The sequence below is a fragment of the Psychrobacter sp. I-STPA10 genome (assembly GCF_021012795.1).
GTDB lineage: Bacteria > Pseudomonadota > Gammaproteobacteria > Pseudomonadales > Moraxellaceae > Psychrobacter.
This window is the reverse complement of sequence record NZ_VFYU01000020.1, coordinates 1-94,068: the sequence shown is the minus strand read 5'-3', so window position 1 is coordinate 94,068 and position 94,068 is coordinate 1. Positions and strand designations below refer to the sequence as shown.

Genomic DNA, 94,068 nt, shown 5'->3' with positions numbered 1-94,068 from the left:
GGGAGTAAATGAGGGCAAAGGAAAAAATATGAGTTTTAAAACAAACACAACCACTCAAACAAATGCAAAAAGTCTTCGGCAAAATATGACAGAGGCAGAAAGGAAGCTATGGCAACGTTTGCGTGGTAGCCAGTTGGGTGTTAAGTTTCGCCGTCAAGTACCGATTGGCGGATATGTCGTGGACTTTTTTACTCATAGTAATAACCTTGCCATCGAACTTGACGGTAGTCACCACCTACAGCCAGAACAATTAGCCTATGACAACATACGCACCGAATATTTAAACAGCTTAGGTATTACCGTGATACGTTATGATAATCATAGCGTATTGACCCAAATAGATGCAGTTATTGCGGATATTGTAGAAAGATTAGAGAATTATTACAGCACTAAAAATTATCTGACAGGAGCAAACCAATGAAACGACTTATCTTAAATCCTATCCCACTGTGCAGTTGTGCTTGCCTTTTATTGAGTAGCATAGTTAGCCATGCCCAAACTTGCCAAACCACTAATATCGAAGCCACCACACCAACTAACCGCTTTACTACCATTGGTGTAAAAGATGGAGAAGTCAAAGATACCGTAACAGGGCTAATCTGGCAACGATGCTCATTAGGGCAAACATGGCAAGGTAACAACAATAATAATGGTGGTAAATGTATAGGTAGTGCCAACAGCTATAACTGGCAACAAGCACTGACACAAGCCAAAGCAATAGGTAATGGCTATCGACTGCCCAATATTAAAGAGTTAAGTAGTATTGTGGAACAGCAATGCTATGACCCTGCCATTAATACCACCATATTCCCTAATACAGCATCTAGCGATTATTGGTCGTCCTCGCCTGTTGCTAACAGTAGTTCCCATGCGTGGGACGTGGACTTCAATAATGGTCACGATAACTACAGCTATAAGAACAATAGTAGTTATGTGCGTGCCGTGCGGTCAGAATAGGCTTTTTGGGTTTTAAGATTTTCCCCCACTTAACCTAAAATAAACACCCCCCCCCTTCTGGAGTGGTGTTTCTCAATTATCCTAAAAGAAACCACCCCCTAGCCCCCTCCTTGAAAAGGAGGGGGGACATATTTTTTAGAATTTGGGAAGGGAGCTAGACTTTGAAATAAAGTTATTACTATTCCCCCACCTAATCTCCCCCTAAGGGGGAGGAACAGCACTTTTCAGGTTTTGTTTATAAGGGCAAAGCTAGAATACTTTTAAAAGTTATGAAGGATATCGCCCCCCTCCCTTAGGGTAGGTGAGCGAGGATAAGCAATCGTCCAGTGGACGATTGCCCGAGTGCAAGACGTAGAGCTATGCTCGGAGTGGGGGAGGGCGTAGAGGACAAATAAATATGAGATTTGAGAACCACCCCCTGACCCCCTCCTTAAAAAGGAGGGGGGACATATTTTTTAGAATTTGGGAAGGGAGCTAGACTTTGAAATAAAGTTACTACTATTCCCCCACCTAACCTCCCCCTAAGGGGGAGGAACAGCACTTTTCAGGTTTTGTTTATAAGGGCAAAGCTAGAATACTTTTAAAAGTTATGCAGGATATAACCCCCCTCCCTTAGGGAGGGGCTGGGGGAGGGAATAATAGAAGTTTCAAAAGAAAGATTAGGGGAGCGAGTAAATGAGGGCAAAGGAAAAAGTATGAGTTTTAAAACAAACACGACCACTCAAACAAATGCAAAAAGTCTGCGACAAAATATGACAGAGGCAGAAAGGAAACTATGGCAACGTTTGCGTGGTAGCCAGTTGGGTGTTAAGTTTCGCCGTCAAGTACCGATTGGCGGATATGTCGTGGACTTTTTTACTCATAGTAATAACCTTGCCATCGAACTTGACGGTAGCCACCACTTACAGCCAGAACAACTAGCCTATGACAACCTACGCACCGAATATTTAAACAGCTTAGGTATCAGCGTCATACGTTATGACAATCATAGCGTATTGACACAGATAGATGCAGTTATTGCGGATATTGTAGAAAGATTAGAGACTATCCCACCTAACCTCCATTTTAACTACTCCGCCACACCATCCAATTTCACGCTCACCATAATTGAGCGTACCTGACATGGTTGAATTTGCTTAGCAACTTCTGCTAATACAGGTTTATCTGTCCAACCAAGCCAATAGGCAAAGGCAATTTGGGTCAAATCCACACCGCAATGTTTGGTATAACCAATACCACCAGAAGGGCGACTATTGATTTCTAGCACATGGTGTACCCCAGCATCGTCCGCTTTGGTCTGCACGCTGACAATACCATCACAGCCAAATGCCTGAATCAAAGGTATTACCACTGCCATTACCTCCTCATCATAGCCAATATGCTGCACCTTACCGACCTTATGACGGGTAATCGCAGCCAATACCTCACCACGCTCACATACCACATCGATAGAATATTCCTGTCCAGATAGATATGGCATCAATAGCATTGGTATGGGTCGCTTTTGTACCATCTCGCTCTTGGCATAAGCAATTAAAAACTGCTCAGCATTGATTTTGCGGTTATCGGTAAAATACAAATGCTCAAAACTATCATAGCTATTATCAAGTGTTTTGCCCGTATCCAAACGCCAAAACCCCTGTGCAAAAATCCCCGAAACAGGTTTGACACACAGTGATTGGTTGTGGTGCTTCGCAAACAACTGATGTAACTGCCGCAAATTTTCAAATCGCCAGCCAGTCGCCACAGGAATGTCATGTTGTTGGCAATGCTGTATAAACGCAAACTTATCATCTATTTTTTGTAGCATCTGCACATCTTGCGCCCCTGTCAGCAGCCTAATATTCGCCTTGTTAAATAAATACCGCTGTGCTTCATAATCAATACTATTACGCCCAGTGAGCAGCACTTTAACATGATGTTGTTGTGCCTGATCTAGCACATACTGCCAACGAGAAGAAGAGCCACTGTTATCTTCTGCTGGCTCATAAAAGTAGTGGTCAGCAAACTCAAAAATCTCAGGGCGTGAAGAGCGATGAGAAGCAATAATGGATAAAGGTTGGTTGGGATATTGAACTTTGAGTCCTTGTAGACTTTGCAGCATATCTCGCTGACTAGACTGTGCCTCAGCCAGCCAAACACAAGCGGCTGGATTTAGGGGAGTTGAGATTGGTTGATTCATAAGGACATCCCATAACAGTGATGATGTTTTTCACCACATTGCAAAGATTTAGTGAAGCGATTGCTAATAAGTGTATAATAAAAAAATTTATAAAATAACTTGAAGATTAACAGATTTTATTGAGAAATTTATTGGAGTTAAGGGATATTATGGATCATCAAATCACCTACCTAGAAGGCATTTTAGCACACTGGGAAAAATCAGTATTGGCTTATTTGCCCAATATCTTTTTGAGTGTATTGGTGTTTGGCTTGTTTTTTATACTGGCAAAACTTGCCAAAAAATACACACTGAAACTCTATACCAAAGCTGCCACCAAATATATAGAAATTGGCTATATTGTCTCAACCGTCATCTATATCTTTTTTATCGCCTCTGGTGTATTACTTGCCCTACAAATACTCGGGCTTGAACAAGTATTGACCAAACTACTGGCAGGTGCTGGCGTGCTTGGCATCATTGCAGGCTTTGCCTTTAAAGATGTGGCATCTAATTTATTTGCAGGTTTATTATTAAAAATTCAGCAGCCCTTTGGCAAAGATGACTGGGTGGAAATTGACTCAACCTATGGCAAGGTGATAGGAATTGGCTGGATTACCACCAATATATGGACAGTGGCAGGGCAACAAGTGTTTGTCCCCAACCAGCTTATCTATAATAATACATTTACCAGTTATACCGCGTTTCATAAACGGCGAATCATCTTTGAAAGTGGCGTATCTTATGGGGATGATTTGGCATTGGTCAAAGCGGCGGCATTAGAAGAAGCGGCACAAGTAGAAAGCGTATTGCATGATGAGCCCATTGATTTTTACTTTACCGACATTGGCTCAAGCACCTATAACTTCCAATTACGATTTTGGATACATTTTAAAAATAATATAGACTATAAACAAGCCAGTAGCGACATCATCATGCGTATTAAAAAACGCTTTGAGCAAGAAAACATCAGCATCGCTTATACTGTCACTACTCTAGATTTTGGGGTAAAAGGTGGGGTTAATATCTTTGATAAGCCCATACCCGTGGCAATTGATAATAATTTGGATGCTGCCAATACCGACCTAAAAAATGTCACTGGCATACCAACGCAATCAGCAGAATCTATTAGCAATCACGCAGTTAAGCAACCTGTCGCTGATGTTCAAAGTAATAATAGCGACAGTCCCAGTAATAACCATAGTTCCAGTAATAACAATGAGGGAAAATCAAAGTGAGCCAAACATTAATCGCTGGTGCAAATGCCCCGCTAGCCAATGCTAAAATTACCCTACGCATCATTAGCCAAAGCCCGATAGATTGTGCTGCTTATCGGTTGGCAAGCAACATGAAAGTACGGGGCGATGGTGACATGGTATTTTATGGGCAACGACAAAGTGATGATGCCAGTATTGCCTTTCGGGGGCGCGAAACTGATGGATTTTTTGACATTGACTTGCCTACGCAGCCGATGGCGATTGAAAAAGTGGCGGTGGCATTTTCCGCAGATTTGCCATTGGCGCAGCTTGGTAACGTGACTTTGCAAGTGATGCAGGGCAGTGAGGTGCTGCTAAACTGTCCTGTAGAAGCTGCAAATCGGAACGAAAAAGCATTGATTCTCGGCGAATGCTACCGTCGTCAAGGCAGTTGGAAGTTTCGTTTTATCGCCCAAGGTTTTGATGGTGGGTTAAAGCCGCTATCTGAGCATTTTGGTGTGGAAATCGCTGATGATAGCCATAATAATCAAGCCCAAAAGCAGAATATCCCGACGCCACCACCTATGCCCAATACTGCTTCTACCCAATCTAATGCTGCCAAACCCAGTGTCAATCTTAGCAAAGTCACGCTCACTAAAACCCAATCGAGTATCAATCTCAAGAAAAAAGACAACTTTGGTAAAATCTCTATTAATCTTAACTGGAATCAACAAGCAAATGCTGCTAGTCAGGCAACGGGTCAGCCCAAAAAAGGACTGCTTAGTGATTTATTTAAGCAGCGTGCATCAGGCATTGATTTAGATATTGGTGCAATGATATTTTTAAAAAATGGTGAGCGCACCTTGATTCAGGCACTCGGTAACCATTTTGGCAATCTCAATGCATCGCCTTATGTCTTATTGCGAGCCGATGACCGCACAGGGCACATGACTGGCGGTGAATGGCTGGATATCAATGGTAGTCAGTGGTCACAAATACAAGAAGTATTGGTTTTTGCCTTTATTTATGAAGGTGTACCCAATTGGGCACAGACAGACGGTATTGTCACTATCCATGTACCTGAGCAACCACCAATTGAAACCCACCTAACCGAAGGTGCAAACAATCGTCCCATGTGTGCCATTGCCAGACTGGTCAACCAAAATGGTAGTATCAATGTGGAGCGCATTAATCAGTATTTTAATGGGCATCAAGACATGGATAAAGCCTTTGGTTGGGGCTTTAGTTGGAAGCGTGGCAGTAAGTAATATTAGTTGCTGATATTAAGTATTGACTTATATTAGGGCTATGCAGTATTTATAGTTCATCTATAGCTACTTTAAAAAATCTACCATGGTGTCTTGCTAGATGTATGCAATGGGTTGTCTTGTGGTTAAATTATATTATATCTCTAAAATAACCTAAATTTGTCAAATTCGCTTAGTCTACTAATTGTTTCCCGTTGTAGTAATTATATTGGTAGGTTAATTAATAGAATTAGTATTAGATTGACTATACATCAATGACTATGTTTTTTATGTACCATTTTTATATTCCTTCTGTGAGAACAACTATACTATGAAATTTATTAACTCTATTGTCATTAATATAAAAATTATTATCTACTATTGCACCTATATATATCATATCATTTTCTAATAAAATTGACTTTAAATTAAAAATATCTAAATTATATAGCTCTGCATATTCTTCTTTATCTAAAATATAAAATTCATTACCTTGTGCTCTAGTAATCTCTTCAAATATCTTAACTATATATTCGTTAAATACGGTTTGAGTGATGAATTCACCTGATAGCTTTTCAGAGAGTATAATATTGCTTTTAATAATATCATTTCTATGTAGTAACTGAGAGACAATTGGATCATGAACAATATTTACAAGAGACTCTAAGAATTTAGTATTACTATTAAATTTATTTCTTAGGTACATTGTTAATATAAATTCAAAATCATCATCAAGATTAAGAATAATCATGTCAAAATTATTGCTAATAATTACTTTCCAAAAGTCAATATCAAGATAACCTTCATTGTCATCTTGAGTGTATCTTTGTAGTTTTGCAATACTTTCATCGTCTAGGAAGTCATAAATTTTACTTATATCTATATCATCAAAATCACCAATAATGCATATATTTCTTGTGGATTTAAGCCTTGGTTTCGGAATTTTTATTGCTGTATTTTCTATTATTTGATTGTGATTACTAGATATTTCTGTGAGATAGTAGTTATATGATTCTTTTATGATAATAATTAACTTATCTTCAAAGCTAAGCGTAATGTCTTTATCTACATTAAGTTTAACTTCATTATTTTTTATCACCCCCAGTATTACTGCATCACCTAACTCTAAATATGCCTCTTTAAAAGATTTTTCTACATTAAAAATTTCCTTATAGTCAATTATTTTAATCTCCCAATTTTGGAAAGAAAGTAAACCAGAATATATTTGAAAGTACATTGGATTGGTAATGGATCTATTCAATAAATTGAGTATGATATCAATACTATTTATAATGTCTGATTTATTTTTATTATCAGAAAATATTTCATTATAAATTATTTCATCTCTATTTGAACTTGATTCTATAATAAATTTCAAGTATCTATTCTGGAATTTTTCATGAGATAGTATGTATCTTGTTATTTTACTTTCTAAAAATCTATTTGTGTTGTTGTTTTCTTTAAGTATGATAATTTTTCCACAATGGTTAATATTAATTTTTTCATAAGTATTCCAGACAAAGGGGCTTCCTTTGAGAATAAATATTCTTATATTTGAATATTGCTTTAAATTCTGTGAGAATTCTTCAGTATCTTTAATAAATGGGAGAAAGAGAACTATATCTTTTGTTTGCTCTAGGTCAGCATAGTAATAATTAATTTCGTCTAATATAAAGTTAGTTTTTGGGTTGGAATTAATGATTACTATGTGATCTTTACCTTTGTATGGATAAAATCCATTTTTTATATCGTCAATTATATTAGTTAATAAACTAGATATAATTGAAATAAGTGTACCACCAATAATAAGTCCTAAAATTAGCTCAAAGAATCCAAATAGAACTTGATCAAAGTCACTTATTTCTGCAATGGCTGAAGGACTTAAAAATATTAACACACTGAGTTTTATGCTTTTTAGGACAATTGCAAATGCTGCAATAGAGAATATACTAAAGGTAAAAAGTATTATAAACTGTACAAAAATTGAGGTTGTAGCAAAAAAGCTTAAACTAAAGACATTTTTAGCGACATCTTTAAGTCTGATTAGCTTTAAAATTCTAAAAAACTTTAGAAATCTTATTATTCTTGCTGTTAAGGTATCAAACTGTATACCAGTAGTGAAGTAAGGTATTAATGAGATGATATCAATAATAATAAAAGGAGTTAAAGTGAATTTTATTTTTCCTAAAACACCTCTATATCTTTTATCATTACCAATAGATATGTATCTAAAAATAAGTTCTATACAAAAAATAACAACAGTGATGTATTCGATAATTAATAAAAAGCCCTTAATATTTTGGTTGAAGTTAGAAAATGTATAAAGTAAAGATGATCCTATATTTATAAATACATTTATTAATAAGGCTCGTTGTACCAGCTTTCCATATTTGCTTGATTGTGGTTTTTCCAGTACTTTATATATTTCATGAAGCATAATGTTACCTAGGCATTTTGTAAATTAAATATACTGTGAGTTATAACTAAATCTATTTTATATTATTTTGTTAGTTTAATTGATTTTTGAGTTGGCTGGCTAAGTTTAAGTATGAATTTTCTATTATCATTCCTTGACTATTTATATTTGATTATATCAGAATAAATGATGTTTGTAATATACTGTCGTATTTATATTTCTAAAATATGATGGATAAGTGTTAGGGTATCTGATGTAAATACTGTAAAGATTATAAAATAGGAATGTAAATTAGAAAAAATATAATTTTGGTAGAAAGATTAGAATAGGGAAGTTTTTTTTGATTTTTAATGGGCATCAAGACATGGATAAAGCCTTTGGTTGGGGCTTTAGTTGGAAGCGGGGTAGTAAGTAGAAAAGTTGGATTTGGGATTTTTGTCATATTGGTATATTTAATTTATCATAGTCATAAAAAAACGCTGCTTTTCATCGCAGCGTTTTTTTAGGTGTTGTTCTATATATTGATATTGATTATCAAGTCAGTAAGTTGATTAAACTGTCAACCAGTCAACCAAAACAATATATATTTGCAGATTAAGCATGTGGCATGATTGCAGGCATCAAGTCTTGGAAGGTGCGTCCTGAGGCAATCTCACCAATGGCGTGCATTTTCCATTCACCATTATGACGATAGACTTTTGCCATAATCATTGCTGTATGACTGCCTTGTGAGGATAAGTTATAGCGAGCCACCTCTTGGTTATTACTGGCATTAACGATGCGACAAAACGCATTTTCAACTGTCTCAAAAGTTTGTCCAGTAAAGCTGTTGACAGTAAACACCAATGATTGCACATTAGCAGGAACACGTGATAGGTCAACATTAATTACCTCATCATCACCATCACCTGCACCCGTTCGGTTATCGCCTGTATGGGTAATACTGCCATCTTTTGAGTTAAGTTGTCCAAACCAAATGGCATCAACAGGCTGTTTATTACTATCAAACATAATACAAGAGGCGTCTAAATCAATGCTGTCACCACCACCTGCACCCCCACTAAAAAGACCACCTAAAAAGCCGCCTTTTTTACCTGAGCTTGATTGAGCCACATCCCAACCTAATCCCATTTTTATTTGTGTGAGCGTACCACCCGCTTCTTTAGAAAGTGATATCTTTTGTCCTTTTTGTAGACTAACTGCCATGATATTTGTCCTTATTTATATAAATTATTTATGTGTGATAAGCTGATATCTGTACTTATTTGGTTTTGATATATGAGAGATAAAGTAGCATTATAAAAGCAAAATGAAAGTAAATAGTGAAATAATCTGTAAACCATCTGATTTATAATTACATGATTTGATCTAAAAAGCCACCATTACCACCACGACCACCTGAGTTACTTCCTAAGATACTTTGTATCCAGCCCTGATAGCTATCACGGTTGCGAGAGCAAATAACCACTTTACCAGTACCAGAGAAGTTTAGCACCATACCTTCGCCACTAGTAACAGAGTTGATGATATTACCCATAAAGCCTTTTTTCTTACTGGTGGAGACTGACAGTTTATAATCCAAACGGGAATCCCAACACACCACATGACCATTATCAATAATCACATCTTTGCCTGGTGTGACTTCAATTTCAAATAATGAGCCAAACCCTGATACCACCACTTGACCAGTACCGTGGGTTTGCATAATAATAAATCCACCTGTGTCACCAAATACCGCTCCACCAAGATTGCGCTGTATATTGGCTCGAATATCGACACCTTTTGAGGCAGCAACAAATGCACCATCGCTTAGGGTATATTGGTTTGCACCAACATCAATGATTTGCATGTCACCATCTAGGGTTGGAGCAAGCAGGCAGTCACCTTCACCATGTACCGCTTCGATTTGCTGCTGAAATAGGGATTCATCATTAGCAAAGCGGCGCATCAGTGATTGCATCAGCCCACTTTGTAGCTTACCTTTTAGCTCAAGGTTAGACTCCATCATCACCATGGCATTGGCTTCACAAAAAATCGAATCACCTTGTTTAAGATTGCAATGTAAAAATGGTTCGATAGTGCCAATTAAACTGAAGGTTGCTGCCATGGTAGATGTCCTTTGCTCATCATTGACTTATATTTGGATGTTTGAAGTAAATGTTCAATAAACTTACTTTGGCTCTAGTAAAAATCGTTTACACACTAACGCCATAAGAGGCTGCTAATGGACCTAATCCACCATTAAAACCTTGACCAACAGCACGGAATTTCCAATCACCATTATGGCGATATAATTCACCAAATATCATCGCGGTCTCGGTGCTGCTATCTTCAGACAAATCATAACGAGCGATTTCACTGTTGCCATTATCATTGACTACACGAATAAATGCATCGCCTACTTGTCCAAAGTTTTGATTACGAGATTGACCTTCATAAATGATGGCACAGACAGCAACTTTGCTGACATCGGCAGGAACATTACTGAGGTTAATTTTGATTTGTTCATCATCACCTTCCCCTTCCCCTGTACGGTTATCACCAGTATGTTCAACCGAACCATCACCAGACTTTAGGTTGTTAAAAAAGATGAAATCTTGATCATTACGTACCTTACCTGCTTCATTGAGCAAAAATGCAATGGCATCTAAATCAAACTCTTGACCATCTGTGGCACGAGGGTCCCAACCAAGTCCAACAGTAATATTGGATAAACCAGGTGCTTCTTTAGATAGATTGACATTACCGCCTTTGGTTAAGCTAATAGCCATAATCATTTTCCTTATTTAGTTTTGATAGTAAGTGTTAGTTGGTTAATGAAAGTGAAAAAAGTAAAAGTTGCTTAGGTTTATTACAGCTTAGGTTTATTACATTTCCCACATACAATATGTGAGACTAAAATCATGTTTTACTATACTAATCGTCTTCGCATTACGCAAGGGGGGAATTGTTGATGAGGCGTTTTCAAGTATTGCTTAAATTTTACCAAAAATTACTAACATGCTGGTTAATGAGGATTATTGTTCCATGTGTTCACTGCCTACTTGCTTGTTTACTTGTACCACTGTGTCTATCGGTTGGGTTTTATTTACCTCTATAGAAGAAGTCGTCAGATGTTGGTGCGTAGTTTCAATTTTTTGTTGATTGCGTTTTGCCACTGCACTGATGGCATGACTGAGTTGATCATTTAATGCTTCAGCTTCAGCTTTTATTGGTGCAAGTGATGTGATGGTAGCAGATGAGTCCAAATGGGCGGGTCTTTGCGAGGCGGGTATGTCCATACTCATCAAAGCCTGTTCTTGGATGGAGTTATTAGCATTAACGTCATGATTTGTATTTTGCATATTTGTGGCAGGGGCATTTGCATAAGCAGGTGAAGATGGGAGCGGTGCATCAGTGATTGATTGTGGGTGATTGGTTTGCGTTGTTTGTGCCACAATCGGTGCAGTAGTGGTATTTGTTGTGTTTGAAGTAGTAGCAGTAGCAGATGTGGGTGGGGTGGCAGGTGGCGCTGTTGGTGCTGTTGGTGCTGGTACTGTCTGTGTGGCAGATGAAACCGCTGCCTCCATACTCTCAGGTGGGGTTGGTGGGGTTTTGTCCTCTTTTATGTGACTAACGGACGTTGTCATTTTAGAGGTGCTATTGGCTGAGGATAAGGCGTCTGTTCCTATTGCGGTGGTAGTTTGATCAACATGAGGGGCTGTCAAGGATTTATTGTTGCTTGATTGGCTGTGTGTATCAGTATTGCTAATATTATGCTGAGCGTTATTTTTATGAGTGAATTGATAATAAAGTATGGTAAATATAAATACATGCAATGCTAAGGCAAGGAAAATAGCCGTTAGCTGTTTGTCCTGAATATTTTTCAACATAATGTTATCAATCCTAAGAGCAGTTAGGATAAGAATACAAAGAAATAGATAGCCTCGCAAGAGAATTTCTCTAAGGTTTATTGAGCTTTTATCTTTATAGAAAAAGTGGGGCGGTCTGTACGTAGCTTTAGAGGCGCAATATAATTCCCAGTCACCTTATAAGATGAATATCGCATTTTTGCGTAAGTCCTAAGGATGTCAAAAATGTTGTAGTATTTTTTTTCAATAAAGATAAAGACACTATTGTGTAGCGTGCATTTTTTATGTATTTGCTGTGACTATAATTGGGTTGTATGTTAATATTTCTTAAATTTATCTGCATAAAATAATAGGGTGTGCTGAGCATTAGATACTACAAGTCTTATGATATAAGGGCTAAGAGGAAATTTTAATAAAACCAATAAATACAACAATACCCCTTGTCAATAAAGAGTTTGAAGTATCCATATTTAACAGTCCTTAATATTTATAATATAGCATCCTAATTTATTTATTTTTCTTTAATGACCATAAGCCAACTATGAATCTGTTGCTATTTCAAACCAAGGCACTGCAATTTTTGCCTCGAAGTTGTGGCGTTATATTTGTATATCTAACGTTATATGTCCATGCACATGCAGCCGCTACGGATATTCAAATTAACAGCCTTATTACGCAGGCAATTCAAACGCATCCTTTGGTAGGTTCAGCGAAAGCGGAGCAACAAGCGACCACAGAAGGCATCACTGCTGCCAAACTTGGACTATTACCCGCACCAAGTTTTTCTTCTGGCTATAATCAGAAGAAAAACTTGGTGTCACAGGTGCGTATTCGTCAATCTTTATGGACAGGTGGACAGTTAACTGCCAATGTGAATCAAGCCATCTTTGATGACAAAGCGGCAATTGAGCATATTTATGAGCAGCAAAACCAAGTTGCCAAAACCACCATTGAAGCATGGCAAAGCTATATTACCGCGGTCGAAAAGCAGCGGGTATATTTTGAGAATTTAAAGCAGTTACATGACTTTGAAGCCATGATGCAGCGACGAGTGACGCAAGGAGTATCAGCACGTATTGAACTGGATTTGGTTACCAATCGTATCTTACAAGAACAAAATGCTTATCAGGCTGCATTAGAGCAACAAAATATTGCCGCTGCTCGATTAGAACAAATTACAGGACAAAACATATCGCAAGACAGTGCCATTAGTGTGCCCAAACTTGAGCTATTGACTGCCCAAGTCAAGCAACAATCTGCCAATTTTAAGCAAATGGCATTTAATCAAGCCAGCTTTTATAACCCGACTGTGGTCAAAGAGTATTATCAAGTAGAGTCTGCAAAACAGGAAGTCAAGGCACAGCGAGCCAAGCGTTATCCGACCGTGTATATGCAGTATGAATATACTTATGATCATCATGAACACGAGGGTGATGGAGAGCTGTCATTGGGATTAAATTATGATCCTGGTGCTGGATTATCAAACCTAGCATTGGCAAGAGCATCACAAGCACATGTTGAGAGCATAAGACAAAGTCACGAAGCAGCACGGCGGACAGTGATGGAAGACATACAAGTTCAATATCAGCAGTTTGCCAGTGCCAAAGATAGGGAGTTGTCATTGGTTGCTGCTTCAGCAGGTGCACAAATTGTAGTAAATTCTTATCGCCGCCAGTTTATTGCTGGACGTAAAACATGGCTTGAGGTATTAAATGCAGTACGTGAATACAGTGATTATCAAATTCAACTGGTACAGACAAGGGCAGATATTTTAGCTGCATACTACAAACTACAAGTAGATTTTGGCATGATGCCGTGGCAGCAGTTTGCACATAATCGTCAGCCAGTGCCTTTATTTAGTGTAACAGACTCAGTAAATGAATGGTTATCGGAGAAAAACTTACCGTCATCTGGAGCATCTTCGGTCACACAAGAGGACTATTCACAGCAAATGGCACAGCCACTGGTTGAGCCAAAACTACTGCCAAATCAAGCTTTTCCGTCACCTGATGCCAATACCAATACTCACATCAATATTAATGATAGTGTTGATCATCGTGGTGTGATAAGTGACTCTGTTGAAATATCTGTGACCCCAATAGATGCGCCTGTTTATCTGCCAACAACTTCACAGGATAAGGATGAAAGTATCCATTAATCTGCTAACCGCCGCCACATTAGCAGCATTGCATTGTAGATACTTAAAATAGTAAACAATAAAAATATGACAAACAATAAAACTTTATATGTAATTGATGGATATTAAATGACTGGTATGAATGAACATTTAAAACCGACAAATTTACCTGTAGATACAAATGATGAAGGTGCGCTAGATAGTAGTATAAATAAGCAGACTATGCCTGATGTCCCTGTATCTTCACAACAAACTTTGGTCGACGCGTTACGCCATTTGCTCAATCAGCAAGGTTATCCGATTGATAATGTACGCCTAGCTGATGTGGTCGCACGACATACACAGCAGTCACAAAATAATCCACAGCAAGATATTCATACATTAGCGGGTATTGTGGCAGTGTTGCAAGGTCTTGGTATTGACGATTTACCTGAGATATTAGAGCAACCAGATGCTGCTTTTTTACCGCTGCTTGCCTATCATACGACAAAAGGATGGGGTGTGATTGATGCTTTAACGGCACAAAATAAATGGCGTTTTACGCAAGCACATACCAGTACTACGGTTCATTTTAATGATCTTAGCTTAATCTTACGGTTGCGCTTAAAAGATGATCACATCAAAAAGCGTAAAGCGTCATTTGCTGATTTGTTAAAAAATAATTTGGCAAACTATAAAGGGGTAGTAATTGAAGCGGTGATTGCTTCATTTTTGATCAATTTGTTGGCATTGGCAGTATCCCTATTTTCAATGCAAGTTTATGATCGTGTCATACCGACCCGTAGCCAATATACATTGATTATTTTGGCAAGTGGGGTAGGGCTGATCATTCTTTTTGAAGCCTTTATGAAGTTTTCACGCTCACGCATCATGGATAAAGTGGTGGTGGGGTTGGATCAACATCTGTCTCGAGAAGTATTTCAACGTTTGCTCAAGGTACGTATTGATCAAATGCCTGGCTCAGTAGGTTCGATGGCAGCACAGCTTAGGGGTTATGAGCAGGTACGTAGCTTTTTTACTGCCAGTACGTTGTTTGGGTTGGTTGATTTGCCCATGACGTTTATCTTTGTGGCACTGATTGCGTTTATTGGCTCACCTTTGGTTGCTGTTGTGCCAGTGATTGCTGCGATTATTGCTGTCTCTATGGGATTGTATGCCCGCAAACGTATTGATGCCATTGCAGCAGAAGGGGCATCTGCTTCGTATTATAAAACGGGGCTTTTGGTAGAGACCGTAGAAGGGGTAGAGACCATCAAGGCAGGGGCGGGTAGTTGGAAGTTTTTATCACGTTGGCTGGATGTGATGAATGTGACAGTTAAAAATGACTTAGACATGAAGCATGCCAACGATAATTTGAGCTATTTTACCCAGATGTTACAGCAAATCAGCTATGTGGGTATTGTCATTGTTGGCTCATTTGTGGTGATGCGTGGTGATATGACCATGGGTGGATTGATTGCTTGTTCTATTTTAGGCGGGCGTGTGCTTGCGCCTGTGATGGCAATTCCCAATTTATTGGTGCAGTATGCCCATGCTAAGGCAGCAAAGCGAAATATTGAGTCTTTATTTACTTTAGAGCAAGACAATCATGGGGTCAGCTATCCTTTATCACCAACAGTTATTCGAGGGGCTTATCAATGTGATGGTTTAAAGTTTAATTATATGGGTAATGACAGATCGGCGGTGAGTGTGCAAAGTTTGCATATCAGACCGGGCGAGCGCATTGCTTTACTAGGTCCGATTGGATCAGGAAAATCAACCTTATTAAAGTTACTGGCAGGATTATATGCGCCAACGCAAGGACATATTTTGCTAGATGGATTAGATATACAGCAAATTAGCCGTGAGTCTTTGAGTGAGTGTGTGGGCTATTTACAGCAAGACCATCGTCTGTTTCAAGGCACATTGCGTGAGAATTTATTGATTGGTATGGCAGCCCCAAGTGATGACGTTTTACACGAAGTATTACAAAAAACAGGACTGATTAATCTGGTATCTAATCACTCTAGTGGCTTGGATTTACCAATTAGTGAAGGTGGACGAGGTCTGTCAGGAGGGCAAAAGCAATTGGTCGCATTTACCCGACTGCTACTCACCAAACCCAGTGTGTTTTTGCTTGATGAGCCCACAGCATCTATGGACAACCGTCAAGAGCAGCGGTGTTTGCAAGTGTTGCGCAATGAACTACAGCAAGGGCAGACATTTATTGTGGCAACTCATAAGACAGCCCTGTTAGATTTGGTTGATCGCATTATCATTATGGACAATCAGCGCATTGTGATGGATGGGCCAAAACAAGCTGTGTTAAATGAACTGATAAAAAACGAGCGTCATAAACAACAGGTTGCTGCTAACTCCAATGTGACTGTAAAAGTTGCGCAAAGTGAGTAGTTTGTTTTTTTGAGTTAAAAACTGAGATTAGACATTCATACTAGCTACTAAGTAATAGGATAATAAATAGATATGTCGGATTACCAATACACCCCCACAAAGCCAAAAATTGGTCGTGCTAGATTGAGTGTCTGGGTCGCTTTAATCGGTATTATCATATTACTTGCTTGGGCATCGGTTGCCAAAATTGATCAAGTTACTCGTGCAAAAGCAACGGTGATAGCCAGTGCCAGAACTCAGCAGATTCAGGCATCTGATGGTGGTGTATTAACTGAAATTGCTGTCAGTGAAGGTGAAGAGGTGAAGACAGGGGAGCTGTTGGTAGTACTAGAAGAAGAGCGGGCAAAAGCTGCGGTAGACAACTCTGCCTCAAAAATTGCTGCGCTCAAAGCCCAGTTGGCTCGCCTTAACGCAGAGGTATTTGAAACACCTTTGGAATTTCCAGATGATGTGCAAAAGTATTCTGAATATGTGCAAAACCAAACTGCTTTATACAATCGTCGCCGTCAAGCAATTAATGAAGATGTGACTTCATTAGAAAAAATGCTGGTATTGGCAAAAAAAGAGCTGAGTATGAATGAGCCGTTGTTAGAGTATGGTGATGTCAGTCAGGCTGATGTCATCAAGCTGCGCCGACAAGTGGCAGAAATCGAAGCACAAATTAATAATAAACGTAATAAATATTTTGAAGAAGCACAAGCTGAGATGACCAAGGCACAAGAGGACTTGGATGTGGAGCTTGAGCAGCTACGTGATCGCTCACAAGTGCTAGAAGAAAAACGCTTAATGTCACCTACAGATGGTAAAGTAAATAATATTAATGTCACAACGATAGGCGGCGTGGTGAAGCCTGGTGAGGTGATTATGGAGATTTTGCCTACCAGCAGTGAGTTAATTGTTGAAGCAAAAATCAGTCCTGCTGACATTGCTTATGTCAAAGAAGGACAGGATGCGACAGTAAAACTTGATGCCTATGATTACTCTATTTTTGGTGCAATGACAGGTACAGTAAGCTATATCAGCCCTGATACCTTAATAGAAAAAACACCCAAGGGTGAGCAGCCATATTATCGGGTGCAGATTATCATTACAGGAGCAGAGTTTCAAAGCCGAGCAAATGAAATTGTTATCAAGCCGGGTATGACCGCATCGGTTGATATCAAAGCCATGGAACGTACTGTATTGTCTTACTTAACTAAGCCAATTACCAAAACCCTATCAGAAGGCTTGGGTGAGCGTTAATTGATACAAGTCCAGTCAAGTAAAAGAACAAGCAAGCTAAGCAATAAAAAAGGATGAGTCTTATTGCTCATCCTTTTTTTATATGTTATTTGACTAAATAATCAATAATCAAGCGAACTTAGCCAGCTTCTTCAAGCTTACGCTGTTTAATAGACGCTAACACTGCCCAAACAATAAAGGCAATACCAATCAAACCTGTCACCAACTCAGGGATATGAAACTTCATTGATAGCAGCATGATAAATGCCAATGCTCCGATGGCATAGTGAGCACCATGCTCTAGATAGACAAATTCATCGAGTGTGCCCTTATCCACCAAAAATATGGTCATAGAACGTACAAACATCGCACCAATGGCAAGTCCAAGCATAATTACAATCACATCGTTAGTGATGGCAAATGCACCAATGACCCCATCAAAACTGAACGATGCATCTAAGACTTCAAGGTATAAAAAGCCAACAATACCGCCTTTCATCACTGCACTGCCCACATCTGCCACATCATTGGTCAAAGGCTTACCTTCTTCAAGGTCTTCTTCTGCCTCTTCAATGTCACCCTCTAACATACCCGAAACTACTTGTACGCCTAAGTAGACCAAAATCCCCCAAACACCTGCCATCAATACCGCCGCATCTTGGCTGTCATCTACCCAAGATAGTGAAATCACCAATACGACCAAGGCAACAAATACACTCATGGCGTCAACTTGACCAAACTTTGCTAAACGGCTTTCGAGCCATTCAAACCAGTGTACTTCGTTATCACCAAATAAAAAGTTTAAGAATACCAATAACAAGAACATACCACCAAAGGCAGAAATCTCGGCATGGTGTGCCAATAGTTTGAGTGAATACTCATCTGGGTTATATAATGCCAGATTTACCACATCCATCATGCCCATGTTTGCGGTAACTGCAACAATGACAATCGGGAAAAGCAAGCGCATACCAAACACGGCAATTAAGATACCGACGGTCAAAAATATCATCTTCCAAAATTTGTCCCAGTGCTTGAGTACTGAGGCATTGACCACGGCATTATCAAAAGATAGTGAAATTTCCATCACTGCCAAAATGGCGGTGATGGATAGGGCAGAGATAAGTCCACTCATGCCCCCATGCGAGAATCCCCACCAAGCGGCAATTGCCAAAGCAATGATGGTAAAAACAATATCAAAATAAAAATGTCTCATGACATATCCTGTCGAGTGTTGCTAGTTAGATACAACTAAGTACGCCAATTATGCACAAATTATATTGTGCCAAAACGCACAAAAAAGTGGTTAATCATAACCACTTTTTTGCAGGGTGTATACCGTTTCAGTGAATAGTCTCACTTTTATCGTAAGCATATATGTTAACCAAATAGCTTATGAATACCGATTTTTAGCAATTCAAATACTTAAAACCACTTAAATGTTTTAAATATTGACACCATATTGATGACACATGGCTTGTAGTCCACCTGAGTAGCCTTGTCCCACCGCACGGAATTTCCATTCACCATTATGGCGGTAGACTTCACCAAATACCATCGCTGTCTCGATAGAGTAGTCTTCTGCCAAATCAAAACGTACTACCTCCGTGCCTGTCTCTTCATTGACCACACGAATAAACGCATTGGCAACTTGACCGAAGTTTTGATTGCGTACCTGTGCGTCGTGAATGGTGACGGTGACCACAATTTTGTCTACATCGGCAGGGACTTGGGATAGATTGACTTTGACCACTTCATCATCACCATCGCCTTCACCAGTACGGTTGTCACCAGTATGCTCAATCGCACCATTATCAGATTTTAGTTGATTATAAAAAATAAAGTCATGGTCGCCACGTACTTTACCCGCACTGCTAAGTAAAAATACGCTGGCATCTAAGTCAAATTCAGCACCTGAGGTGGCGCGCTCGTCCCAACCAAGCCCAATGAGTAGCTTGTTTAGGCTAGGGTCAGTTTTGCTTAAAGATAAATTGCCACCTTTACTAAGAGATAATGCCATGTTTAATGTCCTTTTATTGATATGTTTGGTTTTAAAGGGTTGGTTCTAAATATTTAATTAAATAATAAATAATAAAGGTGGTGTTCTAAAAAGTATGCTACCCCCTCCTATTGGGAGGGGATTAGGGGGAGGGCTGAAACTATGGTAATTTATTAAAATAGCCACAGCCTACTTTTTGAAACACCAGCTAATTTTTTTGAATTATACTATTAAATTTAACCTTCACAATATTGTATTTACAAGATACAAAATGCTCAGCATAAATTCAAGGTTGCATCTGTGAATATTCTCTTTATAATTTGTCGGTTTTGTAATCAGGCGTGTGTAAACTGTCAAAAGGTGATGGATTTTTATATAATAGTTCACTGATGCTGAGTGTAAACAACACCTAGCTTATATGCGAGCGTTTGTAATTACCTCACTCTCAACTTATTTTACTAAATTGATATATGACCCCTCCCATACCCTCCTCTTGAAGTAAGGGGAGGACTTAAAAGCCAGTTCCTCCCTCTTTTTTAAGGGATAGGCTAGGAGCGGGTCGAAGTTGAGGGTGAGGTTTGTAATTAATATTTTATAAGAGCCACTATACTATGAGCCAAATGAGCCACAGCCAATCTACTCCTGCCAATCATAGCTGCATCACCACCCCTTATTATGAGATTGACTTAGCAGATTTAGAGCGTAATTTGCAGGTTGTACAGCAATTGTGTGAGCTGTCAGGGGCAAAGGCTTTGCTTGCGTTAAAATGTTTTGCCACATGGGGCGTGTTTGATGCCATGCGTCCATATTTACATGGTACAACTTCCTCATCACTCAATGAGGTGCGTTTGGGTAAAGAAACCTTTGATAAGCAAGGTGATAAAGAGACGCATGCTTATAGCGTCGCTTATAGTGCCAATGAAATTGACGCAGTATTGCATTATGCTGATAAGATTATTTTTAATTCATTTAATCAGTTAGCCGCCTTTAAAGACAAAGCAAAACAAGCAGGTGTGCCAGTGGGATTGCGCCTCAATCCGCAAACCAGTAACTCTTCATTTATCATTGCTGACCCTGCGCGTCCTTTTAGCCGTCTAGGTGAGCATGATTTAGCTAAAATTGAGCAAGTAGTCGCTGACATCAGTGGGGTGATGATTCATAATAACTGTGAAAATGATAGCTTTGAGGCGTTTAGTGCCAGTCTTGATGACATTGAAGCCAAATTTGGCGATATTTTCATTCAGCTTGAGTGGGTGAGTTTGGGTGGTGGTATTCATTTTATTGCCGCTGACTATCCACTACAAAAACTCGCCAATCGTCTCAAGCAGTTTAGTGAAACTTATGGCGTACAGGTTTATCTTGAGCCGGGGGAGGCGTGTATTCATGATGCAGCCAAATTGGTAACCACCGTATTGGATACGCTGCATAATGGTAAGCCACTGGCGGTTGTCGATGCGTCCATTGAAGCGCACATGCTTGATTTGCTGATTTATCGTGAGACAGCACCTGTGGTTAGCATCAATGGCAATGCTTGTGCGTTGACCCAGCAGCAAAGTGATGACAGTACCATTATTTATGGTAAATCTTGCCTTGCAGGGGATATTTTTGGCGAATATCAACTCACCACTCAGCTACAAATCGGTGATACAGTAGCATTTGGTAATGCCGCAGGTTATACCATGGTGAAGAAAAACTGGTTTAATGGTGTTGCCATGCCAGCAATTGTTATTTGTGATAAGCAGGGGCATCGTAGAGTACAAAAAAGCTTTGATTATGCAGACTTTAAAGCAAGTCTTTCTTAAGCCTTGTAATCGTCATCTATAAACCTCATTATAAAGTTAGATATACAGACTATAGGGGTGCGTGGGTTTTCCTTTGGTCTTCCTTTTTTATTCACGCACATCATTCACCAGTGCCACAGGCATGATCGCTTGTTAATTTCTTGTAAATTTGGCACGCAAAGGAGGATTGGTATTTTGAATACAGATTCAGCAGATACAACAACAGCCGTGACTAGCACAGGCACAAAACGAGACGTACTCATTATTGGTGCAGGCGGTGTGGCACAAGTGGTGGCGCATAAATGTGCCATGAACAATGACATACTCGGTGAGATTCATATTGCGTCACGTACCAAAGAAAAATGTGATGCCATTGCTGCCAGTGTGGTTGAAAAGGGCAGTTTTAAACAGGCAGGTATCTTACATACTTATGCTGTCGATGCCATGGATAGCGATGCCGTTGCCAAGCTTATCCGTGACACAGGGGTACAAATCGTCATTAATGTTGGTACTGCTTTTATCAATATGACTGTTTTAGAAGCGTGTATTGAAACTGGTGTGGCGTATATTGATACTGCCATTCATGAAAATCCGCTTAAAATTTGCGAAAATCCACCTTGGTATGCAAACTACGAATGGAAGCGTAAACAACGCTGTGCTGATAATAACGTCACTGCCATTTTAGGGGTAGGATTTGACCCCGGTGTGGTCAATGCCTATGCCAAAATTGGCTATGATATGATGGACAAAGACAGCGTCACTGACATTGATATCATTGATATTAATGCAGGTAATCACGGCAAATACTTTGCCACCAACTTTGACCCTGAAATCAACTTCCGTGAATTTACTGGGCAAGTGTATTCATGGCAAGACAGCCAGTGGCAAGCAAACAAAATGTTTGAAGTAAAACGTACCGATGATTTGCCTGTTGTTGGTAGCCAGCACAGCTACCTAAGTGGGCATGATGAAGTACATTCACTCTCTGCTAATCTAGATGTACCCAATATCCGCTTTTGGATGGGATTTGGTGAGCATTATATGAATGTGTTTAGTGTGTTGCAAAATCTTGGGCTACTCTCAGAGCAGCCTGTGACTACTGCTGAAGGGCAAGAGGTTGTGCCATTAAAAGTCGTCAAAGCGGTGCTGCCTGACCCAAGCTCACTTGCCCCGAACTACACAGGCAAAACTTGTATTGGTGATAAAGTGCAAGGCAAAATAGATGGCAAAGACAGTGAAGTATTTATCTATAATATCTCTGACCATAAAGATGCGTATGAAGAAGTGGGTAGTCAAGGCATATCCTACACGGCTGGCGTGCCGCCTGTAGCGGCTGCGATGCTGATTGCCACAGGTGAGTGGGACGTTGGGCACATGGCAAACGTCGAAGAGCTTGACCCCAAGCCATTTATTAATTTATTGAACAAAATTGGCTTACCAACACGTATCAAAGACAGCGATGGTGACCGTGCTTTAGCGTTTGATATTTAAGCTTATATCAAAATATCTCGTATGACCCCTCCCAAGCCCCTTAAAATAAGGGGAGGGGTTATACCAAAACCTCTCTAACCTTGATGGTTAGGGAGGTTTTTTTTGGCTGCGATTTATGCCATAAAAATTTTTCTTTATATTTCATAGGATTATCAGATATTTTAAAAATTATGCTGTTGATAGGGTTATCTTGTATTTATTTTTATGCTATAAAAGATACATAATTTAATGTTTTAAAAATAAAGATAACAAATCTGGAACATTGATGAATAATATATTAAAAAAATTATCAATAATAGGGATAAAAGTAGCTGCCTTATGCTTTGTGGGGAGCAATCCTGCCTTTGCCCAAATACAGACACAGGCAGGGCAGTGGCAAGCCCAGCTTAGCATCGGGCAGCTTCAGCAAGATTATTATGAGCTAGATAGTGCAGGGCAGACCCCAACAGGCAAGCTCAATACTGAGACAGGCAATCTATTAGCCACCCAACTTAAAATAAATAAAGACTTTACTCCTATCCATTTCCATAGTTATGAGAATCACTGGACACCACAGCTCAGTGTTGCTTTAACCCATGCCTTGGGCAATAGTGACTACGATGGCTATCTACAATCTGGCAGTCAATTTACTCCTTATCAAAGCCAAACTGATAACCAAATCTGGCAAGGCGATGTTCGTTTTGGTATGCGTTCAGGCAAGATGTACGATGATGCACCGCTGTTTGCCATTACCCCTAATGTGACACTTAGCCACTATCGTTGGCAACGTGAATTGGATGAGTACCAAGAAAAGTTTGCGCATACAGCATTGCTGGCAGGGGCAAGTGTGCATGTGCGTCCTCACTTTGCTACTTATTCTACTAATTCTAATAAGGGTGGGAGTGATACGCCATCGCCTGTATTACTGACGGCAAGCGCAGAATATGGACGCATACTGGATAGTCATATTGATGTCGATAAGTTTGGGTTATCGCAAGATATTGGAGATGCGGATATTTGGCGACTGGGCGTACAAGCAGATTATCAGCTAAATGAGCGTATAAGTATCAATGCGGGTGTGACTCGTCAAGGCTGGCAGTATGAAGAAAGTGAGGTGCAAAATGGCTATGTGTACCCTGAGAGCAACAGTAAACAGACACTATGGCAAATGGGTGTGGGTTATCGGTTTTAGAACTCTACCCAAAATTTATCTATAGCATATTTATGAAATAGTTATTTAAAGGTCAATAAAATTATTCATTAATAAAAAGGATGTGTATTATGAGCTGGCAAAAATTAAAACCGATTACCCTTGCGGTGAGTACCGCTATGATGTTGAGCGCTTGTGGTGGTGGAGAAGGTGGAAGTAAGGATAGTATTGAACCACCAGTAGCCCAAGAAGCTAAAATAGATATGGCTGATGGTATTAAGGTAATAGAAAAAACTGATGTTAAAAATATTAAACAAGTTGATTATCAAGATAATGGTAAAATCAACCTCACCATAGCTGCTAATAATACCATCGCAAAAACCCAACAAGGTGATGTTGTACTCTTATCCCAACAAGATAATCAGCATCTAGAACAAATTATCGTTATTGAAAAAAAGCAACAACAAGCAAATGGTGATATTGTAATCACAACCAGACCCGCTACCCCCAATGAAGCATTTGATAAACTACAATTGTCAGTTGATACCGCAAATCTTACTCCAACCGTACAAGGTATCATCCTGCCCAACGGTCAAATGATTGACCCAAATAACACCAGAACCATTAACACAAATAATATGCAAATTGCCTTATTACCCACTGTTAAAGCCGTTGGCAGTAATGAAGGTGGTTGGAAAATGAATATAAGCTACAACCCCATCACCGCCAAACGCACTGCAGGTATGACGGACGAACAGTTTGATAAAGCAACCATAGAATGTCAAAAACGTATTGATCTTTATTCTGCTAATAAAGAATGGGTTGATAACTTTTGTATTACAGGGGTGAAGTTTTCTGGCGATATAGACTATAAAGCACCCAGTATCCAATCCAATCTTGATATGGAAAAAGACCCTAATCTTAAAGACTTTGTCTTTAAATCTACTGACTTAAACTATATGAAACTTAATCGAGCCATGCTATCAGCAGACTTAAAAGTTGACTTAATCTCAAATGGTGTCGCTGCCTCTGACTTCGCATCACAAGCACATAAAGACTTATATAGACAGTTTGAACATAAAAGCTTTGGCTCTCCAGAGGATTTGCTATATGCAAAACTGTCTGGATTATCCGCAGAGGATAAAAAAGGTAAGTTCCCTGTTTTTGGTGTAGTGGTTGGTACATCTGTTCCCGGACACATTGGAATCGCCAATAAAGACACCGTAAAACTTGCCTCAATGACTATTGGTAGCGTAATGTGGGTATATGTCATTTCTGACTTTAGTATAGATGGTAAAGTCACCACAAAAATTAGCCTTGAGCCAACTTATATTGATATTGGACTTCAACGTCAAGCCAACCAAGAATGGCAAACTATTACTGACTTTACCAATAAAAATACAGGACAAAAAGGACTGGATGCACGATTTACAGTTGAGAGTTCTGCACAAATTGAAAATATTGGTGGCGTTGCGGTAGAAGGTGACCTGTTTTTAGCAGGGGTACGACTAATGAATATGGGTGTATCACCACAATTTATTGTTAATGGCAAAGTAGATGGTGAAGTACACCTAAGCACACTAGCACCACATTTAGCTGGACAAGTCTGTATCAAAGATACAGGTATTGGCATGGGTATCAAACGTTATTTTGACCTTGATATCACAGGTAACTTTAAAGCAGGCAAAGGCTGGTTTAAAGTGGAAGGGGGAGCAGGTGTCAAATATAAATATCAAAAACCTATCAACCCATTAGATAACCAAGAAGCTGATGGTCTATGGGCAACCTATGCAATTGATGACCAATGTCTCACCCCCATCAAACCTATGCCATCTTTTCAAGAAATAACCTATGCCAATGACCCGCAAAACAAAATCATGGATAAAGTATTGGCAAATATTAAAGTCGCCAATGCCAGTAAAGGTTCTGTTAAATCATGGCAACTTAGCTATGTTGCCAATGGTCAAACTCACCATCTGGCAGTCAAGCCTAACGCCTCTGGTGTATTAGAGCTATTACAAAATAACGAGTTTGGTAATAAATATATATGGTTACCTAAAAACACAAACAAGCTTATACTCTCAGCAGTAGATTATTTAAATGCTAAAGGTAGCGTAGAAAAAATAATTTCTCTACCGAACTATGGTATCACCACCGTAAATATTAATCCCACACAGCCTACAATAGGTAGTAAATATCAAATTATCATTATGGGTACGCACTTAACGACAGATAAAGGGCAAGCATTTATCATTGATGGCTGTCAACAACAGCGTCGTATCTCCACCACAGCTACCAAACACATCTATCAATGCACAGCTCCAACCATAGCCTTTAGTCAACTATTGACCATCAAAACTCCCGATGGGAAAACAGAGCTATTCACTACAGGTGTTGATGTAACGGATAACACTCTACCTAATCCAAACCCCAGTCCTAACCCCACACCGATACCATCTGGTCAGTCCAAACTCACCGCCACAGGTATTACATGGTGTGGTAATGCTGATAAAAACATGCTGGAATGTAGCCTACAAGCCTTAGGTAAAAACTGGTATGGTCTAAGACAAGATGGTGAAGTGCAGGCAGGTAAAAAAATGAGCTATACCACTTTAAATCGTAATAGATCAGAATGTGTACGAGATAATGTTACAGGTTTTATATGGGAGCAAAAAACTAACGATGGTGGTTTGCGAGATAGAAACCATCAATATACTTGGTACAATCCTGACCCTAAAACTAATGGTGGTGCTGTAGGCTATCAAGATAAGCACGAAGTTTCTAGTAGCCAAAATCTACCATATGGACAAGCCTGTAATAATACACTTGCTAAATGCAATACATATGCTTATATCCAAGCATTAAATAATGCTAATTACTGTGGTTATAATGATTGGAGAATGCCTACTCTTGAAGAGTTGCAAAGTATTATTGATTATGGGCGTAATAAGCCTACAATTAACCCAATTTTTAGTCATACACCATCTACAGAATTTAGTCTCTATTGGTCATCTTCACCTGCAGCGCTCAATGATAGTGATGTGTGGGGTATCAGTTTTGGTAGTGGTTATAGTTATACTGGACCTAAAACCAATAATTCTTATATACGGGCGGTACGATCAAACAAGTAATATCTGATAGTATTTTAGCCTGTAAGTTACTAATTATATAAAATAAGGTATTTATGATGAAAAAATATATCACAATTAAAATGGCATTGATAGTAGTAGCTTTATACCCTCTTATAGCAAATGCTGACCAGGTTTGTAAAGTGGATAGCATCAAAGCAGATACTCCAACTAGTCGTTTTGAGATATTGAGTAACAGTAGTGAAATCAAAGATACCCAAACTGGTTTAATTTGGCAACGTTGTTCATTAGGACAAGCTTGGGATGGTAAAAATTGTATAGGAAAGGCAAAAGCTTATACATGGGAACAAGCATTAAAACAAACCAAAGTATTAGGTAAAGGCTATCGTTTGCCTAATATTAGGGAGCTTAGTAGTATTGTGGAAAGGCAATGTTATAATCCTGCTATTACTGGTGGGATATTCCCTAATACTCAATCTAGTGATTATTGGTCGTCCTCGCCTAGTATGAATAGTGACAGTGTGTGGAGTATGAACTTTAATTATGGTTATACTCTTAGTTTTAGTAAAAACGATGTTCATTATGTGCGTGCCGTGCGGTCAAAATAGGCTTTTTGGGTTTAAGATTTTCCCCCACCTAACCTCCTCCTAAGGGGGAGGAACTGCACTTTTCAGGTTTTGTTTATAAGGGCAAAGCTAGAATACTTGCAAAAGTTGTGCGAGATATAGCCCCCGGGTTGGGGGAGGGCAAATAATCGTCCAGTGCAAGATGTAGAGCTATGCTCGGAGTGGGGGAGGGAGTAAATGAGGGCAAAGGAACAGATATAAGTTTTGAGAACCACCCCCTAGCCCCCTCCTTAAAAAGGAGGGGGGACATATCTTTTAGGATTTAAAACGAAAATTAAATTTTGGAATATAATCATCATTCAAAAAGAATGTTCCCTCCCCTTGATTAAGGGGAGGGCTAGGGAGGGGTTTAACTTAGTAAATTAGAAAAAATATTGGTGGAGGGGTCATATGACTCAGAAAATATTCAACCAAATCAAATACAAAACTTATCGTCAAGAATTGCGTAATAATGCGACCAATGCCGAGCAGGTATTATGGTACAGACTTAAAGGCAAGCAACTTGGCGTTAAGTTTCGCAGACAGCACGGCATTGGTGATTATATTGTCGATTTTTATTGTTCTGCTCAAAAGCTTGCCATCGAACTTGACGGTAGCCACCATCTACAACCAGACCAACTAGCCTATGACAACCTACGCACCGAATATTTAAACAGTTTAGGTATTACTGTGATACGATATGGCAATCATAGTGTATTGAAACAAATAGATGCAGTTATTGCGGATATTGTAGAAAGATTAGATTCCTCCACCTGTCTTACCAAATCTTACTCGGATTCATGATATTTTTCGGGTCAAGGGCAGATTTGATTGCCTGCATCACAGCTAGGGCATTGCCATGCTCTTTGGGCATGTATTTTTGCTTGCCTTGCCCGATACCATGCTCACCTGTGCAAGTACCGTCCATCGCAATGGCTCGCTCGGCTAGCCGTCCGATAATCCCTTCAGCTTTTTGTACCTCATCAGGATTATTTTTATCAACCAGTAGTAGCACATGGAAGTTACCATCGCCCACATGCCCAACGATAGGACCCATCATGCCTGTTTTGGCAATGTCTTTTGCGGTGGCACTGACACATTCGGCAAGGCGTGAAATCGGCACACATGCATCGGTTGATAGGGCGCTACTATTGGGCTTTAACGCACAGGCAGCGTGATAGGCATTGTGGCGAGCTGTCCATAAGCGTTTGCGCTCTGCTTCATTGGTATCCCAATGAAAATCTGACCCACCAAACTCTGCGATAATATCGGCAAACAGTTCGGCTTGCTCATTGACGCCATTTTTGGTGCCATGAAACTCCACAAACAAAGTTGGCGTTTCTTGCAGTTCTAAATTGGCATATTGGTTACAGGCTTTGATTTGTAAGCTGTCTAATAGCTCGATACGCGCAATCGGCAGACACATTTGAATGGTGGTCATCACCGCCCCACAAGCGTCTTCAATACTGGGGAAGTGACAAATACCGCTACCTGTGGTTTCGGGGATACCAAACAGTTTTAAGGTGATTTCAGTGACGATACCTAATGTACCTTCTGAGCCGATAAACAAGCGAGTTAAATCATAGCCTGCGGCAGATTTTTTCGCTCGGCTGCCCGTACGGATAATCTCACCATCTGCCATCACCACTTCTAGCGACAGCACCACATCTTTCATGGTGCCGTATCGCACTGCATTCGTACCAGAGGCACGAGTGGCGACCATACCACCAATACTGGCGTTTGCACCGGGGTCAATGGGGAAAAATAGTCCTGTATCACGTAGATAATGATTAAGTTGTTCCCGAGTGACACCAGGCTGAACGGTCACGGTTAAGTCTTCATTATTCACCTGCAAAATCTCGTCCATCTGGTGCATGTCGATACATAAGCCACCATGCGGCGCATTAAGATGCCCCTCTAATGATGAGCCAATGCCAAAGGCTATTACTGGCATGTCATATTGATGGCAGATTTTCACCGCCTCGCTGACTTCTTGCTTGTTTTTGACGGTTAATACGGCATCGGGTGGCTGATTGGCTAGCCATGTCATGGTGTGACCATGTTGTTCTCGTACCGTCATATTGGTGCTCAGTTGCTTGCCAAAGCGTTGTTGTAGTGCGTCAATGGCAGCTTGTGAGGTGCGTTTGGGTTGGTTGGCATGGTTGGCTTGTATGCTAGGTGTCATGATGGTAAATTATCCTTTAATATTAATAGACATCAAATTAAAGCAAAGTTATTGATTTTTATATAGATTATAACTTAAAAAGTGACTTTTTAGTGCGCTTGAATATGACAATATTTTGCACTGGCAACCACATCAATTTTACCAGTAAATATCGGTACAAGACGACCGTCTGTTGTTAGTAGTTGTAAGCAGCCATTGTTATCAATCCCTTGTAGCTTGCCTTGAAGCTGGTCTGTGACTTGGCTGACACGAATATGCCGTCCTGCCAGCGCATCATTGATAGCAAAGTCTTGTAAAAATTGGCTTACGCTATCAGGTGTTTGCTGTTGTTGTGGCTGTTGTTGTGGCTGTTGTAACTGGTTAAAGCGTTGCATGGCATTGATAAGGGCTTGAGCGATTTGAGTATAAAGCTCGCTTAGCTGAGGTAATGCTTGCAGATGCTGAGCTTGCCATAAATCAGCCAGACCAATGGCTTGATAGCTCATACCTTCTTGGGTATGTTGGCACAGTAGCGGTGCAGTATGCACATTGAGTCCGACACCGATAACCACGCCAAGTAGTTTGCCTGCTTGCCACACAGGCTCGATTAAAATGCCTGCAAGTTTATTAAATAAAAAAATGCCTTCAGCATTTGGCATTGGGTCATAAAAACCAACATCGTTTGCCCATTTTACTCCAATATTCGGTAGATTATGACGGTGGCGGTGTTGATTTAGCTCAGTAATAACTGGCATCTGTACCAGCTCATAACCAACGATAAGAGACAGCAGTCCTGTGATGGCAAATTGATAGGGATAATACAACGACAGATAGACATTACCCATAGGAGATTGCCAACTACGGCTGTGTTGACCACGTCCTGCGCTTTGGGTACTGGCAGTGAGTAAATGAGGCAAATCTGACTCAAGCTGTGTTGTTTTGATATCGTTAATTAACGTGGTGTTGGTAGAATCAATGCTATCAAAGTGACGATGATTGAGGCGGGTAAGTAATGAGGGCATATTATGATAATGGCTTATGGCTGATAAAAGAATATAGTCCACCTACTATAGGCAGTTGGGCGGTTTGGGCAATCCTGCAATGCGATTGACATGACGGGCGACCAGTCCGGTATTAAATAGCCGTTGCAGCTCTTGGTTGCTAATGTCATCTTCTGGCAACGTCTGCATCAAGTATTTAATCAGTGGACGCGTGGCAGGTGGGTGGTTAAACTCAGTAAAAAACTGGCGCACTTGTGCTAAGATACGATGGTGCTTGTCAGTTAATGTCACCTCTAAGGTATCGGCTAATTGTTGTGCAACCACAGGTGACCAGTCGTTATGATTGCACAGATGTCCATCACTATCGAGCGCACAATCCACCTGTGCAAAGGTTGCATTAGTGGCGGTAGTAGCGGTATTGATAGATGCATTAGTAGATGCATTGCTATGATTGCTCATAAGGTCACCACTTTATCTACATCTAGGGTCAGTTTTACCCAGTCCTCTTGGCTTAAAACTTGTACCTTTTTATCAGCCAAATTTAGATTAATGATGCTGGTTTCTGCTAATAACTTTAAATCCTCTGCCAAAACATACAACTGATTCATATCAAGCTTGGATAAATTCTCATCACTATCTGCATCAAAGTTATGCTCATCAACATAAGCATATAACCAGTCAATATAAGCAATACTATCTGCCAGTAATAATAGCTTATCACCTGTGTGCCAAAGGCTGGCAAGCTGGCGTATATTGGCTTTTAGGCTGTCTATTGGGCTATAAAGCTGAAACAAGGTAGTCATATTAAGGCTCAATTCAATGGTTGTGGCGACGATGGGGCAGATAGAGTACTTAGTAATAGACGTTTAATACAAAAAGCTGAGTATTAAAATGGAGTATTAAAAATTCAGTATTTGCGAGCATTGTTGCGCATTAAAATCTTCGGGGATAAAGTCTACTTGCTTTGCCAGTGCTTGCGGTAGCATACCTGTAATCCAACTGCTAAATACATCATCGGGCAGCCATGCTGGTGGTAAGTCATATAAATGCAGTGATTTTATCATGCCATGCAAACGGCTGTCAGGTGCAAGCAACACACCAAACACCGCGCTGTCTAAATATAGCTGTACCTGATGCCCAAAAGTGGCTAAGGTCAACGCCAAAGCACAGCCTTCATAGCAGGCAAGTTCAGTGGGGGTGGTTAAGCGAACAAGGACGGTCATGGTTGCCTTCTTTTTTGCTAATTTTTAAACATTGAGTTTTTGAGTTTTTGAGTTTTTTATTGAATCTTTCAAGATGGTTGTTTTTCAAGATGACTGTCTTTAAAACTGTATGACTTTATCAGCTCGGTGCATTTTATCTGCCAAATCTCCCAGTCCAACTAAGCTAAACCCTTCAGCTAAATTATCACCCTGTAGCCCATGCCGCTGTGCATTGTCTGTATCGGCTACCCCACGAGCTAAGGCAGTACTGACACAGACGGGCAACTCAATAGAAAAGTTTTGTTGTAGCTGCTGCCATTGCTCGGTTAAGTTGCTCTGGTCGGCTGATTGCCAATGTAAGCGATTGGCGATATGAGCAGCATCAGCATAAAAAAAGATTGCCAGTTTTGGCATTGTTGTGGGCATTGTTGATACTGCTTCTGTTTTATGAGAGTTAGCATTGGCTTGTAGCTGCAAATAACTACGAGCATAACGCAGCGCATGCTGGGCAAGCGGGTGGGTGGGGGATTTGCTGATAAGAAGCAATAAGCAGGGCTTAGTGGACATAGTTTGACTCTGTTTGTCTATTCTTCTGTTTATCTATAGAACATCATTGATATAACAAACACTTATTATGACAAAAATTGCAACATAAGCCAATTTTAAGCGGATAATAATCCATATAAAAGCCAGTTTGTTATCAACAGATTTGTGGTGATGTGGTTGCCATGTCATCAAACTGCGATAAAACTGCCATAAAAGTGTCAATCGGTGTTGCTACAGTGATAGTCATAAAAAAGTTTATAAAGATAATTAGGACTGCAATATGACTGTAGATACTTTTAATTCTATTACACGGGCTGCTATGCAGCATGATAATAATAATTTTTTTAATGACAGCAACGATAACAACAATAGCAATAGCAATAATAATGGCAATAATAACGACAACAATAATTCCGCTAATATTTATAAGCATCAGCAAGCAAAACCGCTACATATTGTACTGGTGACAGAAACATGGCAACCTGATGTTAATGGTGTTGCCATGAGTTTATATCAATTGGTTAGTGAAATGGTGAAGATGGGGCATCAGGTGAGTTTGGTGTCTCCTAGTAAGTCATTAGTAGAGGCAAAAAAAGAGAGGGAAGTGGCGAGTTTACAACCGAGTATTGTAAGCCATCATATTTTGGTAAAAGGCATACCCATTCCACGTTATAGCGATTTGCAGTTTGGTATGCCTGCTTATAAACAGTTAAAAAAACAGTTTGCTAGTATTCGCCCTGATATCGTACATATCGCTACCGAAGGGCCGTTGGGATTGGCGGCTTTGTGCGCAGCAAAACGTCTTAAAATCCCTGCTACCACAGGCTATCACACCCAGTTTCATGATTTTAGCAGACATTTTGGTCTAGGGATATTGGCACACCCTATCATGGCATATTTTAAACGCTTTCATAACTGGTCAGCAGCCACTTGTGTACCAAGCCAAAAGACACAAAATGATTTACAGCAGTTAGGTTTTAAGCGTCTGGTACAAGTGGGTCGAGGGGTAGATACCAAACATTATCACCCTCAAATGCGTAGTCAGGCGTTGCGTGATTCATGGCAAGTGCAGCAGCAACATACGGTGTTGATGATGGTTAGCCGTTTATCACCTGAAAAGGGTGTCGATTTGGTGATTCAAGCATTTAAAGCCTTGCAAAGCACCCAGCTACATCGAGCGATGAAGTTGGTTATTGTTGGTGATGGCCCTGACAGACAGCGTTTACAGGCATTAGCACAGCAGTGTAGTGACGATATTATATTTGCTGGCATGCAAACGGGGACAGCATTGGCAGCACATTATGCCAGTGCTGATGCGTTTGTGTTTGCCAGTCAGGTTGAGACTTTTGGTAATGTGGTCACTGAGGCGATGGCAAGTGGTTTACCTATATTTGCGTTTGATGATGCCGCAGCAGGTATGTTCGTTGATGCGCATTGTGGACAGCTTGCGGATATGGGTGATACGCAAGGTTTTATTGATATGGTCGCTAGACTGCCGAAAGCGTGTCAATTACAAAAAATGGGCATACAAGCGAGGCATAGGGTTGCCAGTCATTCTTGGCAGCGTCCAGCAGTACAGATGCTAGAGATGTTTGTGGCAGCCATACCTGATACAAAGATGGCTAATAGAAAAACACCAGAAGCCGATATATTACAGGCAATGCAAGCAAATAAAATAAAACAAGGTAACATGCTATTGATTGAGCACTCTAAAGCGCAGTGTCAGCCAACAAATGTGCCATTAACCGATAAAGCGTCGTTATTGTAAGGATAAGATAAAGTTATAAAAAAATTATAAGGATAAAAATGGCTACAATATTATGAAATAAAAAGTTTACAAAAAATAAATTCTTATTAGTATTGATTTTTGGGGTTTTGTTTTAATATGCCTGTTTTTGCAAAAGTCCCTAGCATTTGGCTCAATGTTGTATCGTTTTATCATCGAGGTGGCTTATCATTTATTGTTATATTTTTTAAGGAGTGATCAATGTGCGCCAAACGCAATGACAGCAAAGACCTAACTGCTGACTCAATAGCCAAAGGTTTGCTGCCTGCCCGCTATCTTAATGACAATAATGACAAGTTGGCTGTGAATAACATAAATAACAATGTGACCCCCAGTCCGATATTTGTGGCTATCAATCGCTATCCTGCTTTGGCTGTGTATACCAATCAGCTACTGACTTGGGATACCAAGTTGTGTATTCATATTAATCGCTATTCAACCAATCAATTAATCGCGCAGTTTTTTAAAGTGGTGAGCCGCTTAGGAGATGGTTGGTTTTGGTATACATTGCTGCTATGTATTGCTTTTAGTTATGGACAGTCGGCATTACTGCCTTTGTTGACCACCACTTTGGTTAGTCTATCGGGACTGATTATTTATAAGCTGCTGAAAATAAAAACAGTGCGTCCTCGTCCGTATCAGGTACATCAAGTAATCATACTTGGCGAACGCCCCCTTGATGTGTTTAGTTTCCCCTCAGGTCATACCCTCCAAGCGGTGTTATTTACGGCAACCTTAGGCAGTTATTATCCATCACTATTGTGGATAATGTTGCCATTTATGCTATTGGTGGCCATCTCACGTATGGTCTTGGGGCTACATTATCCCACAGATGTGCTCATTGGTGCGATGATTGGTTATGTACTCTCTTTGAATGCGCCAATGTTGCAAGAGATGTTAGCGCACCTGTTGATGGTTTAAAATGCTTATATCAATAGAGAATTAGAATATAGAAATAAATTTTATGCATCTATTTCAATCAATTAGTAACCAAAGCAAAAAAATAGAGGTGAGGGTAACCTAATCATCTTTCATGCCATCTGCTATATATGATACTCTGATATCTTCTATGTCTTGACTGACTGCCAATATCAGGAGTGTTCTCTTATGTCTGCAACCTCTGACTCTAGCTCGTCTAATAAATCCTCGCAATCACCAACCAATTCTCATGAAAACTCTAATATAGCAAATGCTGCGCAAATACAGGTACTCAAGCTTGCCAGTGATTATGCTTACCAGTTTTGGCAAAATAAGCCCCAAGCAGTACAGTCCTTTTTACGCAGTTATCCCTTAGATAGTAACCTATCACATCAACAGATTGATGATTTGATTCAAGACTATACCATTGATGATGATCTGCAAGTTGCTGATGAAGCGGGCGTCATTACAGGGCTACGTCACTTACGTCAGTTATTGATGACCCGTTGGATTTGGCAAGATGCTTTGGGGCTGATTTCACTTGAGCAATTAACCCTTGAGCTGTCTAATTTTGCTGATGGCTGTGTGATATTTGCCAAAGATTATGTGTGGCAAACTCTAGTAAAACGCTATGGTCACCCAACTTTTCGTGCCAGTCGTCATCAACTTAACAGTTTATCCAGCAATGCATCTAGTCATCTATCTAACAGTCATACGATTTCTAGCCATAGTGATGACACGGCACAAGCAGATACCCACATCATGCTTGCAGATGATATGGCGGTTTTGGCAATGGGCAAACTTGGGGCGCAAGAGCTCAATTTGTCCAGTGACATTGATTTGATATTTGTGCACCGTGCTCGAGGCGAGACCGATGGGCAAAAAACAAATGGTCAAAAATCCATCGAAAATAAGCGATTTATGACCCGTTTAGGGCAGGGTATTATTAAGCTGCTTGATACCAATACCGCTGATGGTTTTGTATTTCGGGTCGATATGCGCCTTAGACCCTGGGGTGATGGCAGTGATTTGGCAATTCATTTGTCAGCGTTGGAAAAATACTTTACCACCCACGGACGCGCATGGGAGCGTTTTGCATGGCTCAAAGCACGCATTATTAATCCAATAGATGAGCAGTTTGCACAGCAATTACAAGGACTGATTAAGCCTTTTGTATTTCGCTATTATGTGGATTACAGTGCCTTTTCTGCGCTACGCGAGATGAAGTCTTTAATCCAAAATCAGGTGGCACAGCGTGAAGATTTAGATAATGTGAAGCTGGGTGCTGGTGGCATTCGTGATATTGAATTTATTGTGCAAGCGTTCCAATTAATTTATGGTGGTCGTCATAGTCAGCTTGAGGTTAAGTCTTGCTTAAAAGCAATGCAAGTATTATATGAGTTTGATTTTTTGGATGCAGAAACATACGAAAATCTGCAAGCAGCATATCGGTTTTTACGCCGTGTAGAGCATGGCATTCAAGCCATTCATGATCAACAAACACAAAAACTACCCACCGATCCACAGTGGCAGCATAATTTGGCAGTAACACTGGGTTTTGAAGACTATGCCCAGTTTATGGCGACACTGAATCAGCATCGACAAAATGTGCATCTTCCCTTTGATCGTATGGTAACTGAACGGCAAAACCCTGCCCAAGAGCAAGCCGAAACCGACGAAAATCAGCTCGCTACTTTGGCAGATATTTTAACTACAGAAAATCGGCAAAAGCTTGAACAGTTTTGGCACAGTAAGTTGGTGGCTGGACTGTCTGAGGAAGCCAGACAGCGTCTTGATGATGCCTATCCAAGCTTGGTACATGCGCTGATTGTGCATGAGGAGGAAATGGGGCTTGCTAATGTTGCCTTGCCTCGTCTATTGACCCTGCTAGAAGCCATTTGTCGCCGCTCTATCTATTTGGTAATGCTCACCGAAAACCCTAATGCCACGGTCAATCTTATCCCGATGTTATCTGCCAGCCCTTGGATTGCGGGGGAGTTGGCACGTTATCCTGTGCTGTTAGATTCGTTTTTGCAGCAGCGTTATCGTCATTTACCTGATAAAGATGAGTTGCGAGATATTTTACGTCAACGGTTATTGCGGGTGGAAGCAAATGATGAAGAGGATCTGCTGAGCGTGCTACGCTTATTTAAAAACAATCAAGTGTTGGCAGTGGCTGCCAGTGATGTATTGGCAGAGCGTCCGATTATGAAAGTATCGGACTCATTGACCTATATTGCTGAGGTGGTATTAGAAAAAGCATTGGAGCGTGCATTTGCAGAATTGGTGAAACGTCATGGTTATCCTATGGGTGTCAGTGGTGTGCCTGTATCGGAAGCTAACAGTGGTTTTGCGATTATCGGTTATGGCAAACTAGGTGGTCTTGAGCTTGGTTATGCTTCGGATTTGGATTTGGTATTTATTCACCAGATTAATGAGCAGGCGCAAACCACGGGCGATAAGTCGGTGAGTGGTATGAAGTTTGCTGCTCGGTTAGCGCAAAAGCTGATGAACTATCTCAATACCCAAACCCGTGATGGGCGTGCTTATGAGATCGACATGCGCTTAAGACCCTCGGGTAATGCAGGTATGATGGTGGTTTCTAGTAAATCATTTGAGTATTATCAACATGAAAAAGCATGGGCATGGGAGCATCAAGCATTAGTACGAGCAAGGGCAATCTGTGGTGATAAGCAAGTGATGGCAAAGTTTGATGATATTCGCCATAACGTATTGAGTCAGTCACGTAGTATTGAGCAGGTCAAAGAAGACGTTAGCAGTATGCGTGCCAAGATGCAAAATCATCTGGGTAGCGATAAATCAACGCAAGCGGCTGGCAAGTTTAATCTAAAACAAGATGCAGGCGGCATCATTGATATTGAGTTTTTGGCACAGTATGCGGTATTGGCGTATGCCCATGATTATCCAAGTCTAACCAAGTGGACGGACAATGTGCGTATTTTTGAGTTGTTATCTGAGTTGGATATTTGGTCTAAGCAGTGCTGTCAAGACTTAACCGATGCCTATTTACGTTTTCGAGCTGCCACCCATCAGCTTGCGTTGGCAAAAGAAGGGCTGCTTGTAGAAGATGAACTATGGCATGACACACGCATGGTAGTACAAACATGGTGGCAGCAAATCATCGGCAGTCACTCTGCTGAGGTCGTGGCAGATGACAAAGATGAGGATATGTCGAGGCTACCAGCATTGATTGGTGATAAAACCCTATAAAAGATTTTATTTATCATGGGGCTGGGTGCTATAATCGACGGCTAAGTTAAAAACTTTAATATAATCTAATTCTAATAAGGATGATTTTATGAATATGGCAACACAAGAAGGCAAACTTTGGCTCAATGGCGATATTATAGATCAGCCAGATGCCAAAATTCATATCCTAACTCATAGCCTACATTATGGTATGGCGGTATTTGAAGGGGTGCGTGCGTATCAAACCGATGAAGGGCGTACTGCAATTTTCCGTCTTGCTGAGCATACAGAGCGTCTATTAGGCTCTGCCAAAATTTTTCAATTAGATGTGCCATTTGATCAAACTGCCCTTGAGCAAGCACAAAAAGAGATCGTTAAGCAAAATGGCTTGGCAGAAGCTTATATTCGTCCACTGATTTGGGTAGGGGCAGAAAAACTTGGTTTATCTTCTCGTGATAACAGCATCAATGCGATGGTTGCAGCATGGCATTGGGGGGCATATTTGGGTGAAGAAGGCATCAAAAATGGTATCCGTGTAAAAACCTCTTCATATACGCACCACTTGCCAAATGTGACCATGTGTAAGGCAAAAGCATCGAGCAACTATCCTGTGTCGATCATGGCAAACCAAGAGGTGACTCGCCAAGGTTATGATGAGGCTATCTTGATGGATCCTCAAGGCTATGTGTGCCAAGGCTCAGGTGAAAACTTATTCTTAGTCAAGCGTGGCGTATTGCATACTCCAGATTTGGCTGGTGGTGCGTTAGATGGTATCACTCGTCGTACAATTATTGAATTTGCGGAAGATTTGGGTATCAAAGTCGTTGAACGCCGCATGACTCGTGATGAATTTTATCTTGCTGACGAAATCTTTATGACAGGAACAGCAGCCGAAGTGACACCGATTCGTGAATACGATGACCGCACCATTGGTAATGGTGGACGTGGTGAAATTACCGAGCAATTGCAAAGCTTATACTTTGATGTGGTGCATGGTCGTAATGAGAAATATAAACACTGGTTAAGCTTTATTGATGAGTAAATGATTAGCCTGCTTTATAGATAGTCAAACAGATAAACAAGCAGATACAAAAAAAAGATAGATAATAAAAAACCGACCTTACTAAATAGTAGGGTCGGTTTTTTGCTTTATACGCCTAAGACAGATTAAGAGAACTGTTCTTGGCAAAGTTTGATAAATGCCTTGCCAAATTGACGTACTTCTGCATCATCTCGTACCGCTATCCAACTGGTAAAGCGTCCAAAATGATCGACTGGAATGGCAGTTAAGCTTTGATAATGACTGGCTTCAAATGCCATTTCGGCAATAATGCCCACACCAAGCCCTGCACTGACATAAGTACTAATCACATCTGCATCTAAGGCTGCCAATACCACATCAGGCTCAAGTCCTGCGTCATGGAAGGTCTTATCAATGGTACTGCGACCAGTAAAGCCACCGTGATAGGTGACGATGGGATAGCTGGCAAGTGTGGGTAAATCAATATTTTCTTGACCTGCAAGCTCATGGTCGTTGGGTACAATGATGCGATGTGACCAATCATAATAACGATAACAACGCAAATAAGCATTGTGTAGTAGTGACTCAGTGGCAATACCAATATCTGCTTGCCCACGAATAACCATATTAGCAATGGTTTCAGGGTCGGCTTGCTGTAGCACCAACTGTACTTTAGGGAATTTTTCTTTAAACTGCTTAACAATTTCTGGCAGCACATAGCGAGCTTGGGTATGGGTGGTGGCGATGGTTAATGTACCTGATTGTGGGTTGTTATAATCCAAACTCAGATTTTCGATGGTACGTATTTCAGCAAAGATCGACTCAATATGCGGCAGTAGGGCTTCACCCATGGGGGTGAGACCAGTTAAACGTTTACCTTGACGAATAAAGACTTCAGTTTTTAATTGATTTTCTAGGGCAGCGATGTGTTTGGATAAGCTCGATTGACTGGTGTGTAAAACAGTGGCAGCCTGACTTAAGTTATAGCCATTGATGACGGTATGCCAGACGGTCTCTAATTGTTTTAGTTGTATTTGTAAATGACGTTGATTCACTACCACATTGATCGCCATAATTGCTTCCTTAGGTTGGATTTTGTTGTTGCTGCTCTTGTAAACTCAGTTCTTATAAACACAGTAAAAACTTGCATAACTTAAGTCATACAAGTGGATGAATGATTCATTTTATCTATCTAAACTTTCTACTTTCTAATCTCTCTCATCTAAATTTTGATATCACATTTTTTATAAACGCTATTGATTTAGCGTGTATAGTGTAAACGCATTATTTTATTCTTATATGGGAAAATACAGTATTTTTATATATCAAAAACGAATATGGTGGTAGGTATCCTTGTCATACCTACCACCATGACGGCTATTTTACTGCTATCTATATTGAAAGTGTGGGTTAGTGTTTGATGTCAAAACGGTCGGCATCCATCACTTTTACCCACGCTTTGACAAAGTCTTTAACAAACTTTTCTTTGTTGTCATCTTGGGCGTAAACTTCAGCGTATGAGCGTAAGATAGAGTTTGAACCAAACACCAAATCGACTCGGGTGGCTGTCCACTTCACCTCGCCAGTTTTACGGTCACGCACCTCATATAAGTTGTTTTGAGCTGATTTCTCTACAGGGTGCCAAGTGTTATTCATGTCCGTTAAATTGACAAAAAAGTCATTTGTCAGTACCCCAACTTGGTCGGTAAATACACCATGTTTTGTATCACCATGGTTGGTACCAAGCACTCGCATACCACCAATAAGTACGGTCATCTCAGGGGCAGTGAGTCCCATAAGCTGAGTACGGTCAAGTAGTAGCTCTTCTGGCGAGACAGCGTAGTCTTTTTTCACCCAGTTACGATAGCCATCGTGGATAGGCTCTAAGTCCTCAAAAGAGTCTGCATCGGTCATCTCATCGGTGGCATCACCACGACCTGCGCTAAAGGGGACAGTAATATCAACCCCTGCGTCTTTAGCAGCTTGCTCAACGGCAGCACTACCACCTAAAACAATCAAGTCAGCAATACTGACAGGTTTGTCTAACTGTGATTGGATATCAGTTAGGGTATCTAGCACTTTTTGCAAACGCTCAGGTTCGTTGCCTTCCCAATCTTTTTGTGGTGCTAAGCGAATACGTGCGCCATTGGCACCGCCACGAAAATCTGAACCACGATATGTACGTGCGCTGTCCCAAGCGGTATTAATTAGCTGTTGACGGCTAAGACCTGAGTTTAATAAAGTTTGTTTCAGCTTGGCTATCTCAGCATCGTTTAAGGTATAGTCGACACTAGGGATAGGGTCTTGCCAGATTAAGTCTTCACTGGGTACATCTTTACCCAAATAACGGCTTTTTGGCCCTAAATCACGGTGAGTGAGTTTAAACCATGCACGAGCAAATACTTTGGAAAAATACTCAGGGTCGTTATAGAATTTTTCTGAGATTTTACGATATTCTGGGTCTTTAATCATCGCCATGTCAGCATCGGTCATGATGGGGTTGCGACGTTTGCTTGGGTCATGCGCATCGAGGGGTTTGTCTTCCTCTTTGATATTTACAGGTTCCCATTGATGCGCGCCTGCTGGGCTTTTACGTAGCTCCCAATCATAGTTAAATAGCAAGTGGAAATAACCATTGTCCCACTGAGTTGGGTGGGTTGTCCACGCGCCTTCGATACCGCTAGAGACGGTGTCGCCTGCATTGCCTGAGCCTTGTGGGTTTTTCCAGCCAAAGCCTTGCTCAGCAATATCTGCTGCTTCTGGCTCATCGCCAATAACTTCTGCGCTGCCATTACCATGACATTTGCCCACCGTATGTCCACCTGCGGTCAAAGCAACGGTTTCTTCATCGTTCATTGCCATACGCTCAAAGGTTGTGCGTACATCTTGTGCTGTTTTTAATGGGTCAGGATTACCATCGACACCTTCTGGATTGACATAAATCAAGCCCATTTGTACGGCTGCTAAGGGGTTTTCTAATGACTCACGGTTGTCATCATTGTCATAACGCTCTTTGGTGGGGGCAAGCCATTCACGCTCATTACCCCAATAAATGTCTTTTTCTGGGTGCCAAATATCTTCACGACCACCAGCAAAGCCAAATACTTCTAGTCCCATAGACTCATACGCCATCGTCCCTGCCAAAATCATCAAATCTGCCCATGATAATTTATTGCCATATTTCTTTTTAATTGGCCAAAGTAGGCGGCGGGCTTTATCAAGGTTGACATTATCAGGCCAGCTATTAAGTGGCGCAAAGCGTTGGTTGCCTGTATTTGAGCCACCACGACCGTCTGCTTTGCGATAAGTACCCGCTGAATGCCATGCCATGCGAATCATCAAGCCACCATAATGTCCCCAGTCGGCAGGCCACCAGTCTTGAGAGTCTGTCATTAGTTGTTTTAAATCTTCTTTGACTGCATCAAGGTCTAAAGACTCAAAGGCTTTGGCATAGTCAAAATTTGCATCGAGTGGATTGGTTTTGCGGTCATGTTGGCTTAAAATGTCAAGATTTAGTGAGTTTGGCCACCAGTCGGTGACAGAAGAGTTATTTAGGGTATGTGCTTGGTGCATCACAGGACAGCCACCCATAGCAGGACGCTCAGGCATACTGTTCTTTTCAGCATTTTCACTATGTATGGTGCTACCTTGGTCATCATCTTGCATGGGTTGGGTGTGGTCAACGGGGCATTTGTTCTCGGTGCTCATAAATGTATCCTTTGGCTGAGTATTAACTTGGCTATCACTATCATAAAACAAAATTTAGTTTATAAAGTAGTGATATGGTATGTTTTCGATTTATAAAACAGGATACATGAAGAACTTTGATTTGGAAATTAAATCAATTGAAATATAACGTTTCATAAAATTGATTATTAAATTTTATTTGATTTATATTATCAATATATAAGAGGGTATAAGATAAATTGCTCATTTATTTGGCGTACAGTCAGTGCTAGCCAATATGGTTAATCTCAAGTAAGATAAGGATTCTATGATTGAGTTGTGTGAGCCAAATGTTCGTTTGGTTGCCTTTTTCCCTACCTCCCTTTATTTTGTTGTGAGTGTTTATGCCTGTTATTTCCTCTTCAAATGACCCTGCTAGCAAACCCAAAAAATCATGGCTTGAGGCAAGTAAAGCCTATTTAGACCCACGTGCACTGATTATGCTATTTTTGGGTTTTTCGGCAGGTATTCCTATTTTGCTAATTTTCTCAAGTTTGTCATTGTGGCTACGTGAGGCAGGTATTGACCGTAGTGTGGTTACCATGTTTAGTTGGGCGGCATTGGGTTATTCATTTAAGTTTATTTGGGCACCTTTGATTGACGCTGTACCACTGCCAGTTTTAACCGCATGGTTGGGGCGCAGGCGGGCGTGGATGTTGGTGTCGCAAATCTTGATTATCCTTGCCATCTGCCTAATGGCAAGTGTTAACCCCAGCGTTGCCATTGATAATGTCAGTCATTTTTCAATATTTGGTAGGGATATAGAAATCACTGCTTTGACTTTTATGGCAATCGGGGCGGTATTATTAGGTTTTTCATCAGCTACCCAAGATATCGTTATTGACGCTTATCGCATTGAACTTGCCCCGCCTGAATTTCAATCGGTGTTATCAGCCGTTTATACCGCAGGTTATCGTATTGGCATGATTGTCGCTGGGGCAGGGGCGTTGTATTTAGCAACTTATTTTGGCTCAAATGAAACGGCTTATAGCTATGAGGCGTGGCGAAATACCTATTGGGTCATGGCTGGCGTGATGGGTGTGGGTGTGGCAACGACTTTATTAACTTATGAGCCTGTACGTGAGAGAGTGGTTGAAAACAAACCTGCCACTGATTATTTGCGTTTGGTCGCTGTTTTTGCTTTATCGGTGATTGGCTTTATTGTTGCCTTTAAAGAATTGGGCGATGTGTTACCTGAAGTGAATGGTGTGTTGCTTGGTTTTGGTTTGGAAGTGTCACATTTATTATCCAGCTTGGCAGTGGCTTTAACCATTGGCTATGTTTTGGTACAAATCGGACTGGTTAATAAAAAAATGGCATACCAAACATGGATTGAGCCGATTGTTGATTTTTTCCGTCGTTATGGTTCAAAGGCACTGCTATTATTGGCATTAATTGGTCTATATCGTATTTCAGACATTGTTGCAGGGGTTATTTCCAACGTCTTTTATCAAGATATGGGCTTTAGCAAAACCGACATCGCCAATGCGGTAAAATTAGTTGGTGTGGTAATGGTTATTGCGGGGGGCTTTTTGGGTGGTATCTTAGCTCAAAAAATTCGTATTATGCGCGCGATGATGATAGGGGCGATTTTAGCCAGTATCACCAACTTATTATTTGTGCTATTGACCATGCACCCAGCTAGTTTGCCTTATATGTATTTGGCGGTAATTTTTGATAACTTGGCGGCAGGGCTTGCAAGTGCGGTATTTATTGCCTTTTTATCAGCATTAACTTCGATTCGTTTTACTGCGGTTCAGTATGCGATTTTCTCCTCACTAATGACCTTATTACCCAAAGTCTTGGGTGGCTATTCAGGAACGATTGTTGATAATATGGGCTATCCGTTTTTCTTTATCTTTACCGCATTGATTGGTGTGCCGATTTTATGGCTGATTTATTTGGTTGATAAGCATATTGTTATTGGTGGCAATGATGATATTTATGATGATTAGGTTATTTATATGAACATAGTTCAAGAGAAAAACCTAACAAAGTATTATTATCATAATGCCTATCTTCACCAGATGGATATTTTTATAGTTTTTGTCTTTTTGGCTATGGCATCTGCCTATATGCCAACAGTTGATGTATTTTTTAACTGGTGGCAGGCGACACATTGGCTTGGCTATGTATGTGTGATTTTTTTGATTTGGAACTCTGTTAATAATTATTGGGGAAAATATTGGCAATTAACTGATAATTCACTTAATTACTATTTTAGCTTTATTCGTGTTAAACACATTTTATTGGCTGATATAAGTCATGTTATAGTCTTAGAACAACAAGAGAGTAGCCAAAAGCTTAAAATTTATTGTAGTAAACAAGACTATGATTCAAATAAGCCCAAAGCAGTAATTGACAGTAAATATTGTCTAGACTTTTCTATTTTAGTTCAACGGTTAAAAAATAAATTACCACAATTAATACAAGGCGATGTATATAAGAAAAGTCAGAAAATAGAATGTTATCAAAAGAAAAATAGAAAAGTTAGTTTGCTGATATGGTCTTTATTTTGGTTAATTATAATAGTAAAAATATGTTGGCAACGAACCTATGTAGCTTGGGATATAAAGTATTTGTTTATTACTGGGCTTATTATTATATTGATAGGAACTTGTATCCATATATATTTACAAGTAAAAGGTGATTGCTCAAAAGATATTAATAACAAAGTGAAATTTCTTATTAATCAATATATTCTCCCTCCTGTATTATTTCTCTATCTATTACTTAATATCTATATTTACGTATTATAATAAGAGATATTTTAATGAGCCAATCTATGTCTAATACACCAACCATTAGCCAGATTAAAAAACAAATCAAAACCACTCCAATTCAATTTTTAACTCATAACCAAAACGGACAAACCTTGCCCGATTTTTGGCTAAACGATTGGCTATTATTTGTAATACAAAAGCCCAATAGCTTTTTATTTAGCAATCCTGATTATCAACTTACTGACGACGAATACCAAAACTATCAAGCAGGTATTGAACAAATGCAGGCAGGTACGCCACTGGCTTATCTGCTAGGTTATCAAGAATTTTGGTCATTAAAGTTTTTGGTTAATGAATATACCCTAATTCCACGTCCTGACAGTGAAGTGTTGGTTGAGCAAGTATTGGCATGGATACAACAAAACCAAAATAGCCTAAGCAAAAATAACCAGCCTTCAACCGCAAACCCAACTCAATATAAATTACTGGACTTAGGTACAGGCACAGGCTGTTTGGCAATATCTTTAGCTTATGAATTAGATAAAATGTTGCCTAAAACATGGCAAGTAACCGCCGTTGATTTTTGCCCCAATGCCCTTAATATTGCTAAGCAAAATGCCCAATTAAACAACATTACTAATATACAATTTATGCAAAGTGATTGGTTTGCTAATATCCCTAAGCCCAATCAAGAAAATAATCAAGAAAACAATCAAAAGCATGATAAATTTAGCGTTATTATTAGCAACCCACCCTATATTGATAAAGCTGATAGCCATTTAACCGCATTAACTGCCGAACCTATCACCGCATTGGTGGCGGATAATCAAGGGTTGGCAGATATTGAAATTATCATCAACCATGCCCCTGATTATTTGCAACAAGGGGGATTATTAGCAATCGAGCATGGTTTTGAGCAGGATAGGGCAGTACGAGAGCTGTTACTTAATCAAGGTTGGCAAAATATACACACCATCAAAGATTATGGTGGTAATGAGCGGGTAACGATGGCGATATTATCGTCAAAGTAGTTATATTTATTCAACAGAGCCTAACAAAAATCTTAGGTTTATTCAGGGCTTATTGGACTTTAAGATTAAAATCAACATTATTACCTAAAATTTCTACTAACTCTAAGACTTTCATTGCATTACCTTTAAAAATAAAATCTTGTTTTTTGTCTATTTTATTTTTGATAGCAATATAATTTAATTCAAGTTTATGGGACAAAGTTTTAAGTGTTTTAAGTGTCTGTTTTGGTGGAAGGGTAGTTAACTGAAAAGTTAATATATATTGATTTGGGTCAGTTTCAATGGCTGAAAAGTAACTGGTAACAACAATCCATTCGTCACAAAAAGAACAATATAAACCCGATAGCCTATCTTGTCTTTTGATTTCTACAGGGTTTTGACATTTATAACATTTAGTAAATAAGGAATCATCATTCATTTATATCAATATTTAGCAAATAGGGTAAGCTAGTCTAGTAACGATAGCTAGCTCACTCTAATTGTAATTGATTCTAAAAAACTTACCAATGAAGTTTAACGCATTTAGATTAACAGACAACTATTTTGCTATCGGTAAATCCATCACAATCGCTTGATAACCAATTAACGCATTATTTTTATCAAAAGCCTGTACCACAAACGCATAGTTGGTAGAGTGTAAGGTAATTACAGGGCTAAATTGAGTTTGTTGCTGCTGAAATATCTGATTACGCTCAAAGCCATTGTCGCCAGATTTTGCTTTTTCAATATCTATCTGACTGACCAAAACCAAAGCCGTATCAGCAGGGTTTTGCCACTGCACTGTATTATTGACCACATCAAGCTGCATATCACCCAAGCGATAATCGAGCGGATAAGTAACATAATTGGCTCGTCCACCAAGTGTATAGAGCACATCACAGTCATCAATTCCTGATGATAGGGTTTTGCCACCTAAGCCATCTTGATACTCAAAGCTGCCTGTCCATGGTTGACCTGTCATTTTCTCATTAAAGCTACCAGCGAATGTAGATAAAAGATTGGGAGTTCTAATATCGAGCTTATTAATGTATTTCATGTCCAAAAATTTGGGTGTATCCAAGCTGCCAGAGAGTTTGCCAACAATATTATTATTCACTTTAACCGCTGTATCGGTGGCAAGAGTACGATTATTTTGGCAAGGTTGTTGTTGATAGCTGACACGCCCATCAACACTGCCAGCAGCATCTTTGCTAATATCAAAATAAATCGCGCCAATATCAATATCGCTGTCGTTACCATCATCTAGCTCAACAAAGTGTCCCACATACAAGCCACCTAGACCACCTTCAGGGGTTATTTTATCCAAAAATGTATCAAGGCTTTGCTCAGGTAAAAACACAGATTTTAAAATTTCTGCCATGCTTTTTTCATTATTCGTTAGCTTGTTTTCAACCCGTTTATATTCTTCTTTGACCTGATTTTCAATACGTTCATATTCGTGATTGATTTTATCACTGGTTTTATCAGCATCACTACCACCACATCCACTGATGCTAATGGTCAACAGGCTGATAGCAACGATGCTAACACTTTTAAAGGGGGTAAATAAGGGCGCAGATAAGATAGGCATGGGTGTGTTCCAAAGTCAGTATGTAAAGGTTTTTGTTGATAATGGACTATATATAAGCCAGATAAGTACGAGTATAATCTATTTAAATTAAAGTTTAATTAAGTGATTATATTACTACATTTATTAAAGGAATAAAAAATGAATCGTTTTATGATGGCAGTTGGTAGTGTGGTTTTTGGTTATTTGGGCAGTTTTATCGCAGGCTTATTTGGTGCCAGTGATTGGTCACCCACCAGTCTGGTGATGGGGTTGATTGGGGGTACGGTTGGTATATTTGTCGGTTGGTATGTGGCAGAAAATTGGTTTTGATTGCTATATAAATGAGTTTTGAGTAATCATATGTGCATCATTTAAACTCTGCTAACCATCCTGCCACCGTTTTTACCCGTTGCTGTCTATCGCCACCAATGAAGCGAAAAGGTTTATTGTATTTAGTAAGGGTATCAGCAAATGTTTGGGCAATTCTCTCGCGTCCATTGGGGCAATCACGCAAGTCATCAGCGACCCACGGCACATCGACTTTGGTGAGTAAAATCAAATCATAATGGTGCGATAACGCAGCCGTTTCTATGGGGCAGGGGCAGTCATCATAGTACAAATACGCATAGACCATCAATTCAAACAATGCGGTATCACAAAATAGATAGTGTTTTGCTTGCTTTGCCAATTTATTTTCTAAGTCAATCTGTCCTTGTGCGATGGGTAACAAGTCATCCCATGCACAGCTTTTTTGCTCTTTATCCCATTTTTCTTGCAAATAGGGACGCATATATTCAAGCACCCACGGCTCATTATAATAGCTTGCTAAGTCCTGACACAGGGTTGTCTTTCCTGTACTTTCTGCTCCCAATATCAGCACTTTAGTGATTGACTCTGGCTGATATTGGCTAAGGTCACAGGTGGTTAAGTTAGGCTGATAAGCGGTGAGTGTTGGGTTGGAATTTTGCATAATTAGGCAAGTCTGGCGTTAGGTGTGTGGGTGAGTTGTTGCTCACGATACAGTTTACGCCAGCCGATATAAGCCCAAATGGCAATGGCAGTGAAGATAATGTATTGCACCGAAGTAAAGGTATAACCTTTATAAAAATATAACGGCACTGAGATACTATCAGCGATAATCCAGACGATCCAGTTTTCGATTTTTCGGCTTGCCATCAGCCACATACCCATCAAAAATAAGGCGGTGGTCAGCATATCAGCATAGTCCACCCATGTGAATAAATGTAACCCCATGACAGCACCATCAAAGCTAAAGTTATTGTTTATCACAGGGCGGAAATAATAAACCAACGCCACAAAGGCGACAGTAACACTGGCAAGCGTCAGCATAATAGGCAGGTCACGGCTTGTCATACGTTCAATTCGCACGGTATTATCATCAGAGCTGCCATTATTAGCGTCAGAGTTTTGTGACCAGTTATACCAGCCATATAAACTCATAGCGGTATAGTAAGCATTAATCAGCATGTCGCCAAATAGCTGCCAATTCCATAAGAGATAGACATATAAGGCGGTACTGACCAATCCCACAGGATAAACGAGCACATTACCTTTGCGTGCCAGTAATACACTGGCAATGCCAAATGCAGAGGCGATTAATTCAAGGGTGATAAATATGGGTTCATATTCGGCATATTGTCCAAATAACCAATTAAAAATTTCTAACATAGCCGTACTTCCTAAGTGAATGAGAAGCATTCTATACTAGTGGTTAGAATTGTACAAAGTTTATAGGGCTAAAAAGTGTGTGATTCTTAAAGATAGGGTTAAGAGGGTTCAGTATAATTTTCATTATATTACCTCGCTCTCAACTTATTTTACTAAATTGATATATGACCCCTCCCAAACCCTCCCCTTGAAGTAAGGGGAGGACTTAAAAACCAGTTCCTCCCCCTTTCTTAAGGGGGAGGCTAGGAGGGGGTTGAAGTTGAGAGTGAGGTTTATATTTTGTTTATTTATAATCTTGCTGACATTATAACAATATAACCCAATGCCATACCAACACACCAATAAGTGTAACAAAATATGGTCAAATTTGTGAAATCAAGGCATAATAACCCGTATCAATATTGAGTTTACAATTATTCACTAAATTTTGTAAATATGAGTTAGCAAATGATTCGCTAACTATTCTTTAATTAAGTAATTAACATTAAGCATCTAACACATAAGGACGATACCATGACTCTTTGTATCACTGGTACAGGGCTTTACATTCCACCATACAGCATTAGTAATGAAGAATTGGTCAATTCATTTAATCAGTATGTAGATAATTATAATGAGGAGCATCAAGCCCAGATTGAGGCAGGTGACATTGAGCCACTACAACACTCATCGGCAGAGTTTATCGAAAAAGTATCGGGCATTAAGTCGCGCTACGTGATGGAAAAGTCGGGTATTTTAGACCCTAATATCATGGCACCTGTGATTGCCTATCGCAATCTGGGTGAAGAGCTGTCTGTCATGGCAGAAATGGGTGTTGCAGCAGTACAAGATGCGCTAAAAGATGCAGGGTTACAGGCTACTGATTTGGATGGCATTATTTTTGCGTGTTCAAATTTCCAGCGTACTTATCCTGCGGTTTCTATCGAAGTGCAAAATGCCATTGGTATGGTTGGTGGGTTTGCATTTGATATGAATGTGGCTTGTAGTGCAGCGACATTTGGTTTGGCACAGGCAGTGGGATCTATTCGTTCAGGGCTTGGTAAACGCATTGCGGTGGTCAATGTAGAGATTACCTCAGCGCATCTTAACTGGCGTAATCGTGATAGCCACTTTATTTTTGGTGATGTGGCAACAGCGTCTATTATTGAAGCGCTAGATACTCCCAAAGGCTATGAGATTTTGGACAGCAAATTATTTACCCAATTTTCGACCAATATCAAAAATGAATATGGCTTTATGGATCGCTCTGAATTTTTGGCGGCAGGGACACCAATGTATCCTGATCTCAAAGAGCCAGTCACTGATAAGCTATTTTCACAAAATGGTCGTAAAGTATTTCGGGAAGTGTGCCCCAAAGTATCCGAGATTATCACCACCCATCTACAAGAAAATGACATGACAGCCGCTGATGTAAAAATGATGTGGCTACATCAAGCCAATGCCAATATGCTTGATTTAATTTTGCGTACCGTGGTAGGTCGTGATGCCGATAAGTCTATTGCTCCAAGTGTGATTGATGAGTTTGCCAATACCAGCTCAGCTAGTCCGATGATTGTATTCCATCGTTATAAAGATCAGTTAGCAAGCGGTGATATTGGGGTAATTTGCTCGTTTGGTGCAGGCTATTCGATTGGTTCGGTATTGGTGAAAAAGGTATAAATCTGTCCCCCTTTTATAGGACAATAGATAAAACCTTGTCAAAATTTGTATAAAGACTCAACCTGTCACTGTGATGGGTTGGGTTTTTTGCTATAATCCTCTTCTTATTTCGACACGATTAAAATAACCGACTATGAAAGAATCCCTACGTTTACGTTTAGACCAAATGGTTGACCGTTATGAAGAGGTCACCGCCTTACTCTCTGACCCTGATGTGATCAGTGATAATAATCAGTTTCGTGAGCTGTCGATGGAGCACAGCGATTTAAGCGAAATCACCACACTGTGGCAGCGTTATTTGCAAGCCGAAGCTGACCAAGCTGATGCTGAAGAGATGCTTACCGAAGCTTCTGATCCTGATATGAAAGAGATGATGCAAGAAGAGATTGACTTCGCTCGCCAAGCCATTATTGATATGGAAGAAGAGCTCAATGTGATGATGTTGCCCAAAGATCCTAATGACAAAGTGCCTGCCTTTTTGGAAATACGTGCAGGAACGGGCGGTGATGAAGCGGCAATTTTCTCAGGTGATTTGTTCCGTATGTATGAGCGTTATGCGTCCTCACAAGGCTGGACGGTAGAAGTATTGTCTGCCAATGAAGGTGAGCATGGTGGTTATAAAGAAATCATCACCCGAGTATCAGGAACGGGCGTATATGGTCGCTTAAAGTTTGAATCAGGGGCTCATCGGGTGCAACGTGTGCCAGAAACTGAAAGTCAAGGGCGGGTGCATACCTCAGCGTGTACGGTGGCGGTGATGCCAGAAGTAGAAATTGATGATACGGTGGATATTAACCCTGCCGATATTCGTATGGATACTTTCCGCTCAAGTGGCGCAGGTGGTCAGCACGTCAACACCACTGACTCAGCGGTACGTTTAACACATATTCCCACAGGTACAGTGGTAGAGTGTCAACAAGAGCGTAGCCAACATAAAAACCGTGATAAAGCGATGAAAATGTTAGTCTCTCGTATTCAGCAAGCCAAAGTGCAAGCACAAGTGGATACCGCAGATGAAATGCGTCGTGATTTGGTCGGTAGTGGCGACCGCAGTGAGCGTATCCGCACCTATAACTATCCACAAGGACGCATGACGGATCATCGTATTAACCTAACATTATATAAGCTTGATGCAATTATGGAAGGTGATTTAGATGAGCTACTTGATGCGTTATTACGTGAGCATCAGGCAGACTTAATGGCAAGTATTGGTGGTGAGGAATAAACAGTTTTTAGGTTATTGCTTATTATTTTTTTACATGATTGATTGAATTTATCAAAGACTAGGAAACTTTATGTCGCAACAAAAAACGCAACCAGAGCAAAACGAAAACCCACAAGATGCCAATGAGCTGATTGCTCAGCGTCAAGCCAAACTTGATGAAATAGCCGCAACGGGCAAGCCTGCCTATCCCAATGCGTTTAAACGCACTGATTATGCCCAAGATTTGCAGACCAAGTTTGCCGATATTTCTAAACAAGAAATTGAAGAGAAGGCAGCAGCAGGCGACAAAACCCAAGTGAATGTTGCAGGACGGGTGATGCTCAATCGGGGTGCGTTTATCGTCATTCAAGATATGACAGGGCGTATTCAGCTTTATGTTGCACGTAAAGAGCTTGATAAAGACACATTGGCATTGATTAAATCACTTGATTTAGGCGATATCGTGGGCGTATCAGGTTATATCGGTCGTTCGGGTAAAGGTGATTTGTATGTGCATATCGAAGAGATTACTTTATTAACCAAATCTTTGCGTCCGATGCCAAATAAATTTCATGGCTTAGCCGATGTCGAAGCACGTTATCGTAATCGTCATTTAGATTTGATGACCAATGAAGCCAGTCGTGATACCTTTATTATTCGCAGTCAGGTGATTAGTGGTATTCGCAAATTTATGCTAAATGAACGCTTTATGGAGGTGGAAACGCCAATGATGCACCCAATCCCCGGTGGTGCGGTGGCGCGTCCATTTATTACTCATCATAATGCCTTAGATATGCCATTATATTTACGTATTGCGCCTGAGTTATACCTTAAACGCTTGGTTGTTGGTGGCTTTGAGCGTGTATTTGAGATTAACCGTAGTTTTCGTAATGAAGGTGTATCCACCCGTCATAATCCTGAATTTACTATGATTGAGTTTTATCAGGCTTATGCTGATTATCGTGATTTGATGGATTTAACTGAGCGTCTGTTCAATCAATTAGCCAATGATATTTTGGGCAGCACTGAGCTGACCTATCAAGAAGAGAGTATCAGCCTAAAAGCGCCATTTGCTCGCTTAACCATGAAAGAGGCGATTACGCAATATGCCGAAGATTTTGACATGAGCAAAATTGATGACCGTGAGTATTTAGCCGATTATGCGCAAAATACCTTAAAGCAGCAAGTCAAAGAAGGCTTTGGTATTGGTAAACTGCAAACCATTATCTTTGAAGAAACCGCAGAGCACAAACTCCGTCAGCCGACGTTTATCACTGAATATCCTGCTGAGACATCACCACTGGCGCGGCGTAATGATGACAATCCTGAGATTACCGACCGCTTTGAGCTATTTATTGGTGGTCGTGAGTTGGCAAATGGCTTTAGTGAGCTAAACGACCCTGCCGATCAAGCCGAGCGTTTCCGTGGACAAGTTGCCGAAAAAGATGCAGGTGATGATGAAGCGATGCACTTTGATGAAGATTATATCGAGGCATTGTCGTACGGTTTACCACCGACCGCAGGTGAGGGTATTGGTATCGACCGTTTGGTGATGTTATTTACCGATGCGGCAAGTATTCGTGATGTGATTTTGTTCCCGCACATGCGCCGTAAAGGTAGCTAATATCTGTTGGCAGTTAATCTAAAAGGCTCTAAATCGTTGCATTGGATTTAGAGCCTTTGTTACTATTGTGGTTATCTCTATTACTATATCGGCATCAGCTGCATCATGCTGAAATTTGTTCGGCATGATCAAAGAGTTATTAAAAATAAAAAATATTATAATAAATTTTCATGATAAAATGTTTTTAGAATGGCGATATAATAACTAAAGGAATAACTATGTCAACCGTGCTACCGCAAAAATTTGATTGGCAGTCGATATTTCAATTATCTTTTTTGCCTATCTATCAAGTTGATCCAACATCAAAAAATAAGTGGTTAACACGTGGTTATGATTTTGTTTTTGAGTTTCCACAAGCAACATTGGTTTTATTAGTCCACGAAGAAGTTTTGACGTCACCTACGGTGGAAGTCAAAAGATCTGTCCTGGCAAAATTAAAACAAAAATCAGTTAGTGAGTTAATAAAGCAGCATCAACGACTTTACAAACTATATCCATCTAGAAAAAAAAATGTACCTTATGTGAAGAGTGACGTCACAAATACATCACAGATTTATTTTGTTGGTATTAGCTTGCTAACGGTAAAGCATGAGCAAAATATTTATCCAATACCGCATCAATATGGTGGACTGTATTTTCAAGAAGAGTGTGTCATAGATTTGGACGAAGATGTGAATGCTATACAAGTATTTTCTTTGCATAGTTTATTAAGGCTGACAGAGTTACTACAAACGCCCAGTGATTTTTTATCCTATCTTGGTTTTCATCGACATATCATGTCAGAGCAACTGCCATTTGATAATGAGGTTGAGTTGGCAGATACATTGATGCATTCTCCTGAATTTTTTGTGCAGCAAACCCAGCTACAGCAACAACTGGTAACCATGGGGTTATTACAACAAGCAGATACAGATTTGCAGTATATTATGACCAATCAAGTGACGGCTGAGCCATTACAGCCGCTATTAGATGATATGCAGAAATACTCTGCTACTTGGATACAGTTGGTGCAAGGATGGGTTAATAACTATAAACAGGTACAACAGGAAGTACCATTAGCGACTTTGCGATTGTTGATGTTTCCATCTACCTATATGCGTATGCAGTTTGTGGATGTATTGATTAGACATAATCAAAGTACAGAACAACAAAGACAGCAAGGTTATATTTGTCAGCCACGTTTTTATACTGATTTTGGTTGTCATTATATGATGGTCATCTATGGTTTAGATCCACAGAGTGAATTTAGTAAAGCGGTTATTGCTAAGCAGTTTGATACGCTGCTACTTGATATGAATATAAACCTAGCCAATACATCAACAACAGATTTGATTTTGTTGGGTTTTGATATGACGCAAAAACCAACATCTGATGACTTTGAAGTGATGATGGATGTGTACCACCATCGAGTATCTAGTGAAACATAAGACCATAACCTTTGTTTTATACAGGCAATATAGATATTGGTTATAATCATGACTATTAAGTCAAATGATTTCAATGAATACAATGAGACACTTAATCCATCTCTTTTCTTAGTTTGTCCTAAATATTAATTTTAAATACATTATTAAACATATTGTTATTAAATATATTGTTAAATAAATCGTTGATGGTAATTTTTTATGCTTTCGCAATCGCAGCCACAGCCTATCCAACCATATCAAGTACTTGCTCGTAAATATCGCCCAAAAAACTTTCATGAGTTGGTTGGGCAAACGCATGTCTCTAAAGCATTAATCAATGCCATTGATCACAATAGGTTGCATCATGCGTATTTATTTACTGGAACTCGTGGTGTGGGAAAAACCACCATCGCACGTATTCTTGCCAAATGCCTAAACTGTGATAAAGGTGTGAGTAGTAAACCTTGTGGGCAATGTAGTAGTTGCGTGGCGATAGATGACGGGCGTTTTATTGATTTGATTGAGATTGATGCTGCCTCACGTACCAAAGTAGAAGACACGCGTGATTTGCTTGATAATGTGCCCTATGCACCCACGCAAGGTCGTTACAAAGTCTATTTAATTGACGAAGTACACATGCTGTCTACACATAGCTTTAATGCGTTGTTAAAGACTTTAGAAGAACCACCAGCACATGTAAAGTTTTTGCTGGCGACCACAGACCCACAAAAACTACCCATTACCATCATTTCACGATGTTTGCAGTTTGTGCTGCGTCCACTGCCACAGCAAGCAATCAGTGAACATTTGGCAAATATCTTGTCACAAGAGCATGTGCCATTTACAGAAGCTGCATTGTGGCAATTAGCACACGCTGCTCATGGCTCGGTACGTGATGCTCTATCTTTGACCGATCAAGCAATTGCCTTTGGACAGGGGCAGTTAACGGATGAGACGGTTAATGATATGCTGGGCTTAATCGACAGCGCAGACTTAGTGGCATTATTAACTGCCATATCAGTGGGTGATACACAAGCAGTGGCAGCACATATTGAGCAACTGCGGGCTCAGCTTGTTGATGCAGGTAGTATGTTTGATGGATTAGCAGAGCTACTACATCAAGTGGCACTCGCACAGATATTGCCTGATATCAGTTTAAATGTTAGTAGCAGCCATGCTGAGGCTATTTATCATCTTGCTGAGCAAATTAGCCCTGATGTGTTACAGCTATATTATGAAATTACCATAAAAGGTCGAGAAAATATTAAGCTTGCTAATACGCCATTACAAGCACTAGAGATGTGTTTGCTTAGATTATTGGCTTTTCGTCCGTTGGCTACAAACGAAGTCAATGCTCCTGCTTCGATTGCGATATCTGCAACAGACATGCAGATGACAGAAGTAGGAGATGTGTGCGTAGATACAGATGATGTCAAGCAAAATATAGATAAGACAGAAGAGCCCACTATTGAAAGTACAAGTATTGATAATACCAGTAGTGACAGTAGCCAGAATAATAATGACATAGCAGCCATAGATACAATAGATATTATGGCGACTGATGTACCAGTTACTTATACTAATTGTACACAAAATAACGATAATACTCAGGATATGATTTATAATAACATAACTGAGAATGTAGAACGTCTACCAAAAACAACATTTGAACTTCATGAGCCAGAAACCACTTTAGAACTGAATACGCTAGACACAGAGTTAACTGAAAATATGTCTCAGTTAGTAGTGACTGACAAAGATCCAGTTTCACTCATCGTTAATGATGACGATCCACGACAGCTTCTACAATCTGCTAAACAAGTTTTAGAAGGTGAATGGACAGCACAAAAGTGGGATTATTGGTTACAGTATGCTCGTCAAATCAAAATTTTGGCACATGATCAGTTGGCTCTGGCAAGACAGGGGATTATGACAGGGCAAATTTTGGGTGAAAGTACGTTAAAAGTCGCATTTGATACAAAACATATACAAAACACTTTTGAGTCATTGGCTGCAAAAATAAAAGCAGAGTTGGGTACAACCATTGTTCGTCTGGAAGTTGATCCACAATGGATACAACAACAGCAGCAAGAGATACCTGAAAATCGCCAGAAACAACGTATATTAATGGCTCAAGCGGCAGCAAAAGAAGGTCTGAATAAGTCCCCTGTCATGCAATACTTACAAACATTAGGGCAACCACAGATTACTAAACTCAAGTTAAACTTACAAGTATAGATTAGGGGTATTATATGTAAAATTTATAAATTTAATTTTAGTCAAGTCTTGGTGAACAAATGTACTGAAAAGTAGCAAAAAAAAACATTAAGACGACTTTTATTAAAAAGAAAAACTTAGAAAATTCTCTACAATAAGATATACTTACGAGTCTTAGTTCTCAAATTTAGGTGTGTAAATATGTTAGATAATTTAAGAGGGATGGCAGTATTTGCTAGCGTTGTTAATCATGGGTCATTTAGTGGCTCAGCACGAGAGCTTGGTATCACTACCAGCGCAGTGAGCCAGCAAATCCGCTCTTTAGAAAATGACTTAGGTGTGGTGTTATTGCACCGATCTACTAGAAAGCTGAGCTTAACTGAAGCAGGTGCAGGCTTTTATGAAGCGGCAAAAAACGTGGTCAGTGCAGCCGAACAGGGTCGCATGAAAGTCAATCAGCTACGTGATGAGTTGGCAGGTAGTTTAAGAATTGCTACTACCCCTGAGCTTGGTGTCAATCATGTTCTACCCGCGTTATCTAAGTGGGTGGATGCGCATGATGATTTAGATATTCACTTCTTGGCAGACAATCGCTATATTGATATGATTGATGAACGTATTGATATTGCGGTACGTATGAGCCCTTCTATTGATGATAGCAAAATGACCAGCTATCCTTTGGCAGAAGTAAAACAAGTACTGGTGGCATCACCTAAGTATTTAGAGCAATTTGAAAAATTTGAAACGCCTAAAGATCTTAGTCAGTGTCAAATTATTGGGATTGACTTGGTAAAAGATCCTAACGTATTAGAGTTGACTAACTCTGAAACCAACAAGAAAACAAAAGTTAAATTAACTTCGCGTATTCAAACGAACAATATTTTTGTTGCGACGACTTTAGCAAAAGCGGGTCATGGTTTGGTTAGTATGATGCAAGTGGATATAGAAAAAGAGTTGGCATCTGGTGAGTTGGTTGAAGTATTACCAAACTACAACCTACCAAGCTATCAACTGTATGCCGTAACGCTAGATAGAGAGCAGCAGCCTGCGAAGATTGTACGCTGTTTAGAGGTGTTACAAGAGTATTTTGATAAAGAAATGAGTGCATAATGGGTGGTGGGTGACTATTATGTTATTACGAAAAATAGTTGCTATTAGACACTATCTTTAATCACAGATAAAAAACAGCCCATTAAGGGCTGTTTTTTTGTTTTAACGTATGTCTTATTTAATTTGTTTGACTTTTTAAGCCATGAATCGCAGCGGTGAGACGCGCAACCAACTGCTCACTTTCAGCACGAGTGATATTAAGCGCAGGTAATAAGCGTACAACGTGCCCGCCAACCACATTAATAATCAATTTTTGCTCATCTCGAGCAATATCAACCAGAGAGCTACAGTCCCAATCACTGGGCAGTACAATACCAATCATCATCCCATGTCCACGGCTACTTACGCCGTATTGGGCTAAGTTATCTGCCATAGCCTGACGGATAAACTCACCTTCTGTTGTGGCATTTTCCATCACATCGCTATTAGCCAGTACCTCATAAACGCTATATACCACACGACTGGCTAGGGGAGTACCGCCATAGGTCGAACCATGACTGCCTGCACCAAATAGCCCATTGGCACGTCCTCGCACCATACATGCACCCACAGGAAAGCCATTCCCCAGACCTTTGGCTGTGGTTACCACATCGGGCTTGGCATTGCTGTGTTGAAAGGCAAAATATTTGCCTGTGCGTCCGTTCCCTGTTTGTACTTCATCGAGCATAAATAGCCAGTCATTCTCATCACATAGTTGTTGTATTTGCTCTAGATAGGCAAAGCCTTGGGTAGGTGCATTGAGACCCCCTTCGCCTTGGATCGGCTCAAGTAAAATGGCGGCGATTTGGGTATCACTGTTTGCCACTTGTTTAATTGCGTCAATATCACCAAAGGGCACACGAATAAAATCATCATCTAAGGTAAAAAAGCCTTCACGTGCTTTGGCGTTGGCAGTGGCAGATACGGTCAGCAAAGTGCGCCCATGAAAAGAGTGCTGCATAACAATGACTTTAGGGCGGCTATAGCCTTTATTATGCGCATATAAGCGCGCTAATTTTAACGCCGCTTCATTGGCTTCTGCGCCACTGTTCGCAAAAAATACACTGTCCATACCCGCTGCTTGGCACAATGCGGTCCCTGCACGCTCTTGCCACTGTATACCATACAAGTTACTGGTATGCACCAGTGCTGCTGCTTGCTCGGTGATGGCTTGTGTTATTTTAGGATGACAGTGTCCAAGCCCACAAACAGCAATGCCTGTGAGTGCATCAAGATAGGCGGTATTGTCTTGGGTATATAGCCAACTGCCCTCACCACGTACAAAGGTAATGGGTTGGCGATTATAAGTGGGCATCAAATAAGAGTGGGTCATGATTCACCTTTTAATATGTCAGATTGAGATGTTAGATATGTAACAGGGAAGAAATGAATGAGCTGATTACTTATTTTATTCGGGTAATTCACCAGAAAAAGGCGTTTCTTCGGCAGCCACTTTGTAGTCTTCATTTGCCCAAGCACCCAAATCAATAAGTTTGCAGCGCGCGCTACAAAAAGGTTTGTTGGGATTATCTTGCCATGGCGTGCGTGTTTGGCAGCGGGGACAAGGGTAGGTTTTTGGTATCATAACGTTTTTTTGGTGAGCAGATTGGGTCATAGTCATTATAGCCAGTCATGATGAACATGATTATATGGTGTATTGGTGGTTTAAAAATTACCTCTAAAATTTATTATAGTCTATCACTGCTAAAATTGTTATGGTGTGAGCATAATATTCATAAATTTGATATAGATATATGAGCTGAGCACTAAGAGAAATTAATATAGTTAAGAGAGAAACAATGAAGTTATCGCATCAACACAATAGGGCATTTCAACCCAATAAGCTGCACCCACCCAGAGACTTTGATGAGGCAGTACGATCAATATTAACCGTAAATACTCATTTACCATTAATTGTAGAGATTGGTGCGGGTAAAGGTAAACATGCTTTGCAATATGCCAAAAATTTTCCTAATAATACTTTAATTGCCATTGAGCGTACCAGCAATAAGTTTCAAGCATTTGCTAAATTAGCCAAACAACACAATGTACCCAATCTGTTGCCTATACATGCTGATGCGATTGCTTGGATTGTGTATGCGCTTGCGCCAAAGTCAGTTGATGCTGTTTATTTATTATATCCCAATCCTGAGCCACATAATCTGAATCAGCAGTGGCTCAATATGCCATTTTTTGAGTTTTTATTGTCACGCCTCAAAGATGAAGGCGAGGTGATTTTAGCAACCAATATTGCCAGTTATATGGATAATGCCCAGCAGCAAGCCAAGCAAATATGGCAATTACCAAGCCAGTGTAGCCAAGTGGCAACAGACAGTGCGCGCACCCATTTTGAAGTTAAATATCTGGCAAGAGGTGAGATATGTTGGCAATTAAATATGCGTAAACCAACTGGTTATATAACACGCTTTGATAATTGGATTTACCAAAAATAGCCACAGCATACTTTTTGAACCTCCATTAAACAGCCAAGATGAATTAATAGTAAGGTTTAATTGGTAGTGAAGTTTAATTGATGGGGTTATGGTTGATAATTATGAAAATAAAACAAGCGAGTGATTTATTTGCTACAGTAGAGAACCAAGCGGTGGTAAAGCATTTAAACTGGATAGATGCTGCTACTGATTTGCCACATGCTAAAGGGGTGTATATTTTGGCAATGCAATTATCTTCTGAGGTAACATTAGATATTGGTAAGTTGGGGGCTCATACCCTGCCTGCAAGTATTTATTTTTATGTGGGTAGTGCCAGAGGAGCAGGCGGGCTTTATAGTCGAGTTAGGCGGCATTGGCGTAATGATGAGAGTAAAGCAAAACGCTGGCATATTGATTATTTGCGTACACCCATGCAGATGCTTGGGTGTTGGGTAGCTGTTGATGCTAGCGATCCTATTGAAGAGTGTGCTTTGGCTAAGCTGTTGGCAAGTCATCCTAGCTTAAGCACTTTTGTACAGGTTGGTAGCAGTGATTGTCGCTGTGCAAGTCATGTTTTTTATTTATCATCTGCCTAGCCTGATTCACCACTGTGCTGGTTGTATTAGCTTGCCTTATGATGACATTTTTTGAGCTTACGTACTAGATTGATTACCTCACTCTCAACTTATTTTACTAAATTGATATATGACCCCTCCCAAATACTCCCCTTGCAGTAAGGGGAGGACTTAAAAACCAGTTCCTCCCCCTTAAAAAGGGGGGAGGCTAGGAGGGGGGTAAAGTTGAGAGTGAGGTATTGACTATATATAGATATAGGTTATGTGCAATCTATTAGCTATGGGGATTGCTGATATCTTCGTGAGCGGTATTTTTATCAAAGATGTCAGCCGCAAAGGTATCAGGTTGTGACTTAGTAATAGACTTGATGAGTTCTCGGCTGTCTGTACGTGCATCTAGTACGGTTAAAAAGGTATAAGCACCGATGAATTTACGGCTAATAAACATAAATTCTTTGGGGGGTAAGCTAAATTCTAATGACTGCATGGCTTGACTGGATTGCTTCATCACTCGTTGATGCAGTTGACTGGCAGCCCAGCGATATTGTCCCTCTGCATCAAGCAATTCTGTCGATAATTCTGCATTATGTTCAGGCAAGCTAAATGGCTCAGTGGCGGTTAAAAACACTTGTGCCATGTCTTGATGTACTTTTGGACTCATGTTGTCAAAAAATGCATAACCTTGCATCGCAGCTTGCATGGCTTGTAGGTCATGATAAAATCCTGCTTGCATCAAAGATTTGGCAATGCTTAGTAGATGCTCATCAAACTGGCGCATTGCACCAAAATCAAGCAAAATGATTTGATCAGGTAGGTTGCCATCTTCATGTGTACGCAGCAGATAATTACCAAAGTTAGGGTCAGTTTGCATTTCACCCCAAACAAATATCTCTTGTAATAGTATCTCTATGATGGCTTGTCCGATGGCATTGCGCCGTGATTGACTTAAGTTTTGTAAGCGGACATCTGTGACAGGAACGCCTTGCTCATACGTCATACATAATAAGCGTTCGCTACTGTAACGACGGATAATTTGCGGCACAATATAGCGGTTATCATGTTGTAAGCGTTGATAAAAACGCTCAGTAGTAGCTGCTTCTGCATGATAGTTTACTTCATGATGCAGCAAATCTTGAATCTCTGCAAACCAATCATCTAAAGCCCGCGTCTGTGGCACGGTATTGGTGACTTTTAGTAGCTGTTTAAACAGACTGAGATCGGAGTCAATGGCATCTGCGACGCCAGGGTACTGTACTTTAAGAACAATTTGCTGACCTGTACTGGTGATGGTGGCTCTATGCACCTGTGCCAGTGAAGCTGTGCCAATAGGTACTGGCTCAACCTCAAGCTCCTGATACAAATCACCAAGCTGTGTCTTTATGGTTTGCTCAATGACCCGCCATGAGAGCGTGGCGGTATTATCATTGAGGCTTTGCAGAGCGGCAGTAATTTCAGGGGGCAAAAAATGCTCGCCATATAAAGCCAGCATTTGTCCGATTTTAACAACAGATCCTTTAAGTTTGCCAAGCTCATCTGCCAGATATTGTGCTTGCTGTTGGCGAAATGCTTGGTTACGCTGATCACGCTGATCTTTGTTCATAAATAGACCAGAGACGCTATTTCCAGCCCAACGCTTACCCAGTTGCAAGGAGGTCTTTGCGATGGATAAGCGTCTATCAAAGCTGGAGGTCTTGAGTTCATCAAGTGTTTGTTCGGTCGTATTATTTGCCATAAATCCCCAGTATCACAAAAGGATGAAAGTATGATTGGTGTTATTTATTTATCGCTCGATAACCAATATCACGGCGATAATGTGCCCCATCAAAACGAATGGAAGCGGTGGTTGCTAAGGCTTTTTGCTGAGCATCAAAAATATTGTCACCAAGTGCTGTTACACAAAGTACCCGTCCACCATTGGTTTCAATGGTTTGCACACCATCTTGAGAGGTGTCAGCAAATTTTGTTCCTGCATGAAATACTTTGACAGTATCTATGTCAGTGTTGCTAGATGTTTGCGGCAGTCCTGTAATCACATCACCTTTTGAGGAAGTCTCAGGATAACCTTTGGAAGCCAATACAATACCAAGAGCTGCTCGTTTATCCCACTGTGCTGTCTTAGGTAGATTACCAGCGATACCTTGTTGTACCAAATCAACCAAAGAAGTTTGTAGACGCATCATGATGGGCTGAGTTTCAGGATCACCAAAACGGCAGTTAAACTCAATCACATACGGATCGCCAGCATCATCTATCATTAGACCAGCATATAAAAATCCAGTATAGGGATGTCCTGCTGCTTGCATCGCATCAACGACAGGTTGGATAATACGCTGCATGACTTTTTCATATACGCTATCAGTCACCACAGGTGCAGGCGAGTATGCACCCATACCACCTGTATTAGGTCCTGCATCACCTTCAAAAACACGTTTGTGGTCTTGGCTGGTTGCCATGGGTAAGATATTTTTGCCATCAATCATACAAATAAAGCTGGCTTCTTCCCCTGATAAAAACTGCTCAATCACCACCCGACTGCCAGCATCACCGAATTTATTATCTGCTAGCATATCATCAATCGCGGCATGTGCTTCTGCCACAGTTTCAGCGACAATCACGCCTTTACCTGCTGCCAAGCCATCGGCTTTTACGACAATTGGTGCACCTTGCTCACTGACATAGTCTTTGGCTGCATCTGCGTCCGTAAAGCCTTGATAGCTAGCAGTAGGAATATTGTTTGCCAGCATAAACTCTTTGGCAAAAGTTTTGGAGCCCTCTAGCTGTGCACAGTATTTGCTAGGCCCCCAGATATTGATGCCTGCTTGTTTGCAGTCATCAACCAAGCCTGCAACCAGTGACGCTTCAGGACCAACAATAACCAAATCTATATTAGATGATTGACAAAATTCAATCACTGCTTGATGATTATTCACATCTAAGTTGATATTTTCACACTTTGGCTCAAGTGCGCTGCCAGCGTTTCCTGATGCGACATAGACTTTGTTTACTTTGGTATCTTTGGCACATTGCCAAGCCAATGCGTGCTCACGTCCGCCTGAGCCAATGATTAAAATATTCATATACACTTGATCCTATAAAAACTGGCGTTATTAACTATTAACTAACTATATTTATGAATGTATGGTGATAGGGGTTGCTGAGTGATAGCAATCAATGGATATATTCTAAATGATGGTGTTGAACATATCATGGCTCAGCATTATAACAAATAAAAGCAGTTATCATGTAGTTATCATGGTTACTGAGTATGATAAGTAAACAGAGTAAAGTGTAAGAGGACAAGATGGCAAAGTTATTAATCATTATTGGCTTGGTATTGGTTGTGATCGGTGTGGTGTGGATGCTTTTTCCGAGTATGTTTGCGTGGATAGGTAAACTGCCTGGTGATATTCATTATTCCTCTGGTAATACACAAATATACTTTCCGATTGTGTCCATGATTATTATCAGTATTATTGGTAGTATTTTGCTGAATTTATTTAATCGTTAATGCTTATAGGTAACTATTTAGGTAACCGTTGAAACTAAAAAAGACCAACATGACGTTGGTCTTTTTAATATTAATAATAAGATAACTTGACAGCTTAGAACCAAGTATAGGTTAAAGAAGTCATAAAGTTGGTGCCATCAGTATTGTAGCCAGGTAAGGTAATATATTTTTTATTAGTGACGTTGTTTAGGCGAGCAGTCATAGAGAGATTTGGCGTTAATTGATAATTACCACTGATATTTAATAAACCATAGTGGTCAACTTTTTGACTGTCTAAATTGCCAGCATTACTATAATAATCACCAACATACTGATACTCTGCACGTATGTTTGCTTCTGGCAATTGATAGCCTACATAAACCAAGCCTTTATGTTCTGGGCGTATGGGTAAAAAGTTACCATCAGTTTTGCCGCCACTTGCGTCTTTGGCTTGTTGGTAGTCATAGCTTAATCCAAATAAGTAATCATCAAGATACCAGTCTGAGGTGAGTGAGATTCCTTTGATATTGGCTTTATTCACGTTCTGATTGGTACCTGCCCAGGGATTAGCAGTGGTAGGTTGATAAACATAAGTAACTAAATTTTCGACATTGTTACGATAAGCCGTTAAACGAGTGGTTTGCAATGGTGAGCTAAACTCAGTAAATGCTTCATAGTTATTACTACTTTCAGGTTTTAGGTCAGGATTACCAGAACCAGTATAGTAAAGCTCATTAAAGTTTGGTGCTCTAAACCCTTTAGCATAATTACCACCAAATCTTAAGTTAGGAGTGATGTGATATGCAGCACCTACATTATAAGATGTTTGGCTACCATATTGTGAGTTATCGTCATAACGAACATTAGCCTGAGCATCGGCAGTATTATTTGCTAAAAGGTATCCTAAAAACCCACTGGTTACTTTGCGGTCTTTTGGTGTATAAGCTGTGGTTTCTAATGTTTGCTCTAAATGTTCAGCACCATATATCACTTGACCATAGTCAGTACCATGCGTACCCACTATACTGGCTTGTTTTTGGGTGGTATCAAAAGTACTTTTTTGATTAATTTTTTTATAGCTGTCATAACTATAGCTGTTACTTTTATCAATACTTTGACCATATTGTAATTTAATAGAACTATTTGGTTGGTATTGCCATGTTACATGCGCTTGAGCGGCGCCGTTTTTCTGGTCCGCATACGCAGGTTTGTTATTATTGCCATTATCAAAATCTGTTGTTGAGTCGCTATACATACCAGCAATGCCAGCACTGAGTTGACCATTGATCTGTTGATTCAATGCTAGGCTATAGTTTTTGCTATCAAAGCCATCTTTATCCTTATAGCCATATAAGTTATCTGGTAGAGTCGCATTAATACCATCAGTTTTATTACGTGATGCTGATAGGCTGATATTAGTACCTTGATTATTATGATACTGTAGATTTGCCGCATATAAACGCTGGTTATGTGAGCCTATACCTGCAGTCACAGAAGCATTGCTAGAGTTAATATCGCTACCTTTGGTAAAGATTTGAATCACCCCGCCCATAGCATCTGCGCCATAAATACTTGAGCCTGATGCACCGTAAAGTATTTCGATACGTTCTATTTGATCGGCAGGCAATAGATTGACAGCCGCTTGTCCTGAGCTAATTGAGCCATAGCGTACACCATCAATGAGTACTAAAACTTGTTTACTGTCATAGCCACGTACATAAAAGTTTCCAGCGGTACCCATGCCACCATTTTGAAAAGCGCTAAATCCTGGTTGCTGTTTTAATACATCAAACACAGTTTGACCTTGAAAACGTTGCAGTTCTTGTTGGTCAACCACCCGAGTTTGTGCAATGGTATCGCTGACTAGGGTAGGGGTACGTGTTGCTGTGACGACAATGGGATCAACTGTGGTAGAAGGCAGGCTTGCATCTAGTGTATCAGCAGCAGTGGCAAGTGTAGGAAGCATAGCCGAAGTAACGATAGCAGAAATTGTAATGCTAAGCGGTGTGCGACGAGCAAAGACAGGTGAAAACGGGGTCATAAAATATCCTGATGATAGTAAAACGTAGCAAAAGACAATCTTTCACAAAACTTGGGTAACATTATCGTAAAATAAGCATCTTTTATAAATGCCAATTTGACATAAAATTTTCATCTTATGATGAATATGATTCACCTTTGTGTTTTTATATTTTTAATATGACTTTATGGCAGATGGATAAAGGTTAATTATTACCTAAATCCTTAGCAAACGTTGCTTTTTATTATGTCTTATTATGTTGTTTATTGTTGAGTTAAGTTAAGGGGTGCAATGTCAATAAATCTTGGTAAGATAGGACGATTTAGATGTTTAACTTTATATTTATAATTATCAGCTTAAAATTTTTTTCTATATTATCAGTCATTTAAATCATTTTGTGATTTATCATTCGTGAGTTGCTATGAAGTTTTCTTTTTTGAATAGAAATCACCATCAACACGGTCATAAAGACGCTAAGCTGCTTTTAGTCAGCCGTTCAGTCAATCGTTGTTTAGTCAATATGGGGCTGCTTATGACTGTGCGTATGTGGTTCGTTAGTATCAGTGTGTTGTTTGCTGTCACAGGATGCGCTTCAGCAGCAGTATTGGGTGTGGGCAGCATTGATGCCAATATTGATCCTGTGGTGAATGCAGCAGTTGATGATCAAAAACAAATGATAGACCCGTTTGGGCGGCAGACTCCACGTAGTAGTGTACAGGGATTTATCAATGCGTTGTCACAAAATAACACCACATTGGCAGCCAATTATCTAAGCCTCAGCCCAAGTGATAATGCCAATGAAACGGTGCGTTTGGTGAAGCTGGCATTAGATACAGGTGGACGATTGCAAACAGATTTACAAATTAGTGGTAATCCTGCGGGTAATCTTGCTGATCAACTGCCACCTAATCAAGAAAAAGTTGGTACAGTAAGCCGTGATCAAAACAGCATAGATTTGATTTTAGAGCGTAAGACAGCGGTACATGGTAATAAGTATTGGCAATTATCTGCTGCAACGATTCAAGCCATTAGACAAGCACAATTTGAAGTACAACCAACATTGGTAGATAGATATACCTTACAGGCTTTGGATGATAAAAAGTTCTATGGTTATAATTTGGCTGATATTGTTGCAGTATTATTATTGGCAATGACCTGTTGTTTTATTGCTTATTTATTAGTGGGGGTTTTATATTTATTACTGAAACTGGTTTATCCACACGTTCGCGGTAAGGCTTTGCCTGTGGATGCGAAGGTGGTGTTGCCTATGGCATTGGTGATAACCTCAGTCGTGTTGACCGAGGTTATGGTTTATGCTGGCGTTTCGGTGACTGTACGTGAGCCCGTGAGTCGTATTAAAGATATTGTAGCTTGGTTTGCACTGACATGGTTGCTGCTGCGAGTGATTGATGCGGTATTTAATCGAGCGGAGCGGTTGAGTTATCGGCGTAATCACACTGAGCGTGTGTCAATTTTAAGTTTACTACGCAAATTGGCGAAGGCAATCTTGCTTATTTTTGCCATGATTTTTATCTTTGGTAATTTGGGTTTTGATTTGACCACAGGTATTGCAGCTCTGGGTGTTGGTGGTTTGGCACTGGCACTGGGTGCACAAAAAATGATCGAAAACCTAGTGGGTAGTGTGGTGGTGGTGGCTGATCAGCCAGTACGTGTGGGAGATTATTGTAAGTTTGGTGATCAAGAAGGCACTGTCATCGATATTGGTATTCGTTCTACTCGTATTCGTACTCCAAGTCGTACTATTGTTACTGTGCCTAATGGTGATTTTTCTTCATTGCGTATTGAGAACTTTGCGCCAAGAGATATGTTTTTGTTTATGCATCAGTTATATATCAAGCGCAATGCCAGCACAGCCACATTACAGCGTATGATCACAGAGTTAAATGACTATCTTGATCATCATGAGCTGACCAATGCTGAGTGGAATCAGGTGCGTATGGCAGAGCTGCGTCAAGATTGCTATGTGGTTGAAATGCGTGCTTATGTCGATGCAAGTGGCGTTATTGAGTTTTATGGTAAGCAAAATCAGCTATTGTTTGATATGTTGGCAAAAGTAGAAGAATACGAAGTAGAGCATGCACTACCGACCCAGCAGATGGTGCTAGATGCAGATATTAAGCAGATGCAACAACCGAAACAAGATAAGGGGTTGCCAGATATGATGCACCATCAGTGAGAGTAGGATAATACTAGGATAGCAGTGAGTGATGGTAGCGTATGTTTGTGTTGTTGCTGTGTATATCTTTTTTAAAAAATATTGCTATTGCTATTGCTATTGCTATTGCTATTGCAAACGCAAAGAGGCGGCTTATTTAAAGTCGCCTCTTTAATGGTTAATGGTTTGTTATATCACTGACATCAGTGAGAACAAAATATACTTAACAATTAACTCTTATTGGATTTTTTTAATAATACCAATACCGCACCTGTGCCGCCATCTTTTGCTGGTGCTGAGCAAAAAGCCAATACCTCAGGGATTTGCTGTAGCCAGCCATTTACGCAAGTTTTTAATACTGCATCAGCACCTTTGCCATGTACAATTTTTACCACAGTTTCGCCATTTTTTTTCGCTTGCGTGAGTAGCTGCGTCATGGCAGCACGGGCTTCATCGATGGTGCAGCCATGAATATCAACCGCATCATACCAGCGTAGTTTGCCTTGTTTGAGCTGACTAAATACTTTGTTTTGCAGTGTGGCAACTTTATATGCCAAAAATGCTTCACCGCTAACAGGGTTAAGCAATGCTTGCATGTCGGATAGTCCTGAGCCAAGCGCATCTTCATCACTACCTTGTGCTGCGGCACGTTTGGATAAGATAGTGGCATCAGGCTTAGAGGTGGTGGGTTTTTTGACTGGTGAGACGGTATTTTTATCTTCGATGGGGGTCACGCCAGCCATCGCTTGCATAAACAACACTTTATCATCATCGACATGTTCACTGTCTAAGCGTTTGACTGTCTTTTCTACTTGTTTTTTGGTAGGTAGGGCAACAGGTTCAGTGGGTTTGCGATTTTCAGCGTCAGTCGGTGCGTCATCACGTCCACGACTGAGTTGACCTTTTAGCTCTTTGAGCTGCTCTTGCATTTCTTTAGAAAATAATGAATTTGACATAATAATAAACTTTAATAATTAAAAAAACAGTGTTTACTTTACTGGCTTGTAGCGACGCTATCAAGTAGGGTTTGTAACTGTTTGCCAGGGTGTGATGTTTTCATAAACTGTTCACCAATCAAAAAACTGCTGATATTGGCGTCTGTCATCAGCTTAATGTCAGCGGGGGTATGAATACCACTTTCACTGACGATAAGAGGGTGCTGTAAAGCCGTTTGTAGTTGATTTGCCAAAGTAAGACTGGTATTTAAATCGGTGTTGAAGGTATTTAAATCACGATTATTAATACCATAAATATTATGTTCACTTTGTGGCAGTTTTAAGGCGCGCTCAAGCTCTTGTTGGCTATGAATCTCAATAAGTACGTCCATACCAAGTTGGCAGGCGATTTCGTGTAGCTTCTGTACTTGCTCGTCATCTAGACATGCCATAATCAACAAAATACAATCTGCACCCAATAAATAGGATTGATATATCTGATATTCATCTATCATAAAATCTTTGCGTAGTACGGGTAAGTGACAAGCGGCTTTGGCTTGACGTAGATAGTCATTGCTACCTTGAAAATACTCTACATCGGTTAATACGGATAGACATGCCGCCCCTGCTTGCTCATATTGCTGTGCAAAAAGCTCAGGCTCAAAGTTATGATTGATGATGCCTTTAGATGGAGAGGCTTTTTTAATCTCAGCGATGATACCAATCTGCTGTTGTGCCTGTTTTTGCTGTAGTGCACCAGCAAAGCTGTGCCGAGATGTTGCAATTTTTTGTTTGGTATCTGTCTGCTCAGCTTTTGCTTGTAGTGAAGCAAGTGAATGCTGCGCTTTGGCATCACTGACTTCTTGCTGTTTGGTCGCGACGATACGCTTTAATATAGAAGGTATGGCAGGATTGCTCATAATTAGGGACTCAATTTAGGGATTTGCTGATAAAATAAATTTTACACCATAAAGCATAACATGGCAGCGTTTCAAAAAAGTAGCCTGCTTTTAACAACTCTAGCATTACTAGCCAATGTTACTCAGACTAAAGTTGGTTAAGCATTGGCAAGTTTTTGGGTAAATTTTGCCAATTCGTTTAGTTTGTTTAATGCCGAGCCATTTTGGATAATGGTTTGTGCTTGACTAACACCGTTAGGGAAGTTGCTGGCTAGCCCTGCCACATAGATAGCTGCACCCGCATTAAGCGCAATCATATCACGGGCTTTGAGCACCGCTTGACGTTGGGTTGGCTCACCAGATAAAGCGTCTTTAATCAGAGTCAAGCTTTGTTCAGCCGAGTCAACCGATAGCCCAACCAGTGTTTGTGAGTCGATGCCCGCATCTTCGGGTAGCAAGTCATAAATACTGACCTCACCATCTTTTAGCTCAGCAACTTTAGTATGAGTTGCCAAGCTAATCTCATCAAGTCCATCTTTAGCACCCACAACCATCACATGTTTGGCACCTAGGTTTTTCATCACATGCGCTATCGGCTCGCACAACTCAGGGGTAAACACACCAATCACTAAGTTTGGCACACCCGCAGGGTTGGTCAAAGGTCCTAAGATATTAAAAATTGTACGTACTTTTAGCGTACGGCGTACAGGGACGGCATATTTCATTGCTTTGTGATGATTGGGGGCAAACAAAAAGCCAATTCCTTGCTGCTCAATGCATTGTTTGGCTTGCTCTGGTGTTATTGATAAATCTAGCCCTGCTTGCTGTAATAAGTCTGAGCTGCCAGAGTTAGAAGAGACACCACGGTTGCCATGTTTGGCGACTTGCGCCCCTGCTGCTGCTGCCACTAAGGCAGAAGCCGTGGAGACATTAAATAAATTGGCGTCATCACCCCCTGTCCCCACGATATCTACCAAATAGTCACACCCTTGCGGCTCGATGGTATTAGCAAGTTGGCGCATCACGCTGGCAGCAGCAGTAATTTCTTCGATAGACTCGCCTTTCATACGTAGGGCAACCAGTAATGCACCCATCATCGCATCGTTACATTGTCCTTGCATGATGATGTTCATCACATCTTGCATTTCATCTTGGGTCAAGTCAATGCGTTGCAGCATACGATTTAATGCGGTTGTCAGGACGTTGTGAATTTGCTCATCATTCATCTGATTTTCGATTGTCTCGGTTGTATTATTAGTCGTCATAAAAAATCTCTTTTATATGCTTTGTTTATTAGCAAATGTTGGGTGTTAAGTGTTAATAAAGAGGGGGGTAAAACTTTAACTTTAGCTCCCTCTTAGTTCTTAGTTTGGTGTTCAGTTAATGTCATTACTAATGGCACTAATGGCTTTATTGTAACGTCGGTAATTGTGATTGCGTCTTTAGTTGATTGATGCCACTTAAGGTCAAAAAGTTATTTAATATGGCAAATCCTGATTGACTCAATATGGATTCAGGGTGAAATTGTACCCCATGAATATTTAAGCTGCGATGACTAATTGCCATAATCTCATGTGGTTGACCTATATTATCTAAGTTATCTTCTATGACATCTTGTGTCCATGCTGTCATTGCAAGCGTAGCAGGTAATGTATTTTTGTCAATCAGTAGTGAATGATAACGGGTGGCATTCAAAGGAGAGGGTAGCCCTAAAAATAACCCTTGCTGCTGATGGTATATCTTTGATGTCCGTCCGTGCATCACTTGTTGCGCTTTGATAATAGAAGCCCCAAATGCTTGAGCAATGGCCTGATGACCTAAGCAAATACCCAAAATAGGTAGCTTTCCTGCAAAATATTCAATAATTTGTAGCGATATCCCTGCCTCATTGGGTGTACAAGGGCCAGGACCGATAACGATGGCATCGGGATTTAGTCGCTCAATTTGTGCGATGGTAATGGCATCATTATGAACAACAGTGACCTGTTGCTGTAACTGCTCAAAATACTGCACAATATTATAGGTAAAACTATCGAAGTTATCGATAAAAAGCATCATTTGCCCACATCACCCCAAATTAAATGGTGCATTATAAGCAATGTGACTGATTAAGCAAAATAAACGATGATATTGTATGTATCAGCTTAGTTTTTTATGCACAACAATGGTGCATTTTAAGCATATTATTTATAGTATGCACAAAAAAGAATCTTATGATAATGTATATGCACTATTTTTGTGAATTATTGATGGTACTCATTAGCCAAGGATAGGCATAAGGATACCCATACAAATCAAATAACCCCATCAAACTGCCTTATGTAAGCCTTGGTTTGGGCAAATACACAGATTTTGATAAATATATTCAACTGATATTGGCATGGTGGTTGCACTATTATGTTTATATTAAGGGTTTGGTCTGATGTTATTAAAATGCCAGCAGATAACAGAAGATAAGACGATACAATTTTTAACAATGCACAATTATGACTAGGCTTTTTGTTGGGCTTCCCCTATACTTAATAGCAACTTTTATGTATAGCAAGTTTTTAAAATTAATTTAACTAACTTAGTAGTTTATTTTAACTATATTTTAGTTGTAACTATGATCATGAATCTTGATATTGTTGTGCATAAGAATTGAGGGTGAATATTGTTATAATCAGCAGTGTTCTTATTGTTCATTTTAATTCAATCAATTTTTTTCAATAAAACCATGGAGTGTTTATGTCAAATAAATTATTAGACTTAATCAAAGAGTCAGATGCCAAATGGGTCGATTTTCGCTTTACCGATACTCGTGGTAAAGAGCAACATATTAGCTATCCTGCATCAACAGTTGATGAAGATGTATTAGAAGATGGCAAAATGTTTGATGGCTCATCAATTGCAGGCTGGAAAGGTATCGAAGCCTCAGATATGATTTTGCGTCCAGACCCAGAGACGGCTTTTATCGACCCATTCTTTGATGCGACCACAGTGGTGGTGACTTGCGATATCATCGAACCTTCTACCATGCAAGGTTATGAGCGTGACCCTCGCTCAATCGCTCGTCGTGCAGAAGAGTACCTAAAATCAACAGGTATTGGTGATACTGCTTACTTTGGTCCTGAGCCTGAGTTTTTTGTCTTTGATGATGTAAAATGGTCAATAGACATGACTGGCTCTAGCTCAAAAATTACCGCAGAAGAAGCCGCTTGGTCGACTAATGAAGAGTATGAGTGGGGTAACATGGCGCACCGTCCTCGTGTCAAAGGCGGTTATTTCCCTGTACCGCCAATCGACAGCTCACAAGATTTGCGCTCAGTGATGTGTGAGCGTTTAGAAGACATCATGGGTGCAGACCGTGTTGAAGTACATCATCATGAAGTGGCTTCTTGTCAGTCAGAAATTGGTGTGTCATTTAATACCATGGTACGCAAAGCTGATGAAGTGCAGCAACTAAAATATGTGGTACATAATGTGGCGCATCAATTTGGTAAAACAGCGACCTTTATGCCAAAACCAATCGTTGGTGATAATGGTTCTGGTATGCATGTCCACATGTCAATCTCAAAAGATGGACAAAATACCTTTGCAGGTGATGAATATGCAGGTTTGTCTGAAACAGCGTTATACTTTATCGGTGGTATTATCAAACATGCGCGTGCACTCAATGCCATTGTAAACCCATCGACTAACAGCTATAAGCGTCTTGTGCCACATTATGAAGCTCCGATTAAACTGGCATATTCAGCACGTAACCGCTCAGCATCTATCCGTATTCCTTATGTGACTAGCCCAAAAGCAGTACGTGTAGAAGCTCGCTTCCCTGATCCAACTGCCAACCCATATCTTGCTTTTGCGGCACTATTGATGGCAGGTCTTGATGGTATCCAAAACAAAACCCATCCTGGTGATGCAGCCGATAAAAACCTATACGATTTGCCACCAGAAGAAGAAGCACAAATCCCAACCGTTGCTGAAAACTTAGAAGTGGCTCTACAAGCACTAAAAGACGATCACGACTTTTTATTAAAAGGCGATGTATTTACCAAAGACATGCTCGAAGGTTACATTGCCCTGAAAGAAGAAGAAGTACAGCGTTTAAATGTGACAGTACACCCCATTGAGTTTGATATGTACTATAGCTGCTAGTACTATCGCTGTGAATGGATACTATAAATGTAGCTACTAAATGTAGCTACTATAAATATATTAGTAATCTGTTAATTGTTTGCTAGTACAATATTTGAGTAATCATAAAACCCAACAACTTATATTAAGTTGTTGGGTTTTTTAGTATGCTATCATACAAAAATAAATACTGAATATGACGCTTGTATATTTAAAGGGTTAAACTATGAATAAATCTGTCTTCACTGCATTAAGCTTTGTCTGTGTGATGGGTGCAACCAGTGTGCAGGCAATTGCTGCTCAGCCATTAGCCACCAATCAAATACCGCCCATGCCCAATTATCAGTTGTTGCTTGTCTCTCCAAGTACAGACAGCGCGTATCACAAGCCCGCACAGAATATTGATGTCAACGTGCAGGTACGTCCTAACTTACGTGCTTTTGACAAAGTGGTGATTTCTATGAATGGTAAGCCAGTGGCTGAGGGGCTAACTGCCACCATTCCAACCATTGGTTTTAATCCAGGTGAATATACTTTATCGGTACTGGTACAAAACTCCCAGACAGGGGCGCAATCTGCGTCAGTAAGCAGCAAAGTTTATATTATTCAAAACACACATGTACGTCAGCAAAAACAAGCCATTGCTGAGCAGATAGCGGCTTACAATCGCTTGCCTTGGTACAAAAAAGCTTATGTTAGATTGCGTCAAGATGATAAAAGTATCCCAACAAGCGCCAAAAAAACGCTGCCCCCTGCCATAGGTAGCAATCAGCATGGCAATAAGGGCAGTGCTTTTTAGTGGTATGTAGATTTAATTAAAATTTATCATTCAAACCAACCAATAGCCCTTATATAAAACAATATAAGGGCTATTTTTTATTGTACCAATTCAATTGTGCCATTGGCTGTGACGCTAATGGTGCTATTGCCAGATTCAAATTTTGGGGCACTTGCACCGCCTGCTACCATAGGTGCAGAGAGAGACACTGGTTGTGGGTAATAGTGATTGCCACTGTTGAGACTGACTGCAACAACACGATATCCTGAGGCATTCCATGCTTTTGTTAGACTGTTAGCTTGGGCTTGGAATGCTTTGGAGGCTTGGGTCATCAGTTGTTGTTCTAGGGCATCCCGTTTAGCATCAGATACACCAAAGTTAAGATAATCAATAACCAAAGAGTCTTGTAGCTCGGCGATAAGCTGGCTGGTTGCCTCTAAATCATTACTTTTAAGATCAATACTAGATTGTCCTGTCCAGCCGATGATTTTATCATTTTTATCATATTGGGGATAAGTACGTTGTTCTCCTGTTGATACGTTTACAGTGGGGTAGCGTTTGGCAATGATGAGTGCTTTATTAATGGCGTTATTAATCTGGTTAGCTAAGGTTTTTGGATCTTTAGCTTGGGCTTTTTTGGATAAACTGGCATTGACTTCATCATTTGCAACTTCAGCTTTAACATCAGCGCTAAAGGTAATTTGGTTATAACCCGTGGGCGCTGCTATAGCAGCTTGGCTGGCAAGCAGGGTGGTGCTACTCATTAAAATCAGTGCTGCTAGGCTTTTGCTGCCAATATTTGTATTTTTTGCGGCTTGTAAAATATTTGTGGTTGTCATCTTGATATCCTTTAAATTGATGGAATATTTGTCATTGCTTATATTGTGAGCTTAACTTTTTATTAAAATAAGCTGCCAAAACTATAGCAAGTATTATTCAATTTAAGCATATATGGTTTGTATCTATTGTTGCGTAAGTTTTATGATGCTGATGAATAAGAGTGAATCTGCTCACAGTTTAGTAAAATGGTTGTAATCACAAAATTTTTGTGTATAATACGTATTCGGTGGCTCCATTGGTAGCCTCGCAACATTTCTCTATGAATCCCGCCAGGACCGGAAGGTAGCAACGGTAGTAGACGCAATGTGTGCCGAGGATGTGCTGGTGGAGTCGCTTTTTTTATGCCTAAAACTTTTATATTTACTGGGGTTTCAGCAATCTACAGTAAGTTTAGGTAGCCAATAAAAAAAGACAACTTGTAGGCTGTCTTTTTTCTAAACCCCTTCTTGCTTCTATCATATCACTTCTATAACACTCCTTTTTGTACACCAACACAACATTGTTGCCGAAATACCAATAATAATCCTAAGTCAGGTATGGCAAGCCAATGTGCAAATTCAATGGTGGCTAGTTTGTGCTGCTGGCACAATTGCAAACAGCGTTGTTTAGATTTTGCTAGCCAAATGCATTCTGTTTTTTCTGTCTGTAACTCTGTTAAACCTTTGTGGTCTGATAAGTGATTTTGTTTGCTTTGATATACCTGTTGTTTGGTTGGGTATGCATCAAATATGTTTTGATAATCAAAGGTTGGAGTAAAGAGATGGATAGATGGTTGCATAATTATGTCCTAATTATTTCCTAATAAATTAGTGGTGAGTTGTATAAGCCTGAGTCAGTCAGGCTTATATGCTGTGCTACGTCTGTGATGTTTATGAATAAAGGTTGTGTTTTGTCTACTGAGTCTTTACTGTCTTTACTACGCAATTTTGTACCAGTCGATTTTGCGGGTTAGATACATCACTGCTGCTAAGAAGATAAAGCAGAATATCGCACCGAGTAATAGATTGAGGTCTTCGGTGGTTAAGATGCCGTAGAAAGCAGCATATAAACTGCTGAGCAAAACGGTAAAGATGAGTGCGCGTTTGATATTACCTAGTACATAGTGGCTATACCAACCAATCAAGCTGACACATGCTGCTGCTGCAATAGCGTAGGCTTGCCAAAAGGGTACTTGCTCAGCTAAGGGTAATAGCAATACATAAAATACCAGTAAGGCTGCTCCAACAAGTAGATATTGTATGGGGTGAATACGAGAAGATTTAATAATTTCAAATAAAAAGAATGTACCAAAAGACACCAAAATAAGCAGTAGGGCGTATTTCATGGTGCGCTGTGTTTGTAGATACACGTCATTGGGCTCAGCAAAACTGACTCCAAAGGCATTGAGGTGAATGCGTCCATTATCTACTATGCTATTTGTTTCGGACGTATAAATATCTTCCACAACCACGACATCATTGTTAGAGAAGCCGTCTAAGCTTATGATACGGCAGCTTTGATTGGGCTGGCTTAGGCAGGTTGTTAAGGATTGGTTGTTGGCGATGGTGAGATATTGGTTTTGCCAAGACGCACTAAAGCCTGTGTTATCAAAGTTTTTTTGGTTGGGTAAGGCCTGTCCGATAAAGTTGGGTGCATGCCAGTTACTGCTCATATTTAGCATAAACTGTTGACCTAAGGGTATGGTATGCAATTCACTAATGCCCACCAAAGGTAAGTCAACCTTGATGTTTAGTTTGGATAATTTTAATAAATTACTTGGGATTTCAACTTCAACATAGCTAAGCCCAGATAGACTTTGGGTATCAGGATAGCGAGCGGTTAGCTGTGTACCATTAATCGTTACTGTGGGTAGGTTTGAGACACCACGCAAATCTGATACAGGAATGACTAAACGAGATTCATCACGGTGCTCGATACGTTGCTGCGGTCGATGATAGGCAGGGGTAGGTTTGCCAGATGTTTGGGTTGGGTTAGTAGTGTTAGCATTACTGGTATTCAACACACTGTTTGTCTCTGACTCTGATGTTGTGCTGCTACCTAAACTGTCATGATTATCTTCTGTTGTTGCTGTTGTCTTAGTATTTAAGATAAATTCCTGGGTAAAGGTCAATGTGCCTTGATAGCTAGTAGCATGGTATATACCTCGTTGATAGGTATCCGTACTGACCTGCAAGTCTTGCTCAGCTTGGGTTTGTGTTGCTAATAGTGGGGTGATATATACATAAGCTGGCGGGCAGTCTTTTTCTTCACGGCTTTGGCACTCAGGGGTGAATGTGGTTGGATAGGCAATAAACGGGGTGATGACCTCTTGTGGTCTGACATGTTGATTGGCAATTTCATTAATGACAGAATCTGCATAATGTTGGCGTTCATAGACCAAAGATTGTAGCAAACTTAAGCCGACGGCAAAAATAAGACACAAACCTGCGATGATGGAGAGTTTGATAAACAGTGTTTTTTGCATCATATATCCTTATTTAGTGTTAAGTTTTTAAGCGTGTATCTTGTAGCTTGCATACGTAAGCGTGAAGCTGATACATGGCAGCCAGATAAGTATTGCTAGCTTATAAATCAGATAAGGAGCATAGATGCAAAAATGATGGAAAACTGATGGAAAAAACACTCAAAAAAAATAGCCAAACAAAAAAACCACCTAACATTTAGGTTAGGTGGTTTGCGATATCACGGAAGGTCATCACAAAGGGTAGGACTGATAAATTACTTGCCCTTTATACGTTGTCTGCGATCAACATATATCAAGAGTGTAAAGTAGAAGACAAATAAAGCTACTAAAACATAAAGATAGTGGCTTACTTGAGCAATAGATGCGCCCATTTGATTGAGCTGAACAGAGGCATTCATCGCTGATGACGATGGCACCAGCCAGCGTAAATATTGTAATATTTCGGGCAGTTGGCTGGCTGGCCAAGGATAGCCACTAACAAAGAAAAAGGGTAGGGAGCTAAAAATTAATATTTGCAAACTGCGCTCACGTTGGCGAAACCACAGCCCAAACAAACACCCTAAGGTAGATACAGCCATGGCAGTTATCCACAAACATAGCAATGCTCCAGTGATGTTATTGCCACGGGGATAATCATTGATATTAAATATCCAACCAATATAAAAGATACCAACCAGTAAGCTAATACAGCTAAATGCCATGATGCGTCCTAGCCAACCTGATATGCTGGTATGACAACGCTGCTCTTCTGACCATGAGCCAATGAGCATGGCAACACCCATAAGTAACGTCTGTTGGATAATTAATATGGCAACGGCTGGGACAATATACACCCCATAAGCTTCCATGGGATTAAATAGTGGGTCGATACGTAGGGGTACAGCTTGGGTATTGGTTTTGGCTTGTTCAATACGAGCACCATGAGCGACTTGTTTTTTTACCTCTACACCAGCAGATACGGTGGCGACGGCTTGGGTAAAACCCGTTTGTACGTATTTATTTAAAATAAAATAGCCACCATTGCCGAGCACACTGACGCTAGCAGGACGAGCAGCATAGACGTTTTTTTCTAGCTCAGGTGGGATAACCAGATACCCTGCTATTTGATAGTCCCATAAAGCTTGTTTGGCAGCTTGTTCGTCTTTAAAAGTGATTGTCTCTAAGCGTGGGCTACTTTGACTATAACGAATGATGTTATGTGACAAAGTACTTTGATCATAATCAACAATACCCACTGGCACATTGGCTATGATTTGATTGCTATACGGCCACGGATAAAAAAATCCGTATATTACAGGGGCAATGATCAGCATAAGCAGTACCCCTTTGTCTTGAAAAACAGATTTTAGGGTATGCAAAAAGGTTTGTATAAAGCCCTGCGGTGCTTTGATATCTGTTGCTGTTAAAGCCATTATCTTCCTCCCCAACGCTCAGGGTGTGCAAAGGCACGCTGGCATAAAACAGCGGTTAATAGCAAGCTAATAAGCGTAGCCACTGCCAGCCCAATAACAATACGATTGTAAGTGCCAATGGGGGCGTCCATTTGCAATAAGCCTATTTGCAATTTTAGATAATGCGTTAGCGGCAGCATATCTGCCCAATATTTGGCACTGTCGGTTATGGCAATATAAGGGTAAGCAATCCCTGCAAACGCATAAGAGGGGGCAGAGATAAATCCAGTTAATGATAGCCCTGTACGTAGCGAATAACTGCCAATGCTTAATATGGCTCCTAACCAAATAGACAGCATCAATAATAATAGATAGGCAGCATAGGTGACTGCCCACACCCCTAGACCAACGTGGCTATATTGTATTGCCAACGTCAGAGCCAATGCGCCCCATAGGGCATAAGCCAAGATCGCCCATATAAATCTGCCATGGAGTCCAGCAATATACATTGCTAAGGTGGGACGGTGCACTGGTGGCTGTAGGATATGATTTAATGCGACAGGCGGTGCTAGAGGAGATAAGCGTAGCTGATCTTGTGTAGAACGAGTTAGAGGAAAAAATTGATGGTGTGCCAAAACGGGTATCCCGATTAAGCGAGTGTTACTTTTTGGGTCTGTGAGTGTGGTACTCATCTGTGGGGTGGCATCAGTAGCAGCGTTTGCGAGCATGGCACGGCACCACTCATAAAAGGTGCGATCTCGTATTTCACGTCCTATCGTTGTTGCCCCAATAATCATTGCCAAAATGTGCAATAACGCAGGCAAAACAGTAGATGCTAAGAACTGCTGATAGTTACTGCCGACATTAAATAAATTGACTCGTCTAATGCTAATAGGGGCGTAATTGATTTTTGCTTGCGATGGATTAACCCCTTGTTTGATTGAGCGTTTTATCTCAACACCTGCCGAAAATGTTCCCACTGAGGATTGTACCCCACGTTGAATAATGCCTGAATGCGAGCTAAATTGTGCATTAACTTTTAAGATAATGGGTGCAGCTTTTCCTTGATTGATGTTGCGGGCAAAATTTTGAGGAATGATAATAATGGCATATATCTGCTGTCGCATTAAGGCATCTTGTGCTGCCGCAGGGCTACTATATACCTTGGTAACATTAATATCTGGACTGGCATCTAAATAGCGTGTCAAGGTATGCGAATAGGTGCTATGGCTGTCATCAATAACACCGATGGGTAAATCCACAATAAAAGGACGAGAAAATATCCACCAAACAACAATGATAGTTGCTAATGGCATCCAAAATAGCACACTAAAATCCCAACGATTGTAACGTAAAAAATGACGCTCATATAGGGCACTGTAATAAAAGGCATGCCATAGACGCTTTAATACAGAGTCAGGATTATTGTGTATGTTATGCATGTTATGTGTGTTGTATCTATTATGTGCATTGTGCCGATCATGATTATCATGCGTCGTTTTGTCATCAGTAACCATAGGCGGCGTAGGATTATGGTCATCTAGGCGATGTTGTGCCTCATCATTCTCATCCCCTTCGTTATGGTTATGAGAATCTGTGTGCTGCTTATGCTTAACATTATTAACACTGTCATCTTCTAGCATATACCAGTTCCCACGATTGCTCCCACTTCGCTTATGTCAAAGAATCAGCCATTGTCTGTGTTATTTATTTAGTTGCAATGGCAGAAGGATTAGAATTAGATAAGCTTGGATCGATGCTGACCGTCACACTCATGCCTGCCCGAATGTTTGCATCAGGCGTTAGGGGGCGGGCTTTGATTTCAAAGGTACGTACATCAAAACTTTCGCTACTATTGGTTGCCCGCCAAGTGGCAAAATCTGACATCATCGAGCTGGCATACACCACAAACTCTTGTTGGTAAGGCTTATCAGGAGCAGATAAAGCGGGTATTTCACCTTTAAAGTGCTGTCCTATCGCAAACTGATTGAGATAATTTTCGGTGACATTGAGTACCACCCATTGTTTATTGGGATCGACCAAGGTCATCAACGGCACACCTTGAGCGACGACTTCACCTGCATTTACAATGACATCATCAACGATGCCAGCAATTGGACTTTTTAAGTTGGCTTCCTCTTGAGCCACTTTTGCCTCTTCTATTTTTGCATCTACTTGTGCCACTTGCGCTGCGGCTGCCTCTTTGTCTTCACTACGTGCACCTTCTTGTGCCAACTCATACTGTAAACGTGCTGCCTCAGCCTTTTCTTGGTTTGCCTTATATTGAGTATAGGCCTCATCACGTTTTTGCCGTGCCATCAACCCCTCATTATATAGACGATTGACACGCTCATAGGTACTTTGTGCCAAGTCTGCCGCTGCTTTGTTTGCCAGCCAGCCAGCTTTTGCTTGGGCAATCTCTTGTGGGCGTGCACCTGTTTCTGCTTTATCGAGTTGGCTTTGTGCTGCTTCTCTGGCAGCCAAGGCTTGATTCATTTTTGCGGTAATCTCAGGTGAGTCCATCTCAATAAGCTGCTCACCTGCTTCAACTTTATCGCCCTCTATTACCAGTACTTTGGAGATACGTCCAGATACTTTGGAGGCAATGGCGGTGGTTTGCATGTCCATCTGACCTTGTAAAATGACGGGCTCATCATGACTGTTTTGGCTTTTTATAAGCCCATAAAAAATAAAGCCAATTACCCCAAGTATCAGTAAAATAATGACTAACTTTTTGATTTTTGCGCTGTTAGAGGGCGTCATTGGATTTATCCTTTCTATATTCTATGTATCGTCAAACTATGTGTATCTATGTTATTTGTCTAAAAAGCTATTTGTCTAAAAAGCAAAGCCTAGTAAAGCTGGGGTAGATGAATGTCAGCTTGTGACATATATTCATCAAATGCCAGTGGTGTACCACAGCTTTGCATGAGTGCTGCCAATGCTTGCACATAATCATTAGCTGCTGCTGCCCTTTCGGTACGGGCTTTTAGGTATTTCGTTTGTGCTTGGGCAACATCATTAGCTGTATTTATCCCTTCTTCTAGCCCACGTTGCTTTAGACGTAGCAATTCTTGAAACAGTTGTTCATTACTACCTAATGCCAAAAACTGTATGCGCGCGTTATCAACTGCCTGCCAGTTTTTTTCAACCAGTAGCAATATGTTATCGCTGACATCTAATTTGGTGAGCTGCGCTTGGCGTAGGCTGGCATCACTGGCGGCAAGTTGTGCATTTTTATCAAGCCCGCCCCATAGTTTCCAACTGGCAGACACCCCTGCAATCCAACTTGGGTTTTTGCTGATTTCATGATAACCAAATACACTGATATTTGGCTTGTAGCCTGTATCCGAAAATGCTTTAAGCTGGCTGGCTTGATTGTATTTGGCATCGACTTTTTTGAGCCCAGGGTGGTTTTGTAGGGCTAAATTTTGAAAATAGCTTAAATCAGGTAGCGGTTTGGAGTTGACAAATAATGGGGTTGTTGGCTTGATGGGTTTTGGGGTGCGTAATAACCGCTGTAAGGCGGTCATGGCAAGCTGAGCCGTATTGCGTGCTTTTATGGCTTCACTTTTGGCTTCTGCCAGTGCGGATTTTGCCTCCAAACGCTCTACTTCAGAGATAAAGCCTTCTTCTAATAGACGCTGTGCTAGATGGTCAGTATCTTTGATGGTGCGTAGGGCATCTTCACGCAAATAAGCCGCAATGATGGCAAGCTGAGCATTAAAATAGCGATCGATTAATGTGGTATATAGCTCATTGCTGTCCATCAGCGCATCGGCTTGTTGCTCTTGGGTACGGGCATCAAGCAAGCCATTAATGGCTTGAGTTCGTCCTGCTGTATAGACCGGCCATAAGACACTGATACCCGCTCGATGACTGTTACCCTCTCGATGAAATTCATAGTTATCAGGAATATGGTTGTCTATGAATGTAGAGGAGTCAATATAAGGTGCTAAAGCATCTAGCCCAAGGTTTTGACCTACTTGTTCAACGCCCTGATTGATTTTGGATTTGAGAGGTGTTAAATCAATATCTCGGTTGATATCATAATGGGTAGCAGAGGCATTTAATAAAACAATGGGCTGATTTAGTGAATCGGCAGCTTGCGATTGTAGCTCTTTGGCAGCAATGGCAGCATTATTAGCTGCTATTTTGGGTGAGACTTGGGTTAAGACATTTTGTGCCTGACTTAGGCTGAGAGTGCTGGGTACATCAAGAGAATAGGTATCTGTAATGACCATCTGCGAAGTTGGATCGACTAAAGTTTGTAGTGTCACTCCATGCACAGTGCTATTGCTGCTATCGGCAAAATTTGTTAATTGACGATTAGAGTCAGTGATAATTTGTTGTGAATCAGTGGCATTATGATTGATACTGTTATTAGTAATCTCATTAGCATTAGTAATATGGCTATCAGAAGGCACGTCAGACTCAGGTGCTGTTTCATTCACATTAAGCGTAGGCAATAGCACCTGTGTATCATTGGTAGCAGCGGTGGCAGCCAAAGAGGTAGTGACAATTGGCAAGCTTAATAGTAGACCAGATACTATTTGTCCTTGCAGACGGTGATTTACTAAAAATAGGCGTAAGGAAGTCATATTAATACCACATAAAAACTAAGTAAAACAGGTCAGTGCATTTGAATCAAAATGGGCTGAAACAAAGGCAAACCTGTTAGGGTATAAAGGGTGTTGGTATTGGGTTAAGTCAATGGACTTAAAAGTATTCGGTGTAACAAGTATTTGTTGTCACAGTAGTTGCTTACACTGTGACAGGGTTCACAATACTAGGCGTACAAGATGTGTATGTTTATAGATATTTATCATACATGACTTAAATATACTAAAAGATAATGCCAAATTATGATGACAGTTAGGTCATCGTTTGCGCCAAACACTCACAGTGTATCAGGCATAATCCATTATGATTGTTGATCATAGTGCATATATATTGCATGCTGCTTCCTTGCACGAAGCATATATCCTACCATAATCAGGGCAATGAAAATATTGCTATATAGCTAAAGGGTGTTATATTCGACCATAGATATATATTGACAATATTAAACCATTTATTATAAGCAAACTTAATAGTACCTATTAGCCAACAAAATTTTAGCAAATGGCGATGTGGATAAATAGCAATAAAAGCAGGACTTTAATTGCTGTCACAAAATTTTTCACAACTGTTAGTAGCAGCATAATATGATTTATTCTGTGTAAAAATAAGAAAATAAAAACGATTAAGAGGACAGCACCATGGCAGGATATGTATTGGCATTTGATCAAGGCACCACGTCGAGCCGTGCCATTATTTTTAATGATAAGGCAGAGCTTGTGCACATGGCACAGCAGCCAATTAATTTATCAACCCCAAAGTCAGGATATGTTGAGCAAGATGCAATGCAAATTTGGCACACACAAATTAGCTGTGCACATAATGCCATCTTACAAGCAGGATTATTAGCAACAGATATTAGTAGTATTGCCATTACCAATCAGCGTGAAACCACAGTGCTGTGGCACAAAAAAACAGGTTTGCCAGTAGCCCCTGCCATTGTATGGCAAGATCGCCGTACCAAAGCATGGTGTGATGAGCAGCACAGCCGCCTGCAAAATCAACAGCAGCACCATATTATGGCGGATTTTGATTTACAGAAAATGACAGGGTTACGTCTGGATCCTTATTTTAGTGCCAGTAAAATTTTTTGGCTTTTGCAGCAGTATCCCAAGCTACGACAGCAGGCATTAGCAGGGGAGTTGGCTTTTGGTACGATTGATAGTTGGTTGGTATTTAAACTTACTGGGGGAGAGCATGTCATTGATGTGACCAATGCTTCTCGAACGCTGTTGCTAGATATTAATAGCCTACAGTGGTCGGATACCCTACTAAAACAGTTTGATATTCCTGCCAGTTTATTGCCCACAGTGTTGCCTTCAGATGGTGATTTTGGTAAAACAAAAACAGGATTATTTGCCAAACAAATTCCGATTAAAGCCGTACTTGGTGATCAGCAAGCGGCATTATTTGGACAAGGTTGTACCCAAGCGGGTATGGCAAAAAACACCTATGGAACAGGGTGTTTTATGTTGATGAATACAGGATATGAGCCACAGTTTAGTCAGCATCAGTTATTAACAACCGTCGCATGGCAGCGACGAGGACAACTATCTGCGATGGCAAATGCTCCCTCTGTAGGGGGTGATGCAGCGTTGATAAGTTCTAACACCCATAACAATAACAGTCTATCTGCTTTGGATCGCCTGATTAATGTGGGTAAAAGTGCCAGTAAAACGGTGAGTCGGCATGGATTGATAAAACCATCTCGTCACACCAGTTATGCGCTAGAGGGCAGTGTGTTTATGGCAGGGGCAATTATTCAATGGCTGCGTGATAATTTGGGAATTATTGACAACAGCGAGGCTGTGGAAACTTTGGCAAGGCAAGTTGATAGTAGTGAAGAGGTGGTTTTATTACCTGCCTTTACAGGGCTTGGTGCACCTTATTGGTGTCCTGATGCTAAAGCAAGCATTAGTGGTATGACTAGAGGAACAACAAAAGCACATATTGCCAGAGCAGCTTTAGAAGCCATTGCCTTTCAAACTTATGATGTATTGATAGCGATGCAAAAAGATGCGCCAACGTCATTAACCGAGTTACGTGTTGATGGGGGAGCTGCCAATAATGATTTATTGATGCAGTTTCAAGCAGATTTGCTACAAGTTCCTGTGTTGCGCCCTGTAGTGACCGAAGTGACCGCTAAAGGTGCTGCCTTGCTGGCAGGCATTGCCAGTGGCTTATATGATGAGCGGATCATCACTGAGTCATGGCGATTACAAAAGGCATTTGAGCCAAAGATGGACACTGCCAGTCGAGAGCATCATTTACAAAAGTGGCAGACAGCCATTACCAAAAGTATTACATCAAATCAAGATAGCCATTGAGTTGTAAGTTTTAAGCAATCATAGATGGGCTAAACCACTCTATATCACTAACAATATTTACATCTTGTAACTTAAGTCTTAACAGTTATAGAAGAATTTAACAAAAACTGCCTACCACTTCAGCTACTATCTTTTTATGATTGAATACAACTTGTAATGAATGTTTATGACTGATATATTTTAATGGTGATAAATATAATATTTTAATGACATTACAAGGTTGCAAATAATAAACAGTGACACAATTAATTGGAGTGGCATTGTTAACATTGCAAGCAAGGTAGTAAAGTAAAAAACTTATCACAATGAAATTAACTAACAATATTAAGGAATAATGATATGAGTGACCATGACAATATTGACCGCAAAGTTGTTAAAAATATGTCTCACGAAACAAAAGAAGATTTAAATGCAGATCCCATCACTGGTGAGCCAGGATCACATCCAGTAGGAACTGCTGTCGGTGGTGTTGGTGGTGCAGCGGCTGGTGCAGCCATTGGTTCAGTTGCAGGCCCATTGGGTACTTTGATTGGTGGCGCAATTGGTGCGATCGTTGGTGGTGGTGCAGGTCATGCAGCAGGTGAAGCCATTGATCCTACTCGCGAAGAAGAGTACTGGCGTGCAGAGTATGCAAGCGCTCCTTATTACAAAGCAGAGCATGATTTTGACCGTGATTACCACCCAGCTTATGCAGTAGGTTATGCGAATCGTCATCGTTATCCTGAAAATGCCACTTTTGAAGAGCATGAGTCAGAGCTTAAAAAATCTTGGGAAGAAGTAAAAGGCGAATCTCGTCTAGCATGGGAAGAAGCCAAACATGCCACTAAAGATGCTTGGGATCGTGTCACCGATCGCCATGTTAAAAAATAAGCTAAATTAATGGCTAATTAGTTAGATAGTTAACTACTAGAATGAGCTATTAAGCCAACCATGCTGCTTATTAAGCATTTTATGATAAAAAAGCTCTCAATCAATATTGGGAGCTTTTTTATTGTATAATTTTGCTCACCCTTTAGCCTTTGGACTGAAATGATTACTATGCCACATTCTAATAAACAAGATAAAAGCTTTTATATTGCCACCAGTAATTTGTTAAATTTTGCCTTGCCTGAGCGCATGTTTTATCCTAATGCAGCCGTTTATACTCAGGCTCAATATCAGCAAAAAGTAACAGGATTGGCAGATTTATTAAGCCATGCCAAAGCTGATATCATTGCTACCCAAGAGGTATGGGACGAAGAGGCATTAGTGGCATTAGCGCAGCGGTTGGGTTTTACTTCCTCACAGGTGTTGTGTCCACTGGCGAGTAATCAAGCGAACAGTCCTTATACTCAAGGAAAAGGGGCGCAAGATACCCCTGCTGTGGGTTTGCTAAGTCGGTTTGAAGTGGTGGATTGGCAGGTATTAGAGCAGTTTGATCCTCTAGCGGTGGTTACCATTCCTGATGAAGGGCTGTATGAGCGGTTTAACCGCCCCCCATTAGTAGCGACTTTTTTGGTATATGGGCAGCCTTTGACGGTGATTACTGCACATCTAAAAAGTAAGCGTCCACATTATTTGCGTGATGCTAACGGCAATCGTTTAGAAGATTATGCGGATCCAAATATCCGTGTCAGAGCAAAATTGCGTAGCCTTTGTATGCGTGCCGCCGAAGCAGCGGCATTGCGATTATTTATTATTAATACCTTACGCCATACCAATCACCCGTTAGTGTTGTTGGGTGATATGAATGATGTGACCGACAGTGTGACCACACAGCTCATGGCTGAGACCAGCGAGGTAATCTATGATAAAACCATGCGGGATATGGCGTTATTTGATGCTGCTCGGGTGCAGACCAGCTATGGCTGGATGAAAGATGTGGCATATACGCATTTATATCAAGGTATGCCTGAAGTGATTGATCAGTTATTTGTCTCCGAAGAGTTTTTGTTAGACAGCAAATTTTCACTCGGTGAAGTTGAGCGGGTGGATTATTTTAATGATCATCTAAAATGGGATTATCAGCAGCGGGTTTCAGATCATGGTATTGTACGGGCTAAGTTAAAGTTCAACCATGACTAGCTAAATAGTCCATATTAAATGAGTATGATTGTCATCTTGTAATGAGCACATAATGACTGATGATTTTAAAATGGCGGCGACGATTGAGCCTATGAATAATTGTAATATCATTGCTAGTGATGAAATGGCTAATGACAAGATGCGATTAACCGATGCTGAGCTGCTGCGCTATTCACGCCAAATACTGCTTGAGGGTTGGGATATAGATGCCCAGATAAGGCTTAAAAATAGCCAAGTGGTGATATTAGGAGCAGGAGGTCTAGGTTGTCCTGTTTCTGAGACGTTGGCAAGGGCAGGGGTGGGGCATATTCATATCATTGATGATGATGTGATTGAATTAAGTAATTTGCAGCGACAGACGTTATTTACTGCTTATGATGTGGGGCAGCCAAAAGCAAAAGTTGCCCAGCAGCGTTTGGCACAAATCAATGAGCTTATTAGCGTCAGCTATGATATTGCGCGCATAAATAGGGATAATGCCAAAATCTTATTACACTTATCTGAGACATGCTGCCCAGATTTAATACTGGATTGCAGTGATAATTTTGCCACTCGGGATTTGCTGAATCGGCTTAGTGTCAGCCATCACGTTCCGTTATTATCTGCTTCTGCCATTGCGATGACAGGACAATTAGCACTGTATGAGCCACAAAAACAGACAGGTTGCTATCATTGTGTTTTTGGCAGCACTACTGATACTACCGATGCAGAAGTAGGGACGCAAAACTGTACTAACTCAGGTGTGCTTGCCAGTACCACCGCAGTGATGGCAAGTTTACAAGCCAATGCAGCGTTGCAATATCTGGGATTAACGAGAAATCCACTGACAAGCCAATTGCTTTTGTGGGATGGTAAGCGCATGAGTCAGCGTTTGATACGCTATCAGCAAGATAAAGCATGTCCGATTTGCAGTTGATATGAAACCTCATTGATTACTTCACTGCTCTTGTCTCTAATTCACTCTTTTTCTTTTAATTATTCGTATTTATTTGTGAGCCATGCCAAAATATAATCAACATAGTAAAATTGCAACTTCTTCAGAAATAAGCCAAGCAGCTGTTAGCAAATCTAGTCATAAGCAAGCGCATACCACCAAGCGGCGTCCTAATATTTTCAAACATTCTTTTAATGTATTAAACCGAGTACGCCAAACCGCCAGTGTGGCAGGGTTATCTGCCTTACGAGTGGCAAAAGGTGAAAAGCCTGATGCTAAGCTACTCAAAGAGACGTTTGAGCAATTGGGCACAACTTATATCAAAATTGGTCAGTTTATCGCCAGTACGCCGTCGCTATTTCCACGTGAGTATGTGTTGGCGTTTCAAGATTGCTTAGACCAAACCACGCCACTGCCATTTGCTTATATTGAGCAGGTACTCAAACAAGAGTTGACCCCTCAGGATGAGAATTTATCCTCTTTATTTGCCTTTATTGACCCTAAGCCATTAGCGTCAGCGTCCATTGCTCAGGTACATGCGGCAAGATTACATGATGGCACAGAGGTGGTGCTCAAAGTACAAAAGCCAGAGGTTGAGACCATCATGCAGACTGATTTAGGCGTATTGCATGCGGTCACCAAAGTAGTTGAACTATTGCTGCCATCAATGCGTTTTGCCAGTATTGCGCCAATTATTGATGAAATTCGTCAGCGGATGCTTGCGGAGACTGACTTTATTGCTGAGGCACAAAATATCCGTGATTTTCAACAATTTTTACAGGTGACAGGCAACCAAAAGGTGGTTGCGCCGCAAGTATACGAGCAGTTAACTACCAAGCGAGTGCTGACCATGAGTCGCTTACATGGTGTGTCTATGATTGATGAAGCCAGCATGCGTCAATATTGCAATGACCCTGCGGCTATTATGACGCAGACAATCAATACGTGGTTTGCTAGCCTGATGCTGTGTAATAGCTTTCATGCAGATTTGCATGCAGGCAACTTGATGTTATTAACCGATGGGCGTATTGGCTTTATTGATTTTGGTATCGTCGGTAAGCTTGCGCCTGAGAGTTGGCAGGCATGTATGGGTATGATGCAGGCATTTCAAGACAGTAATTATTATGCTATGGCACAAAATATGGTTAAGATGGGTATGACCCATAAAAAAGAACAAGTAGATATCAAGCAGTTGGCATTAGATTTAGAAAAAATGCTGGTGGCATTGATGCAAGAGGATAAATTCAATACTGGAGAGGCGGTCAATAGCAAACAACATGCTGATGACCTCAATAAAATGATGTTAGAGATTGTTGAAGTCGGTAAGCGTCATGGGATTCATTTTCCGCGAGACTTTGCCTTACTGACCAAACAAATGCTATATTTTGACCGTTTTATGCGTACCTTAGCTCCAGATATGGATATGTTTAGTGATGCTCGGGTGATGATGTTACCAAGCTGATTAAGTATGAGATTGCAGGTAAGCGTATTTATTTAGAACTTGGATTCAATAATGAAGAGCAACGCCCCCAAAGCTAGATTTTACCTCAAGAGGCGTTCTAAAACCTAGCACCTTTCTAGGACGATTGTTTAAATTATCCTCAATGGACTGAACCAACTCATCAGATAAATTATCCAATCTCATCGACTTAGGAAGGAACTGACGAATTAAGCCATTCGTGTTCTCGTTAGTTCCTCTTTCCCAAGAATGATAAGGTTGAGCAAAGTAAACATCAGCATTTAGCTGAGTTGCTATTGTCTCATGCCCAGCAAACTCTTTACCATTGTCAAAAGTAATGCTTAATGCTTGCTCGGTTTTGAGTAAATCAATACAAGTTTGAGCTACTCTCTGAGCTTTACGATTCGGCAATGCTTTAATTTTAGTTTCTCTGGTTGTTCTATCTACTAACGTCACCAATACACCTTTATGTCCCTTACCAACAACAGTATCACCTTCATAATCACTTATACGACTACGTTCTTCAATGATACTAGGACGCTCGGTAATATCACTGCGATTAGCTATTTTGCCTCGTCTATCTTGACCTTGTAGGCTTCGTTTCCTATAAGTCTTTTGACATCTTAAGACTTTGTATAATTCACCGCCTGCTTTTTTATCCACATAGATGTGCTGATATATGGATTCATGACTCGGTACGTCTTGCCATCCTAATAATTTTAATCGCCCTGTGATTTGTTCGGGTGAGTAGTAGTTGGTTAATAAATATTCAATATAAGCCCAACCAAAACCTGTTATCTTTGCGTTATTCTTTGCTTTACGCTCTGTTGCTAGTCGATGGGCTTGAGCAGGTCGATATCCTCGTTGCCCTGTATTTCGTTTTACCTCTCGACTTATGGTCGATTTGTGACAGCCTATAATTCTGGCTATTTCACTTATCGATGTTTTTGTTTGCAATAAGCCTGATATTTGGTATCTTTGTTCACAGGTAAGATGTGTGTAGTGTTTCATGACGTTCCGATATGTAGGAGTTGAAGAGTGAAGTGCAACATGCCACATCTTACCTCTTCTTCTCGTTTATCTAAAACGTTGCATCTCTTATTTGAATCTAAGGA

Annotated in this window: 76 protein-coding genes and 1 other RNA gene; 40 read left to right on the top strand and 37 right to left on the bottom strand. The window is 40.4% G+C overall.

Features of this window, described 5'->3' with window-relative positions:
- Positions 1 to 28: 28 nt before the first annotated feature.
- From FHK89_RS10430 to FHK89_RS10420, 3 genes are all read left to right on the top strand, one after another.
- Complete coding sequence (locus tag FHK89_RS10430) at positions 29 to 421, top strand: endonuclease domain-containing protein (RefSeq protein WP_230659844.1); 393 nt, start codon at positions 29 to 31, stop codon at positions 419 to 421.
- Complete coding sequence (locus tag FHK89_RS10425; RefSeq protein WP_230659841.1) at positions 418 to 957, top strand: Lcl C-terminal domain-containing protein; 540 nt, start codon at positions 418 to 420, stop codon at positions 955 to 957. The genes FHK89_RS10430 and FHK89_RS10425 overlap by 4 nt, the downstream gene beginning before the upstream one ends.
- Positions 958 to 1,652: 695 nt before the next feature.
- Positions 1,653 to 2,078 (top strand): endonuclease domain-containing protein, encoded by a 426-nt coding sequence (locus FHK89_RS10420; RefSeq protein WP_230659838.1) that lies wholly within the window; start codon positions 1,653 to 1,655, stop codon positions 2,076 to 2,078.
- Here FHK89_RS10420 and FHK89_RS10415 read toward each other — a convergent pair.
- Positions 2,027 to 3,139 carry an ATP-grasp domain-containing protein gene (locus tag FHK89_RS10415; protein WP_230659835.1) on the bottom strand — a complete coding sequence of 371 codons (1,113 nt, stop codon included), beginning with the start codon at positions 3,137 to 3,139 and terminating at the stop codon, positions 2,027 to 2,029. The two genes, FHK89_RS10420 and FHK89_RS10415, sit on opposite strands and share 52 nt — an antisense overlap.
- A 149-nt stretch (positions 3,140 to 3,288) precedes the next feature.
- On the opposite strand from FHK89_RS10415, the gene FHK89_RS10410 reads away from it, so the two are divergent.
- Together FHK89_RS10410 and FHK89_RS10405 are read left to right on the top strand one after the other, a co-directional pair.
- Positions 3,289 to 4,356 (top strand): mechanosensitive ion channel family protein, encoded by a 1,068-nt coding sequence (locus FHK89_RS10410; RefSeq protein ID WP_230659832.1) that lies wholly within the window; start codon positions 3,289 to 3,291, stop codon positions 4,354 to 4,356.
- Complete coding sequence (locus FHK89_RS10405) at positions 4,353 to 5,582, top strand: TerD family protein (protein ID WP_442966584.1); 1,230 nt, start codon at positions 4,353 to 4,355, stop codon at positions 5,580 to 5,582. The genes FHK89_RS10410 and FHK89_RS10405 overlap by 4 nt, the downstream gene beginning before the upstream one ends.
- A 280-nt stretch (positions 5,583 to 5,862) precedes the next feature.
- Here FHK89_RS10405 and FHK89_RS10400 read toward each other — a convergent pair whose 3' ends face one another.
- The 5 genes from FHK89_RS10400 to FHK89_RS10380 all read right to left on the bottom strand — a co-directional run bounded on the left by FHK89_RS10400 (position 5,863) and on the right by FHK89_RS10380 (position 11,849).
- Positions 5,863 to 7,998, bottom strand: coding sequence for an ion transporter (locus FHK89_RS10400; protein ID WP_230659830.1), 2,136 nt, complete (start codon positions 7,996 to 7,998; stop codon positions 5,863 to 5,865).
- A 573-nt stretch (positions 7,999 to 8,571) separates the two neighbouring features.
- A complete protein-coding gene (locus FHK89_RS10395; protein WP_230659827.1) occupies positions 8,572 to 9,183 on the bottom strand; it encodes a TerD family protein in 612 nt (203 codons plus the stop codon).
- 148 nt (positions 9,184 to 9,331) lie between these two features.
- Positions 9,332 to 10,084 (bottom strand): TIGR00266 family protein, encoded by a 753-nt coding sequence (locus tag FHK89_RS10390; protein ID WP_230659824.1) that lies wholly within the window; start codon positions 10,082 to 10,084, stop codon positions 9,332 to 9,334.
- A gap of 88 nt (positions 10,085 to 10,172) precedes the next feature.
- Positions 10,173 to 10,748, bottom strand: a complete 576-nt coding sequence (locus tag FHK89_RS10385) for a TerD family protein (protein WP_230659820.1) — start codon at positions 10,746 to 10,748, stop codon at positions 10,173 to 10,175.
- 246 nt (positions 10,749 to 10,994) lie between these two features.
- A complete protein-coding gene (locus FHK89_RS10380; protein ID WP_230659817.1) occupies positions 10,995 to 11,849 on the bottom strand; it encodes a hypothetical protein in 855 nt (284 codons plus the stop codon).
- Between the two features lie 520 nt (positions 11,850 to 12,369).
- On the opposite strand from FHK89_RS10380, the gene FHK89_RS10375 reads away from it, so the two are divergent.
- The 3 genes from FHK89_RS10375 to FHK89_RS10365 all read left to right on the top strand — a co-directional run bounded on the left by FHK89_RS10375 (position 12,370) and on the right by FHK89_RS10365 (position 17,598).
- A complete protein-coding gene (locus tag FHK89_RS10375) occupies positions 12,370 to 13,986 on the top strand; it encodes a TolC family protein (protein WP_230659814.1) in 1,617 nt (538 codons plus the stop codon).
- 201 nt (positions 13,987 to 14,187) lie between these two features.
- A complete protein-coding gene (locus FHK89_RS10370; protein WP_442966586.1) occupies positions 14,188 to 16,356 on the top strand; it encodes a type I secretion system permease/ATPase in 2,169 nt (722 codons plus the stop codon).
- Positions 16,357 to 16,428: 72 nt separating this feature from the next.
- Positions 16,429 to 17,598, top strand: a complete 1,170-nt coding sequence (locus tag FHK89_RS10365; protein WP_230659809.1) for an HlyD family type I secretion periplasmic adaptor subunit — start codon at positions 16,429 to 16,431, stop codon at positions 17,596 to 17,598.
- A 118-nt stretch (positions 17,599 to 17,716) separates the two neighbouring features.
- Here FHK89_RS10365 and FHK89_RS10360 read toward each other — a convergent pair whose 3' ends face one another.
- Together FHK89_RS10360 and FHK89_RS10355 are read right to left on the bottom strand one after the other, a co-directional pair.
- Complete coding sequence (locus FHK89_RS10360) at positions 17,717 to 18,793, bottom strand: DUF475 domain-containing protein (RefSeq protein WP_230659806.1); 1,077 nt, start codon at positions 18,791 to 18,793, stop codon at positions 17,717 to 17,719.
- Between the two features lie 228 nt (positions 18,794 to 19,021).
- On the bottom strand, positions 19,022 to 19,597 hold the full coding sequence (locus tag FHK89_RS10355) for a TerD family protein (protein ID WP_230659804.1): 576 nt from the start codon (positions 19,595 to 19,597) through the stop codon (positions 19,022 to 19,024).
- 590 nt (positions 19,598 to 20,187) lie between these two features.
- On the opposite strand from FHK89_RS10355, the gene FHK89_RS10350 reads away from it, so the two are divergent.
- The 6 genes from FHK89_RS10350 (at position 20,188) to FHK89_RS10325 (ending at position 28,475) form a co-directional block, all read left to right on the top strand.
- Positions 20,188 to 21,378, top strand: a complete 1,191-nt coding sequence (locus tag FHK89_RS10350) for a carboxynorspermidine decarboxylase (protein ID WP_230659801.1) — start codon at positions 20,188 to 20,190, stop codon at positions 21,376 to 21,378.
- Positions 21,379 to 21,552: 174 nt separating this feature from the next.
- Positions 21,553 to 22,848, top strand: a complete 1,296-nt coding sequence (locus FHK89_RS10345) for a saccharopine dehydrogenase family protein (RefSeq protein ID WP_230659798.1) — start codon at positions 21,553 to 21,555, stop codon at positions 22,846 to 22,848.
- Between the two features lie 265 nt (positions 22,849 to 23,113).
- Positions 23,114 to 24,019, top strand: a complete 906-nt coding sequence (locus tag FHK89_RS10340) for a porin family protein (protein ID WP_230659795.1) — start codon at positions 23,114 to 23,116, stop codon at positions 24,017 to 24,019.
- A gap of 89 nt (positions 24,020 to 24,108) precedes the next feature.
- Complete coding sequence (locus tag FHK89_RS10335) at positions 24,109 to 27,108, top strand: Lcl C-terminal domain-containing protein (protein WP_230659792.1); 3,000 nt, start codon at positions 24,109 to 24,111, stop codon at positions 27,106 to 27,108.
- 56 nt (positions 27,109 to 27,164) lie between these two features.
- Positions 27,165 to 27,674 (top strand): Lcl C-terminal domain-containing protein, encoded by a 510-nt coding sequence (locus FHK89_RS10330; RefSeq protein ID WP_230659789.1) that lies wholly within the window; start codon positions 27,165 to 27,167, stop codon positions 27,672 to 27,674.
- A 408-nt stretch (positions 27,675 to 28,082) separates the two neighbouring features.
- The gene (locus FHK89_RS10325; protein ID WP_230659786.1) at positions 28,083 to 28,475 is read left to right on the top strand and encodes an endonuclease domain-containing protein; all 393 of its coding nucleotides are present in this window, start codon (positions 28,083 to 28,085) and stop codon (positions 28,473 to 28,475) included.
- Here the strand turns inward: FHK89_RS10325 and FHK89_RS10320 are convergent.
- The 6 genes from FHK89_RS10320 to tusD form a co-directional block, all read right to left on the bottom strand.
- The gene (locus FHK89_RS10320) at positions 28,450 to 29,856 is read right to left on the bottom strand and encodes an FAD-binding oxidoreductase (RefSeq protein WP_230659783.1); all 1,407 of its coding nucleotides are present in this window, start codon (positions 29,854 to 29,856) and stop codon (positions 28,450 to 28,452) included. The genes FHK89_RS10325 and FHK89_RS10320 overlap by 26 nt on opposite strands.
- A gap of 89 nt (positions 29,857 to 29,945) precedes the next feature.
- Positions 29,946 to 30,857 carry a biotin--[acetyl-CoA-carboxylase] ligase gene (locus FHK89_RS10315; protein ID WP_230659780.1) on the bottom strand — a complete coding sequence of 304 codons (912 nt, stop codon included), beginning with the start codon at positions 30,855 to 30,857 and terminating at the stop codon, positions 29,946 to 29,948.
- Positions 30,858 to 30,902: 45 nt separating this feature from the next.
- Positions 30,903 to 31,295, bottom strand: a complete 393-nt coding sequence (locus tag FHK89_RS10310; RefSeq protein WP_230659777.1) for a TusE/DsrC/DsvC family sulfur relay protein — start codon at positions 31,293 to 31,295, stop codon at positions 30,903 to 30,905.
- Positions 31,292 to 31,639, bottom strand: coding sequence for a hypothetical protein (locus FHK89_RS10305; protein WP_230659774.1), 348 nt, complete (start codon positions 31,637 to 31,639; stop codon positions 31,292 to 31,294). Before FHK89_RS10305 ends, FHK89_RS10310 begins: the two co-directional genes overlap by 4 nt.
- Positions 31,640 to 31,735: 96 nt before the next feature.
- Positions 31,736 to 32,059: a hypothetical protein gene (locus FHK89_RS10300; protein ID WP_230659771.1), complete on the bottom strand. Its 324-nt coding sequence runs from the start codon at positions 32,057 to 32,059 to the stop codon at positions 31,736 to 31,738.
- Positions 32,060 to 32,158: 99 nt separating this feature from the next.
- On the bottom strand, positions 32,159 to 32,605 hold the full coding sequence (tusD, locus tag FHK89_RS10295) for a sulfurtransferase complex subunit TusD (RefSeq protein WP_230659768.1): 447 nt from the start codon (positions 32,603 to 32,605) through the stop codon (positions 32,159 to 32,161).
- A gap of 259 nt (positions 32,606 to 32,864) precedes the next feature.
- Here tusD and FHK89_RS10290 point away from each other — a divergent pair, with 259 nt between their 5' ends.
- From FHK89_RS10290 to FHK89_RS10275, 4 genes are all read left to right on the top strand, one after another.
- The gene (locus FHK89_RS10290) at positions 32,865 to 34,352 is read left to right on the top strand and encodes a glycosyltransferase family 4 protein (protein WP_230659765.1); all 1,488 of its coding nucleotides are present in this window, start codon (positions 32,865 to 32,867) and stop codon (positions 34,350 to 34,352) included.
- 357 nt (positions 34,353 to 34,709) lie between these two features.
- Positions 34,710 to 35,291 carry a phosphatase PAP2 family protein gene (locus tag FHK89_RS10285; protein WP_230659855.1) on the top strand — a complete coding sequence of 194 codons (582 nt, stop codon included), beginning with the start codon at positions 34,710 to 34,712 and terminating at the stop codon, positions 35,289 to 35,291.
- A gap of 186 nt (positions 35,292 to 35,477) precedes the next feature.
- On the top strand, positions 35,478 to 38,519 hold the full coding sequence (gene glnE / locus FHK89_RS10280; protein WP_230659762.1) for a bifunctional [glutamate--ammonia ligase]-adenylyl-L-tyrosine phosphorylase/[glutamate--ammonia-ligase] adenylyltransferase: 3,042 nt from the start codon (positions 35,478 to 35,480) through the stop codon (positions 38,517 to 38,519).
- A gap of 88 nt (positions 38,520 to 38,607) precedes the next feature.
- Positions 38,608 to 39,540: a branched-chain amino acid transaminase gene (locus tag FHK89_RS10275; protein WP_230659758.1), complete on the top strand. Its 933-nt coding sequence runs from the start codon at positions 38,608 to 38,610 to the stop codon at positions 39,538 to 39,540.
- Between the two features lie 125 nt (positions 39,541 to 39,665).
- Here the strand turns inward: FHK89_RS10275 and FHK89_RS10270 are convergent, their stop codons facing one another.
- Both FHK89_RS10270 and katG read right to left on the bottom strand, forming a co-directional pair.
- Positions 39,666 to 40,553: a LysR substrate-binding domain-containing protein gene (locus FHK89_RS10270; RefSeq protein WP_442966585.1), complete on the bottom strand. Its 888-nt coding sequence runs from the start codon at positions 40,551 to 40,553 to the stop codon at positions 39,666 to 39,668.
- Positions 40,554 to 40,929: 376 nt separating this feature from the next.
- Complete coding sequence (katG, locus tag FHK89_RS10265; protein ID WP_442966583.1) at positions 40,930 to 43,227, bottom strand: catalase/peroxidase HPI; 2,298 nt, start codon at positions 43,225 to 43,227, stop codon at positions 40,930 to 40,932.
- A gap of 362 nt (positions 43,228 to 43,589) precedes the next feature.
- On the opposite strand from katG, the gene FHK89_RS10260 reads away from it, so the two are divergent.
- The 3 genes from FHK89_RS10260 to prmC are packed head-to-tail and all read left to right on the top strand — an operon-like array spanning position 43,590 to position 46,999.
- A complete protein-coding gene (locus FHK89_RS10260) occupies positions 43,590 to 45,200 on the top strand; it encodes an AmpG family muropeptide MFS transporter (protein WP_230659753.1) in 1,611 nt (536 codons plus the stop codon).
- A 9-nt stretch (positions 45,201 to 45,209) separates the two neighbouring features.
- Positions 45,210 to 46,004, top strand: coding sequence for a hypothetical protein (locus FHK89_RS10255; protein ID WP_230659750.1), 795 nt, complete (start codon positions 45,210 to 45,212; stop codon positions 46,002 to 46,004).
- Positions 46,005 to 46,018: 14 nt separating this feature from the next.
- Positions 46,019 to 46,999, top strand: a complete 981-nt coding sequence (gene prmC / locus FHK89_RS10250) for a peptide chain release factor N(5)-glutamine methyltransferase (protein ID WP_230659748.1) — start codon at positions 46,019 to 46,021, stop codon at positions 46,997 to 46,999.
- Between the two features lie 49 nt (positions 47,000 to 47,048).
- Here the strand turns inward: prmC and FHK89_RS10245 are convergent, their stop codons facing one another.
- Positions 47,049 to 47,417: a hypothetical protein gene (locus FHK89_RS10245; protein ID WP_230659745.1), complete on the bottom strand. Its 369-nt coding sequence runs from the start codon at positions 47,415 to 47,417 to the stop codon at positions 47,049 to 47,051.
- Positions 47,418 to 47,537: 120 nt separating this feature from the next.
- Positions 47,538 to 48,569: a hypothetical protein gene (locus FHK89_RS10240; RefSeq protein ID WP_230659742.1), complete on the bottom strand. Its 1,032-nt coding sequence runs from the start codon at positions 48,567 to 48,569 to the stop codon at positions 47,538 to 47,540.
- Positions 48,570 to 48,707: 138 nt separating this feature from the next.
- Between FHK89_RS10240 and FHK89_RS10235 the strand changes: the two genes are divergently transcribed.
- Positions 48,708 to 48,878 carry a hypothetical protein gene (locus FHK89_RS10235; protein WP_230659739.1) on the top strand — a complete coding sequence of 57 codons (171 nt, stop codon included), beginning with the start codon at positions 48,708 to 48,710 and terminating at the stop codon, positions 48,876 to 48,878.
- Positions 48,879 to 48,915: 37 nt separating this feature from the next.
- On the opposite strand, the gene FHK89_RS10230 is transcribed toward FHK89_RS10235, so the two are convergent.
- Both FHK89_RS10230 and pnuC read right to left on the bottom strand, forming a co-directional pair.
- Complete coding sequence (locus tag FHK89_RS10230; protein WP_230659736.1) at positions 48,916 to 49,518, bottom strand: AAA family ATPase; 603 nt, start codon at positions 49,516 to 49,518, stop codon at positions 48,916 to 48,918.
- 2 nt (positions 49,519 to 49,520) lie between these two features.
- Complete coding sequence (pnuC, locus tag FHK89_RS10225; protein WP_230659733.1) at positions 49,521 to 50,237, bottom strand: nicotinamide riboside transporter PnuC; 717 nt, start codon at positions 50,235 to 50,237, stop codon at positions 49,521 to 49,523.
- 513 nt (positions 50,238 to 50,750) lie between these two features.
- On the opposite strand from pnuC, the gene FHK89_RS10220 reads away from it, so the two are divergent.
- The 6 genes from FHK89_RS10220 (at position 50,751) to FHK89_RS10195 (ending at position 59,457) form a co-directional block, all read left to right on the top strand.
- On the top strand, positions 50,751 to 51,896 hold the full coding sequence (locus FHK89_RS10220) for a beta-ketoacyl-ACP synthase III (RefSeq protein ID WP_230659731.1): 1,146 nt from the start codon (positions 50,751 to 50,753) through the stop codon (positions 51,894 to 51,896).
- Between the two features lie 133 nt (positions 51,897 to 52,029).
- Positions 52,030 to 53,121, top strand: a complete 1,092-nt coding sequence (gene prfA, locus FHK89_RS10215; protein ID WP_230659728.1) for a peptide chain release factor 1 — start codon at positions 52,030 to 52,032, stop codon at positions 53,119 to 53,121.
- Between the two features lie 70 nt (positions 53,122 to 53,191).
- On the top strand, positions 53,192 to 54,724 hold the full coding sequence (gene lysS / locus FHK89_RS10210) for a lysine--tRNA ligase (protein ID WP_230659725.1): 1,533 nt from the start codon (positions 53,192 to 53,194) through the stop codon (positions 54,722 to 54,724).
- Positions 54,725 to 54,942: 218 nt separating this feature from the next.
- The gene (locus tag FHK89_RS10205) at positions 54,943 to 56,151 is read left to right on the top strand and encodes a hypothetical protein (protein ID WP_230659722.1); all 1,209 of its coding nucleotides are present in this window, start codon (positions 54,943 to 54,945) and stop codon (positions 56,149 to 56,151) included.
- Positions 56,152 to 56,349: 198 nt separating this feature from the next.
- Complete coding sequence (gene dnaX / locus FHK89_RS10200) at positions 56,350 to 58,368, top strand: DNA polymerase III subunit gamma/tau (RefSeq protein WP_230659719.1); 2,019 nt, start codon at positions 56,350 to 56,352, stop codon at positions 58,366 to 58,368.
- A 180-nt stretch (positions 58,369 to 58,548) separates the two neighbouring features.
- Complete coding sequence (locus FHK89_RS10195; protein ID WP_230659716.1) at positions 58,549 to 59,457, top strand: LysR family transcriptional regulator; 909 nt, start codon at positions 58,549 to 58,551, stop codon at positions 59,455 to 59,457.
- 118 nt (positions 59,458 to 59,575) lie between these two features.
- Here the strand turns inward: FHK89_RS10195 and FHK89_RS10190 are convergent, their stop codons facing one another.
- Both FHK89_RS10190 and FHK89_RS10185 read right to left on the bottom strand, forming a co-directional pair.
- A complete protein-coding gene (locus FHK89_RS10190) occupies positions 59,576 to 60,769 on the bottom strand; it encodes an aspartate aminotransferase family protein (protein WP_230659713.1) in 1,194 nt (397 codons plus the stop codon).
- 75 nt (positions 60,770 to 60,844) lie between these two features.
- Positions 60,845 to 61,051 (bottom strand): DNA gyrase inhibitor YacG, encoded by a 207-nt coding sequence (locus FHK89_RS10185; RefSeq protein WP_442966582.1) that lies wholly within the window; start codon positions 61,049 to 61,051, stop codon positions 60,845 to 60,847.
- A 184-nt stretch (positions 61,052 to 61,235) separates the two neighbouring features.
- Here FHK89_RS10185 and FHK89_RS10180 point away from each other — a divergent pair, with 184 nt between their 5' ends.
- Both FHK89_RS10180 and FHK89_RS10175 read left to right on the top strand, forming a co-directional pair.
- Positions 61,236 to 61,889, top strand: a complete 654-nt coding sequence (locus tag FHK89_RS10180) for a DUF938 domain-containing protein (protein ID WP_230659711.1) — start codon at positions 61,236 to 61,238, stop codon at positions 61,887 to 61,889.
- Positions 61,890 to 61,990: 101 nt separating this feature from the next.
- A complete protein-coding gene (locus FHK89_RS10175) occupies positions 61,991 to 62,464 on the top strand; it encodes a GIY-YIG nuclease family protein (protein ID WP_230659708.1) in 474 nt (157 codons plus the stop codon).
- A gap of 253 nt (positions 62,465 to 62,717) precedes the next feature.
- Here the strand turns inward: FHK89_RS10175 and FHK89_RS10170 are convergent, their stop codons facing one another.
- Positions 62,718 to 64,175: an ABC1 kinase family protein gene (locus tag FHK89_RS10170; RefSeq protein ID WP_230659705.1), complete on the bottom strand. Its 1,458-nt coding sequence runs from the start codon at positions 64,173 to 64,175 to the stop codon at positions 62,718 to 62,720.
- A 40-nt stretch (positions 64,176 to 64,215) separates the two neighbouring features.
- The gene (gene purD, locus FHK89_RS10165) at positions 64,216 to 65,520 is read right to left on the bottom strand and encodes a phosphoribosylamine--glycine ligase (RefSeq protein ID WP_230659702.1); all 1,305 of its coding nucleotides are present in this window, start codon (positions 65,518 to 65,520) and stop codon (positions 64,216 to 64,218) included.
- A gap of 224 nt (positions 65,521 to 65,744) precedes the next feature.
- Between purD and FHK89_RS10160 the strand changes: the two genes are divergently transcribed.
- Entirely contained in the window at positions 65,745 to 65,951 is a 207-nt protein-coding gene (locus tag FHK89_RS10160) for a DUF2905 family protein (protein WP_230659699.1), read from the top strand.
- A 94-nt stretch (positions 65,952 to 66,045) separates the two neighbouring features.
- Here the strand turns inward: FHK89_RS10160 and FHK89_RS10155 are convergent, their stop codons facing one another.
- Positions 66,046 to 67,971: a TonB-dependent receptor plug domain-containing protein gene (locus FHK89_RS10155; protein ID WP_230659696.1), complete on the bottom strand. Its 1,926-nt coding sequence runs from the start codon at positions 67,969 to 67,971 to the stop codon at positions 66,046 to 66,048.
- A 400-nt stretch (positions 67,972 to 68,371) separates the two neighbouring features.
- On the opposite strand from FHK89_RS10155, the gene FHK89_RS10150 reads away from it, so the two are divergent.
- Entirely contained in the window at positions 68,372 to 70,147 is a 1,776-nt protein-coding gene (locus tag FHK89_RS10150) for a mechanosensitive ion channel family protein (protein ID WP_230659693.1), read from the top strand.
- A gap of 209 nt (positions 70,148 to 70,356) precedes the next feature.
- Here the strand turns inward: FHK89_RS10150 and FHK89_RS10145 are convergent, their stop codons facing one another.
- The 4 genes from FHK89_RS10145 to FHK89_RS10130 all read right to left on the bottom strand — a co-directional run bounded on the left by FHK89_RS10145 (position 70,357) and on the right by FHK89_RS10130 (position 74,018).
- Positions 70,357 to 71,082: a Smr/MutS family protein gene (locus FHK89_RS10145; RefSeq protein WP_230659690.1), complete on the bottom strand. Its 726-nt coding sequence runs from the start codon at positions 71,080 to 71,082 to the stop codon at positions 70,357 to 70,359.
- A 38-nt stretch (positions 71,083 to 71,120) separates the two neighbouring features.
- The gene (trpC, locus tag FHK89_RS10140) at positions 71,121 to 71,981 is read right to left on the bottom strand and encodes an indole-3-glycerol phosphate synthase TrpC (RefSeq protein ID WP_230659686.1); all 861 of its coding nucleotides are present in this window, start codon (positions 71,979 to 71,981) and stop codon (positions 71,121 to 71,123) included.
- 137 nt (positions 71,982 to 72,118) lie between these two features.
- A complete protein-coding gene (trpD, locus tag FHK89_RS10135; protein WP_230659683.1) occupies positions 72,119 to 73,225 on the bottom strand; it encodes an anthranilate phosphoribosyltransferase in 1,107 nt (368 codons plus the stop codon).
- A gap of 145 nt (positions 73,226 to 73,370) precedes the next feature.
- Complete coding sequence (locus FHK89_RS10130) at positions 73,371 to 74,018, bottom strand: anthranilate synthase component II (protein ID WP_230659680.1); 648 nt, start codon at positions 74,016 to 74,018, stop codon at positions 73,371 to 73,373.
- Between the two features lie 663 nt (positions 74,019 to 74,681).
- Here FHK89_RS10130 and glnA point away from each other — a divergent pair.
- Entirely contained in the window at positions 74,682 to 76,097 is a 1,416-nt protein-coding gene (glnA, locus tag FHK89_RS10125) for a type I glutamate--ammonia ligase (protein ID WP_442966581.1), read from the top strand.
- 205 nt (positions 76,098 to 76,302) lie between these two features.
- Positions 76,303 to 76,875 carry a hypothetical protein gene (locus FHK89_RS10120; RefSeq protein ID WP_230659674.1) on the top strand — a complete coding sequence of 191 codons (573 nt, stop codon included), beginning with the start codon at positions 76,303 to 76,305 and terminating at the stop codon, positions 76,873 to 76,875.
- Positions 76,876 to 76,952: 77 nt separating this feature from the next.
- On the opposite strand, the gene FHK89_RS10115 is transcribed toward FHK89_RS10120, so the two are convergent.
- Complete coding sequence (locus FHK89_RS10115) at positions 76,953 to 77,693, bottom strand: SIMPL domain-containing protein (RefSeq protein WP_230659672.1); 741 nt, start codon at positions 77,691 to 77,693, stop codon at positions 76,953 to 76,955.
- Positions 77,694 to 77,927: 234 nt separating this feature from the next.
- Here FHK89_RS10115 and ffs point away from each other — a divergent pair.
- Positions 77,928 to 78,024: signal recognition particle sRNA small type (gene ffs / locus FHK89_RS10110), an RNA gene on the top strand.
- A gap of 136 nt (positions 78,025 to 78,160) precedes the next feature.
- Here the strand turns inward: ffs and FHK89_RS10105 are convergent.
- The 6 genes from FHK89_RS10105 to FHK89_RS10080 form a co-directional block, all read right to left on the bottom strand.
- The gene (locus FHK89_RS10105) at positions 78,161 to 78,472 is read right to left on the bottom strand and encodes a hypothetical protein (protein WP_230659669.1); all 312 of its coding nucleotides are present in this window, start codon (positions 78,470 to 78,472) and stop codon (positions 78,161 to 78,163) included.
- Between the two features lie 138 nt (positions 78,473 to 78,610).
- Positions 78,611 to 80,158: a cell envelope integrity protein CreD gene (gene creD / locus FHK89_RS10100; protein ID WP_230659666.1), complete on the bottom strand. Its 1,548-nt coding sequence runs from the start codon at positions 80,156 to 80,158 to the stop codon at positions 78,611 to 78,613.
- 254 nt (positions 80,159 to 80,412) lie between these two features.
- Complete coding sequence (locus tag FHK89_RS10095; protein WP_230659663.1) at positions 80,413 to 81,570, bottom strand: ABC transporter permease; 1,158 nt, start codon at positions 81,568 to 81,570, stop codon at positions 80,413 to 80,415.
- Complete coding sequence (locus tag FHK89_RS10090; RefSeq protein WP_230659660.1) at positions 81,570 to 83,192, bottom strand: ABC transporter permease; 1,623 nt, start codon at positions 83,190 to 83,192, stop codon at positions 81,570 to 81,572. Before FHK89_RS10090 ends, FHK89_RS10095 begins: the two co-directional genes overlap by 1 nt.
- Positions 83,193 to 83,256: 64 nt before the next feature.
- Positions 83,257 to 84,312 (bottom strand): HlyD family secretion protein, encoded by a 1,056-nt coding sequence (locus FHK89_RS10085; RefSeq protein WP_230659656.1) that lies wholly within the window; start codon positions 84,310 to 84,312, stop codon positions 83,257 to 83,259.
- Between the two features lie 89 nt (positions 84,313 to 84,401).
- Complete coding sequence (locus tag FHK89_RS10080) at positions 84,402 to 86,150, bottom strand: TolC family protein (RefSeq protein WP_230659653.1); 1,749 nt, start codon at positions 86,148 to 86,150, stop codon at positions 84,402 to 84,404.
- A gap of 660 nt (positions 86,151 to 86,810) precedes the next feature.
- On the opposite strand from FHK89_RS10080, the gene FHK89_RS10075 reads away from it, so the two are divergent.
- The 5 genes from FHK89_RS10075 to FHK89_RS10055 all read left to right on the top strand — a co-directional run bounded on the left by FHK89_RS10075 (position 86,811) and on the right by FHK89_RS10055 (position 92,956).
- A complete protein-coding gene (locus FHK89_RS10075) occupies positions 86,811 to 88,496 on the top strand; it encodes an FGGY family carbohydrate kinase (RefSeq protein WP_230659650.1) in 1,686 nt (561 codons plus the stop codon).
- 339 nt (positions 88,497 to 88,835) lie between these two features.
- Positions 88,836 to 89,366, top strand: coding sequence for a hypothetical protein (locus FHK89_RS10070; protein WP_230659647.1), 531 nt, complete (start codon positions 88,836 to 88,838; stop codon positions 89,364 to 89,366).
- A gap of 168 nt (positions 89,367 to 89,534) precedes the next feature.
- Positions 89,535 to 90,560 carry an endonuclease/exonuclease/phosphatase family protein gene (locus FHK89_RS10065; RefSeq protein WP_230659645.1) on the top strand — a complete coding sequence of 342 codons (1,026 nt, stop codon included), beginning with the start codon at positions 89,535 to 89,537 and terminating at the stop codon, positions 90,558 to 90,560.
- Between the two features lie 124 nt (positions 90,561 to 90,684).
- Positions 90,685 to 91,476 (top strand): HesA/MoeB/ThiF family protein, encoded by a 792-nt coding sequence (locus FHK89_RS10060; protein ID WP_230659847.1) that lies wholly within the window; start codon positions 90,685 to 90,687, stop codon positions 91,474 to 91,476.
- An 82-nt stretch (positions 91,477 to 91,558) separates the two neighbouring features.
- The gene (locus tag FHK89_RS10055) at positions 91,559 to 92,956 is read left to right on the top strand and encodes an ABC1 kinase family protein (protein ID WP_230659642.1); all 1,398 of its coding nucleotides are present in this window, start codon (positions 91,559 to 91,561) and stop codon (positions 92,954 to 92,956) included.
- 45 nt (positions 92,957 to 93,001) lie between these two features.
- Here the strand turns inward: FHK89_RS10055 and FHK89_RS10050 are convergent, their stop codons facing one another.
- Entirely contained in the window at positions 93,002 to 93,964 is a 963-nt protein-coding gene (locus FHK89_RS10050) for an IS30 family transposase (protein WP_230659639.1), read from the bottom strand.
- Between the last annotated feature and the right edge of the window lie 104 nt (positions 93,965 to 94,068).

Coding starts and splice junctions, on each gene's coding strand:
- FHK89_RS10150 (WP_230659693.1), top strand. CDS start 68,372: ATGAAGTTTTCTTTTTTGAATAGAAATCACCATCAACACGGTCATAAA.
- FHK89_RS10340 (WP_230659795.1), top strand. CDS start 23,114: ATGAATAATATATTAAAAAAATTATCAATAATAGGGATAAAAGTAGCT.
- FHK89_RS10155 (WP_230659696.1), bottom strand. CDS start 67,971: ATGACCCCGTTTTCACCTGTCTTTGCTCGTCGCACACCGCTTAGCATT.
- prfA (WP_230659728.1), top strand. CDS start 52,030: ATGAAAGAATCCCTACGTTTACGTTTAGACCAAATGGTTGACCGTTAT.
- FHK89_RS10320 (WP_230659783.1), bottom strand. CDS start 29,856: ATGACACCTAGCATACAAGCCAACCATGCCAACCAACCCAAACGCACC.
- dnaX (WP_230659719.1), top strand. CDS start 56,350: ATGCTTTCGCAATCGCAGCCACAGCCTATCCAACCATATCAAGTACTT.
- FHK89_RS10260 (WP_230659753.1), top strand. CDS start 43,590: ATGCCTGTTATTTCCTCTTCAAATGACCCTGCTAGCAAACCCAAAAAA.
- glnE (WP_230659762.1), top strand. CDS start 35,478: ATGTCTGCAACCTCTGACTCTAGCTCGTCTAATAAATCCTCGCAATCA.
- FHK89_RS10330 (WP_230659789.1), top strand. CDS start 27,165: ATGAAAAAATATATCACAATTAAAATGGCATTGATAGTAGTAGCTTTA.
- FHK89_RS10190 (WP_230659713.1), bottom strand. CDS start 60,769: ATGACCCACTCTTATTTGATGCCCACTTATAATCGCCAACCCATTACC.
- pnuC (WP_230659733.1), bottom strand. CDS start 50,237: ATGTTAGAAATTTTTAATTGGTTATTTGGACAATATGCCGAATATGAA.
- FHK89_RS10365 (WP_230659809.1), top strand. CDS start 16,429: ATGTCGGATTACCAATACACCCCCACAAAGCCAAAAATTGGTCGTGCT.
- FHK89_RS10060 (WP_230659847.1), top strand. CDS start 90,685: ATGGCTAATGACAAGATGCGATTAACCGATGCTGAGCTGCTGCGCTAT.
- lysS (WP_230659725.1), top strand. CDS start 53,192: ATGTCGCAACAAAAAACGCAACCAGAGCAAAACGAAAACCCACAAGAT.
- FHK89_RS10070 (WP_230659647.1), top strand. CDS start 88,836: ATGAGTGACCATGACAATATTGACCGCAAAGTTGTTAAAAATATGTCT.
- FHK89_RS10395 (WP_230659827.1), bottom strand. CDS start 9,183: ATGGCAGTTAGTCTACAAAAAGGACAAAAGATATCACTTTCTAAAGAA.
- FHK89_RS10205 (WP_230659722.1), top strand. CDS start 54,943: ATGTCAACCGTGCTACCGCAAAAATTTGATTGGCAGTCGATATTTCAA.
- FHK89_RS10255 (WP_230659750.1), top strand. CDS start 45,210: ATGAACATAGTTCAAGAGAAAAACCTAACAAAGTATTATTATCATAAT.
- FHK89_RS10075 (WP_230659650.1), top strand. CDS start 86,811: ATGGCAGGATATGTATTGGCATTTGATCAAGGCACCACGTCGAGCCGT.
- FHK89_RS10095 (WP_230659663.1), bottom strand. CDS start 81,570: ATGGCTTTAACAGCAACAGATATCAAAGCACCGCAGGGCTTTATACAA.
- tusD (WP_230659768.1), bottom strand. CDS start 32,605: ATGTCCACTAAGCCCTGCTTATTGCTTCTTATCAGCAAATCCCCCACC.
- FHK89_RS10380 (WP_230659817.1), bottom strand. CDS start 11,849: ATGTTGAAAAATATTCAGGACAAACAGCTAACGGCTATTTTCCTTGCC.
- FHK89_RS10385 (WP_230659820.1), bottom strand. CDS start 10,748: ATGGCTATTAGCTTAACCAAAGGCGGTAATGTCAATCTATCTAAAGAA.
- FHK89_RS10275 (WP_230659758.1), top strand. CDS start 38,608: ATGAATATGGCAACACAAGAAGGCAAACTTTGGCTCAATGGCGATATT.
- FHK89_RS10410 (WP_230659832.1), top strand. CDS start 3,289: ATGGATCATCAAATCACCTACCTAGAAGGCATTTTAGCACACTGGGAA.
- FHK89_RS10315 (WP_230659780.1), bottom strand. CDS start 30,857: ATGCCCTCATTACTTACCCGCCTCAATCATCGTCACTTTGATAGCATT.
- FHK89_RS10375 (WP_230659814.1), top strand. CDS start 12,370: ATGAATCTGTTGCTATTTCAAACCAAGGCACTGCAATTTTTGCCTCGA.
- FHK89_RS10355 (WP_230659804.1), bottom strand. CDS start 19,597: ATGGCATTATCTCTTAGTAAAGGTGGCAATTTATCTTTAAGCAAAACT.
- FHK89_RS10115 (WP_230659672.1), bottom strand. CDS start 77,693: ATGACAACCACAAATATTTTACAAGCCGCAAAAAATACAAATATTGGC.
- purD (WP_230659702.1), bottom strand. CDS start 65,520: ATGAATATTTTAATCATTGGCTCAGGCGGACGTGAGCACGCATTGGCT.
- FHK89_RS10290 (WP_230659765.1), top strand. CDS start 32,865: ATGACTGTAGATACTTTTAATTCTATTACACGGGCTGCTATGCAGCAT.
- FHK89_RS10120 (WP_230659674.1), top strand. CDS start 76,303: ATGAATAAATCTGTCTTCACTGCATTAAGCTTTGTCTGTGTGATGGGT.
- FHK89_RS10335 (WP_230659792.1), top strand. CDS start 24,109: ATGAGCTGGCAAAAATTAAAACCGATTACCCTTGCGGTGAGTACCGCT.
- FHK89_RS10055 (WP_230659642.1), top strand. CDS start 91,559: ATGCCAAAATATAATCAACATAGTAAAATTGCAACTTCTTCAGAAATA.
- FHK89_RS10170 (WP_230659705.1), bottom strand. CDS start 64,175: ATGGCAAATAATACGACCGAACAAACACTTGATGAACTCAAGACCTCC.
- FHK89_RS10350 (WP_230659801.1), top strand. CDS start 20,188: ATGAGCCAAATGAGCCACAGCCAATCTACTCCTGCCAATCATAGCTGC.
- FHK89_RS10195 (WP_230659716.1), top strand. CDS start 58,549: ATGTTAGATAATTTAAGAGGGATGGCAGTATTTGCTAGCGTTGTTAAT.
- FHK89_RS10325 (WP_230659786.1), top strand. CDS start 28,083: ATGACTCAGAAAATATTCAACCAAATCAAATACAAAACTTATCGTCAA.
- FHK89_RS10105 (WP_230659669.1), bottom strand. CDS start 78,472: ATGCAACCATCTATCCATCTCTTTACTCCAACCTTTGATTATCAAAAC.
- FHK89_RS10230 (WP_230659736.1), bottom strand. CDS start 49,518: ATGCAAAATTCCAACCCAACACTCACCGCTTATCAGCCTAACTTAACC.
- FHK89_RS10245 (WP_230659745.1), bottom strand. CDS start 47,417: ATGAATGATGATTCCTTATTTACTAAATGTTATAAATGTCAAAACCCT.
- FHK89_RS10065 (WP_230659645.1), top strand. CDS start 89,535: ATGCCACATTCTAATAAACAAGATAAAAGCTTTTATATTGCCACCAGT.
- FHK89_RS10235 (WP_230659739.1), top strand. CDS start 48,708: ATGAATCGTTTTATGATGGCAGTTGGTAGTGTGGTTTTTGGTTATTTG.
- FHK89_RS10400 (WP_230659830.1), bottom strand. CDS start 7,998: ATGCTTCATGAAATATATAAAGTACTGGAAAAACCACAATCAAGCAAA.
- FHK89_RS10130 (WP_230659680.1), bottom strand. CDS start 74,018: ATGATGCTTTTTATCGATAACTTCGATAGTTTTACCTATAATATTGTG.
- FHK89_RS10300 (WP_230659771.1), bottom strand. CDS start 32,059: ATGACCGTCCTTGTTCGCTTAACCACCCCCACTGAACTTGCCTGCTAT.
- trpD (WP_230659683.1), bottom strand. CDS start 73,225: ATGACGACTAATAATACAACCGAGACAATCGAAAATCAGATGAATGAT.
- FHK89_RS10050 (WP_230659639.1), bottom strand. CDS start 93,964: ATGAAACACTACACACATCTTACCTGTGAACAAAGATACCAAATATCA.
- FHK89_RS10420 (WP_230659838.1), top strand. CDS start 1,653: ATGAGTTTTAAAACAAACACGACCACTCAAACAAATGCAAAAAGTCTG.
- creD (WP_230659666.1), bottom strand. CDS start 80,158: ATGCAAAAAACACTGTTTATCAAACTCTCCATCATCGCAGGTTTGTGT.
- FHK89_RS10175 (WP_230659708.1), top strand. CDS start 61,991: ATGAAAATAAAACAAGCGAGTGATTTATTTGCTACAGTAGAGAACCAA.
- FHK89_RS10145 (WP_230659690.1), bottom strand. CDS start 71,082: ATGTCAAATTCATTATTTTCTAAAGAAATGCAAGAGCAGCTCAAAGAG.
- FHK89_RS10415 (WP_230659835.1), bottom strand. CDS start 3,139: ATGAATCAACCAATCTCAACTCCCCTAAATCCAGCCGCTTGTGTTTGG.
- FHK89_RS10240 (WP_230659742.1), bottom strand. CDS start 48,569: ATGCCTATCTTATCTGCGCCCTTATTTACCCCCTTTAAAAGTGTTAGC.
- FHK89_RS10360 (WP_230659806.1), bottom strand. CDS start 18,793: ATGAGACATTTTTATTTTGATATTGTTTTTACCATCATTGCTTTGGCA.
- FHK89_RS10160 (WP_230659699.1), top strand. CDS start 65,745: ATGGCAAAGTTATTAATCATTATTGGCTTGGTATTGGTTGTGATCGGT.
- FHK89_RS10310 (WP_230659777.1), bottom strand. CDS start 31,295: ATGAGCAATCATAGCAATGCATCTACTAATGCATCTATCAATACCGCT.
- FHK89_RS10085 (WP_230659656.1), bottom strand. CDS start 84,312: ATGACGCCCTCTAACAGCGCAAAAATCAAAAAGTTAGTCATTATTTTA.
- FHK89_RS10430 (WP_230659844.1), top strand. CDS start 29: ATGAGTTTTAAAACAAACACAACCACTCAAACAAATGCAAAAAGTCTT.
- katG (WP_442966583.1), bottom strand. CDS start 43,227: ATGAGCACCGAGAACAAATGCCCCGTTGACCACACCCAACCCATGCAA.
- FHK89_RS10305 (WP_230659774.1), bottom strand. CDS start 31,639: ATGACTACCTTGTTTCAGCTTTATAGCCCAATAGACAGCCTAAAAGCC.
- FHK89_RS10090 (WP_230659660.1), bottom strand. CDS start 83,192: ATGCTAGAAGATGACAGTGTTAATAATGTTAAGCATAAGCAGCACACA.
- FHK89_RS10220 (WP_230659731.1), top strand. CDS start 50,751: ATGACTCTTTGTATCACTGGTACAGGGCTTTACATTCCACCATACAGC.
- FHK89_RS10185 (WP_442966582.1), bottom strand. CDS start 61,051: ATGACCCAATCTGCTCACCAAAAAAACGTTATGATACCAAAAACCTAC.
- FHK89_RS10425 (WP_230659841.1), top strand. CDS start 418: ATGAAACGACTTATCTTAAATCCTATCCCACTGTGCAGTTGTGCTTGC.
- FHK89_RS10370 (WP_442966586.1), top strand. CDS start 14,188: ATGCCTGATGTCCCTGTATCTTCACAACAAACTTTGGTCGACGCGTTA.
- trpC (WP_230659686.1), bottom strand. CDS start 71,981: ATGAGCAATCCTGCCATACCTTCTATATTAAAGCGTATCGTCGCGACC.
- FHK89_RS10390 (WP_230659824.1), bottom strand. CDS start 10,084: ATGGCAGCAACCTTCAGTTTAATTGGCACTATCGAACCATTTTTACAT.
- FHK89_RS10080 (WP_230659653.1), bottom strand. CDS start 86,150: ATGACTTCCTTACGCCTATTTTTAGTAAATCACCGTCTGCAAGGACAA.
- FHK89_RS10180 (WP_230659711.1), top strand. CDS start 61,236: ATGAAGTTATCGCATCAACACAATAGGGCATTTCAACCCAATAAGCTG.
- prmC (WP_230659748.1), top strand. CDS start 46,019: ATGAGCCAATCTATGTCTAATACACCAACCATTAGCCAGATTAAAAAA.